This is a genomic window from Enhydrobacter aerosaccus, from assembly GCF_900167455.1.
GTDB lineage: Bacteria > Pseudomonadota > Alphaproteobacteria > Reyranellales > Reyranellaceae > Reyranella > Reyranella aerosaccus.
On record NZ_FUWJ01000010.1, the window covers coordinates 1 to 114,922 of the forward strand.

Annotated in this window: 104 protein-coding genes, 2 tRNA genes and 1 riboswitch (1 of these 107 cut by a window edge); of the genes, 61 read left to right on the forward strand and 45 right to left on the reverse strand. The window is 65.6% G+C overall.

Going from position 1 to position 114,922, the window contains the following annotated elements; genetic code table 11:
• Positions 1-448: tyrosine-type recombinase/integrase (locus tag B5D62_RS25290; RefSeq protein ID WP_139374088.1), on the reverse strand; the 448-nt coding region annotated here is incomplete at its 3' end.
• Positions 449-648: 200 nt separating this feature from the next.
• Positions 649-724: transfer RNA gene (locus B5D62_RS25295), tRNA-Thr, on the reverse strand.
• A 122-nt stretch (positions 725-846) separates the two neighbouring features.
• Between B5D62_RS25295 and B5D62_RS25300 the strand changes: the two genes are divergently transcribed.
• From B5D62_RS25300 to B5D62_RS25350, 11 genes are all read left to right on the forward strand, one after another.
• Positions 847-2,277 (forward strand): L-lactate permease, encoded by a 1,431-nt coding sequence (locus B5D62_RS25300; protein WP_085936843.1) that lies wholly within the window; start codon positions 847-849, stop codon positions 2,275-2,277.
• Positions 2,274-3,146, forward strand: a complete 873-nt coding sequence (locus B5D62_RS25305) for a trypsin-like serine protease (protein ID WP_085936844.1) — start codon at positions 2,274-2,276, stop codon at positions 3,144-3,146. The genes B5D62_RS25300 and B5D62_RS25305 overlap by 4 nt, the downstream gene beginning before the upstream one ends.
• Positions 3,147-3,459: 313 nt before the next feature.
• Positions 3,460-5,094 (forward strand): UbiD family decarboxylase, encoded by a 1,635-nt coding sequence (locus B5D62_RS25310; RefSeq protein WP_085936845.1) that lies wholly within the window; start codon positions 3,460-3,462, stop codon positions 5,092-5,094.
• A 91-nt stretch (positions 5,095-5,185) separates the two neighbouring features.
• Positions 5,186-6,949, forward strand: coding sequence for a UbiD family decarboxylase (locus B5D62_RS25315; protein ID WP_085936846.1), 1,764 nt, complete (start codon positions 5,186-5,188; stop codon positions 6,947-6,949).
• 113 nt (positions 6,950-7,062) lie between these two features.
• Positions 7,063-8,661, forward strand: a complete 1,599-nt coding sequence (locus tag B5D62_RS25320; RefSeq protein WP_218191305.1) for a UbiD family decarboxylase — start codon at positions 7,063-7,065, stop codon at positions 8,659-8,661.
• Positions 8,662-8,799: 138 nt separating this feature from the next.
• Complete coding sequence (locus tag B5D62_RS25325) at positions 8,800-10,407, forward strand: UbiD family decarboxylase (RefSeq protein WP_085936848.1); 1,608 nt, start codon at positions 8,800-8,802, stop codon at positions 10,405-10,407.
• A gap of 103 nt (positions 10,408-10,510) precedes the next feature.
• On the forward strand, positions 10,511-11,080 hold the full coding sequence (locus B5D62_RS25330; RefSeq protein ID WP_085936849.1) for a UbiX family flavin prenyltransferase: 570 nt from the start codon (positions 10,511-10,513) through the stop codon (positions 11,078-11,080).
• Positions 11,070-11,588: a pyridoxamine 5'-phosphate oxidase family protein gene (locus B5D62_RS25335; protein WP_085936850.1), complete on the forward strand. Its 519-nt coding sequence runs from the start codon at positions 11,070-11,072 to the stop codon at positions 11,586-11,588. The genes B5D62_RS25330 and B5D62_RS25335 overlap by 11 nt, the downstream gene beginning before the upstream one ends.
• 382 nt (positions 11,589-11,970) lie before the next feature.
• Entirely contained in the window at positions 11,971-12,840 is an 870-nt protein-coding gene (locus B5D62_RS25340; protein WP_085936851.1) for an NAD(P)-dependent oxidoreductase, read from the forward strand.
• Positions 12,841-12,848: 8 nt separating this feature from the next.
• Positions 12,849-13,481, forward strand: a complete 633-nt coding sequence (locus B5D62_RS25345) for a glutathione S-transferase family protein (protein WP_085936852.1) — start codon at positions 12,849-12,851, stop codon at positions 13,479-13,481.
• Complete coding sequence (locus B5D62_RS25350) at positions 13,478-14,155, forward strand: aspartate/glutamate racemase family protein (RefSeq protein ID WP_085936853.1); 678 nt, start codon at positions 13,478-13,480, stop codon at positions 14,153-14,155. The genes B5D62_RS25345 and B5D62_RS25350 overlap by 4 nt, the downstream gene beginning before the upstream one ends.
• Before the next feature lie 17 nt (positions 14,156-14,172).
• On the opposite strand, the gene B5D62_RS25355 is transcribed toward B5D62_RS25350, so the two are convergent.
• Complete coding sequence (locus B5D62_RS25355) at positions 14,173-14,427, reverse strand: hypothetical protein (RefSeq protein ID WP_085936854.1); 255 nt, start codon at positions 14,425-14,427, stop codon at positions 14,173-14,175.
• A 176-nt stretch (positions 14,428-14,603) separates the two neighbouring features.
• Here B5D62_RS25355 and B5D62_RS25360 point away from each other — a divergent pair, with 176 nt between their 5' ends.
• Complete coding sequence (locus tag B5D62_RS25360) at positions 14,604-15,419, forward strand: N-acyl homoserine lactonase family protein (protein ID WP_085936855.1); 816 nt, start codon at positions 14,604-14,606, stop codon at positions 15,417-15,419.
• Positions 15,420-15,487: 68 nt separating this feature from the next.
• On the opposite strand, the gene B5D62_RS25365 is transcribed toward B5D62_RS25360, so the two are convergent.
• Together B5D62_RS25365 and B5D62_RS25370 are read right to left on the reverse strand one after the other, a co-directional pair.
• The gene (locus B5D62_RS25365; protein ID WP_085936856.1) at positions 15,488-17,071 is read right to left on the reverse strand and encodes an ABC transporter substrate-binding protein; all 1,584 of its coding nucleotides are present in this window, start codon (positions 17,069-17,071) and stop codon (positions 15,488-15,490) included.
• 39 nt (positions 17,072-17,110) lie between these two features.
• Positions 17,111-18,295 carry an FAD-dependent oxidoreductase gene (locus B5D62_RS25370; RefSeq protein ID WP_085936857.1) on the reverse strand — a complete coding sequence of 395 codons (1,185 nt, stop codon included), beginning with the start codon at positions 18,293-18,295 and terminating at the stop codon, positions 17,111-17,113.
• A 46-nt stretch (positions 18,296-18,341) separates the two neighbouring features.
• Here B5D62_RS25370 and queF point away from each other — a divergent pair, with 46 nt between their 5' ends.
• Positions 18,342-18,797, forward strand: coding sequence for a preQ(1) synthase (gene queF, locus B5D62_RS25375; RefSeq protein ID WP_085936858.1), 456 nt, complete (start codon positions 18,342-18,344; stop codon positions 18,795-18,797).
• A 9-nt stretch (positions 18,798-18,806) separates the two neighbouring features.
• The gene (gene queG / locus B5D62_RS25380) at positions 18,807-19,985 is read left to right on the forward strand and encodes a tRNA epoxyqueuosine(34) reductase QueG (RefSeq protein ID WP_231714933.1); all 1,179 of its coding nucleotides are present in this window, start codon (positions 18,807-18,809) and stop codon (positions 19,983-19,985) included.
• Here the strand turns inward: queG and B5D62_RS25385 are convergent.
• A complete protein-coding gene (locus tag B5D62_RS25385) occupies positions 19,969-20,427 on the reverse strand; it encodes a nucleoside deaminase (protein WP_231714934.1) in 459 nt (152 codons plus the stop codon). The genes queG and B5D62_RS25385 overlap by 17 nt on opposite strands.
• A 58-nt stretch (positions 20,428-20,485) precedes the next feature.
• Between B5D62_RS25385 and B5D62_RS25390 the strand changes: the two genes are divergently transcribed.
• The 7 genes from B5D62_RS25390 (at position 20,486) to B5D62_RS25420 (ending at position 26,551) form a co-directional block, all read left to right on the forward strand.
• Positions 20,486-21,616 (forward strand): acyl-CoA dehydrogenase family protein, encoded by a 1,131-nt coding sequence (locus tag B5D62_RS25390; RefSeq protein ID WP_085936860.1) that lies wholly within the window; start codon positions 20,486-20,488, stop codon positions 21,614-21,616.
• Between the two features lie 12 nt (positions 21,617-21,628).
• Entirely contained in the window at positions 21,629-22,888 is a 1,260-nt protein-coding gene (locus B5D62_RS25395; protein WP_085936861.1) for an acyl-CoA dehydrogenase family protein, read from the forward strand.
• Positions 22,889-22,957: 69 nt separating this feature from the next.
• A complete protein-coding gene (locus B5D62_RS25400; protein ID WP_085936862.1) occupies positions 22,958-23,398 on the forward strand; it encodes a DUF3592 domain-containing protein in 441 nt (146 codons plus the stop codon).
• Between the two features lie 352 nt (positions 23,399-23,750).
• Positions 23,751-24,467: a gamma-glutamyl-gamma-aminobutyrate hydrolase family protein gene (locus tag B5D62_RS25405; RefSeq protein WP_085936863.1), complete on the forward strand. Its 717-nt coding sequence runs from the start codon at positions 23,751-23,753 to the stop codon at positions 24,465-24,467.
• A gap of 19 nt (positions 24,468-24,486) precedes the next feature.
• A complete protein-coding gene (locus B5D62_RS25410) occupies positions 24,487-25,344 on the forward strand; it encodes a pseudouridine synthase (RefSeq protein ID WP_085936864.1) in 858 nt (285 codons plus the stop codon).
• Complete coding sequence (rsmD, locus tag B5D62_RS25415) at positions 25,341-25,910, forward strand: 16S rRNA (guanine(966)-N(2))-methyltransferase RsmD (protein WP_231714935.1); 570 nt, start codon at positions 25,341-25,343, stop codon at positions 25,908-25,910. Before B5D62_RS25410 ends, rsmD begins: the two co-directional genes overlap by 4 nt.
• Complete coding sequence (locus tag B5D62_RS25420; RefSeq protein WP_085936865.1) at positions 25,907-26,551, forward strand: histidine phosphatase family protein; 645 nt, start codon at positions 25,907-25,909, stop codon at positions 26,549-26,551. Before rsmD ends, B5D62_RS25420 begins: the two co-directional genes overlap by 4 nt.
• On the opposite strand, the gene B5D62_RS25425 is transcribed toward B5D62_RS25420, so the two are convergent.
• The 8 genes from B5D62_RS25425 to ileS form a co-directional block, all read right to left on the reverse strand.
• The gene (locus tag B5D62_RS25425; protein ID WP_085936866.1) at positions 26,538-26,951 is read right to left on the reverse strand and encodes a hypothetical protein; all 414 of its coding nucleotides are present in this window, start codon (positions 26,949-26,951) and stop codon (positions 26,538-26,540) included. The genes B5D62_RS25420 and B5D62_RS25425 overlap by 14 nt on opposite strands.
• Positions 26,948-28,786, reverse strand: a complete 1,839-nt coding sequence (mutL, locus tag B5D62_RS25430) for a DNA mismatch repair endonuclease MutL (RefSeq protein WP_085936867.1) — start codon at positions 28,784-28,786, stop codon at positions 26,948-26,950. The genes B5D62_RS25425 and mutL overlap by 4 nt, the downstream gene beginning before the upstream one ends.
• 12 nt (positions 28,787-28,798) lie before the next feature.
• Positions 28,799-30,106: a glucose-6-phosphate isomerase gene (locus tag B5D62_RS25435; RefSeq protein ID WP_085936868.1), complete on the reverse strand. Its 1,308-nt coding sequence runs from the start codon at positions 30,104-30,106 to the stop codon at positions 28,799-28,801.
• Positions 30,107-30,140: 34 nt separating this feature from the next.
• Positions 30,141-31,457: a M16 family metallopeptidase gene (locus B5D62_RS25440; protein WP_085936869.1), complete on the reverse strand. Its 1,317-nt coding sequence runs from the start codon at positions 31,455-31,457 to the stop codon at positions 30,141-30,143.
• Complete coding sequence (locus B5D62_RS25445) at positions 31,454-32,677, reverse strand: M16 family metallopeptidase (RefSeq protein WP_139374090.1); 1,224 nt, start codon at positions 32,675-32,677, stop codon at positions 31,454-31,456. The genes B5D62_RS25440 and B5D62_RS25445 overlap by 4 nt, the downstream gene beginning before the upstream one ends.
• Positions 32,678-32,826: 149 nt before the next feature.
• On the reverse strand, positions 32,827-33,426 hold the full coding sequence (locus B5D62_RS25450; protein WP_231714936.1) for a DUF3035 domain-containing protein: 600 nt from the start codon (positions 33,424-33,426) through the stop codon (positions 32,827-32,829).
• Between the two features lie 45 nt (positions 33,427-33,471).
• Positions 33,472-33,954, reverse strand: coding sequence for a signal peptidase II (lspA, locus tag B5D62_RS25455; RefSeq protein WP_231714937.1), 483 nt, complete (start codon positions 33,952-33,954; stop codon positions 33,472-33,474).
• Between the two features lie 7 nt (positions 33,955-33,961).
• Positions 33,962-36,853, reverse strand: coding sequence for an isoleucine--tRNA ligase (gene ileS / locus B5D62_RS25460; protein ID WP_419188815.1), 2,892 nt, complete (start codon positions 36,851-36,853; stop codon positions 33,962-33,964).
• Between the two features lie 309 nt (positions 36,854-37,162).
• Between ileS and B5D62_RS25465 the strand changes: the two genes are divergently transcribed.
• Positions 37,163-37,630, forward strand: a complete 468-nt coding sequence (locus tag B5D62_RS25465) for a hypothetical protein (protein ID WP_085936872.1) — start codon at positions 37,163-37,165, stop codon at positions 37,628-37,630.
• 82 nt (positions 37,631-37,712) lie between these two features.
• Positions 37,713-40,823: an adenylate/guanylate cyclase domain-containing protein gene (locus B5D62_RS25470; RefSeq protein ID WP_085936873.1), complete on the forward strand. Its 3,111-nt coding sequence runs from the start codon at positions 37,713-37,715 to the stop codon at positions 40,821-40,823.
• Here the strand turns inward: B5D62_RS25470 and B5D62_RS25475 are convergent, their stop codons facing one another.
• Entirely contained in the window at positions 40,824-41,765 is a 942-nt protein-coding gene (locus B5D62_RS25475) for a bifunctional riboflavin kinase/FAD synthetase (RefSeq protein ID WP_085936874.1), read from the reverse strand. It abuts the gene before it with no gap.
• Positions 41,762-42,220, reverse strand: a complete 459-nt coding sequence (locus B5D62_RS25480) for a MaoC family dehydratase (protein WP_231714939.1) — start codon at positions 42,218-42,220, stop codon at positions 41,762-41,764. The genes B5D62_RS25475 and B5D62_RS25480 overlap by 4 nt, the downstream gene beginning before the upstream one ends.
• Positions 42,221-42,300: 80 nt before the next feature.
• On the opposite strand from B5D62_RS25480, the gene B5D62_RS25485 reads away from it, so the two are divergent.
• From B5D62_RS25485 to B5D62_RS25495, 3 genes are all read left to right on the forward strand, one after another.
• Positions 42,301-43,314 (forward strand): phosphotransferase family protein, encoded by a 1,014-nt coding sequence (locus B5D62_RS25485; protein WP_231714945.1) that lies wholly within the window; start codon positions 42,301-42,303, stop codon positions 43,312-43,314.
• Between the two features lie 3 nt (positions 43,315-43,317).
• Positions 43,318-43,677: a DUF6285 domain-containing protein gene (locus tag B5D62_RS25490; protein ID WP_085936876.1), complete on the forward strand. Its 360-nt coding sequence runs from the start codon at positions 43,318-43,320 to the stop codon at positions 43,675-43,677.
• Between the two features lie 76 nt (positions 43,678-43,753).
• Complete coding sequence (locus B5D62_RS25495) at positions 43,754-44,452, forward strand: ArsR/SmtB family transcription factor (RefSeq protein WP_085936877.1); 699 nt, start codon at positions 43,754-43,756, stop codon at positions 44,450-44,452.
• On the opposite strand, the gene B5D62_RS25500 is transcribed toward B5D62_RS25495, so the two are convergent.
• A complete protein-coding gene (locus tag B5D62_RS25500; RefSeq protein ID WP_085937029.1) occupies positions 44,408-45,127 on the reverse strand; it encodes a helix-turn-helix transcriptional regulator in 720 nt (239 codons plus the stop codon). The genes B5D62_RS25495 and B5D62_RS25500 overlap by 45 nt on opposite strands.
• A gap of 77 nt (positions 45,128-45,204) precedes the next feature.
• Here B5D62_RS25500 and B5D62_RS25505 point away from each other — a divergent pair, with 77 nt between their 5' ends.
• On the forward strand, positions 45,205-45,903 hold the full coding sequence (locus B5D62_RS25505; protein ID WP_085936878.1) for a glutathione S-transferase family protein: 699 nt from the start codon (positions 45,205-45,207) through the stop codon (positions 45,901-45,903).
• 13 nt (positions 45,904-45,916) lie between these two features.
• Here B5D62_RS25505 and B5D62_RS25510 read toward each other — a convergent pair whose 3' ends face one another.
• Genes B5D62_RS25510 through B5D62_RS25525 form a run of 4 tightly spaced genes read right to left on the reverse strand, consistent with a single transcriptional unit; the run spans position 45,917 to position 48,951 of the window.
• Complete coding sequence (locus tag B5D62_RS25510) at positions 45,917-47,284, reverse strand: metallophosphoesterase family protein (RefSeq protein ID WP_218191310.1); 1,368 nt, start codon at positions 47,282-47,284, stop codon at positions 45,917-45,919.
• Positions 47,281-47,766 (reverse strand): PaaI family thioesterase, encoded by a 486-nt coding sequence (locus B5D62_RS25515; protein WP_170921131.1) that lies wholly within the window; start codon positions 47,764-47,766, stop codon positions 47,281-47,283. The genes B5D62_RS25510 and B5D62_RS25515 overlap by 4 nt, the downstream gene beginning before the upstream one ends.
• Positions 47,767-47,770: 4 nt before the next feature.
• Entirely contained in the window at positions 47,771-48,196 is a 426-nt protein-coding gene (locus B5D62_RS25520) for a PaaI family thioesterase (RefSeq protein ID WP_085936880.1), read from the reverse strand.
• An 8-nt stretch (positions 48,197-48,204) separates the two neighbouring features.
• On the reverse strand, positions 48,205-48,951 hold the full coding sequence (locus B5D62_RS25525; RefSeq protein ID WP_085936881.1) for a sulfite exporter TauE/SafE family protein: 747 nt from the start codon (positions 48,949-48,951) through the stop codon (positions 48,205-48,207).
• Positions 48,952-49,058: 107 nt separating this feature from the next.
• On the opposite strand from B5D62_RS25525, the gene B5D62_RS25530 reads away from it, so the two are divergent.
• From B5D62_RS25530 to B5D62_RS25540, 3 genes are all read left to right on the forward strand, one after another.
• Positions 49,059-49,949 carry a LysR family transcriptional regulator gene (locus tag B5D62_RS25530; RefSeq protein ID WP_139374091.1) on the forward strand — a complete coding sequence of 297 codons (891 nt, stop codon included), beginning with the start codon at positions 49,059-49,061 and terminating at the stop codon, positions 49,947-49,949.
• The gene (locus tag B5D62_RS25535) at positions 49,946-50,491 is read left to right on the forward strand and encodes a DUF488 domain-containing protein (protein WP_085936882.1); all 546 of its coding nucleotides are present in this window, start codon (positions 49,946-49,948) and stop codon (positions 50,489-50,491) included. Before B5D62_RS25530 ends, B5D62_RS25535 begins: the two co-directional genes overlap by 4 nt.
• Positions 50,492-50,583: 92 nt before the next feature.
• Positions 50,584-51,780 carry an NnrS family protein gene (locus B5D62_RS25540; protein WP_085936883.1) on the forward strand — a complete coding sequence of 399 codons (1,197 nt, stop codon included), beginning with the start codon at positions 50,584-50,586 and terminating at the stop codon, positions 51,778-51,780.
• Between the two features lie 28 nt (positions 51,781-51,808).
• Here B5D62_RS25540 and B5D62_RS25545 read toward each other — a convergent pair whose 3' ends face one another.
• Positions 51,809-52,189 (reverse strand): c-type cytochrome, encoded by a 381-nt coding sequence (locus tag B5D62_RS25545; RefSeq protein ID WP_085936884.1) that lies wholly within the window; start codon positions 52,187-52,189, stop codon positions 51,809-51,811.
• The gene (locus B5D62_RS25550; protein WP_218191312.1) at positions 52,189-53,124 is read right to left on the reverse strand and encodes a ferritin-like domain-containing protein; all 936 of its coding nucleotides are present in this window, start codon (positions 53,122-53,124) and stop codon (positions 52,189-52,191) included. Before B5D62_RS25550 ends, B5D62_RS25545 begins: the two co-directional genes overlap by 1 nt.
• Positions 53,125-53,263: 139 nt before the next feature.
• On the opposite strand from B5D62_RS25550, the gene B5D62_RS25555 reads away from it, so the two are divergent.
• The 7 genes from B5D62_RS25555 to B5D62_RS25585 are packed head-to-tail and all read left to right on the forward strand — an operon-like array spanning position 53,264 to position 62,083.
• On the forward strand, positions 53,264-55,489 hold the full coding sequence (locus tag B5D62_RS25555; protein ID WP_085936886.1) for a NosR/NirI family protein: 2,226 nt from the start codon (positions 53,264-53,266) through the stop codon (positions 55,487-55,489).
• Between the two features lie 41 nt (positions 55,490-55,530).
• Positions 55,531-57,501 carry a TAT-dependent nitrous-oxide reductase gene (nosZ, locus tag B5D62_RS25560; protein ID WP_085936887.1) on the forward strand — a complete coding sequence of 657 codons (1,971 nt, stop codon included), beginning with the start codon at positions 55,531-55,533 and terminating at the stop codon, positions 57,499-57,501.
• 20 nt (positions 57,502-57,521) lie between these two features.
• Entirely contained in the window at positions 57,522-58,820 is a 1,299-nt protein-coding gene (locus B5D62_RS25565; RefSeq protein WP_085937031.1) for a nitrous oxide reductase family maturation protein NosD, read from the forward strand.
• Positions 58,817-59,737 carry an ABC transporter ATP-binding protein gene (locus tag B5D62_RS25570; RefSeq protein WP_085936888.1) on the forward strand — a complete coding sequence of 307 codons (921 nt, stop codon included), beginning with the start codon at positions 58,817-58,819 and terminating at the stop codon, positions 59,735-59,737. The genes B5D62_RS25565 and B5D62_RS25570 overlap by 4 nt, the downstream gene beginning before the upstream one ends.
• Positions 59,734-60,564, forward strand: coding sequence for an ABC transporter permease subunit (locus B5D62_RS25575; RefSeq protein ID WP_085936889.1), 831 nt, complete (start codon positions 59,734-59,736; stop codon positions 60,562-60,564). The genes B5D62_RS25570 and B5D62_RS25575 overlap by 4 nt, the downstream gene beginning before the upstream one ends.
• On the forward strand, positions 60,561-61,088 hold the full coding sequence (locus tag B5D62_RS25580; RefSeq protein ID WP_085936890.1) for a nitrous oxide reductase accessory protein NosL: 528 nt from the start codon (positions 60,561-60,563) through the stop codon (positions 61,086-61,088). The genes B5D62_RS25575 and B5D62_RS25580 overlap by 4 nt, the downstream gene beginning before the upstream one ends.
• Positions 61,085-62,083 carry an FAD:protein FMN transferase gene (locus tag B5D62_RS25585; RefSeq protein WP_085936891.1) on the forward strand — a complete coding sequence of 333 codons (999 nt, stop codon included), beginning with the start codon at positions 61,085-61,087 and terminating at the stop codon, positions 62,081-62,083. Before B5D62_RS25580 ends, B5D62_RS25585 begins: the two co-directional genes overlap by 4 nt.
• 13 nt (positions 62,084-62,096) lie before the next feature.
• On the opposite strand, the gene B5D62_RS25590 is transcribed toward B5D62_RS25585, so the two are convergent.
• Both B5D62_RS25590 and B5D62_RS25595 read right to left on the reverse strand, forming a co-directional pair.
• Positions 62,097-62,171, reverse strand: a tRNA-Gln gene (locus B5D62_RS25590).
• Between the two features lie 83 nt (positions 62,172-62,254).
• Positions 62,255-62,770 (reverse strand): flavin reductase family protein, encoded by a 516-nt coding sequence (locus B5D62_RS25595; protein WP_085936892.1) that lies wholly within the window; start codon positions 62,768-62,770, stop codon positions 62,255-62,257.
• A gap of 191 nt (positions 62,771-62,961) precedes the next feature.
• Here B5D62_RS25595 and B5D62_RS25600 point away from each other — a divergent pair, with 191 nt between their 5' ends.
• Complete coding sequence (locus tag B5D62_RS25600; RefSeq protein WP_085936893.1) at positions 62,962-63,852, forward strand: CHAD domain-containing protein; 891 nt, start codon at positions 62,962-62,964, stop codon at positions 63,850-63,852.
• A 19-nt stretch (positions 63,853-63,871) separates the two neighbouring features.
• Positions 63,872-65,035 (forward strand): CobW family GTP-binding protein, encoded by a 1,164-nt coding sequence (locus B5D62_RS25605; RefSeq protein WP_085936894.1) that lies wholly within the window; start codon positions 63,872-63,874, stop codon positions 65,033-65,035.
• 54 nt (positions 65,036-65,089) lie between these two features.
• Here the strand turns inward: B5D62_RS25605 and B5D62_RS25610 are convergent, their stop codons facing one another.
• Positions 65,090-68,239: a multidrug efflux RND transporter permease subunit gene (locus B5D62_RS25610; protein ID WP_085936895.1), complete on the reverse strand. Its 3,150-nt coding sequence runs from the start codon at positions 68,237-68,239 to the stop codon at positions 65,090-65,092.
• Between the two features lie 9 nt (positions 68,240-68,248).
• Positions 68,249-69,460: an efflux RND transporter periplasmic adaptor subunit gene (locus B5D62_RS25615; protein ID WP_085936896.1), complete on the reverse strand. Its 1,212-nt coding sequence runs from the start codon at positions 69,458-69,460 to the stop codon at positions 68,249-68,251.
• Between the two features lie 245 nt (positions 69,461-69,705).
• Between B5D62_RS25615 and B5D62_RS25620 the strand changes: the two genes are divergently transcribed.
• Positions 69,706-70,449 (forward strand): DUF4336 domain-containing protein, encoded by a 744-nt coding sequence (locus tag B5D62_RS25620; RefSeq protein ID WP_085936897.1) that lies wholly within the window; start codon positions 69,706-69,708, stop codon positions 70,447-70,449.
• A gap of 71 nt (positions 70,450-70,520) precedes the next feature.
• Positions 70,521-72,323 carry an adenylate/guanylate cyclase domain-containing protein gene (locus B5D62_RS25625; protein ID WP_085936898.1) on the forward strand — a complete coding sequence of 601 codons (1,803 nt, stop codon included), beginning with the start codon at positions 70,521-70,523 and terminating at the stop codon, positions 72,321-72,323.
• An 18-nt stretch (positions 72,324-72,341) separates the two neighbouring features.
• On the opposite strand, the gene B5D62_RS33085 is transcribed toward B5D62_RS25625, so the two are convergent.
• Complete coding sequence (locus B5D62_RS33085; RefSeq protein WP_139374093.1) at positions 72,342-75,284, reverse strand: catalase family protein; 2,943 nt, start codon at positions 75,282-75,284, stop codon at positions 72,342-72,344.
• 228 nt (positions 75,285-75,512) lie between these two features.
• Here B5D62_RS33085 and B5D62_RS25635 point away from each other — a divergent pair, with 228 nt between their 5' ends.
• The 3 genes from B5D62_RS25635 to B5D62_RS25645 all read left to right on the forward strand — a co-directional run bounded on the left by B5D62_RS25635 (position 75,513) and on the right by B5D62_RS25645 (position 78,421).
• Positions 75,513-76,610, forward strand: a complete 1,098-nt coding sequence (locus B5D62_RS25635) for a phosphotransferase family protein (RefSeq protein WP_170921132.1) — start codon at positions 75,513-75,515, stop codon at positions 76,608-76,610.
• 153 nt (positions 76,611-76,763) lie between these two features.
• Positions 76,764-77,726, forward strand: a complete 963-nt coding sequence (locus tag B5D62_RS25640; RefSeq protein ID WP_085936900.1) for a tripartite tricarboxylate transporter substrate binding protein — start codon at positions 76,764-76,766, stop codon at positions 77,724-77,726.
• The gene (locus B5D62_RS25645) at positions 77,723-78,421 is read left to right on the forward strand and encodes a molybdate ABC transporter substrate-binding protein (RefSeq protein WP_085936901.1); all 699 of its coding nucleotides are present in this window, start codon (positions 77,723-77,725) and stop codon (positions 78,419-78,421) included. Before B5D62_RS25640 ends, B5D62_RS25645 begins: the two co-directional genes overlap by 4 nt.
• Positions 78,422-78,539: 118 nt before the next feature.
• Here B5D62_RS25645 and B5D62_RS25650 read toward each other — a convergent pair whose 3' ends face one another.
• Positions 78,540-79,190 carry a TMEM165/GDT1 family protein gene (locus B5D62_RS25650; RefSeq protein WP_231714940.1) on the reverse strand — a complete coding sequence of 217 codons (651 nt, stop codon included), beginning with the start codon at positions 79,188-79,190 and terminating at the stop codon, positions 78,540-78,542.
• Positions 79,191-79,218: 28 nt separating this feature from the next.
• Positions 79,219-79,325, reverse strand: a riboswitch (yybP-ykoY riboswitch).
• 70 nt (positions 79,326-79,395) lie between these two features.
• Between B5D62_RS25650 and polA the strand changes: the two genes are divergently transcribed.
• Positions 79,396-82,368, forward strand: coding sequence for a DNA polymerase I (gene polA / locus B5D62_RS25655; protein WP_085936902.1), 2,973 nt, complete (start codon positions 79,396-79,398; stop codon positions 82,366-82,368).
• Positions 82,369-82,390: 22 nt separating this feature from the next.
• Positions 82,391-83,008: a glutathione S-transferase family protein gene (locus B5D62_RS25660; RefSeq protein ID WP_085936903.1), complete on the forward strand. Its 618-nt coding sequence runs from the start codon at positions 82,391-82,393 to the stop codon at positions 83,006-83,008.
• A gap of 54 nt (positions 83,009-83,062) precedes the next feature.
• Here B5D62_RS25660 and B5D62_RS25665 read toward each other — a convergent pair whose 3' ends face one another.
• From B5D62_RS25665 to B5D62_RS25680, 4 genes are read right to left on the reverse strand one after another with little or no spacing between them, the layout of a single operon-like run.
• Positions 83,063-84,073, reverse strand: coding sequence for an ABC transporter substrate-binding protein (locus tag B5D62_RS25665; protein ID WP_085936904.1), 1,011 nt, complete (start codon positions 84,071-84,073; stop codon positions 83,063-83,065).
• Between the two features lie 38 nt (positions 84,074-84,111).
• Positions 84,112-84,942 carry an ABC transporter permease gene (locus B5D62_RS25670; protein WP_085936905.1) on the reverse strand — a complete coding sequence of 277 codons (831 nt, stop codon included), beginning with the start codon at positions 84,940-84,942 and terminating at the stop codon, positions 84,112-84,114.
• Positions 84,939-85,709 (reverse strand): ABC transporter ATP-binding protein, encoded by a 771-nt coding sequence (locus B5D62_RS25675; protein ID WP_085936906.1) that lies wholly within the window; start codon positions 85,707-85,709, stop codon positions 84,939-84,941. Before B5D62_RS25675 ends, B5D62_RS25670 begins: the two co-directional genes overlap by 4 nt.
• The gene (locus tag B5D62_RS25680; RefSeq protein WP_231714946.1) at positions 85,706-86,455 is read right to left on the reverse strand and encodes an IclR family transcriptional regulator; all 750 of its coding nucleotides are present in this window, start codon (positions 86,453-86,455) and stop codon (positions 85,706-85,708) included. The genes B5D62_RS25675 and B5D62_RS25680 overlap by 4 nt, the downstream gene beginning before the upstream one ends.
• A gap of 129 nt (positions 86,456-86,584) precedes the next feature.
• Here B5D62_RS25680 and B5D62_RS25685 point away from each other — a divergent pair, with 129 nt between their 5' ends.
• A complete protein-coding gene (locus tag B5D62_RS25685; RefSeq protein ID WP_085936908.1) occupies positions 86,585-87,832 on the forward strand; it encodes a pyridoxal phosphate-dependent decarboxylase family protein in 1,248 nt (415 codons plus the stop codon).
• A 16-nt stretch (positions 87,833-87,848) separates the two neighbouring features.
• Here the strand turns inward: B5D62_RS25685 and B5D62_RS25690 are convergent, their stop codons facing one another.
• Both B5D62_RS25690 and B5D62_RS25695 read right to left on the reverse strand, forming a co-directional pair.
• Entirely contained in the window at positions 87,849-89,696 is a 1,848-nt protein-coding gene (locus B5D62_RS25690) for an adenylate/guanylate cyclase domain-containing protein (RefSeq protein WP_085936909.1), read from the reverse strand.
• Positions 89,697-89,760: 64 nt separating this feature from the next.
• A complete protein-coding gene (locus tag B5D62_RS25695; protein ID WP_085936910.1) occupies positions 89,761-90,492 on the reverse strand; it encodes a HugZ family pyridoxamine 5'-phosphate oxidase in 732 nt (243 codons plus the stop codon).
• A 117-nt stretch (positions 90,493-90,609) separates the two neighbouring features.
• Here B5D62_RS25695 and B5D62_RS25700 point away from each other — a divergent pair, with 117 nt between their 5' ends.
• The 13 genes from B5D62_RS25700 to trxA all read left to right on the forward strand — a co-directional run bounded on the left by B5D62_RS25700 (position 90,610) and on the right by trxA (position 105,698).
• Complete coding sequence (locus B5D62_RS25700; RefSeq protein ID WP_085936911.1) at positions 90,610-91,305, forward strand: response regulator transcription factor; 696 nt, start codon at positions 90,610-90,612, stop codon at positions 91,303-91,305.
• Entirely contained in the window at positions 91,274-93,034 is a 1,761-nt protein-coding gene (locus tag B5D62_RS25705) for a sensor histidine kinase (protein ID WP_085936912.1), read from the forward strand. Before B5D62_RS25700 ends, B5D62_RS25705 begins: the two co-directional genes overlap by 32 nt.
• A 13-nt stretch (positions 93,035-93,047) precedes the next feature.
• Complete coding sequence (locus B5D62_RS25710; RefSeq protein WP_085936913.1) at positions 93,048-93,488, forward strand: HPr kinase/phosphorylase; 441 nt, start codon at positions 93,048-93,050, stop codon at positions 93,486-93,488.
• A gap of 15 nt (positions 93,489-93,503) precedes the next feature.
• On the forward strand, positions 93,504-94,418 hold the full coding sequence (gene rapZ / locus B5D62_RS25715; protein WP_085936914.1) for an RNase adapter RapZ: 915 nt from the start codon (positions 93,504-93,506) through the stop codon (positions 94,416-94,418).
• Positions 94,415-94,819, forward strand: a complete 405-nt coding sequence (locus B5D62_RS25720; protein ID WP_085936915.1) for a PTS sugar transporter subunit IIA — start codon at positions 94,415-94,417, stop codon at positions 94,817-94,819. Before rapZ ends, B5D62_RS25720 begins: the two co-directional genes overlap by 4 nt.
• A complete protein-coding gene (locus B5D62_RS25725; protein ID WP_085936916.1) occupies positions 94,816-95,115 on the forward strand; it encodes an HPr family phosphocarrier protein in 300 nt (99 codons plus the stop codon). Before B5D62_RS25720 ends, B5D62_RS25725 begins: the two co-directional genes overlap by 4 nt.
• 184 nt (positions 95,116-95,299) lie before the next feature.
• Positions 95,300-96,694 (forward strand): adenosylhomocysteinase, encoded by a 1,395-nt coding sequence (gene ahcY / locus B5D62_RS25730; RefSeq protein WP_085936917.1) that lies wholly within the window; start codon positions 95,300-95,302, stop codon positions 96,692-96,694.
• A 55-nt stretch (positions 96,695-96,749) separates the two neighbouring features.
• Positions 96,750-97,193, forward strand: coding sequence for a tRNA (adenosine(37)-N6)-threonylcarbamoyltransferase complex ATPase subunit type 1 TsaE (gene tsaE / locus B5D62_RS25735; protein ID WP_085936918.1), 444 nt, complete (start codon positions 96,750-96,752; stop codon positions 97,191-97,193).
• Positions 97,186-98,181, forward strand: a complete 996-nt coding sequence (locus tag B5D62_RS25740) for an aminoglycoside phosphotransferase family protein (RefSeq protein WP_085936919.1) — start codon at positions 97,186-97,188, stop codon at positions 98,179-98,181. The genes tsaE and B5D62_RS25740 overlap by 8 nt, the downstream gene beginning before the upstream one ends.
• Complete coding sequence (locus B5D62_RS25745) at positions 98,178-98,870, forward strand: nucleotidyltransferase family protein (RefSeq protein WP_085936920.1); 693 nt, start codon at positions 98,178-98,180, stop codon at positions 98,868-98,870. The genes B5D62_RS25740 and B5D62_RS25745 overlap by 4 nt, the downstream gene beginning before the upstream one ends.
• Positions 98,867-101,815 carry a double-strand break repair protein AddB gene (addB, locus tag B5D62_RS25750; protein WP_085936921.1) on the forward strand — a complete coding sequence of 983 codons (2,949 nt, stop codon included), beginning with the start codon at positions 98,867-98,869 and terminating at the stop codon, positions 101,813-101,815. Before B5D62_RS25745 ends, addB begins: the two co-directional genes overlap by 4 nt.
• Complete coding sequence (gene addA / locus B5D62_RS25755; protein ID WP_085936922.1) at positions 101,812-105,294, forward strand: double-strand break repair helicase AddA; 3,483 nt, start codon at positions 101,812-101,814, stop codon at positions 105,292-105,294. Before addB ends, addA begins: the two co-directional genes overlap by 4 nt.
• An 83-nt stretch (positions 105,295-105,377) precedes the next feature.
• Entirely contained in the window at positions 105,378-105,698 is a 321-nt protein-coding gene (trxA, locus tag B5D62_RS25760) for a thioredoxin (RefSeq protein WP_085936923.1), read from the forward strand.
• Between the two features lie 18 nt (positions 105,699-105,716).
• Here trxA and B5D62_RS25765 read toward each other — a convergent pair whose 3' ends face one another.
• The 3 genes from B5D62_RS25765 to B5D62_RS25775 are packed head-to-tail and all read right to left on the reverse strand — an operon-like array spanning position 105,717 to position 109,189.
• Positions 105,717-107,009 carry a bifunctional folylpolyglutamate synthase/dihydrofolate synthase gene (locus B5D62_RS25765; protein WP_085936924.1) on the reverse strand — a complete coding sequence of 431 codons (1,293 nt, stop codon included), beginning with the start codon at positions 107,007-107,009 and terminating at the stop codon, positions 105,717-105,719.
• A gap of 19 nt (positions 107,010-107,028) precedes the next feature.
• On the reverse strand, positions 107,029-107,919 hold the full coding sequence (accD, locus tag B5D62_RS25770) for an acetyl-CoA carboxylase, carboxyltransferase subunit beta (RefSeq protein WP_085936925.1): 891 nt from the start codon (positions 107,917-107,919) through the stop codon (positions 107,029-107,031).
• A gap of 55 nt (positions 107,920-107,974) precedes the next feature.
• Positions 107,975-109,189 carry a D-alanyl-D-alanine carboxypeptidase family protein gene (locus B5D62_RS25775; RefSeq protein WP_085936926.1) on the reverse strand — a complete coding sequence of 405 codons (1,215 nt, stop codon included), beginning with the start codon at positions 109,187-109,189 and terminating at the stop codon, positions 107,975-107,977.
• A 72-nt stretch (positions 109,190-109,261) separates the two neighbouring features.
• Between B5D62_RS25775 and B5D62_RS25780 the strand changes: the two genes are divergently transcribed.
• Positions 109,262-109,933, forward strand: coding sequence for an MBL fold metallo-hydrolase (locus B5D62_RS25780; protein ID WP_269435128.1), 672 nt, complete (start codon positions 109,262-109,264; stop codon positions 109,931-109,933).
• An 82-nt stretch (positions 109,934-110,015) separates the two neighbouring features.
• On the opposite strand, the gene B5D62_RS25785 is transcribed toward B5D62_RS25780, so the two are convergent.
• From B5D62_RS25785 to B5D62_RS25815, 7 genes are all read right to left on the reverse strand, one after another.
• Positions 110,016-110,432, reverse strand: a complete 417-nt coding sequence (locus B5D62_RS25785; protein WP_139374094.1) for a hypothetical protein — start codon at positions 110,430-110,432, stop codon at positions 110,016-110,018.
• Positions 110,433-110,506: 74 nt separating this feature from the next.
• Positions 110,507-111,343, reverse strand: a complete 837-nt coding sequence (trpA, locus tag B5D62_RS25790; protein WP_085937035.1) for a tryptophan synthase subunit alpha — start codon at positions 111,341-111,343, stop codon at positions 110,507-110,509.
• On the reverse strand, positions 111,343-112,557 hold the full coding sequence (trpB, locus tag B5D62_RS25795) for a tryptophan synthase subunit beta (RefSeq protein WP_085936928.1): 1,215 nt from the start codon (positions 112,555-112,557) through the stop codon (positions 111,343-111,345). Before trpB ends, trpA begins: the two co-directional genes overlap by 1 nt.
• A 74-nt stretch (positions 112,558-112,631) precedes the next feature.
• Positions 112,632-113,204, reverse strand: coding sequence for a RidA family protein (locus B5D62_RS25800; protein WP_085936929.1), 573 nt, complete (start codon positions 113,202-113,204; stop codon positions 112,632-112,634).
• Positions 113,205-113,213: 9 nt separating this feature from the next.
• On the reverse strand, positions 113,214-113,849 hold the full coding sequence (locus B5D62_RS25805; RefSeq protein ID WP_085937036.1) for a phosphoribosylanthranilate isomerase: 636 nt from the start codon (positions 113,847-113,849) through the stop codon (positions 113,214-113,216).
• A gap of 5 nt (positions 113,850-113,854) precedes the next feature.
• Positions 113,855-114,601: an orotidine-5'-phosphate decarboxylase gene (pyrF, locus tag B5D62_RS25810; protein ID WP_085936930.1), complete on the reverse strand. Its 747-nt coding sequence runs from the start codon at positions 114,599-114,601 to the stop codon at positions 113,855-113,857.
• Between the two features lie 73 nt (positions 114,602-114,674).
• Positions 114,675-114,922: the 3' portion of a sugar ABC transporter ATP-binding protein gene (locus B5D62_RS25815; RefSeq protein ID WP_085936931.1), read on the reverse strand. It continues 1,249 nt past the right edge of the window; 248 of the gene's 1,497 nt are visible here — the last part of the coding sequence; its start codon lies off the right edge, out of view; its stop codon occupies positions 114,675-114,677.

The following is a 114,922-nucleotide window of genomic DNA, read 5'->3' on the forward strand; positions in this document are numbered from 1 at the left end:
GAATTTCCGCCGGGGTGATATCCGCGATTGGTCGGGTACCAAGATCGGGACCGGCAAGATCGACAAGCATCCATCGGTTCTTCTTAACGGTGGACTCGGCAGCCCCCTCGTCCTCGATGCGCTGTAGATACTCCTCGGCAATGCGCCCGAAGGTGTTGTTGACTGAGATGACGGCGGTCAGTTTCGCAGCCTTCTTGTTGGCCCCAGGGTCAACTCCTGAGGCCAACAGCTTCCTGGCCTCGTCGCGGAGCAGACGCGCCGTGGCAAGGGATACCGACGGATAGGCGCCGTGGGACAGCTTCTTCTGCTTCCCGCCGAACCGGTACGCCTGGTTCCAGAGTCGCGAGCCGCTTGGCTTCACCAGAAGATAAAGCCCGCCACCATCGGAGAGCTTGTAGTCAGCTTGCCTGCTTTTGGCGGTACGACACGCCGTGTCTGTCAAGGCCATTTAAGTGTCCCCGCTGTTGGCCTCGGGGCAGCAGATACCAAGGCGAGGCCAACATCAAGGCCAACAAATCGTGGAGCTGGGCCGATATTGGACGGCACGGATTGAGACGGCCGGAAGCCTCAAAATCCGAAATTACGCACTGATATCAATGCGATATGGGATCGCCTGAAATGTCCTGGGATGTGGAGAGATAAGGTGAATGGTGCCCCGAGACGGAATCGAACCGCCGACCCCATCATTACGAATGACGTGCTCTACCAGCTGAGCTATCGGGGCACGGCGGCGGGTTTAAGGGAAAGGCCGGTCCGGCGCAAGATGGCGTTTGGACCGGCTTTTTTCAGGCCGGCATTCGATTTCCTCCGGCTGGGGTCGGATCGGGCCCGGCTATAGAAGGCGCCATGTCGACGGCCCTGGCGCTGCTGCCGCTGCTTCTCGTCCTGGTTCTGCTCGCCTCCGGGCGGGCCAGCGCCCTCACGGCGGGTATCGTGGGCCTGGCCGCCACCATCGCCGTGGCCGGCGCCGCGCCGTCCTTGCTGGCGCGCGAGATCCCGGCCGGGCTATGGCTCTCCGGCCAGGTGATCGCCATCATCGCCACCGGCATCTTCTTCCACCATTGCCTCCAGGCCCGCGGCGAGGCGGCCGCCACCGCCGCGACCGAGGCGACGCCGCGGCGGCTGTGGGCGCTGTGCTTCCTGATCGCGCCCTTCACCGAATCGGTTACGGGCTTCGGGGTCGGCTACATGATCGCGCTGGCGGCGCTGCGGCGGTTCGGGCTGCCGGGATTGCCGACCCTGCTGCTCGGCCTCTACAGCCAGACGCTGGTTCCCTGGGGCGCGCTCGCCATCGGCACCACCGTCGGCGCTGCCCTCGCCGGCCTGGCGCCGCAGCAGCTCGGCCTCGCCTCGGCGCTGCTGCAGGTGCCGATCCACGCGCTCTATCTGGTGCTCTACTGGCGCTTCGCCCGCACCGCCGGCGTGGCCGTGTCGGCGGCGCAGAAGCTCGACGATATCGGCTGGACCGCGCTCCTGCTGCTGATGGTCTGCCTCGCCAACCGCTATGGCGATGTCGAGATCGCCGGCGCCGCGCCGACGGCGTTGCTGGCCGCGCTGCGCTTCTGGCGCGACGAGCGACCCGATGCCAAGCGCCTGCGCCACGTCCTGCGGGTCAACGGGCCCTATATCGCCCTCACCCTCGCCCTGTGCGCCACCCGGCTGGTGCCGCCGCTGCGCGATTTCCTGAAGCCACTGTGGGCGGTGAAGCCGTTCGACAACCAGCCGGCCTTCGCCCCGCTCTACGCGCCCGGCTTCTGGCTGATCTCGGTCGGCGTCATCGTCGTGCTGGCGTCGCGCGCTTCCCTGCCGCGTGTGATCGCCGCTGCTGCCAAGGGCGCCTGGCGGGCCTCGGCCGTCACCCTCGCCTTCGTGGTCATGGCCGAGCTCTATGTCGGCTCGGGCATGGCGCAGCAGATCGCGACCGCGCTGGAGGCGGCGGCCGGTCCGGGGGCTGCCTTCGGCGTGCCGCTGTTCGCCGCGATCGGCGGGTTCCTGACCGGGGGCGGCTCGGCGGCCAATGCCATGCTGATGCCGATGGTGACGGCGCTGGCCCGGGCCGTGGCGCTCGATCCCGCCTGGATCGCGGCGGTGCAGAACAGCCTGTGCACCAACCTCACCATGCTGTCGCCGATCCGCATCTCCATGGGCGCGGCGTTGCTGGGGCTGACCGTTTCCGATGCCGAGCTCTATCGTCGCGCCTGGCCTCTGGCGCTGCCGCCGCTCATCACGGGAATTGCCGCCATTGCCCTCCTTCTGGCAGCATCCGCGTCCCTATGAGTCTCTCCCGCCGTCGCGCCCTTCTCGGCGCCCTCGCTTCCGCGCCGTTGATGGCCCGTTCCGGCTCCGCCGGTGCCGTCGTCATCATGGACAGTGCCTGGCACGCCAACGGATTTCGATCGCACATCGCCCTTGCCCAACAGCCGCAATTCGCCCCGCTGGTCGCCTTCTCCGAGGACGAGGGCGAGGAATGGGACGATGCCTCCGGGACCTGGGTCGGCAATTTCGGCGGCATCGGCTACGTGCTGACCGCCGGGCACTGCTTCAAGAACGGCGAGCCGGCCGATCACTATCTCTACCGCACCAACAGCGGCGCGATCCATGAAGGCTCGAAGCTGTTCATGCACCCGCTCTACAACGGCGACGGCGATACGCGCAGCGGCTACGACGTGGCCATCGTCGGCCTCGATGGCGAAGTCAACGATGCCGGGCCGCCGCCGGTGCTCTATGCCGCCAATATCCAGAGAGGCGACCGCATCGTGTTCGTCGGCTTCGGCAGCCGCGGTACCGGCTCGCTCGGCGAGCAGGGTCGCTTCGACGACCCGACCGACAACAAGACCGCCGCCGAGGCCACGATCGACAAGGTCATGCTGCCGGTGCGGCCCGTGCCGGAGGAGGACGATGCCGGCAACTGGCTGCGCATCACGCTGCGGCCCGAGTCGGAGGGCGGCAATCGCATGGACGGCATCCTGGGCGGCGGCGACAGCGGCGGCTCGGCCTGGATCCAGCGCGGCGGGCGCTGGTTCATCGCCGGAGTCAATGTCACCGGCAGCGGCGACAAATACGGCGACCACTCCTATTTCACGCGCCTGATCGGCGTGCAGCCGTGGCTGCAGTCGATATTGCCGGGATTGCGGTTCGCCCAATAGACGGGCTCCTCTCATGGGCGGAGCTGCACCATGAGAGCGAGGGCGCCGGCCGGCTCGACGGGTCGCCCTGCCCGGTCACGGGCTGTCGGCTGCAGTCGAACCCGCCGCAACGACAGCTCACCGCCTGAAACGGATGGCTCTTGCTTCAGTTCTCCCGAGAGGGCGTCACGGAACCTTAAGCTGTTCTGCCGCCGCCGTTGACCTGAATCAATTTTGCACACGCCACATGTGACTACCGTTTCCCCATCGCATTTCAAAAGCGGCCCGGTCTGGAATGCCAGCCTGAAATGAACGTGCGCAGGGGGAAGCAACCATGGGCGGAGAGCCGCGCGGATATGACGATCTCGATGTCCATCTCGATACATTGAAGCGGCAGGGGCTGCTCTACTCGATCGATCGCGCCATCGACAAGGACACCGAGATGCATCCGCTGGTCCGCTGGCAATACCGCGGCGGCATTGCGGAGGCGGATCGCAAGGCCTTCCTTTTCACCAACATCACCGATGCCCGCGGGCGACATTATCCTGGCGCCCGCGTCGCCATCGGCGCCCTGGCCGGCAATCGCCAGATCTACGCCCTTGGGATGAAGAAGCCTGAGGCCGATATCGGCAAGGCGTGGCTCGAGGCGATCGCCCATCCCATCGCCCCTAGGCAAGTGGCGACGACATCCTGCCAGGAAGTCGTCGAAACGGGCGACATCCTGTCGAAACCCGGACACGGGCTGGACGCCCTGCCCATCCCGATCTCGACGCCAGGCTACGATACAGCGCCTTATCTCACGGCCGCGCTCTGGTTCACCCGCGATCCCGACAACGGCATCCAGAACATGGGCCTTTACCGCGGCAACCTGAAGGCACCGGACCGCCTGGCCGTGATGATGGAGCGTTCGACGCTGGCCGGCGGTGGCGTGCACTGGCTCAAGTACAAGAAGCGGGGCCAGCCGATGCCGGTGGCTGTGGCGCTCGGCGCACCGCCGATCGTCGCCTTCGTCGGCCCCCAGAAGATGCCGCTCGATTGCGACGAGCTTACCGTGGCCGGCGGGCTTGCCGGCTGCCCGATCAACGTCGTCAAGGCAAAGACGGTCGACCTCCTGGTTCCGGCGGAGTCGCAGGTCGTGATCGAGGGCTTCATCGATACCGAGCGGCTCGAACCCGAAGGCCCGTTCGGCGAGTCCCACGGCTACATGGCATTGGAGGAATACAATTTCTCGATGCGCGTGACGGCGATCACACGCCGTTCCTCCTACACGATCACCTCGATCATCTCCCAGGTCACGCCGAGCGAATCGAGCGTCATCAAGAAGGTGGCCTACGAGCCGCTGTACCTCTCGCATCTGCGCGACGCCCTCAACATCAAGGGCGTCGTCCGCGTGTCGATGCACGAACCGCTCACCAACCTGCGGCCGTTCGTCTTCCTCATCATGAAGAAGGGCATGCCAAAGACGGAGATCTGGCGCGCCTTGATGGGAACCGCCTCGCTCACGCCCGCAATCGGCAAGTTCTGCATCGCCCTGGACGAGGACATCGACCCCGAAGACACCGACCACGTCCTGTGGGCAATCGCCTACCGCTCCAATCCGCAGACGGACACCCACGTCGTGCCGAACCGCGGCAAGGGCCACGGCCCCGCGCTCAAGGGTTCGGACATCGACGCCACCATGCTGATCGATGCCACGGCCAAGGGCGACTATCCGCCCGTCGCGCTGCCGAAGAAGGAATACATGGAACGGGCACGCGCTATCTGGGGGGAGCTCAAGCTGCCGCCGCTGCGGCCCCAGTCGCCCTGGAGCGGGTACTCGCTCGGGGACTGGTCCGAGACATGGGACGCCTGCGCCGCGCGCGCCGCGCAAGGCGACTGGATCGCCAACGGACGCCGCTCCGCCGCGCATATGAGCAGCACGGCCCAGCCCCAGGATCCCGCCAGGGGCATTCCCGACGAGGACAAGTAGACGCTGACGGCACGCCGCCGACCCATCTGACCATGACCGGTCCAAAGACCGCCCCTTTCACCATTTCGTCCCACACATGAGGAGCCCGATCATGCAAAAGGGATTTCGACGCAAATACGACGACCTCAACGATCATCTGGAGAAGCTCAAGAAGGCAGATCTCCTGTGGACGATCGACCAGGAAATCAACAAGGACCGGCACCTGCATGCCTTCGTCCGCTGGGGCTATGTCGGCGACGTCGGCACGGTGCTCAACAGCAACCCGAAGCGGGCCTTCCTGTTCACCAACGTCACCGACGCCCAGGGCCGGAAGTACAAGGGAAATTGCGACGTCCAGGTCGGCGGCACGGCGGGATCGCCGGCGATCTACGCCCTGTCGATGGGCATCGAGCACAAGGACGAAGGACTGTCGGAGCTGTCGCAGAAGATCTTCGACAAGTGGTCCCATGCCTTCCAGCATCCCATCCCCGCCGTCGAGATTCCCTCCGAGGAAGCACCCGTCCATGAGGTGGTGCTGACAGGCGACGACCTGAAGGGCGGCGCCGGCAAGGGTCTCGACACGCTGCCGGTGCCGAACAATACGCCCGGCTGGGATACGGCACCGTATTTCTCGGCTGGCCTTTTCGTCACGCTCAATCCCGAGACGAACATCCAGAACATCAGCCAGAATCGCTGCAGCCTGAAAGCCTCCGACCGCATGACGGGCATGTGGCTGATCCAGACCAATGGCGGCGCCCATCAGAACTGGGCGAAGTACAAGGAGCGAGGCGAGAAGATGCCGGTGGCGCTGATCGTCGGCGCGCCGCCCAGCCTGCAGGTCGTCGGACCGCAGAAGGTGCCTGAGTATCTCGACGACATGGACGTCGCCGGTGCCCTGGCCGGCGCGCCCTACCGCAAGGTGAAGTGCAAGACGATCCCGCTGATGGTCCCGGCGGACGCCCAGATCATCATCGAGGGCTGGCTCGACCCGCAGAAGCTCGAGATGGAAGCGCCGTTCGGCGAGTCCTACGGCAACATGTCTGTCGAGGAGTACAATCACTCGATCACCGTCACCGCCATCACGCGGCGCAAGAAGGCGATCCTGACATCGATGATCTCGCAGATGGCACCGTCCGAATCGGGCGTCATCAAGCAGCTGAACTACAGCGCGATCATGCTCAACCATCTGAAGAACACGCTGTATATCCGCCAGGTCAAGGATGTCGCCCTGCACGGACCGATGATCGGCGTCTCGCGGTTCACGGTCATCGTCCTGCAGCGCAACACACCCAAGACCGAGATCTGGCGCGCGCTGGAAGGCGCCACCACCTTCATGCGCTCGGTCGGCAAGATCACCGTGGCGGTCGACGAGGACATCAATCCGAACAATGTCGAGGAGGTGCTGTGGGCCATCGCCTACCGCACCGACCTGATGAAGTCGGTGAAGATCGAGGATCACCAGGCCAACGGCCATGCCCCGAAGCTGCGTGACCGTGAATGGGAAGCCAAGATCATGATCGACGCGACCCTGCACTACGACATGCCGCCGGTGGCGCTGCCGAAGCGCGAGATCATGGAGGAAGCCAGGGTGCTGTGGGACAAGGCCGGCATGCCCGCCGTCACACCGCGCTGGAAGTGGTACGGCTACAGCCTCGGCGACTGGTGCGAGGAATGGACGAAATGCGCCGATCGCGCCGTAAACGGCGACTGGCTGATCAACGGCCTGCGGACGGCACGCCTGGTCGATACCGATGCCGTCGGTGGCCCGACGGCCGGCGTACCGCGCGAGGGCGTGGTGCGCTGGAACGAGAAGACCGGCGAAGTCGACTATCCGCCCGGCTTCCCGCTCAAGGACCGCTTCGACACCGACGAGTAGCCCATCGCAATGCTCCCGGCCGGATACCGCTCCGGCCGGGCGCCCACACGACCTCATCTTGCAAGACCAGTTCCGCTCCATTCCCCAGGACCAATGCCATGCCGCAACAGGACATGACCTCTTTCGTCGCAGAGCTTGAAGCGATTGGTCAGCTGACACGCATCAAGGAACCGAAGCGCGTCGACGAACTGCCAGCCCTGATGGAGGCCTCGCCCGACAAGGCGATCCTGGTCGAGAAGGTCATCGACAGCGAATTCATGTTCCTGGCCGGCGCCTACAGCACGCGCGAGCAATATGCCCATGCGCTCAAATGCGATCCCCGCGACCTCGGCAAGGCCATCTCGCGGGTCAACCTGAAGCGCGAGAAGCCGGTCGTGGTCGAAACCGCCCCCTGCAAGGAAGTCATCCTGAAGGGCGAGGATGTCGATCTCACGCGTCTGCCATTGTTCCTCTACCACAAGTATGACGGTCACGCGTTCATCCAGGACACCAACGTCGTCTCGCGGGACCTGGAGACCGGCCTCATCAACTGGGGCATCTACCGCTTCATGTATCGTTCCAGGAACGAAACGAACATCGACATGAGGAACGACAGCCACAACGCGCGCATCCATGCCAAGAAATACCAGAAGGCCGGCAAGGACATGCCGGTCGCCGTTGTGATCGGCGGCCCGACCCTCGACAAGGTCGCATCGATGTACTCCTTCGCGGGCGAGGATGACTGGGACATCCTGGGCGGCTTCTACGGCGAGCCGGCAAAAGTCGTGAAGTGCGAGACCAACGACCTGACCGTCCCCGCCAATGCCGAGATCATCCTCGAAGGCCGCATGATGACGTCCGAGGGCTGGATCTACGACGAAGGTCCCTACGGAGAATATACGGGCACCTACGGCTCCGGCCTGCCGAAGAATTGCCGCTTCGTCGTCGACTGCATCACCTACCGCCGCAACGCGATCTACCAGTACGCCACGATCGGGGGGCTGCATCCCGGCCGCACCGATCTCATGATTTTCAACCCGACGATCGAATCGGACATCTACAGCGCGCTGAAGCTCGCCGGCATCCATGTGCTCGACGTCCATGCGCCCTATGGGGGCAGCCACAACATCGTCTACGCACGGATCAAGGTCGTGGGCGGCGGCGACGCCAAGCAGGCGCTCGGCCTGATGCTGACCTGCTCACGGCAGTGGTTTCCCAAGCTCGCCTATGTCTTCGACGAGGACATCGATATCTTCGACGACGATCAGGTGAAGTGGGCCATGGCCTGGCGGTACAATCCGCAGATCGACACGGTCATCATCCCGGACCTGAACATCCTCCCCCTCGACCCACTGGCTCAGACCAACCATCCGCCCGTGCACACGCCAAAGGCGGGATTCGACTGCACCATTCCCATCGTCGGCAATATCGACCGGGTCAGCTTCATGAAGTGCAGCGTGACCGAGCCGTTCGGCGCACCGCCCGCGACCACGGTGATCCTGGCGGAGCCGGCGCTCGAACAGGCCATGGAGGCCTACATCAAGGAAGCCCCCCGCACCTGGGAGGACATCCTGCGGAAGTTCCACGGCCAGCCCTATCCGAACATCTATCGCGCCTTCGGCACCCTGCGCCCCAGGCTCGGTCGCGTGGCCGACCAGCGGCCAGAATATCCCTACACGATTGCCGATTCATGCTTCGTCTATCGGGATGACGCAACGCGGGCTGAGCGCTGAGACAGTACAGGCCACCCCCTGGTCGAGTGGACGCGGCCTGGATTTGCCGCGGACGATATCGCGGTCATTCGCACGGCGTATCGCCGGAACAAGAGCGCTTCGCGTGACGGGTCGTCGAAGGAAGTGAAGGAGAGCACAATGCCTCAGCAGAGCATGCCGGATTTCATTGCAGAGCTGGAAAGGATCGGGCAGCTCGTCCGTATCACCGGCGAGAAGCGCGCCGATGAACTGCCCTCGATCATGGATGCGGTCCATGACAAGGCCGTGCTCGTGGAGAAGATCAAGGACCACGACTTTCCCCTCCTGGCCGGAGCCTATTCGAACCGCCAGCAGTATGCTCACGCCACGGGCTGCGACCCTCGTGCCGTCAGCGCCCGGCTCGGAGAACTGGCCGGCCGGCGGATTCCTCCCGTCGTGGTCGACACCGCGCCCTGCAAGGATGTCGTCCTCAAGGGCTCCGACGTCGACCTCACGCGCTTTCCGCTGTTCCTCCACCATCCCCACGACGGCCACGCCTACATCCAGGACGTCAATGTCGTCTCGCGCCATCCCGATACCGGACTCATCAACTGGGGGATGTACCGGCTCATGTACCGGTCGCGGAACGAGACCAATGTCGACATGCGCAACGACAGCCACAACTCCCGGGTCAACGCCAGGCGGTATCAGGAACTCGGCCGCGACATGCCGGCCGCGATGGTGGTCGGCGGACCGACCCTCGACAAGATCGCCTGCATGTTCTCCTTTCCCGGCGTCGACGACTGGGACGTCCTGGGCGGCTTCTACGGCGCGCCGGCCAAGGTGGTGAAATGCGAGACCAGCGACCTGACCGTACCGGCCAATGCCGAGATCGTGCTGGAAGGCCGCATCATCACCACCGAAGGCTGGGTCTACGACGAGGGGCCTTACGGTGAGTTCACCGGAACATACGGTGGCGGCCTGCCGCGCAACTGCCGCTTCGTGGTGGACTGCATCACGCACCGCAAGGGAGCGGTGTTCCAGCATGCCACCATCGGCGGGCTCAAGCCCGGCCTGACGGACATGATGATCTTCAACCTCGCCGTCGAGGGTGACATCCATACGGCATTGAGGAACGCCGGCATCCAGGTCCTGGATGTCTTCATGCCGCCGGGCGGCTGCACCAACATCGCCTATGCCCGCATCAGGACACGGGGCGGCGGCGACGCCAAGCAGGCGCTCGCGATCATGCTCAGTTGCTCGCGGCAGTGGTTCCCCAAGCTCGCCTACGTCTTCGACGAGGATGTCGACATCTTCGACGACGACCGCGTGAAATGGGCCATGGCCTGGCGCTACGACCCGAGCAAGGACACGCTCATCATCCCGGAACTCAACGTCCTGCCCCTCGATCCCCTGGGGCGAACCGACAAGCCTCCCGTCTTCATGTCCAAGGTGGGGTTCGACTGCACCATCCCCGTGGTCGGCAACTACGATCTCGACTCCTTTATGGCCTGCACCATCACCGAGCCGCTTGGAGATGCCCCGGCTGTCGGGGCACCGTTATCCGAGGAGGAACTCACCAAGCGCATGGCCGCCTTCATTCAGGCCGCTCCGCGCACTTGGCTCGATATCCTCAAGGAATTCCGCGGACAGCCGAACCCGCTTCTCTACCGGGCTTTCGGCAACGTGCGGCCGAAACTCGGGCGCATCGCCGACCGGCGACCCGAATATCCCTATACGTTCGCTGATTCCTGTTTCGTCTACGAGAAGGGAAAAGGAGCGCAGTAGCTCCCCTTCATCGAGGCAAGGTTCTCAATATCGAAACGACCTGTCAGAGCTCGCAACAGCCTTTGGAATTCCATCTAAGAACCGTTCATCGGGAGACTACGTCATGAAACGTCTGATTGTCGGCCTGTCCGGGTCGAGCGGGGTCGTCTACGGCATCCGGCTGCTGGAGGTCCTGAAGGATATCCAAAGCGTGGAAACACACCTGATCCTGAGCAAGGGCGCCGAGGTCACCCTGCGCCTGGAGACCGACCGCAGCGTCGAATCGGTCAAGGCGCTGGCCGATGTCGTCCATGCCCACGACAATCTCGCCGCTTCGGTCTCCAGCGGATCGTTCCGTGTCGCAGGCATGGCGGTGGTGCCCTGCTCCATGAAGAGCCTGGCGCAGATCGCCCTGTCCCTGAACGAGAATCTGCTCGCCCGCGCCGCCGACGTGACCCTCAAGGAGCGCCGCAAGCTCGTCCTCGTTCCGCGCGAGACACCCCTCCATCTCGGCCACCTGCGCCACATGACGGCCGTCACGGAAATGGGCGGTGTCATCCTGCCGCCGGCACCGTCCTTCTATCACGGACCGAAAACGATCATGGACGTCGTCGACCAGACGGTCGGCAAGGTCCTTGATCAGTTCGAGATCGAACACAACCTGTTCAAGCGCTGGAGCGGCGGTGACGCGTGAGGAATTCCAGTCGGCAACGGGCGCTCTCCTCCGGGAGGTCGCACCCATGACGTTGGCGACCTGTGCCGACAACGTCCCGTGGGCGAGCGATGTCTACTTCGCGGCATCCGGCTTCGATCTCGTGTTCTTCTCGTCACTCGACTCGCGACACTGCCGCAACCTTGCCGTCAATCCGACCTGCGCCGTCACAGTGCACGCGCCCGTTGCCACCTGGCGGAACATCAGGGGACTGCAGATGGAAGGGGTGGCCGGACTCGCGGCCACGGCTGGCGAAAAGGCCTCAGCGCTCGCGACCTACCTGGACAAGTTTTCCTTCGCGCGCGATCTCATGGCCAATCCGGTCAGCACTGTCCGGACAGTCTTCCGCGCTCACGCGCATGTCTTTCGTCCAGCGCGAATACGTTATCTGGATAACCGCCTCGGTATCGGCGCCCGCTTCAGCATCGACCTGGCCGACGGCACACCGGTCTGGCCACCGCGGCAGGAAAAGCCCGGCCTCGCCCCATAGGCGAATATCGCATTCTTCTCGACTTATATTGCGATTTATGCAATATTGAACAGGACGCAACCGGACGAAACATGCGACCGTTTCGGGTCGGAGTGCGTCGCTGCGGGCGCCCTCGCGGCGGCGCGGAGGAGATGTCGTGCCCGAAGACCAACCGGCGGCCAACATTCGCGACTCTCGCGAGGCTCGCGAGCCTCGCGAGGAATTGCCTCCGAGGCCCACGGAATCGGCATTTCAGGGCAATCCTCGCGAGCCGATTTTTTTGGTGACGACAACGGTGCGACAGGCGACGCGGCGCTGTGTCCTTTTTCGGCGCGGCCTCTGGCATCGCGGGTATTTGGTTCTATGATCCCGCCCGCAAGGCGAGACAGCATGGGAGCAGACGATGGCCAAGGTGGCGTTTCTGGGTCTGGGCGTGATGGGTTTCCCGATGGCCGGGCATCTTGCCGCCAAGGGACACGAGGTCGTGGTCTACAACCGCACCTTCGCCAAGGCCGAGGCCTGGACCAAGAAGCATAAGGGCACGGCGGCGAAGACACCGAAGGAAGCCGCGGCTGGCCGCGAGATCGTCTTCTGCTGCGTCGGCAACGACGACGATCTGCGCTCCGTGGTGCTGGGGGACAACGGCGCCTTCGCCGGCATGAGCAAGGGCGCCATCTTCTTCGACAACACCACCGCCTCGGCCGATGTCGCGCGCGAGCTACATGCGACGGGCAAGAAGCTCGGCATCGACTTCATCGACGCGCCGGTTTCGGGCGGCCAGGCCGGCGCCGAGAACGGCCAGCTCACCGTGATGTGCGGCGGCGATGCGGCCGCCTTCGACAAGGCCAAGCCGGTGGCCGATTCCTATGCCAAGGCCATCACGCTGATCGGCCCGCCGGGGGCCGGCCAGATCACCAAGATGATGAACCAGATGTGCATCGCCGGCATCGTGCAGGGGCTGGCCGAGGCGCTCAATCTCGGCCAGCGCGCCGGCCTCGACATGGAGAAGGCGATGGGCGCCATCTCCAAGGGCGCAGCGCAGAGCTGGCAGATGGAGAATCGCTGGCAGAACATGCTGGCGGGCAAGTTCGAGTACGGCTTCGCCGTCGACTGGATGCGCAAGGATCTCGGCATCTGCCTGACCGAGGGCAAGCGCTGGAAGGCGCAGATGCCCCTGGTGGCGCTGGTCGACCAGTTCTACGCCCGCGTGCAGGAGCGCGGCGGCGGGCGCTGGGACACGTCGAGCCTGATCCAGCCGCTGCAGAAGCCGTAAGGGGCGTCATGACCGGGTACAAGCTCTACGGCCGTGCCGGCTGGGGCTCGGCGATCGTCGAGGCGCAGCTCGCCTGGTACGGGCTGCCCTTCACCTTCGAGCCGGTCGACGATCTGTTCAAGTCGCCGGATGCGCGCGCCCGGCTCGAGAAGGTCAATCCGCTGGCGCAGGTACCGACCCTGGTCCTGCCCGACGGCACGGTGATGAGCGAGAGCGCGGCCATCACGCTGCTGCTGGCCGACATCACCGGCACCGACTCGCTGGTGCCGGGGCCGGGCGCACCGGAACGCGCCAGGTTCCTGCGCTGGCTGGTATTCCTGGTCGCCAATATCTATCCGACCTTCACCTACGCCGACGATCCCGCACGCTTCGTCTCGGTGAATACCGCGCGCGATCCGTTCCGCGCCGCCACCGACGCCTATGCGCAACGGCTGTGGCGGCAGGTCAACGGCGAGGTCGGCGCGCCGTGGTTCCTGGGCAAGCGCTTCTCCGCGCTCGACATCTACCTCGCCGTGATGACTCGCTGGCGGCCCAAGCGCGGCTGGTTCGAGATCGAGGCGCCGCGCCTGTTCGCGATCGCCCGCCACGCCGATCAGCGGCCCGAGCTGGCCGCCGTGTGGCAACGGAACTGGCCGGCATGACGACCTGCGTCGGCATCGTCGGGGGGCTCGGTGTCGGCGCCACGGTCCACTACTACGAACGGATCGCCGCCGCCTGCAGGACGCGCGGCTTCACGCCCGACCTCGTGATTGTCCATGCCGATGTCGAGCACGGCCAGAGCCTGATCCGCGCCGGCAGGCTCGACGCGTTGGCGGACTACATCGTCGGCTTCATCGAGCGGCTGGGCCGCGCCGGCGCGCAGTGGGCGGTCCTGCCGGCGGTGACGCCGCACATCGCCATCGCCGAGATCGTGCGGCGCACGCGCCTGCCGCTGATCAACATCGTCGACCCGATCGCCGCCGAGCTGCGCCGCCGCAGGGTCCGGCGGGTCGCCCTGTTCGGCACCGTCTTCACGATGGAAGGCAGCCTGTGGGGCCAGCTCAAGGACGTGGAGATCGTCAAGCCACAGCCCGACGAGCTCGCGCTCATCGCGCGGGCCTACCAGGCCATCCTCGACACGCAGAAGGCTGATGCCGACGACGCGGCGGCGCTACGCCGGATCGCGGCAACGCTGCAGCAACGCGACGGGGTCGAGGCGATCCTGCTCGCCGGCACCGATCTCGCCGTCATGTTCGACGAGCAGACCGCCGGCTTTCCCGCCATCGACGTGGCCCGCTTGCACATCGATGCCATCGTCGAACGGCTGGCGTCGTGAACCTGCTGCGCGTCCTTCTAGAAGATGTGGCGCACGCCCACGATCTGCGACAGGGATCGGCCGACATGGTCGGCCGTGTCGGCCTCCAGCCCCTCGACCTCGATCTCAACCGAGAGCTGATCGGCATCGGCCTGGGCATAGACCCGGGCCGGCACCAGCCCGCGCTTGGCCAGCAGCTCGAGGGCGCGCGGCAGGACGCCCGGCTCGGCGTCGGCTTCGAAACAATAGCGGATGGTGGACGAATTACGCTTGAGCGCCAGAACGGCGGACATGGGACGACTCCTCGGAACGGAAACAGGCGAAAACAGCTGAAGCCCGGCTTGCAGTGCAAACCGGGTTGCTAATTCGCCGACCGAGGAGGTCACCTGCGACCATGCTGGCAGTATAGCCTCCAAGGCGGCGGCCGCGCTACGGTCGGCCGACAGAAATCGACGGGAAGGAAACAAAGATGCGTTCGACGCCCATCTACGAGGTTCATGCGGTCAAATACGCCCATCTGCCGCGCAAGGCCTGGGAAGTGCAGATCAACCCCGATCCGCACGACGCGGACTTCCCCATGGACTACTTCGTCTGGGTGGCGATCCCGCTCGACGCCGAGGGCCAGCGCGAGATCGGCGCCAAGCCGATCGTGATCGACACCGGCTTCAACGCCCAGGTCGGCAAGAAGCGCGGCCGCGAGGTCAGGAAGAACCCGGCCGACCTGCTGGGCGAGCTCGGCATCGACGCCAACGAAGTCGAGGACGTGATCGTCACCCACCTGCATTACGACCATATCGGCAACTGGGACCGCTTCCCCAAGGCGCGCTTCCACCTGCAGGACAAGGAGATGCAGTTCGCCACCGGACGGCACATGTGCAAGGGCACGTTCCGTCATGCCTACGAGTGCGACGACATCGTCGGCATGGTGCGGGCGCTCTACGGCAATCGGGTCGTGTTCCACGACGGCGACGAGGAGATCCAGCCCGGCCTGTCGGTGCATCTGATCGGCGGCCACACGATGGGCATCCAGTCGGTGCGGGTCATGACGCGCAATGGCTGGCTGGTGCTGGCGTCGGATGCCTCGCACTACTTCTGGGGCGTCAACAACGACAAGCTGTTCTCGATCGTCTACTCGGTTGCCGACATGCTGGCCGGTTACGACAAGCTGCGGAAACTGGCCGAGGGCCGCACCGAAATGATCATCCCCGGCCACGACGCCGAAGTGACCAAGCGCTTCCCGGCGTCGCGCAAGGGGCTGGAAGGCGTAAGCGTACGGCTCGACTGAGGAAGCAGACAGCCAACAAAAAGGGCCGCGGACAGCAAGCCCGCGGCCCTGATCGAAGCGACTTCAGGCTAGTTCTTCTGGACGTTCCACAGCGCCAGCGCCGGCGCGTGCAGCAGGCCGGTGATGTTGCTGCGCATCGCCGACGGCGCGGTGTACTGGCCGAGCGGCGCATGCGTCGGATAGTCGAGCATGCGCAGCTGCACCTGCTCGGCGATCGCCTTCTGCTTGGCCGGATCGGTCTCCTTGGCATAGGCATCGCGCAGCTTCTCGAGCTCCGCGTCGCACGGCCAGCCGAACGTCGCCTTGTCGCAGGAGGCGTTCAGGAACGCGGTCGACACCGGGTTCAGCACATCCGTCGATCCCCACGAGGTGAAGAAGACGTTCCAGCCGCCCTTGTCCGGCGGATCCTTCTTGGCGCGGCGCGACACCAGCGTCTGCCAATCCATCGGCTGCAGGTCGACCTTGAAGCCCGCCTTCTCAAGCTGCGGCTTGGCGACCGTGGCGAGGTTGTTGTGACCGGGCACATCGGTCTGATGCATCATCACGATCGGCGTGCCGTCATAGCCCGCCTCCTGCAGGAGCTGCTTGGCCTTGGCGGCATTGCCCGAAAGCTTGTCTTCCCAGCCCTTGGTCGATTCGAGCGGCGAGCCGCACGGGAACAGCGACTTGCAGACCGTGTAGTACTTCGGATCGCCGACATTGGCCTCGAGGATCTCCTTCTGGTCGAGCGCATAGAGCGCCGCCAGCCGGATCTTCGGATTGTCGAACGGCTTGTAGAGCGTGTTGAAACGCATCGCATATTGCCGCCCCGCCGTGTTGACGACGAAGGTCTTGATGTTCTTGTCCTTCTCGAGCAGCGGCAGCAGGTCGGGTGGCACCATCTCGAGGATGTCGATCTCGCCGGCCATCAGCGCGTTCGCCTGCGTCTGCGTGTCGGCGATCCAGATCCACTCGACGCGATCGACCTTGGCCACCTTGCCGCCGGCGAGGCCCGAGGGCGGCTCGTTGCGCGGCTTGTAGCGCGGGTTCTTGACGTAGACGATCTTCTCGCCCGGCTTCCACTCATCCTTCTTGAAGATGAACGGACCGGAGCCGGTGGGATCGGTGATCTGCGTGTTGGGATCGGTCTGCGCGATGCGCTTCGGCATCATGAAGGGGATGTTCGAGCTCGACTTGCCGAGCGTCTCCAGCACCAGGCCGTAGGGCTGGCTCAGCACCATCTTGATGGTCTTGGCATCCGGCGCGCTGAGCTCGGTCACGGCGCTCATGAGCTTCTGGCCCATCGTGTCCTTGGCGCCCCAGCGCTTGAGCGACGCGACGCAATCCTCCGCCGTCACCGGTGTGCCGTCATGCCACTCGAGGCCGTCGCGCAGCGTGAAGGTCCAGGTCAGCTTGTCGGGAGAGACCTCCCACTTGTCGACCATCTGCGGCTTCACTTCGAGCTTGTCGTCGACCGCGAACAGCGTGTCGTAGACCATCATGCCGTGGTCGGTCGTGATCAGCGCCGTCGTCCAGATCGGATCGAGGATCTTGAGATCCGAATGAGGCGCGAAGCGCAGCACCGTCTGCGCCTGCGCAGGGACGGCCAGCGGGGCGACGAGCGCCGTGGCAGCCGCCATCGATAGAAAGACGCGACGAAGCGTCGACAACATTAAACTTCTCCTTGTACGCCAGACGACAGAATAAAGGGCTCACTGCCCCTGGGCGACGCGCAAAAGCGCCTCCCAGTCCGTGAGCTTCACCCGGGGGCGCCCCTGCGCGGCACCTGCGGCCACTTCCGCCTCGTCGATGCGGCGCCAGCCGGCGGCATCGATCGACAGCGGCATCGGATCGGGACCGCTCTTGGGGTCGCGATCCTTGAGCCACTTAAGCACGTCCTGGGCCACGGCGTGGCTGTCGGCTCGATTGGTGGGAATGGTTCCGGTCGGGCCCCGCCGCGCCCAGCCGACCGCGAATACGCCCTCGCCCTGGGGAAAGTCGTCACCGCGATAGCCGATACAGGTAACCACGAGATCGGCCGGCACGACGCCCGTCGACAGCTCGATCTCGCCGCGGCGGACCGCGACCGGCCTGGCATTGAACCGGAAATGCACCGAGATCGGCTTGGCGCCGGCCTTGTTGACCGCAAAACCACGCAGGATCTCCAGGTTCTTCGCCTTGCGCAGCCGTTCCGGCGTCGGCCCTTCGGCCGGCGGCTCGACCGCCAGTGCATCGGCATCCGCCAGCGCCACGGCACGTCCCAGCCGCCCCATCTCGGCCAGCTCGTTGCTCGTGAAAGAGGCCTGTTCGGGGCCGCGGCGGCCGATCACATAGATGTCCGTCAACGGCGCAGCGGCGATCGCATTCGCGGACTCGGGAACGATGTCGCTCTTGGCCATCTCATCGGCGCTCTTGGCCAGGATGCGCGCCACGTCGAGCGCGACATTGCCGTTGCCGATCACGGCGACGCGGCGGACCTGGCTGAGATCGGGGCCATGGCGGAAGTCCGGATGCCCGTTCAGCCAGGCAACGAACCGCCACGATCCCCAGACGTGCGGCAGGTCTTCCCCCGGGATCTCGAGCTTGCGGTCGATGACCATTCCGGTGGCGACGATCACAGCGTCGTATCCTGCGCGCAGTTCGTCCCACGAGAGATCCCGGCCGATCTCGATATTGCCGGCGAAACGCACACCGGGCTGGGCCAGAAGGCGGTCGAATTGGCGCACGACCGCCTTGGTGCCCTGGTGATCCGGGGCCACGCCGCCGCGGACCAGTCCGAACGGCGTCGGCAGGCGGTCGATGATGTCGATGCGAAGATCGGGCTGGCCGCGCAACAGACCGTCCGCCGCATAAAATCCGGAAGGTCCGGCCCCCACGATGGCTACCCGGTAAGTCATGGCGGCCCGCTTACCATATGAGGGCGTCAGGTCTAAATACCTTCCCATGTCCAAATACCCCCACCTCCGCCAGCTCGGCCGACCGGCCGCCCTGCCCGCCTCGCCCGACCAGGCGATCCTCGAGGCCGTGCCCAATCCCGATCCCAAGACGTTGTATCTGGTGCGCTTCACTGCCCCCGAATTCACCAGCCTCTGCCCCATGACCGGCCAACCCGATTTCGCCCATCTGGTGATCGACTACGCGCCCCGGGCCAAGCTCGTGGAGAGCAAGTCGCTCAAGCTCTTCCTCGGCAGCTTTCGCAACCATCCGGATTTCCACGAGGCCTGCACGCTCGCCATCGGCCAGCGTCTCGTAAAGACGATCCGCCCGCGCTGGCTACGCATCGGAGCATACTGGTACCCCCGCGGCGGCATGCCGATCGACGTCTTCTGGCAGACCGGCGCCCCCCCTAAGGGCCTGTGGCTGCCAGACCAGGGCGTCCCGGCCTACCGCGGCCGCTAGGACACGGCGGTGGCGGCACGCCCACCGATCCCGAAGCGGGCGCCGCGTCCGGCCGGCCCGTCGGAACTGCGGCAGGCCATCCGCGACGAGGCTCTGCGGCTCGGCTTCGATGCCGTCGGCTTCGCGCCGGCAACGGCAGGCACCGAGGCCCGGCGCGAGCGATTGCAACACCTCGCCACCTACGTCGCACAGGGTTTTCACGGCGACATGGGATGGTTGTCAGAGCGAACCGAGCAACGCGCCGATCCGTCGACGCTCTGGCCGGAAGCGCGCACGGTGGTTTCCCTCGCGCTCAACTATGCTCCGCCGGACGATCCCCGCCTCGTGCAGGAGTCACCGGATCGCGCCGCGATCTCCGTCTATGCGCATGGTCGCGACTACCATGATGTCGTGAAGAGCAAGCTCAAGGCACTCGGTCGCTTCGTGTGGGACATCTACCGGCACGAGATCAAGGTCTTCGTCGACACTGCGCCGCTGATGGAGAAGCCTGCCGCGCAGGCCGCCGGACTGGGCTGGCAGGGCAAGCACACCAACCTCGTGTCGCGGGCGTTCGGCTCCTGGCTGTTTCTGGGCGAACTCCTGCTCTCGGTCGAGCTGCCGTGTGACACGCCTGAACAGGATCATTGCGGCCACTGCCGAGCCTGCCTCGATGCCTGCCCGACGGGCGCCTTCCCGGCGCCGCATCGCCTGGAGGCGCGCCGCTGCATCTCCTATCTCACCATCGAGCACAAAGGCCCGATCGCACCGGAGCTCCGCCCGCTGCTGGGCAACCGCATCTATGGCTGCGACGATTGCCTTGCCGTATGTCCCTGGAACAAGTTCGCCCAAGAGGCACGGGAGACAACCCTGCGTCCGCACCCCGCCCAGGCTGCCCCGCTCCTGACCGACCTGGCACAGCTCGATGATGCGGCTTTCCGGCGAAAATTCTCCGGCTCGGCGATAAAGCGCATCGGCCGCGACCGTTTCGTCCGCAATGTCGCCTATGCACTCGGCAATAGCGGAAAGGCCGACACCGCTTTGCCCGCCGTCGAACGGCTGCTGGATGATCCGTCGCCTCTGGTGCGCGGCGCCGCGGTCTGGGCCTTGTCGCAACTTGCGCCGCAGGAATTCGAACGACGTCGTACCGGCGCTCAAGACGCAAATGAAAGTGTCCGCCGCGAATGGGAGCGACCTAGCGCCGCGCCTTGAAGAACGACCGCAGGAGTTCGCCGGCTTCCTGCTCGGCGAGGCCGCCGTAGATTTCCGGTCGGTGATGGCACGTGGGTTGGCTGAAGATGCGCGGACCATGGTCGATCCCGCCCCCCTTCGGATCGGAGGCGCCGAAATAGACCCGACGAAGACGGGCGAAGGAAATCGCCTGGGCACACATCGGACAGGGCTCGAGCGTCACATACAGATCGCAATCGACCAGCCGCGGCGCCCCCAGGGCTGCCGCCGCGGCACGGATTGCCAGCATCTCGGCATGCGCCGTCGGATCGCGGTCGGCCTCGGTGCGATTGCCGGCCGCCGCCAGGACCGTCCCGGCCGGATCGACGATCACCGCGCCGATTGGCACCTCACCCCGCTCTGCGGCAGCACGCGCTTCGCGCAGCGCACGCTCCATCGGCGACGGTCTTGTCGTTGCGTCCATAACAGGGAAAATACCGTAAGAATTGTCGGTCGCGCGTAAAATCGGGAGGAATGCGAGCATGCGATTCAGCTTCACGCCGGAACAGGACGAGTTCCGCGCGACCCTGCGGCGCGCCCTCGAAGCCCGGTCGCCAACCAAGGAAGTGCGGCGCCTGATGGCGACCGAAGCCGGGTTCGACCCTGACGCGTGGAAAAAGCTGAACCAGGAGCTTGGGCTGACGGGCCTCCATATTCCGGAAGCCTATGGCGGTCAGGGCTTCGGCTTCGGCGAACTTGGCATCGTGCTCGAAGAAATGGGCCGCGCCCTGCTCTGCGCCCCCTTCTTCTCGACAGCCGCACTGGCGACGACGGCAATCCTCAATGCCGGCACGGAAGAGCAGAAGAAGGCATTGCTGCCGTCGATCGCCGCCGGCGAGACGACGGCAACATTTGCCTTCTCGGAATCGGACGGCGGCAACGACGCGAGTTCGGTGAGCACGACGGCAACACCGTCCGGCAGCACCTATCGCCTCGATGGCACCAAGAGCTTCGTGATCGATGGACACACGGCCGACCTTATCGTCGTCCTGGCGCGGCGGCCGGGCAGCAAGGGGGAGGAAGGTCTCTCCTTCTTCACCGTTGCCGGCAACGCGCCGGGCGTCGACCGGCGCCAGCTCAAGACCATGGACGAGACGCGCAAGCTTGCGCGCATCGCCTTCAAGTCCGCCGAGGCGCGACTGCTGGGCGAAGCCAACGCTGGCGCCGCTCCGTTTGCCAGGACGATTCAGCAGGCGCTCGTCTGCCTCGCCAACGAGATGGTAGGCGGCGCCGATCGGCTGCGCGAGGACGCGCTCGAGTATGTCAAGATGCGCATGCAATTCGGCCGTTCCATCGCCTCCTTCCAGACGACCAAGAACAAGGCGGCCGACATGCTGGTGGATGTCGAGCTCGCAAAGTCCGCCGCCTACTACGCCGCCGCCGCATTGGACGAGGGCGACGAGGACCTGCCAGCCGTGGCGTCGCTCGCCAAGGCCTGTGCCTCCGAAGCCTATCTGCAGACCGCCATCCACGCCGTGCAGATGCATGGCGGCATCGGCTTCACCTGGGACAACGACACCCATCTCTGGTTCAAGCGCGCCAAGAGCTCGGAGATCCTGTTTGGTGATGCCAACGAGCATCGCGAGAAGATGATGCAGCATTGGACGCACTGAGGAGCAATCGCCATGACCGAACCGACCGAAGAGAGCGTCCGCAGCGAAGTCCGAGCCTGGCTCGAGGCCAATTGGAGTCCCGATCTCGGCCTTGTCGAATGGCGCAACAAGCTGGTCGATTCCGGCTGGGGCGCACCGCACTGGCCGAAACAGTGGTACGGCCGCGACCTGCCTGTGAAGTTCAATACCATCGTCGACGACGAGTTTGCCCGCATCGGCGCTGTCGGCGTCGCCAAGGCCGGCATCCGAACCTTGGCCGCGGCGACAATTCTCGCGCACGGCACCGACTTCCATAAGGAGAAGTTCCTGCGCCGCATCCTCACCGGCGAGGATACCTGGTGCCAGCTGTTCAGCGAGCCCGGTAGCGGCTCTGACATGGCCGGCGCCGTCACCCGGGCCGATCGCCAGGGCAACAAGTGGGTGATCAACGGCCAGAAGGTCTGGACCACTTCGGCTCACAAGGCGCATTGGGGCCTGCTGCTGGCGCGCGCCAACTGGGATGTGCCCAAGCACAAAGGTCTTGCCTACTTCATCCTCGACATGAAGCAACCCGGCGTCCAGGTGCATCCGCTGAAGCAGATGAACTACCACGCCTCGTTCAACCAGGTGTTCTTCACCGACGCGATCGTCGAGCCGGAATTCCTGGTCTCCGACGTGGGCGATGGCTGGACGGTGGCGACGACGACGCTGATGCACGAGCGCCGCGGCGCCGATGCGCTGCGCTCCTGGGCAGTGGGGTCCGATCGAAAGGGCCGCATCTATGACGAGGAACGCGCCGAGATCGCGACCACGATGGAGCCCTACAAGTGGTACCCGCAGCGCGCCGGCCGGGTCGACCTCGTGATGGAGCGTGCCAAGGAAACCGGCAAGATCAACGATCCGGTCATCCGCCAGGAGATCGCCCGGCTTCTGATCCTGTCGAAATCGGCCGAATGGACCGCCCGGCGCGCCCGTGCTGCCCAGGAGCAGGGCAAGCCGCAGGGTCCTGAAGGATCGCTCGGCAAGCTGGTGTCGAGCCATATCGCCCGCCAGGCGGCGCGCGTGCACACCTATATCAGCGGCTCCGATGCGCTGCTGACCGGCGAGGACGGCGCCATGAACGGCGTCATTGCCGAAATCCTGGTTTCGGTGCCGGCCACCTCGATCGCCGGCGGCACCGACGAGATCCAGCGCAACATCATCTCCGAACGCGTCCTCAAGATGCCGAAGGAGCCGAGCGTCGACACGAACAAGCCGTTCAAGGACGTGCCGCGGAACGTCGTCGCGGGCTGAACGTTCCCCCGGAGTGAACAAGGCGGGGCCTCCTTCCGGAAGCCTCGGTCGTCGTTACCGGAGCAAGATATGTTCCGCTCGATGCCGCGCAAGCCCTTCAGACTGCCGCTTCTGGTCGTCGCATTGATCGGAGTCGCGATCCTGGGGCTCGGCGCCTATCAAACACTCGATACCATTGCTTTCGTCGTGCGTGCCGAGCACGCGGAGGCGCGCTTCACGGGCGCCGTTGCTCGCACAGGCGGAAATCACGGCGGCACCTTCTTCCATCCGACCTTCGAGTTCGTCACGTCAGACGGAAGGACAATCGATTTCACCCTTTCTTCCGGGTCGACCGAGCAGCCTTATTCGGCGGGCGATCATGTTCCGATACTCTACGATCCCACACGACCGCAAAATGCCCAGCTGATTTCATTCATCACCTTATGGTTGATCCCATTGGTTCTGGATGCGGCCGGAGCCCTGTTCGTGAGCATAGCGGTCTTCCTGTGGGCGAAGCTGCCGCGGCGATAAGCGGCAACGTCGCCTAAGTGGGCCGCCGCGCAGCAAATCGATCCTGACGTCCGGCACCGGCGGCATCTACGTCGAGATCCTGGAGGATGCCGTCTTTCGGACTCTGCCCATCGATCGAGCGGATGCCGAGCAGATGGTATTGCAATCCACGGCACTGCGCTGCTCAAGGACGCTCTCGACAGGTCGCCGGTCGATCGGGAGAAGCTTGTCTCGTTGTTGCTCGCGGTTCCCGGATCGCCCTCGCCTATCCGGAGCTCAAGGAGATCGATCTCAACCCGGCCATCCTGGACTGCCGCCGGCCGAAGGTGGCGTCCCAGTAGCGTCGGGAGACGAGCACGCGTATCTTCCCGCCATGCCTCGTCCCCTTATCGGAGTCACGCTGGATGCAGAGAAGCCCGGCGGATACTCCAAGTTTCCCTGGTATGCCCTGCGCCAGAACTATCTCGATGCCATCGATGCGGCCGGCGGCCTGCCGATAGCCTTGCCGCACGAGCCCGACCGCGTCGCCGACTACCTGCAGCATATCGATGCGCTGGTCGTGACCGGCGGCGCGTTCGACGTCGATCCGTCCTATTACGGCGGCGGCGACCGGCATGCGACCGTTGTCACCAAGGACAAGCGAACAGCCTTCGAGTTCGCCGTCACCAAGGGCGCGCTCGACCAGAACAAGCCGGTCCTCGGCATCTGCGGCGGCCAGCAGCTCCTGCATGTGGTGCTGGGCGGCAAGCTCATCCAGCATATCCCCGACTCGATTGCCGACGCCCTCGCCCACGAACAACCCAATCCGCGCAACGAGCCGGGCCATACCGTGGCGGTAGCCAAGGGCACGCAGCTTCACGGCATCGTCGGCACCGAAGAGCTGGCGGTGAACAGCGCGCATCACCAGGCCGCCGCCGACGCCCCGCAAGGCGTCGTCATCAACGCGGTCGCGTCGGATGGCGTGATCGAGGGCATCGAGGCCCCAGCCTACCGTTTCTGCATCGGCGTCCAATGGCATCCCGAGTTCCTGATTTCCGAGGGTGACGCGAAGCTCTTTCGCGCCTTCCTGGGAGCGGCGGCGGCCAAGTGAGCGGCCAGGTGAGCAGCACGTGAGCGAACCGGAGAGAATCGCCAAGCGGCTGGCCCGCGCGGGCTTGTGCTCGCGCCGCGACGCCGAGCGTTGGATCGCCGCCGGCCGGGTGAAGGTCGACGGCAAGGTGCTGGATACGCCAGCCTTCGTGGTCACCGACGCCAGCCGCATAGAGGTCGACGGCAAACCGCTGCCCACCGCGGACCGCCCCCGGCTCTGGCTCTACCACAAGCCACCGGGCGAACTGGTAACGGCGCGCGATCCACAGGGACGCCGCACGATCTTCGAGTCCTTGCCCAAGGGCATGCCTCGTGTGGTCACGGTAGGTCGTCTCGACTTCATGTCGGAAGGTCTGCTGCTGCTCACCAACGATGGCGGTCTGGCGCGCAAGCTCGAGCTGCCGGCCAACGCCTGGACGCGACGCTATCGCGCGCGCGTGCACGGTGCGGTCGACGAGGAGCGGCTGGCCGAACTCGCCAAGGGCATCACCATCGAGGGCGTGCGCTACGGCGCCATCCGGGCCAGCCTCGATCGGCAGCAGCGCTCCAATGCCTGGCTCGACATCGCCCTGACCGAAGGCAAGAACCGCGAGGTGCGCCGCGTGCTCGGCCATCTCGATCTGCCGGTCGTTCGCCTGATCCGCGTTGCCTTCGGGCCGTTCCATCTCGGACAGTTGGAACGAGGCGTGGTCGAGGAAGTCCCCCCGCATGCGCTCGATTCGCTATTGGGCGTCAAAACCCGCAAGGAAGGCTGGGCCAAGCCCCGCTCGCCGGCTCCCAAAGCCCATCCGGGAAAGAGTCGAGAGGGAGCTCACGCAGCGCGGCCAGCAAGGCCACGAACGGGTTCCGCAAACCCGAAGAGGCGGCCCCGCGGATGATCAAGATCATCGGTGGCAAGCACCGCGGCCGAACCATCGCGACGCCGGAAGGGCTCGATACGCGGCCAACGGCCAATCGGACACGCGAGGCGCTGTTCAACATTCTGGCCCATGCGAACTGGCGTCCCGACGGGCGCTCGCCCCTGGTCGAAGCGCGCGTGCTCGATGCCTTCGCGGGCTCCGGCGCTCTCGGCCTGGAAGCGCTGTCGCGCGGCGCCACCCATGCCACTTTCCTCGATACCGCGCCCGGCGCCGTGAAACTGATTGGCGAGAACCTGCGCAAGCTCGGGGAAACCAATGCCGCGAAGGTCGTACGCGGTGACGCGACGCGGCCGCCGCCGTCACGCGACGCCTGCGACCTCGTCTTCATGGACCCGCCCTATCGTTCGGGGCTGGCGACACCTGCACTGACCGCACTTGCCGACGCGGGATGGTTGAAGCCGGGCGCCATCGCCACGGTCGAGCTTGGCCAGACCGAGGATATGCTGCCGCCGGAGCGGTTCGAGGCGCTCGACGAGAGGCGCTATGGCGCCGCGAAGGTCGTGATCCTCCGCTACGCCCCATGAAGCTTATCGCGCCTCTTTACTTGCTCCGACACGGCGAGACCGCCTGGAACACCGAGCGCCGCATGCAGGGCACGCGCAATTCCGACCTCACCGAGCGTGGCCGTGCCCAGGCACAAGCAATGGGTCGCGCGCTCAGGATCGAGCTCGGCCGGGATCCGGGAGCGACCATCTTCCTGCGCAGTCCGCTCGGGCGAGCGCAAGAAACGTCACTCCTCGTCGGACGGGAGCTGGGCGTCGATCCTGATGTCTGGCGCGACGACCCGCGACTGGCGGAGCTCAGCTACGGTGCCTGGGAAGGTCTCTCCTGGAAGGAGATCGAGGTCGATCGCCCCAATGCGCTCGCCGACTGGCGCGCCGACCCGCACGGCTTCTGCCCGCCGGGCGGCGAGAGCCACGCCGATCTGCGCCGACGCAGCGAAGCCGTGCTCGCCGACATCATCGCATCGGGCACGCGCACCGTTGTGGTTGGCCACGGCGTCAGCGGTGCAGTGTTGCGGGGCGTCAATCTCGGTCTCGATGCCCGCGCCATGTTCGTGCTGGAGAAGCCGCAAGACGCCTTCTTCCGCCTGACGCATGGCACTGAAGAACGCATCCTGGCCGCGTTCGCGACGGAACTGACGGCAGGCGTCAATTCCGACTGAGACGGGCGGTGCGGCCGCAGCCGCCGCGTTCGGTGACCACAAGTGTATTGCCCTGCACGGTCACGGCGACCTTGTCGCGCCGCTGATTTTCGCCTCGCGTGGAGGCGACGGCGAGCAGCGAGAACGATCCCGCTTTGACGACACCATGGAGCTGCCACAGGCCGGGGCCCGGTGGCGGTGGCGGCGCCTTGGTGAGGTTGGGCACTGGCCCCTTGGCCGTGGTATCGAAGGCGGAGCCATCGACAAAGCCATCCTCGATGGTGATCACGTAATCCAGCGGTGCATTGCACGAACCGCCATCGCTGCGACCGCGCCAGGTGCCGTCGAGCGTGCTGGGCACTTGGGCATAGGCAGGCAGGCCGAAGAGGACGGCAAGCGACAGCGGCAGGATCTTGTTCATCGTCTTCCGAACAGCCGCTCGATATCGGCCAGCTTGAGCTCGACATAGGTCGGGCGACCGTGATTGCACTGACCCGAATGCGGCGTCGCCTCCATCTGGCGCAACAGCGCATTCATTTCGTCGACGTTGAGCCGGCGGCCGGCCCGAACCGAGGTATGGCAAGCCAGCGTGCCGCATACATCCTCGACCTTTTCCTTCAGCGAGAGATGATCTCCCATCTCGGCAAGCTCGTCGGCTAGATCCCGCACCAGGCCCTGGATATCGACCTCGCCAAGAAGCGCGGGTGTTTCGCGAACGACCACCGCGCCCAACCCGAACGGCTCCAGCACCAATCCCATCTCGGCGAGTTCCGTCGCCCGCTGCGTCAGGCGCCGCGCGCCATCCTCGCCGATCTCGACCACCTCTGGCAGCAGCAGCGCCTGCCGCTTCACACCTTCGGTCTCGAGTTGCGTCTTGAGCTTCTCGTGCAACAGCCGTTCATGGGCGGCATGCTGATCCACGATCACCACGCCCTGATCGGTTTGCGCGACAATATACGTCTCGTGGAGCTGGGCACGCGCGATACCGAGTGGATAAGAGGGACTCTCCGGCCCGACGGACTCCACCGCAGCCGCGTCGGTGCGCACTGAAGGCTGGGCAAGCGGCGCCATGAACTGCATGGCCGTTTCGGCCAGCCCGCGCGGAATCGTTGAACCATAACCTCCGCCGTTCCGCGCGAAGGGGAGCACCGTCGCCTGGCCGCTGTGGGGCTGGAAGGCACCAAGCGCCGCCGCTGCCACCGTCGTGCTGGCACGATGGCCGGCGGCGGAGAGAGCAGTGCGCAGCGCGCCAACGATGAGGCCGCGCACGATGCCGGCATCGCGGAAGCGCACCTCGGTCTTGGCCGGGTGGACGTTGACGTCCACCATCTCCGTCGGCGCCTCGAGGAACAGCGCCACCATGGGATGGCGATCCCGGGCCAGGAAATCCTGGTAGGCGCCGCGCACGGCACCGGCCAGCAGCTTGTCGCGGACCGGCCGGCCATTCACGAACAGATACTGATGCTGCGCGGTGGGCCGGTTCAGGGTCGGCAATCCGGCAAAACCGGTCAGCCGGAAGCCTTCGCGATTGGCATCGATCGCCAAAGCATTATCGGCGAACTCCCGCCCCATGATGGCGGCCAGGCGCTCGAGCCGCGCCGCATCCGCCTGATCCAGCAGTGATGGCTTGGTAGCCGGCAGATCGAACAAGGTGCGCTCGTCGCTTTCGAGGCGAAAGGCAATCGCTGGGTGCGCCATGGCCAGCCGGCGCAGGGCATCGGCCACATGTCCCGATTCACTGCGTGCTTCCTTCAGGAACTTGAGACGGGCCGGGGTCGCGAAAAACAGATCCCGCACCTCGACCCGCGTGCCCGGCGGATGGGCCGCAGGCTTCGGGTCGCGCTTCGCCCCGCCCTCGATATCGAGGCTCCACGCGGCGTCGGCCTCCTTCGGTCTCGAGGTGATGGCGAAACGACTGACAGAAGCGATCGAGGGCAGCGCCTCGCCGCGAAACCCGAGGGTGCGAATATCCGTCAGATCGTCGTCGGGCAGCTTGGAGGTGCAGTGTCGCTCGACAGCAAGCTCGAGCTCCTGCCGCGTCATGCCGATGCCGTCATCGACAACGGACAGGAACGTGCGCCCCCCTTCCTTCAGGGTCACCGTGATTCGATGGGCGCCGGCATCAATGGCATTCTCCACCAGTTCCTTCACGGCGCTGGCCGGCCGCTCCACCACCTCGCCAGCGGCAATCCGGTTGACGAGGTTGGACGGCAGACGGCGCAGGGTGCGGGACGGCCTGGTGGAAAGCACGCTCATAAGGCGCGTAGTCTACGACCGGCGCCTTTGGGAAAGATACTGGCGGGTTAGGATCTTGCCCTCTTCGACAGCGGGCTGGTCGAAGGCATCGACACCCCAGAGCTCGGCCGCGAACATGGTTTCCAGCATGTAATGCATCATGAGCGCGCCCATGACCTTCTCGTCGAGCGTCTTGAGCCGGATGACGCGGGTCGGCCGACCGTTCTTCACCAGGGTCGCCGCGGTGGCATCGGCTTCCGCCAGGATCAGGTCGCCCAGCCCCTGCCCTTCGAGATAGGCCAGCGACTTGTCTCCCCCCAGCTCCGCCGCCGGAATCGGTCGGCCCTGCCCCTTGGTGTCGAGGATCAGCACTGTGAAGAGCTTATCGGCCGGACCGCCCAGATAGAGCTGGAGCTGGCTGTGCTGATCGACGGTCCCCATGGCACGCACGGGCGTGGTGCCCTTGCCGTCCTTGCCGAGGCTTTCGGCCCAGAGCTGACGGAACCAGAAGCCGAAGTAACCGAGGCGATCACAGTAAGGCATTAGCACGGTGGTATGGACACCGCGCTCCTTGGCCAGCCCGACCGAAAGGGCGGCGCCAACGGCGGGCGCCAATCCCGTCGCTTCCTTGGCGGCAAGCACCGGATCGAGGACGCTGGCCGCGCCCTCGCGCACGGCGGCGACATCGACGCCAGCGATCAGGGCCGGCAATAGCCCCACCAACGACAGGACGGAATAGCGACCGCCGATATTCGGGTCATGGTCGAGCACGGGACAGCCGAGCCGCATGGCCGTGCGGCGCAGGACATTGTCCTTCGGCTCGGTGATCACGAGCAGATGCTTCGCGAGATTGGCCTTACCGACCTTCGCCTCCAGGAGAGGCAGGAGGCTGTAGAGCTGCGTCAGCGTTTCCGCCGTCGTTCCGGACTTGGAGATCGCGAACACGCCGGTGCGCTCGAGCGGCAGCCGCTCGCACATCTCGGCGAAGGTCGCAGGATCGACATTGTCCATGAACCAGATCTTGGGATGGCCTTTCGCCGGACCGAAGCCATGATCCTTCAGCGCCACGAGCGTCTGGCCGCCGAGGTTCGAGCCACCGATGCCGAACACGACGAGATGCTCGAATTTCCGGAAATGCTCGGCGTGGGGTCGGATCGCGGCGATGTCGTCCCGCGCCGCCGGCAATTTCAGGAGCGGCAGCGTGCCGTCATTCCGCCACTGCCGGATCTTGTCCAGCGCTGGCGTGGCGCGGGCGAGCTCCCTGTCGAACACAGCCTGCGGCAGGCCGTGCGGCCCCACCTTGGCTTCGAGCGCGTCGTCGATGTGATGGCTGTAGAACATGGAACACCCTCTGGACGGAGGAAGCTGAAGCGGATCAGCGCTCGACGGCGAGGCCGACGGGCTTGCCGACAACGACGGTGGTTACGGCATCGTCACGCAGCAGACGCTGCGCCATGCGATCGACATCGGCCTTGGTCACCGCTGCGATCAGGTCGGCGCGATGATCGAGGAAGTCGCGCGGCAGGCCGTCGATCTGCATGCCGTGCAACAGGCCGGCGATCGCCCCGGACGAATCGAGCGACAAGGCAAGCGATCCCGTGAGATAGGTCTTGGCATCCGCGACCTCCTGCTCGGTCACGCCCTCGGTGCGCAGACGCGCCAGCACGGTTTGAATGACATGGATGGCTTCCGCGACACGGTCGTTTGCACTGCCGGTCGAGACGACCAACATCGAGGCCTTGGCCGAACTCCTGAGACTCGCAGACACACTATAGGCGAGGCCGCGCTTCTCCCGAACCTCCTCGAACAGCCGCGACTGCTGTCCGCCGCCCAGGATATGCGACAGGATCAGGGCCGCGTACCAGTCGGGATCGCGGCGCAAGACGCCTGGCATCGCCATCAGCACGGCACTCTGCGGCACGGGACGCTCGATCGCGATGGTTCGCGAGCCGGCGGGTGGCGCCCAGTCGGGCAGTGCGGCCGGAAGCTCGCCCTCCGGCAGAGCCCCAAAGGCACGATCGAGCTGGCGGGCGAGGGTCTGCGCGTCGATATCGCCGACAGCGGCGACGATCAGGCCGCGCCGCTGGAGCACCGACCTGGCCCGCCCCTTCAGATCGGCAGGTGTCAGAGTCTTCAGCGTTTCCCTCAATCCCGACGCATCGCGTGAATACGGGTGCCCTGCAAACATCGACGCCATCAGCGTGCGTTCCGCGACCGACCGCGGACTCTGCTCCGCCTGGTTCAGGCCGGCGATGGCCTGGTCGCGGCGCTGATCCAGCATGTCGGAGTCGAAGCGGGGTTCGGTCACGGCCAACCGCAAAAGATCGAAGCCCTCATCACGACTGGCGGTCAGCACGCGCAAGGTCCCGCTCAGTCTGTCCGAAGACGCGCCGAAGCTGAGATGGGTGGCTGCATCTTCCTCGCGACGTCGAAAGATATCGGCGGTCAGCGCTCCGGCTCCGTCCGTCAACATCGTGGCCATGAGACTGGTAACGCCCTTCTGGCTCTCCGGCTCCGATGCCGTTCCGTCGGCAAAGGAAAAGGACAACGCGACCAGCGGCGCACTTCTGTCTTCGACCAGCCACGCCTTGATGCCAAGCGGTGTCGTCACTTCCTGGATCTCGACGGCCTCGGCGCGACCTGCGAACAGGCCAGCAACGAGCAACGCCAAAGCATAGGCGACAATTCTCATGGCGCTCGTTCCGCTGGCTTCAGAAGCGATGTCACCGCGCTATCGCCTCGCCAGACATGTCGTGCCGCGGCGACCACATCCGATGCCGTCACCGCCGCAATCCGGTGCGGCCATGCCTCGACATCGGCAACGCCGTTGCCCGTGGTCAATGCGGCGGCGTAGCGGCGTGGACCGCTGCCGAGCGAATCCTGAGCGTAGATGGCCGCGGCGAGCAGCTGGTTCTGGGCACGCTCGATCTCGTTGGACGTCACGTCGCCATCGAGCACGCGTTTCATCTGGTCGGTCACAACCCGCTCGATCTCCGGAAGCGCATCGATGTGCAGCGGCGAGATGTCGATGCCGAAGGTAGAAAGACCGAGGCTCAGCGCGTTGTAGTCTGCGGAGGCCGATAGGGCGAGTTTGGAGTCGGCCACCAGCGCCTGCCACAAGCGGCTGGTCTCGCTGCTGCCGAACAGGCGAGCCAGTACCTGCAGGGCATAGGCATGCCGGGTTTCTCCCATCCGGTAGGATGGTGCGAGATAGTCCCGTGCCCAGCCGGACTGGACCACGCGGGGATCGGCGCGCGTCACGACCTGAGGCAGGTCCGGTGCCCCTTCCGCAGGCCGGCGGCGCGGCAGGACGGCCTGGCCGGGAATGGGTCCGTAATAGGTTTCGGCCAGCTTGCGCACGGTCTCGGGCGTCGTGTCGCCGACGACGATCAGGACCGCATTGCTGGGGGTATAGAATCGCCGATAGAAGTCCAGCAGATCGTCGACGCTGAGCTTCTTCACATCCTCGACGAAACCCGCGATCGGCATGCCATAGGGCTTATGGTCGCCGAACAGCCGGGCGCGAACCGCTTCATCGAGCAGTGCCGAGGGCACGTTGTCGATGCGCATGCGGCGCTCCTCGAGCACGACCTGGCGTTCGGGAACGAGCTCCTTTTCGGCAATTCGCAAGCCGGCCATGCGATCGGCTTCCATGCGCATCACCAGTTCGAGACGATCCGGCGCGATGGTCTGGTGATAGCCAGTGGCATCGAAGCCCGTGTAGGCATTGTCGCGCCCGCCATTGCGCCCAACGATGCGCGAGAACTCGCCCGGCCCCACGGAGCCGGTGCCCTTGAACATCATATGTTCCAGGAAGTGGGCAATGCCTGTCCGGCCAGCGGTCTCATCGGCGCCGCCCACCTTGTAGACGAGAAGCTGCGTGACAATGGGCGCGCGCCGCGACGGCAGCACGATAACCTGCAATCCGTTGGCGAGAGTGAAGGTCTCGGCCGGCCGAGGCTCGACAGCCAGAAGATTTGCGAGGGCGGAAGCGGACGGCGCGAGAATCGCGCCGCCAAGCGCGCCGGCCAGCAGCCGGCGCCGCGTAGGTCCAGCCGCGATCAGAAAATACCCTCGAGCAGGCCACGCTGACGCCGCTTGATCGTCGGCGTCGGCTCGGAGGATGCCTGGCCACTCGCCTGTGCATCGCGCAAGCGCTGCTGTTCCTTGGCGGGATCGACCAGCGTGCCGACCGGCTGGTCCTTCTGCCAGAAAATGAGGCTGTCGATGAAGGTCTTGTCCTGATCGGCGATCGTGCGCGCGTCCTTGTTGACGGTCGAGCGGATGTTGGGATCGACGCCGCCGGCGCTTGCCTTGGCGACCAGGGCTTGCTCCGACGCATCGCCGGCGCGCTGCGGCTGGTTGGTGCCGGTGCCCGCTTGCGCCTGGCTGCGGCTGGCCAGCGTCGGCGACAGGGCTTCCTTGGCCTGCTCGGAGGGCGCTACTTCCTGCGGACGCGGCTCACCCGGACGCGGTGGGCGGAGATCGGCGTTCGGCGGCATCGTCAGCGGCGAGTGCGAAACGATCTTGAACTCATCCGGAGAAACCTTCTTGGCACCACCGAGATTCTCAAAGGCGCTGCAGCCACTCACGGCGCTGGCACCAAGCGCCAGGGCGCCGAAGGTCAGCAGGGTCGCGGGAGTGAGAGTCTTCCGTCGCATCGTCATTCCTTGGGAAACAGCTTCTGTCCGCCGATGATGGCCGTATCAGGGCGCCGGTCTTCTTTCGCCGATCAGGGAATCGATCAACATCAGCCCGACACCCACGACGATCGCCGAGTCGGCGACGTTGAAGGCCGGCCAATGCCATTCATGCACATGAAAATCGGCGAAATCGAAAACCGCTCCCCAACGTGCACGGTCGATAACATTGCCGATGGCACCGCCCATGACAAGGCCGATACCCCATCCTGTGAGCGGGCGGTCGGTTCGTCGCAGCCATATGAACAGGCCGATGCAGACGATCACGGCGACACCGGACAGGACCCAGGGCGGCAGGGCGGTATCGCCGCTCATCAGGCCGAAGCTGACGCCGCGATTCCAGACCACGACGAGCTGAAAGAATCCGTCGATCACCGGCAGCATGGCGCCTACCTTCAAGAGGTAGCGCAACAACAGTTCTTTGGAGATCTGGTCGGCGATCACGGTGAGCGCGACCAGGGTCATCGCCTGGCGATCCAGGGACCTCATGAGCGCCTCATCCTTCGACCGCCGCCTCGCAGCGTTGGCACAGCAGGGGGTGCTTGGCCGACTTGCCCACTTCCGGCAACACCTGCCAGCACCGGGCGCATTTTTCGCCATGCGCCAACGCTGGCACGACCGCGACGCCGGGTACGTCCGACAAGGTGAACGCGCCGGCTGGTGCCTCGCCCGCCACCAGATCGCCACCCGAGGTGATGCAGATCTCGGCAAGATCGAGTCCCTTGAGCGCCGCCTGATATTCAGGCGCCGCATGGACATGCGGGGCCGCCTGCAGGCTGGAGCCGATGCGCTTCTCGGCACGCTCGAGTTCCAACGCGCCGGTGACAACGCGGCGCAGTGCCCGCACCGTCTTCCACTTTTCGCCGAGCTCCCCATCGAGCCAGGTGTTGGGGATCTGGGGATAGAGCCGCAAGTGAACGCTGTCGGCACCCCCGTCCGGCACGTCGGCGGGCCGCGCCAGCCACGCTTCTTCGGCGGTGAAGCACGTGATCGGTGCAAGCCATGCCGTCAGGAAGGAAAAGAGCTCCGCCATCACTGTCCGAGCGGCACGGCGTCGCAACGTCGTCGGCGCATCGCAGTAGATGGCATCCTTGCGGATGTCGAAATAGAAGGCCGAAAGGTCGACCGCGCAGAAATTGTGCAGCTCGGTGGCGATCTTGTGGAAGTCGAAATCGTCGACCGCCGGCCGGAACATCGCATCGAGCTCTGCCAAGCGATGCAGTACCCAGCGCTCCAGCTCCGGCAGTTGCACGAAGTCGACTTTCTCGACCGCCGAGAAACCGTCGAGACTACCGAGGAGATAGCGCAGGGTATTGCGCAGGCGACGATAGGCCTCGGCCTGATGCTTCAGGATCTCCGGACCGATGCGCTGGTCTTCCGTGTAGTCGGTGCCCACGACCCAGAGCCGCAGGATATCGGCGCCGTACTGGTCGCACACGGCCTGCGGCGCAGTGATGTTGCCCAGCGACTTCGACATCTTCCGCCCTTGCTCGTCGAGCGTGAAGCCGTGGGTCAGGACGCCATCGTAGGGCGCACGTCCACGCGTGCCGCAGCTTTCCAGCAAGGATGAATGGAACCAGCCGCGATGCTGGTCGGAGCCTTCGAGATAGAGGTCCGCCGGCCACTTGAGGTCGGGATTGCCTTCGAGCGTGAAGGCATGGGTGCTGCCCGAATCGAACCAGACATCGAGGATGTCCCGCACCTGCTCGAAGTCGGCCGCCTTGTACTTGTTGCCCAGGAAACGCTCGGGCGGGCTGTCGAACCAGGCATCGGCGCCTTCGGCCCGGAACGACTCGACCACGCGCTCCATGACCTCGGGATCACGCAGCGGTTCGCCCGTCTTCTTGTCGACGAAGACCGCGATCGGCACGCCCCAGGCGCGCTGGCGCGAGACGCACCAATCCGGCCGCGTCTCGATCATGCTGCGCAGGCGGTTGTAGCCCGCGCGCGGCACGAAGCGCGTCGCGTCGATGGCCGCCAGGGCTTTCTCGCGCAAGGTGCCGCCGATCTCGGCGATCGGCTTGTCCATGGCGATGAACCATTGCGGCGCGTTGCGGAAGATCACCGGCGCCTTGGAACGCCAGGAGTGCGGATAGCTGTGCGAGATGCGGCCTGCCGCCAGCAGCTTGCCGGCCTTGTCCAGCACCTCGGTGACGGCCCTATTGGCCGGCCCCTTCTTTCCCGCCGAAGTATAGACCTGCAGCCCGGCGAACAGCGGCACATGCGGATAGTAGCTGCCATCCTCGGCCACTGTGTCGGGCACCTCGATGCCGTTGGCGACGCCGAGATCGTAGTCGTCGGCGCCATGGCCCGGCGCAATATGCACAAAGCCCGTGCCCGCATCGGCGGTCACGAAGTCGGCCGGCAGCAGGCGGACATCGAAATCGAAGCCTTGCCCGCGCAGGGGATGGGCCGCGATCAGGCCTTCCAGATCCGTGGCCGATACGTCGGTCAGGATTCTAGGGGTGAAATTGGCGGCCTGGCCGACGGCGCCCACGAGGTCCTTGGCCAGCAACATCTTCTCGCCAACCTTGGCGCGGCTGCCTTCACCAACTGCCTCGACCTCGACCAGCGCGTAGGCGATCTCCGGTCCGTAGGCGAGCGCCCGATTGCCCGGCATGGTCCAGGGAGTCGTGGTCCAGATCACGACCGACGCGTCGTCGAACCGGCCATCCTTGGATTTCACGACCGGGAAGCGGACATGGACCGTATCGGAAACGTGGTCGTGATACTCGATCTCCGCCTCGGCCAGTGCGGTCTTCTCGACCACACTCCACAGGACCGCCTTCGAGCCCTTGTACAGCCCGCCATTCATCAGGAACTTGCCGAGCTCCTTCACGATGACGGCTTCGGACTCGTACTTCATCGTCGAGTAGTAGTGGTCCCAGTCTCCTTCGACGCCGAGCCGCTTGAACTCCTCGCGCTGGACACCGATCCAGTGATCGGCAAAGGCCCGGCACTGGCGGCGGAACTCGACCACCGGAACCTGATCCTTGTCCTTCTTCTTGGCCCGGTATTCCTCCTCGATCTTCCATTCGATGGGCAGACCGTGGCAGTCCCAGCCCGGGACGTAATGACTGTCCTTGCCCAGCATTTGCTGGCTGCGGGTGATCAGGTCCTTCAGGATCTTGTTGAGCGCATGGCCGATATGGAGGTTGCCGTTGGCATAAGGCGGGCCGTCGTGCAGGACGAACTTCGTCCGGCCCTTGCTCTCGGCGCGCAGCCGGTCGAACAGCTTCATGTCTGCCCAACGCTTCAGGAGTTCGGGCTCCTTCTTGGGCAGCCCGCCGCGCATGGGGAAATCGGTCTTGGGCAGGAAGACGCTGGATTTATAGTCGGTTGTCACAACGAACTCATGGGGTTCGGGCAAGGAAACGTGCCAGGACATTCCGGCACGGAGGCATCAAAACCAACCCGGCCGCTACACGCGGACCGGGCCGATAATTCGCTCCCGAGGGACCCTGATGACCATGGGGCCGGCAATCTAGGGATGGGGGTGCGGAGGGTCAAGGCGGCGGAACCTCGGGCCCTGCCATATTGGAACCCGATCGGCCGAGAAGTCGGAGCGACTCCGACGAAGTCTCGTGGCGGAACTCATCGGCACGTTCCTGCCTGCTCCGGTTTTGTGATCGCACGATACATGCTAATTTGTTGTCGGGGTACGGATCACACCGCCGAATGGGGGGCGACAATGGGCATGTACTTCAACACAGCCGCAACGACGGAGATGAACGCCAAGGTCAATAACGCGTTCAACGCCGACAGCATCGACTACTGGAAGAAGCCGGGCATGCGCGCCCTGTTCGGTCCTTTGGCTCAAGGGGGCGCTACGCTCTCCTCCATTGCCGGCCAGAACGGAATTTATCCGGGCGCCGGCTATGGCAGCACCGTCGGCAAGAAGTGGTTCAAGTGGCTGGACGATCTCGATACCACCACGGCGGTGAGGGCCTGTTTCCACAAACACCTCGACCGTAGCAACAAGTGCGTCGAGATGTATTTCACCGTCGTGCCCAAGGCGAGCATGCCCATCAGCATCACGGAGTCGAAGATCTCCAATCCTGACGGCACCTACTCAGCAGTGATCACGATCGCAACGCCGACAGCCGCCGTCGTGCGTGCTGCCATCAAGAAGAGGATGAGCGCGCGCAAGAAGGGCAAGAGCTGAACGCCGCCTGCCAATTATCCCTGTCGGCAGCCGGATCTTACGAGAAGAGGATGCTGCGACAGCAACAGCGAGTTCGCCGGCCATGCGCTGCCCAAACTGCGATACCGCCAATGCATCGAATGCGCGCTTCTGCATCGAGTGTGGCGTGGCGCTCTGGCGAACCTGCCCTTCGTGCAGCGCCAACAATCTGCCGACTGCACATTATTGCGGACAATGCGGCATCGCTCTCGACGCGAGCCCGCCGCCTCCTCGCGCCATCGGTCCGAAGGAAGCGGCACTCCGGCAGACGACCGTCCTGTTCGCCGATGTCTCCGGCTCGACTGAACTGATTGCCTCGCTCGATCCCGAGGAAGCCGCAAAGCGCCTAGCCCCCGCGATCGAGGCGATGCAAGCCGCGGTGCGGCAGTACGAGGGCGCTGTCGTACGGGTTCAGGGCGACGGCGTCATGGCCCTGTTCGGCGCGCCCAGACCGCAAGAGGATCACGCCGTACGCGCGTGTTACGCCGCGTTCGCCCTGCAATCGATGGTGAAAGCGCTCGCGGCCGAGCCATTTCAGGTGCGAGTCGGCATCCATTCGGGCGAAGTCCTGGCCCGTACGGTCGCGACCGATTTCTCGACCGAGTTCGACGCCACCGGCATCACCGTCCACATTGCCAGCCGACTGGAGAGTCTCGCGCCGCCCGGCGGCATCGTCGTGTCCCTGGCGACGATGAAGAGCGCGCGGCAGTACATTTCCATCGAACCGATGGGCAAGCAGGCGATCCGTGGCCTGGCCAACCCGCTGGAGGTGTTCCTGCTCACCGGATTGCGAAAGGGACGCGCCGCCTCCCGCTTCGCCGTCGAGGCGAGACGGTCGACCTTCGTCGGCCGGGAACGCGAACTCGAGCTTCTCCAGCGCGGCCTCGATCGTGCGATCGAGGGCGAGGGCTGCGCGATCGGCATCGTTGGCGAAGCGGGAATCGGCAAGAGCCGCCTGTGCTTCGAGTTCACCGAGCGTTGCCGGGCGATGGGAGTACGCATTCTCGAGGGCCGCGCCGTCGCGCACAGTCGCGCGACGCCGTTCGAGCCCATGATCGATCTCGCCAAGGCCTTCTTCGAGATTTCCGCTGAGGACGATCCTGCTCGCGCCCGCCAGAAGATCGCCGCCACACTGCAGGGCCTCGGCCCGGAACTTGTGGTCGAATTGCCCCTGCTCCTCGATTTTCTCGGCCTGTCCGAAGGGGCAGCGACGGAGAAGCCCGATCCCGCGGCTCGCCGGGACCGGCTTAACGGCTTGTTGCGACAGCTGGCGCGGCTGGCGAGCCGCGATGCACCCGCCGTGATCCTGTTCGAAGACCTGCATTTCATGGATAGCGGCAGCGAATCGCTGATCGAAGTGCTGGCCGAGACTTTGACGGGAACCCGCCTCCTTCTGCTGGTCAATTTCCGCCCCGGCTACTCCGCATCCTGGATGCGGGGCGACCACTACGATCAGATTTCTCTTGCCCCGCTGCGTCACGCCGCTGCCGGCGCGCTCGCCGAGGACATGCTTGGAGGCGACGAGTCGGTCGAGCCTCTCCTTTCTCTCGTTGCCGATCGCGCCCGCGGCAATCCCTTCTTCATCGAAGAGCTGGTGCGCAAGTTCGAGGAAAGCGGCCATCTCGTGGGCGGCCCGGGCCATTATCGTCTGGTGCGGATTCCCGACATCAGGATCATCCCCGATAACGTGCAGGCGATCGTGAGCGCGAGAGTGGACGACCGCCCGGAACTGGAGCGCACGTTGCTGCAGACTGCCGCCGTCATCGGCCGCGAATTCGTGGCCGCCGTTCTGGCCCGGGTCACACACATCCAGGATGCACTGGTGAACGGCGCCTTGCGCCGGCTGTCGAGCGCCGGCCTGATCTACGAGAGCGGCGGCGCAGTGGCAGGCGGCTTCGCCTTCAAGCATCCGATGGTGCAGGAGGTCGTCTACCATTCCCTGGTGTCGGACCGTCGGCGGCATCTCCATGCCGCGGTCGCGGCCGAACTCGAGAAGTCGCTGCCCGATCCGAACGGCGCCCAGGCCGCCTTCCTCGCCTACCACTTCGAAGAGGCAGGCAATACCGCGATGGCGGCTTCCTACACCTTCAAAGCGGCCATCTGGCATGGCACGCGCGATCCCGGCCAGGCACTCGACGCCTGGAAACGGACGCGTCGTCTGCTCGCCAGCCTCAAGCTCGACGGCGCGGCCCGCTATCCGCTGCTGATGGCGAACGGCCAGATCGTCAATCTGGGTTGGCGGGAGGGCCTGACCGCCTCGGAGGTCGAGCCCTACTATCTGGAGGCGTTGGACATCGCGACCTCGCTGCGCGACATGCGGGCGATCACGCTACTCACCGCGGCCTACGGGCGCGCCTTGGCGAGCACCGGCTCGGCCAAAGACTACGTAACGAAGGTCAACGAAGCGCTTGGCCTGCTCGATCGGCAGAAGCATGCCGGACTCACCGTCGTACTGACGGCGATCCGTTGCCATGCGTTGAAGCAGGCGGGCGATCTGCGGGCCGCACTCGAGGACAATGATGTCGCGTTGGCCGGTGTCGACAGGGTCGAAGCCCAGGACCAGGAGACGCTCGGCTTCAAGGTGCCTGTCTGGGTCAAGGGCATGCGCGGCCAGATCCTGGCGATGATGGGCCGCTTCGACGAAGCGCGCGATCTCGCCATGGAATTGATCGGCAGCGGACAGTCGGTCGATAGCCTCCACCGCATGCTTGCGCACGGCATCATGATCGACATCGCCTGGGGACTGAACGACGAGTCTCTTGCCGCCGAACACAGCCTGCTGAACCAGAAGTTGGGAGAGGGCTCCGGCAACCCTTATCTCATGGCCTATGGCCGGGCCTATGTAGGCGTGGCGCAGTCCATGCGCGGGGACCTTGCTGGCGCGACGACGAGTCTGAGCGAAGCTCTGCACTTCGCCAGACGGCGGCATATCGCACTCGAGAACGAAGCCCGCATGCTGGCCGATCTTGCCCATGTGCAATTGAAGGCGGGATTCACTGCCCGCGCCATCGCCACAGCCGAGGAAGCCGGCGCGATCGCCCGGCGCCGCGGAGCCAAGGTTTGGCTGGCCTATGCCGAATGGGTATCGGCCGGTCCTGCATCACCCGTCTTCAAGGACCTGCTCGAGGAGACGGGCGCCGGCCTGCTTGCAGGATTGCCGCGTGATGCCGGCTGATCAGCCAGCCGGCTTTCCGTTGGCAAGAATCGATCGCGCCGCCTGGCCATCGGCGGCGATCTGCGCCTTGAGCTGTTCCAGCCCGGAAAACTTCATCTCCGGCCGGATGAACTCCACCAGGGCAACGCGCAACACCTTGCCATAGAGATCGCCGGAGAAATCGAACAAATTCACTTCGAAGTTCTCCTGGAGTTTCCCGATCGTCGGTCGCTTGCCGAGATTGGCGACACCATCGATCCACTTGCCGTCGATCAGCGCCCTCACCGCATAGACGCCGAAACGCGGTCGCAGATGCTCCCCGAGCGCCACGTTCGCCGTCGGAAAGCCGATGGCCCGGCCGCGCTGATCGCCATGTTCGACGATGCCCTCGATTTCCCACTGCCGGCCCAGAAGCTCCGCCGCCTCGCTGGCCCAGCCCGCACGCAACGCCTCGCGGATCCGCGTCGATGAGTAGATCTCGCCCTCGCGCATCACCGGCTCCAGGACCGTGACGGCAAAGCCGCGCTCGCGCCCGCGCTTGCGCAGCTTCTCGACATTGCCACCGCGGCGGGCGCCGAAAGTGAAGTCGTAGCCGCACACGACATGGCGCACGCCAAGACCTGCCAGCAGCACATCGTCGACAAAGGCATCCGCCGACAGGCTGGCAAAGGCTTCGTCGAAGCGTTGCTCCAGCACTGCCTGCACGCCGCACTGCTCCAGAAGCCGAACCTTGGCGGGAGACAGCGTAAGTCGAAAGGGGGCGGTGTCCGGCACGAAAAAGCGACGCGGATGCGGTTCGAAGGTGAGCGCCACCATCGGCACGCCCAAGACCTTTGCCTGTTCCACGGCGTGCTGCACCAGTGCCTGATGACCGCGATGCACGCCGTCGAAATTGCCGAGCGCGACCACGCCGTTCTGCGACGCCGCCGGAACGTGGCGCCAGTGATCGAAGACGGGGATCATGCCGGAGGTCGTACGGCGTCGCGACGCGGCACGAGAACGATGGCCTCGCCGTCGATCACCACCTTGTCGCCGTTGATGCACTGGGTCTTGAGCGTGACCCGCCGACGCTTGTCGTCGATCGCAGTGATGGTCGCGACCGCAGTGATGGTGTCGCCGATGATGACCGGCGCCATGAAGTTCATGGTCTGCGACAGGTAGACGGCGCCGGGACCGGGCAGCTTGGTGCCGATCACCGTCGAGATATAGCTGCCGCTCAGCATGCCATGGGCGATGCGCTGACCGAAGCGCGTGGTGCGCGCGAAGCCCTCGTGCACGTGGATCGGGTTGGTGTCGCCGGAGACGCCGGCGAACGCAGCAATGTCGGCCTCGGTCACGGTGCGGCCGTACATGGCCGACTGGCCGACCTTGAGATCCTCGAGATAGAGGCCGTTCATCGCCTCGAAGGGCTGCGTCACGTCTACTGTCTCCTGGTTGGTGGCGCGCCCTCTTACCACGTGGCGGGCTCTGTGCCACAGTCTGCTGAATGACCGTTCATATGCAAAGCGAAGCGGATCAGGTGCGGTCGGCCTTGGCCGAGGCCACAACCCGCCATTTTCGCGCAGCGGCAACGATAGAAGGGCTTTCGCGCCAATCCGGCGGCGCGTCGCGGCAGACTTGGAGCTTCGATGCGATCGTCGAGGGCCAACACCACTCCTTGATCCTGCGTCGCGACCCGCCTGCCCGGGGCAAAACCGACCGGGAGCAATCCGTGGCCATTGATCGTGCGACTGAATTTCGCGTTCTGCAGGCGGCCTATCGCGGCGGTGTGCGCGCGCCCGAGCCGCTGTTCGAGCTGACGGCCGACGACGGTCTGGGCGACGCCTACGTCATGCGCCGCGTTGCCGGCACCGCCATCGCACGCAAGCTGTTGCGCGACCCTCCTTATACGGCGGCACGCACCCGCATCACCGGTCAGCTGGGCGCGATCGCGGCCGCGATCCACGCGACCGATCTTGCCAGCCTGCCCCCCCTCAAGCGACGCGAGGCGGCCGACCACATCGCCGGTTTGCGTCACTCGCTCGATCTGCTGGGCCATCCGCAGCCGGTATTCGAACTGGCGCTTTCCTGGCTCGATCGTCGCAAGCCGCCGCCGCTCGAACAGCCGGTGCTCGTACATGGCGACTATCGGACCGGCAATTATCTCGTCGACGAATCCGGGGTGACCGCCATCCTGGACTGGGAACTCGCCCATCTCGGCGATCCCCTCGAGGATCTGGGATGGCTCTGCGTCAAGAGCTGGCGCTTTGGCGCCATCGACAAGCCGGCCGCGGGCTTCGGCACACGCCAAGACCTTTGGACGGCTTATGAGCGCGCCGGTGGCCGCAAGGTCGATGCGACCCGGGCTCATTGGTGGGAAGTCTTCGGCACCGTCCATTGGGGAATCATCTGCCTGAACCAGGCCTGGAAACATCTTTCCGGATCGATCCGGTCGATGGAGCATGCCGCCATTGGCCGGCGGGCCGTCGAGACCGAGGTCGATCTGCTCCAGTTGCTGAAATCGGGGAGCTGAACCATGGCTCAGGACAGGCCGACCGCTTCGGAGCTGCTGACCGCGATCGCCGATTTCCTGCGCGAGGAAGCGACGCCCGTGCTCGACCGGTTGGAACCGAGACTGGGTTTCCAGATGCGCGTGGCCGTGAACGCCCTCGCCATCCTCGAGCGCGAGGTTCGCCTCGGACCCTCTGCCGATGCGCGCGAGCGCGACCGGCTGACCCAACTGCTTGGGCAGGACGGAACGCTGGACACGCTCAACCGCGAGCTTGCCCGCCAACTGCGCACCGGCGAGCGCGACGAACGGGATGCAGCGGTGATGGCGCATCTCGAGGCAACCGTCGCCGACAAGATCGCGATCGCCAATCCCAAGTGGCGTTGATCCTCAGCGGAACCCTTCGGCCGAGACCGAATGATTGAACATGGCAGGACCACGCGCGAGGGCTTAAATTCTGTCGATGGTTACCGTGAACGCCCTGTCAGAGATCGCCGCCCTCATGGGCGATCCCGCACGCGCCGCCATGCTGTCGCTGCTGATGGATGGCCGCGCCCATACGGCCTCCGAGTTGGCCCTCGCTGCGGGGGTCACACCGCAGACCGCATCCGGTCACCTCGGCCGCCTGCTCGAGGCCAACCTGCTCGCGGCGCGGGCCCAGGGCCGCAACCGCTTCTACCGGCTGGCCTCCGGCGACGTGGCGCATGCCATGGAGTCCCTGATGGCGCTGGCCGGCACGCAAGCGCCTCCGGCGTCGAAGCATGCGGCGTGGCGGCGTGATCCGGATCTGCGCTTCTGCCGCTCCTGTTACGATCATCTTGCCGGCCAGGTCGGCCTCGCGGTGACCGATTCCCTGACGCAGCATGGCCATCTCGAACCCGAAGGCCAGCACGACTGGCAGCTGACGCAGTCAGGAGAGCTGTTCTGCCAACGCCTCGGAATCGACGTCGAGGGGGCCAAGGCCGCCCACTCCCGGCATTTCGCGCGCCAGTGCCTCGATTGGAGCGAGCGACGGCCGCATATCTCGGGCGCGCTTGGCGCGGCGATCGCCGATACCTTCTTCAAGCGCGGCTGGGCGCAGCGCATGCGGCGCGGCCGAACCGTCCGTCTCACGGATTCAGGACGTCGAGCCCTCAACAGTCATTTCGGCGCGTCGCTTTAATGCATGCTTGCGCCACTTGGCGCGCAGCACGGCGGGACGTTCGGGAAACTTTTCCTCGGGAAAATGTGCCTCCTCGATCCGGTCGGTGCGGAAGCTGCGGAAATCCCGTCGCAGTTCACACCAGGCAATCAGGAGCCGCACAGCCTGGAAATAGCCGACGGCGACGGGCCAAACCGTGCGCCGACTCGATCGTCCCTGCTCATCGCGATAGTGGAGCAGCATCTTACGGCCGGCATGGATCTGCGCCCGGGTTCGGGCAAGGTCGAGGCCGTCCGGCGGAATGCCCCAGGCTGGCGGAGCCCGCGAGGCGGGCTCCATGACATAGGGGCGTAGCCGCTCGGGCACCGTCGCGGCGATCTTGGCGATCAAATCCTCGGCCGCCCGAGCCAATACAGGATCCGCGCGTCCGGCCACCCACTGCGCACCCAGCACCGCCGCTTCGATTTCGTCCGCTGTCAGCATGAGGGGCGGCATGTCGTAGCCCTTGTCGAGCTGATAGCCCGTACCCGCCTCGCCACGGATCGGCACACGCTGGCCGATCAAATCGGCGATGTCGCGATAGACGGTCCGCTTCGACGTCTCCAGCTCGCGCGCAATTGCGTCGGCGGTGACCGGCCGGCGCGAGGCACGGCGCAGGATCTGGATGATCTGAAAGAGTCGGTCGGCTCGTCTCATGATGGTCTCGGCTGCTGCCACCACGTTGGCAGCAGGGGTGGATTAGGCAAGTGGTTCCTCGACACGGAGACACTCACATGCCCTCGACCATCACCCTCTACGGCTTCGGGCCGGGATTCGGCCTCCCTGAGGTCAGTCCCTTCGTCACGAAGACGGAAGTACAGCTCAAAATGGCCGGCCTCCCTTATATCAAGGAACGGTCGCGGCCGGACGCATCGCCCAAGGGTCAACTTCCCTTCATCGCGGACGATGGCGCGCGCATCGCCGATTCGACCTTTATCCGTACACACATCGAGACAAAATACGGAATCGATCTCGACGCCGGTCTCGATGCTCGCCAGCGCGCCGAGGCGTGGATGCTCGAGCGCATGATCGAGAACCATCTCCATACCGCCATGATCTATGCGCGATGGCTGGTGCCAGAGAATTTCGCCAAGGGCCCAGGTGCTCTGCTGATTCCTCCGGCGGCGCACGAGGAAGTGCTGGCGCGCGTGACGGCTGCCCTGAAGGCCCAGGGCATGGCGCGCCATGCACCGGATGAGACCGCGGAGCTGGGCGATCGTTCGCTCCAGGCGCTGTCATTCTGGCTCGACGACAAGCCCTATCTGATGGGCGACCGGCCGAGCGGTGTCGATGCCACGGCCTTTGCCGAGGTGGCAGGGATCCTGACGCCCTTCTTCGACTCGTCGTTGCGACGCAAGGCGCAGCGGTACGACAATCTCGTCGGATACACGGCGCGCCTGATGAAGCGCTATTACCCCGAGCACCCATGGTGAGCGGGCACCATCGTTAGGAACAGAAGGAAACAGCCAGGCCTGTGCCACGGAAGGGCTGGTCTTTCGGCCCTTTCGCACCAGAGCCAACACCCCAGCATGTCGGCCAAGCCAACCGCTCGGCGCCCCAAGCCGAGGCAGCGGCGAGCGACGACCATTTCTCGTCATTGCCGGCCCTGAGCAAGAGGCCACCGGGGCCCATCCCTGTGTGGACAAGGAGGGTGAGATCGAAGGAGCTGTCCGGCGCGATCGCAGGCCCATGCCAGTAGTGCGGGCTACGGCGGGCTTCCGGGCCGATGATCACAGTCAGTCGCTGGTCGACGCCGCGCAGCCCGATCCAGATCGGCGTATTGCCCTCGAGGTCATGGCCGCAGAATAAAGTCTGCGCCGTCCCCTCGCCGGTGGCGGCAGCGTGGCCCTTGAAGCGAAAGCCAACGATCCGATCGGCATCCAATCTGCCCGTGAAGGAGGCCGTGCTCGTTCCCGGAGACAGCGCGGCCCATGTTGAGAGACCCGGACTTTGAAGAGGCCACGAAAGCCGCTCCCGTACCGTGCCATCGACATCGAGGACCTGATAGCGCAATCCCCTGTCGTCGAGCGCGGCCTGCACACAGTGAAGATACTCGACGCCTTCGGGCATGCGATGCGCCGTGCCGGCACCCGCGGTGCAGATCTGCAGCACGCCGCGATGCACCTGGACGTCGAAGGCGAGGATATGGCTGCACAGATAAGCGAGCACGCCACCGTCGACGAGCGTGTCCCAGAACGCACCGGCATGCTCCGGCCCGATCTCGCGCTGATAGGCGCCGGAGAAGCCGTTGATGGCATGAACCGGGTGATGGCCGACGACCAGCTTGTGGCGGGCGTCACGGTGACGGTGCAGCACGTCCCGCAGCCACACCGTCTCGACATGCCCCTCGCCGCCCAGGCCCGACCACGCGGTATGGACGAAGACGAGCAGCAAGTCGCCACGCCGCACCCAGTAGGAGAGGCCTTCCTGTCCAGGCGGGCCGTTGCGCGGCAGATGTCCCAGCATCTCGGCGAACACCGCCTCGCTCATCGAGTCGTAGGTCGTATGGTTGCTCGTGCAGTTCCACAGCGGAATCGCCTGGCGATCCAGCCAGCCCATTTCCTGGTCGAGCCAATGGTGCCACTGCGCTCGCAGCGCATTCGGATTCGCGCTCAGCCCCGCAATTTCGTCACCCAGAAACAAGACGAACTCGGGACGGGGATCGAGACGGCGGATGATGGCGTTGACCGATGCAAACGTCTTCTCGTGAGGCGCGCCGGCAATGCCCGAGCAGGAATCGCCGTAGAAGACGAACTGATGTCCTGGACCGCGCGGCAACAAGGCCCCGATAGACGCGGCCGGCTTGGTGGTCACGCCGGAGTCCGTTCCAGCCTGGCTTTGCCGAAGGCAGGCCCTTCGCCGGAGGGAATCTTGGCGATGGCCGACGCGCGCAGGATCTTCTCCTCACCGACCGTCAGGTAGATGGTGCTGAAAATCAGGGAACGTGTGACACGCACCAGCTCGGCACGACCCTCGACCCAATCGCCCACTTTGGCCGGAGCCACGAAATCGAACGTCATGTTCACTGTCGGCAGGAACTTGCGGATACCGGCGAGCGTGCCGGCGCCCATCGTGCCCACAAGGTCGGCGACGGTCATCATCATGCCGCCATGCAGGCCGCCGGCGGGATTGCACATATGCGGTCGCACGCGGAAGCCCAGGACGAACTCGTCCGCCGTGCCCTTCTCGCCGCGCTTTGCATAGAGGGGCCCCACATGGCTGTTGAAAGTGGGATCAGGGAGACCGCGATCGAAATCGATACGCAGGAAACCTTGAGGAGGATTGTCGACGAGCAAGACGCTAACTCCGGACATTCACCGTGCGATGGCGGCTCAGGAGGGCGAACGACCCCACGCTGGCCAGCACGTCGTGGCGCGGACCATAAAGCCGGCCGCGCACCTGTGCCATATGCTCGTCGTGTCCAACCACCTCGCCCTCGGCCTGGAGCCACTCGCCGAGGCGTCCCGGCCCAAGGTAATCGATCGACAGGCGAATGGTGACGGCGCGGCGTTTCAGGACATGCCAGACGGCAGTGCCCATCGCCGAATCGAGAAAGGCGGCCAGCATGCCGCCATGCACGATGCCGAGGGCATTGGCATGCTGGGGGCCCGGTCGGAAACCGCGAATGGCGCGACCGTTCTCGATCTTCTCGAACCACGGTCCGTTGGCCGCGGCAAAACCGGTGGCTTCCGTCAGCTCACGGAAGTCTGGAGGAACATTGGACACGCACCATCTTAGGCGATGCCCACCAGCAGAACCAAGCCGTAGCCGACATAGTAGCTGGCCAGCGCCGTGATCAGCCGGTTCGACCAGACACGGAACTGCGTGTCGGTCAGCCGCTCGAGCAGGAATCGGCCCAGCGAGGTGCCGATGATCGACGAGGTCACGGCGACGCCCAGAAACCAGGGCGGGATCTCGCCCGCCTGCTCGATGAGGGCGCCGAAGTAGAACAGCTTGAAGCCATGGCCGAACACCTGGCACGCCGCCTTGGTGGCGATGATGCGCTTGCGGTCGAGCGGCGAGCGCAGGAACATCGTGTCCAGCAGCGGACCGGTGACGCCGGTCACGAGCATCAGCGCCATCGACAGCAGCCCTGTGATCGCCACCTGCAGCGGGCCGAACCGGCGCGGCAGGATACGCTCCGGCATGGCCCGGATCACAAACGGCGACAGCCCGAGCAGGAGCAGCGCCATCGGCTTGTCAGGAACATAAAGGGTGATCGACCACAGACCGACGGAGATCAAACAGCCGGCCACGTAGAAGACCAGGCTCGACCAGCCGACATGCCGCCACCACAGAACTGTTCGCCAGCCATTGGAGGCCATCTGCGTCACCGCGTGAAGGACCATGGCGGTCGGCACCGGGAACAAAGTCAGAAGCACGCCGATCAGGATCAGCCCTCCGGCCATGCCGAAGATGCCCGACAGAAAGGCGGTGCCGATCATCAGGAGGGAAAGAGCGAGGGCGAGGAAGGGCGTCATCCGCAGGACGCTAAGCGTCACTCTTTCAGTCTTCAAATATATGTCATATGCACTTACCATATGAATTGGATATGCTCGTCCATCGCTGACGCCATCGGACATTTGCCATGGAACTGCGCCATCTCCGCTACTTCGTCGCCGTTGCCCGCGAAGGCCACATCACCCGGGCGGCGGAGAAGCTCCACATCCAGCAGCCGCCGCTGTCGCAGCAGATCCGCGCTCTTGAGCGCGAAATTGATGCCCCCTTGTTCCTGCGCCACCCGCGCGGCGTGACGTTGACCGATGCCGGCCGCTGCTTCCTGGCCGACGCGGAAGCGATCCTGGCGCAAGCCGAAAGCGCCAAGATCCGGGCCCGGAGAACCGCCCGCGGCGAGGCCGGCCGCATTGCCGTGGGCTTCACGACCTCGGCGCCCTTCCACCCGCTGGTCGCCCGCGCGATCCGCGAATTCCGCCAGAATCGCCCCGACATCTCCTTCGTTCTGGAGGAGAGTAGCTCGGCCGAACTCGTGAGCGCGTTGCGCGACGAACGACTCGACATCGCCTTCATCCGATCGGGTCTCGTCGACCCTCAGGGCATCGACGTGCATGCCCTGCTCCATGAGGAGACTGCCGTCGCCTTCCCGGCGCGGCACCCCTTGGCCAAACGTTCGCGCGTCACATTGAAGGACCTGGCCGACGAGACCTTCATTCTCTATCGACGGCCCGACGGTCGCGGCCTGTACGACGTCATCATTGCCGCCTGCAGCGCCGCCGGCTTCAGCCCTCACGTGGACCAGGAGGCGCCCCGCATCGTCTCGACACTGAATCTCGTGGCCGCAGGACTGGGCATCACCATCGTGCCCGCCTCGCTCAGCCGGCTGCCGCTTGAGGGCGTCACCTATCGGCCGCTGCAGGGCAAACCGCCGCTCAGGATTCCCCTCAACCTGGCCTGTCGGCGCGACGAGCGCTCCGCGGCGACGCTTGCCTTCATCGACCTCGTGCGCCGACTGCGGCCATGATCAAGACCATCGGCCATTCCAACCATCCGATCGAGCGCTTCCTTGGCCTGCTGAAGACAGGCGAGGTCGAGCTGTTGGTCGATGTACGCTCGACGCCCTACTCGCGCCGCTTCCCGCAATTCGGCCGCGAAAAGCTGGCCAGTTCTCTGGCCGATGCCGGCATCGACTATCTCTGGCAAGGCGAGGCCCTGGGCGGCAAGCCGAGCGGAGGTGGCAGCTACGACACTTTGGCGGCGCGGCCGGAGTTCATCGTCGCGCTCGACCGCCTCATCGCCCGCAGCGCGACGACGACCCTGTGCCTGATGTGCGCGGAAAAGGAGCCGCTCGATTGCCATCGAACGCTCCTCGTGTCGCGGCGATTGGCAGAACGGGGCGCGATGGTCGAGCATCTGATGGCCGATGGCAGCGCGCGCCCGCACCACGAACTCGAACAGTCTCTGCTCGCTGAAGCCGGCGGGCCCGATCTGTTCGAGGACCGCAATGGCCGCCTTGCCAGTGCCTACCGCGCGCGCGAACGAGGCCGGAAGACAATAATGAGATAAGGGACAATGTTCCGCTCTTGATGCGCTCTTGACGTCGAGACGCATTACGCCAGATCAAAACAATGATCGGCGATTGTCGCTAGTAGCTCTCAATGGCTCAGATCCCGCGTCTTCGACCATACACCGGGCCGGCCCTGCTCTCTTACGGGTTCCGCCCCTTCTTTCTGCTCGGCTCCGTATGGGCCGGCCTCGAAGTGCTCGCCTGGTTACCGATGTTCTATGGCGAACTGTCGATGACCACGGCTTTCTCGCCGCGCGACTGGCATGTGCACGAGATGCTGTTCGGCTACGTCGCGGCAATCATCGCCGGTTTCCTGCTGACAGCGATCCCCAATTGGACAGGCAGGCTGCCCCTTCAGGGAAGACCGCTGCTCGTGCTGATGCTCGTCTGGATCGCCGGCCGTATGGCAGTGGCGCTTTCGGCGGAGATCGGCTGGCTCGCGGCGATGCTGACCGATGTCGCTTTCCTCACCCTGATGGCCGCGGCCTTCATGCGCGAGATCGCCGCAGGCAAGAACTGGCGCAATCTCAAGGTAGTGGCGCTTCTCGTATTGCTCGCCCTCGCCAACCTCGCCTTCCATCTCGAGGCTCATTACGCCGGATTGGCGCAGTACGCGACACGCGCCGGACTGGCATTCGTCCTCACCCTCATCATGGTCATTGGCGGTCGCATCGTTCCGAGCTTCACGCGAAACTGGCTGACGCGGCGCGAGCCAGGCCGCTTGCCCGCCTCGTTCGACCGCTTCGATATCGCCTGCATGATCTTGAGCGTCGCGGCGCTGCTGCTGTGGATCGCCTTACCGGACGGCACCGTCACGGGCATCACCCTCGTGGGCGCTGGCGTGATCAACGCCGTCCGCCTTGGGCGCTGGGCCGGCGACCGCACGGTCGCCGATCGGCTCGTCCTGGTTCTGCATGTGGGATTTGCCTTCGTGCCGCTGGGCTTCGTGCTCAACGCACTGTCGGCGTTCGGGATCGTCCCGCCCAGTGCCGGCATTCACGCCTGGACCGTCGGAGCGATCGGCATCATGACCCTGGCCGTCATGAGCCGGGCAAGCCTTGGCCATACCGGACGACCGCTGCAGGCTTCCCCGGCGCTGGAAGCGGTCTATGGGATCGTGTTGCTGGCTGCGATCGCGCGCATCGCAGCCGCGATTTCAGCGACCGGCACGGTGACACTGCTGCATATCGCTGCGTTCGCCTGGGCGACGGCATTCCTCGGCTTCGCCGGACTCTATGCGCCCCTGCTCTGCCTGCCGAAATGGCCTTCAGCCCGCGCCCGCTCCTGAGCAGGCACGGGCGGCATCAGATCAAGGGTCAATGCAGCGTGCTGAGATAGGAGATGATCTCCTTGCGCTCCTCGGCCTTCTTCACGCCGGCATAGGCCATCTTGTTGCCGGGAACGAATTTCTTCGGATCGGTCAGGTACTGATCGATCGAATCCGCGTTCCACGTGATGTTCGACTCTTTCATCGCCGAAGAATAATTGAAGCCGGCCTCGGTACCGGCCTTGCGGCCGACAACGCCGAACAGGGACGGGCCGATCTTGTTCTTCCCGGCCTCGCTCGTGTGACAGGTGAAGCAAACGCGCTTGAACAGCTTCTCGCCTTCCTCGGCCTCGTGCTTGTCCTGGGCGAAGGCTGCGGGAGTCGATGCAAGGACGAGCAACGCCAGCATCATACCTGTTCTCAGTCGCATTATCTTTCTCCTCGGTCCGCCTTCGTTTCACTTACGCCACCCAAGGCCCCTTGCGCATAAGACAGACGCTGCAACGCCTGGCGCTGGAAGTCCTGCGCCGCCGCCAGCACCCGTTCGTCCTGGGTCCGTTCGGCGGTCTCCGCATACTGATCGAAGGCATATTCCAGCAAACGGAGACCATCGCGGATAGTTTCCGCGGACGGTGTATCGAAGATGGCAATTGGACGCAGAGCGCCTCTGTCGACGGCCTCGCGCGCGCAGTGCTCTTCGCTGCGCGCCGCTTCTTCGAAGATAGTCGCCTCGAACTGCCGACCTTGTTGCGCCAGCTGCTTCGATAGGTCGCGATGGGCTCTGGCGGCCGCGCTCTCGATTGCCGACACATACGCCAGAAAGACACCCAGATCGCGGGCTTCGACGGCTTCAGCCCGCGGATGAGTTCGCCACGCCTTGCGTCGTTCGCGACGCAGCAAGGCGGCATGGTCCAGTTCGTCCTTCGCCAGCTCCTCCGCTGCTTCGCGAATGCCCCGGTCCTGCGCATGGGCAGCCAGATATGCATAAAAGGCGAAGGCGCGGTCCTCGTTGCGAACGGCAATGGCGAGCGCCGAGTACGGTGTAAGCAGATAAGAGCGTCCCTCCTCTTCCTGGAAGCCCTCGGGGAGATCCCAGCCAACGGCCACACCCTCGGGCAAGCGGCCGCCAATGCTTTGCGAACGCTCGCGGATCTGCGCCGCATGCTTGTCCTCGATGCCGGCAAGAAAGGTGAACAGCTCGAATAGCGACCGTTCGCCTTGCAGGCGCATCCGCTCCCCAATCTGACAGTAGCGGCGTCCCGCCTCCTCCTCCATTGCAACTGCGATCGCCATCAGAGCGTTAACAGACTCGACCTTGATATTGGGTTCAGCTCTTAATATCGTTGCACGATATGTTCGGTCCACGTCCGAACTCCCTGATCTTCGTGAGGTTATCGCGACTCGTCGTCTCTATGCTTGGTTTGACATGATGGAATCACAGAGCAACGCTACGCATCGAGACTAAGAACACGACACGAGCCTTCGTCAACTATCGCAGGTGCCGATGCGTGCGCTCAAGATCGACACGGCTGTCGCCGCTCTTCTTGCCTTGTTGGCATGCTGCGTTTGTCTTTGTCCGCCAGCAAAGGCGCAGTCATCGCATCTGGCCCAGTATCTCCAGTCGGCGCCTCTCGCGGATATCTTTCCGGGTGCCGACCATCTTGGCCCGATAGAGGGCAAACTTCCCGCCACGGCGGCCTATAACGGATCGACGCTGCTGGGTTATGTCTTTCTCAACGCCGATATCGTCAATGCGACGGGCTATTCGGGACGACCGATCAATATCGTCATCGGCATCGACCTGTCGGGAAAGATCGTCGGCGCCAAGCTGGTCGAACACCATGAGCCCATCGTTCTCATCGGCATCCCGGTGCAGAAGGTCGAGAACTTCATCCATGGCTATGTCGGGCTGAATTTCCTCCAGATGCCTTCCGTCACCAGCGGCGGGCCGCCGGTCGATATCGTGAGCGGCGCCACTGTGACGATGATGGTGATCGGCGACACCATCACCAAGTCCTCCATCCAGATCGCGCGATCGCGCGGACTGGGCAATGCCGCGACGGCAAGAGAACCGGCTACTCCCAGCGTCATCAAGAAGGTCGACCCGAACAAGGGCGGCGCGGAGGATTGGAATGTGCTGCTGGGCGATGGATCGGTCCGGCGACTGGCTGTCAGTGTCGGCGAAATCAACGAGGCCTTCGCCCACTCCGGGAATGCCAAGGCAGCGGATTATCCGCAGGAGGGCGCGGCGGACGACAGCTTCGTCGACCTTTATGTCGCGGAAGCAAGCGTTCCCGCGATCGGGCGAAGCTTGCTCGGCGACAGCGAATACGAGCAGCTGCGGCAGCGCCTGTCACCCGGCCAGCAGGCCATCCTCGTGGCCGGCAACGGCATCTACTCGTTCAAGGGCTCGGGCTATGTGCGCGGCGGCATCTTCGACCGCATCGAACTGGTCCAGGGCGAAAACATCATTCGCTTTCGCGATCGAAATCACAGACGCATCGGCGATATCGCCGCAGCCGGCGCACCGGACTTCCGCGAGATCGGGATCTTCGCGATCCCGCATCGGGAGACCTTCGATCCAGCGCAGCCCTGGCGCCTCAAGCTCCTGGTCCAGCGCACCATGGGGGCGCGCGACAAGGCGTTCCTGACCTACGACGTCGCCTATACGCTGCCCGATAAGTATCTCAGCATCGAAACGCCCGCCGCAGCCATCCCGGCCGCCGCGCCAATGCCCTCCACCAATGCGACCGGCACGACGCCTGCCAAGGCGGAGCAGACCGATCGCCTCGACGAGGCGCTGTGGCTCCGCATGTGGCGCGGTCGCATTCCCGAGATCGCGACGCTCCTGGTCGCGCTGGCGGCGCTCACCGGCATCTTCTTCTTTCAGGACGCACTGGTGCGGCGGCCGGTCCTTTACGATCGGGTGCGGCTGGGCTTCCTCGTCTTCACCCTGGTGTGGATCGGCTGGTACGCGCAGGCACAGCTTTCCGTCGTCAACGTGCTGACCTTCGCCAACGCCCTGCGAACCGACTTCCGTTGGGATTATTTCCTGATGGACCCACTGATCTTCATCCTGTGGGCAGCCGTTGCGGCCTCGCTGCTGTTCTGGGGCCGCGGGGCCTTCTGCGGCTGGCTCTGTCCGTTCGGCGCGCTCCAGGAGTTGCTCAACCGGCTGGCGCGCTTGCTGCGTATCCCGCAATACACGGTGCCGTTCGGCATCCATCAACGGCTGTGGCCGATCAAGTACATCGTGTTCCTGGTTCTGTTCGGCCTGTCGCTCTACTCGCTATCGCTCAGCGAGCAGGCTTCCGAGGTCGAACCCTTCAAGACGGCGATCGTGCTGCGCTTCGCACGCGACTGGCCGTTCGTGCTGTTCGCGGTCGTGCTGCTCACGGCCGGTCTCTTCATCGAGCGCTTCTTCTGCCGCTATCTCTGCCCTCTCGGCGCCGCGCTCGCCATCCCCGCCAGGCTGCGCATGTTCGACTGGCTGCGGCGCTATCGTGAATGCGGCAATCCGTGCCAGCGCTGCGCCCACGAGTGCCCGGTGCAGTCGATCCATCCGGAAGGGAACATCAATCCCAACGAATGCATCCAGTGCCTGCACTGCCAGATGCTTTACCACCACGCCTACAAGTGCCCGGTCGTGATCCAGAGACGCCTGCGACGCGAAAAGCGGCTGGCGATCACCAGTCCGAGCATGCGCGGCTCCTCTCCTTCCGTGAGGTGACGCGGATTCCCACGCCCGACTAGACACTGGAGGAGAACGCGATGACCAAGGGTAAGGACGATACCGGGCATCCGGAGACCGGCAGCGACACGTCATCTTCCGGCGTGAAGCGCAGGACGCTCATAGGCCATACCGCGAAAGCGGCCGCCCTGGCCGGCGCGACAGGTGCCGCCGGCGGAGCGGGACTGGCGGCCTTCACGCGACAGGCGCTGGGCCAGCAGCGACAGCAGCAGGGAGGTCGCCCACAGACCAACGAGGTGCGGCCGGGCGATCTCGACGAATATGTCGGCTTCTCCTCCAGCGGCCAGACCGGCGAAGTGCGCATCATCGCCATCCCGTCGATGCGCGAGCTGATGCGCATCCCGGTCTTCAACCGCTGCAGCGCCACGGGCTGGGGCCTGACCAATGAGAGCCGAAAGATCCTGACAGAAGGGCTGCTGCCCGAGACCCGGGACTTCCTGAAGACACGGGGCGGCATCTACCTCAACGGCGACGCGCATCATCCGCACATGTCCTTCACCGACGGGACCTACGACGGCCGCTACGTGTTCATCAACGACAAGGCGAACTGCCGGGTCGCGCGCATCCGCTGCGACATCATGAAGTGCGACAAGATCATCGAGGTGCCGAACGCCTCGGACATCCACGGCATGCGCCCGCAGAAATTCCCGCGCACCGGCTACATCTTCGCCAACAGCGAACACATCATCCCGATCCCCAACGACGGCAAGGTTCTCGACGACCCCAAGAACTACTGGTCGGTGTTCACGGCCATCGACGGCGACACGATGAAGGTGGCGTGGCAGGTGCTGGTGGACGGCAATCTCGACAACTGTGATGCCGACTACCAGGGCAAATACGCCTTCTCCACCTGCTACAATTCCGAGAAGGCCGTCACCACGGCCGAGATGACATCGGCCGAGCAGGACTGGGTGGTGATCTTCAACATTGCCCGCATCGAGCAGGCGGTGAAGGACAAGGATTACAAGGAGATGCAGGGCGTGCCGGTCGTGGACGGTCGCCACGGCTCAAAATACACCCGCTACGTCCCGATCTCTAACAATCCGCACGGCTGCAACACGGCGCCCGACGGCATCCATGTCGCGATCGCCGGCAAGCTGTCGCCGACCGTCAGCCTGCTCGACGTGCGCAAGTTCGACGATCTCTTCAACGACAAGATCAAGCCGCGGGATGTCGTCGTGGCCGAACCCGAAGTCGGCCTCGGGCCGCTCCACACTGCTTTCGACGGCAAGGGCAACGCCTACACCACGACCTTCATCGACAGCCAGATGGTGAAGTGGGACATGGAAAAGGCCAAACGGGCCTTCAAGGGCGAGAAGATCGACCCCATCCTCCAGAAGCTGGATGTCCACTACCAGCCCGGCCACGACCACACCAGCATGGGCGAGACCAAGGAGGCGGATGGCCGCTGGCTGATCTCGCTGAACAAGTTCTCCAAGGACCGGTTCCTCAATGTCGGGCCGCTGAAGCCGGAGAACGACCAGCTGATCGACATCTCCGGCAAGGAGATGAAGCTCGTGCACGATGGACCGAGCTTCGCCGAGCCGCATGACATCTGCATCATGCATCGCTCCAAGATCAATCCGATCAGCATCTACAAGCGCAACGACCCCATGTGGGCGGACGCCACCGCACAGGCGGCGAAGGACGGCGTCAAGCTCGAGGAGGCCGCGAACGTCATCCGCGACGGCAACAAGGTGCGCGTCTACATGCACTCGATCGCGCCCAACTACAGCCTCGAGAAGTTCACCGTGAAGCAGGGCGACGAGGTCACGGTCTACGTGACCAACATGGACGACGTCGAGGATCTCACCCACGGCTTCACCATCGTGGGTTACGGCATCGCCATGGAGATCGGCCCGCAGGCCACGGCTTCGGTGACCTTCACCGCCGACCGGCCCGGCGTGCATTGGTGGTACTGCCAGTGGTTCTGCCATGCGCTGCACATGGAGATGTCGGGACGCATGCTGGTCGAGCCCAAAGCCGCCTGATGGACGATGGACAGGGACGCATGCCTTCGCGATGCCTGTTCAGCGCTGCTGCCGGCCTCACGGCGCTTCTCCTGACCGTTGCCGCGCATGCGGCAACGGTGGAGGTGCCGGTAGGCAGCGACCTGCAACAGGCTATCGACGGCGCCAATGCCGGCGACACTCTCGTTCTGGCGCCCGGCGTGCATGATGGCCCTGTCACCATCGACAAGCCGCTGACTCTCGAAGGGCGCGGCGGCGCGGTCATCGATGCCCATGGCCGGGGCCGCACGGTCGACGTGAAGGCCGCCGACGTCACCTTGCGCGGCCTCTCCCTGCGCGGCTCGGGCCATGATCTTTCCAAGATGGAGGGCGCGGTATTCCTCAGCCGCACGGCCACCCGGGGCCGAGTGGAGGACAACGATATCGAGGGCAACCTGACCGGGGTCTACGTCCATGGCGCCCACGACGCGATCGTGCGCGGCAACCGCATCGTCGGCCGCACGGACCTGCGCCTCAACGAAGCGGGCAACGGAGTCTATGTCTGGAACGCGCCCGGGGCCCAAGTGCTCGACAACGACATTTCCGGCGGACGTGACGGCATCTTCACGGTCACGAGCCGCCAGAACCTGTTCAAGGGCAACCGCCTGCACAGCGTGCGCTTCGCGGTCCATTACATGTACACCAACGACAGCGAGGTCAGCGACAACGTCTCGATCGGCAATCATGCCGGCTATGTCCTGATGTATTCCGACCACATCCGCGTCTTCGACAACGTCTCGGTCGGCGATCGCGACCACGGCATCCTGCTCAACTACGAGAACGATTCGGATATCGAAGGCAACGCCGTCCTCGACGGCGCCGCCAAATGTGTCTTCATCTACAACGCCAACAAGAACATCTTCCGCCGCAACCGCTTCGAGGGCTGCAGGATCGGCATCCACTTCACCGCCGGCTCCGAGCGCAACCGGATCTCGCAGAATGCCTTCGTCAACAATCAGACGCAGGTCTTCTATGTCGGGACGCGCTTCCTCGACTGGGCGGAGAACGGGCGAGGGAACTACTGGAGCGACAATCCGGCCTTCGATCTCAATGGCGACGGCATCGCCGACGCGCCCTACCGCCCGAACGATCTCGTCGACCAGATCGTCTGGCGCTATCCCGCCGCGAAGCTCCTGATCAACAGCCCGGCAACGCAGGTGGTGCGCTGGGCGCAGTCGCAGTTCCCAGCCCTGCATCCCGGTGGCGTGATCGACAGCGCGCCCCTGATGCAGCCTCCCGCCATTCCCGCGGCCGCTGCGGCAAAGGCCGATCTTGCCGAACCAAGGGGACCGTGGCGATGAGCACGGCGACTGTCAGCCTGCGCGGCATCACGAAGCGCTATGGCAACCGGCCCGCCGTCACGGATGTCGATCTCGTGCTTCTCCCGGGCGAGCGTATCGCCTTGGTCGGTCACAACGGCGCCGGCAAGAGCACGCTGATCAAGCTGATGCTCGGCCTGATCCGGACCAGCACTGGCCAGATCGACGTGCTCGGCGCCGACATCACCCGGCACAAGGCTTCCGCCATCCGCGCTGACATCGGCTACCTGCCGGAGAATGTCGTCTTTCCGCCGGCCATGACCGGCCGCGAGCTGCTGTCCTTCTATGCCCGCCTGAAGCGGCGCGACGTTGCCCAGAACCAGTCGCTGCTGGAGCGGGTCGGCCTGGTCGACGCGGCCGACCAGCGCACCTCCACCTACTCCAAGGGCATGCGTCAGCGGCTGGGCTTGGCGCAGGCCCTGATCGGCAGGCCGCGGCTGCTGCTTCTCGACGAGCCAACCACCGGGCTGGATCCAGCGCTGCGCCGGACCTTCTACGACATCATCGATGCCTGCGCGCAGGATGGCGCCACCGTACTGCTGTCCTCGCACGCCCTCGCCGAGCTCGAATCCCGCTCCGATCGGATCGTGGTGATGAATCGCGGGCTCAAGGTCGCGGACGGCACCCTTGCCGATCTGCGGGCACTCGCCCGCTGCCCGACCCGGATTCGCGCCGACTTCGGAACGGACAGCACGCTGCCCGCTGAGTCCCTCGGTAACCGTGCCGGCTGGCGCGCCGTAGGCGTCAACATCTACGAAATTGCCTGCGCCGAACCCGACAAGATGGCGCTCGTCCGCCGGCTGATGACCCTGCCGGCACAACCACGGGACATCGAGATCGTCCCACCGACTCTGGACGACATCTACGCCCATTTCCTCGATCGAAAGGCTGCCGAATGAGCGCGGCGATCGTCATAGCCGGCCGCGAGATCCGCGACAGCCTGCGCAACCGTCGAGTCCTGGCAGCGACCGGTCTCATGGCCGCTCTGGCGCTGACCCTCACGCTGCTCGGCAGCGCGCCAACCGGCACGGTTGGCGTGAGCAAGCTCTCGGTCACGATCGTGAGCCTTGCGAGCCTGACGATCTTCCTCGTTCCGCTGATTGCCCTGCTGATCGCCCACGATGCTATCTCCGGCGAGATGGAGCGGGGCACGATGGCGCTGCTGCTGGCCCATCCGGTCCGCCGGATCGACGTCATCGGTGGGAAATTCGCCGGCCACGCGCTGGTCCTGGCGATCGCGGCCATCGTCGGCTACGGCACCGCGGCGCTCGCCCTGGCCGTGCTCGGCGACGAGGTCGAAATCGGGGCCTGGGCGGCATTCGCGACCATGGTCGGCACCAGCATCCTGCTGGGGCTCGTCTTCATCGCGCTGGGCTATCTCGTCAGCGCATCGGTACGTGATTCCCGCACGGCGGCCGCCGCCGCGATCGGCCTGTGGCTGTTCTTCGTGCTCATCTACGACATGGCCTTGCTCGGTGTTCTGGTGGCCGATCAGGGACGGACCCTGACGCCTGCCGCCCTGAATGCCCTTCTTCTCGCCAATCCTTCGGACGTGTTCCGACTGATCAACCTGACCAGCGGGCCGGATGTCAGCCTCTATGCCGGTATGGCTGGAGTGGCCCATCGCTCCGGTGCAAGCGCGTCGATACTCATCAGCGTCCTGGTGGGATGGATTGCGATCCCGCTGCTGCTCGCATCCCTGGTCTTCATGCGGAGAGAGTTATGATCAGGATTGCCGCTCTTCTGGCCCTGGCTGTGGCGGGATTGCTGCCGAGCTGCGAGGACAAGTCCACGGCCGCCGCCCCTCCTCCTCACGAAGTCGATGGCGACGCGGTCGCGCAGTTCTGCAACATGAGCCTGACCGAGCATTCGGGTCCCAAAGGACAGATCTTCGTCAAGGACGATCCGACGCCGTTCTGGTTCGCTTCGGTCCATGACCTGTTCGCCTTCGTCATGCTGGGCGATACGCCGAAGGCGATCACCGCGCTCTATGTCAACGACATGGCCAAGGCGAAGAACTGGGATCAGCCCGAGCCCGGCACCTGGATCGACGCCCGCCGCGCCTTCTATGTGATCGGGAGCAGCAAGCGCGGCGGCATGGGCGAACCCGAAGCCGTTCCCTTCTCGAACGAGGACGCCGCACAGCGATTTATCGCGCAGCATGGCGGGCGGTTGGTGCGCTTCGACCAGATGCCTCGCGACTATGTCCTCGCCAGCGACACCTCCAGCCCATCGGAGCCACCGCAATGACCTTCCGCCTCCCGCGACCGGGCCGCCGGCGCTTCCTGCAGATCTCGGCCAGCTTGGCGACTATGGGATTGCCCGCCGCGCAGGCCGCCCCACAAGACCAGGAGGATCTGCATCACTGGCAGGGTATCGCCTTGGGGGCCGACGCGTCGCTGACGCTCTATCATCCCGACCGCGCCGCCGCCGACAACCTGATCGCCACCTGCCTGGCCGAGGTGGCCCGGCTGGAAAAGGTGTTCAGCCTCTATCGTCCGGACTCGGCAATCAGCCGCCTCAACCGCGACGGCCATCTCGACGCTCCGCCATTGGAGCTTGTCGAGCTGCTGTCCCTGAGCCGCCAGATCGGCGACGCAACGGTCGGCGCTTTCGATCCGACGGTGCAGCCGCTCTGGGACCTCTATGCCCGACATTTCGCAGCACCGGACGCGAATCCGGCTGGCCCTTCCCGTGAATCCATCCGAGCCGTGCGCGAACGAGTGGGACTATCCGCCATCGACGTCGGCGCCAGCGAGATCCGCTTCGGGAAGCCGGAGATGGCGATCACGCTGAACGGCATCGCGCAGGGCTACATCACCGATCGCATCGTCGAGCTCCTGAAGGCGAACGGCATGACGCACGCGCTGGCCGACATGGGCGAGGTCCGAGCCTTGGGGACACGACCGGACGGCACGCCATGGTCGGTCGGCCTGGAAGATGCGGCCCTGCCCGGCCATATCGCCAGCACCATTCCGTTGGCCGATCGCGCCGTCTCGACCTCCGGCGGCTACGGCCTTCACTTCGATGGCGCCGAGCGGTTCAACCACATCTTCGATCCGCACACGGGCGAGACGAGCGACAGCTTCCTGGCGGTCTCCGTGGTGGCCCGTTCCGCTGCACTCGCGGACGGACTTTCCACAGCCTTCTCGGTGATGTCCCTGCCCGACATGCGGACGACGGCCAGGCGCTTCGACCTGCAGGTCCACGTGACGGCGCTGGATGGCTCGCGCTTCATGCTTTAGGGCAGGTGACCGTTGGCTGGGGCGCCAGGATTCGAACCTGGGAATGGAGGAATCAAAATCCTCTGCCTTACCGCTTGGCTACGCCCCAACGACCATAGGCAACAGGCGGCGGAACATAGTGGCTAACGGGCTGAAGTCAAAGCCGGCGTAACGGTCCGCGCAGCCAGCCATTCAGCTGCCGGACACGGCCTTCTTCAGGAGTTCGCCATGCACGAAAGTGCCGTCGGCATAGAGCAGCGCCGAGGCGTTCGCGTCGAGCGCCAGATCGACGATCTCGCCGATATAGATGGTATGCGTGCCGGCCGGCACCTTCGTCACCAACCGGCAGTCGAAGGAGACCGGACAGCCTTTCAGCACCGGCGCGCCGGTCGTCAGGGTGGACCAGTCGCCCAGATCCTTGAAGCGGTCGTCGCCCTCGATCCCGTGCATGCCGGCAAACCGCTCGGCGATCTTGCGATGGTCGGGACTGAGGATGTTGATGCAGAAAAAGCCTGCGTCGGCGATGGGATCGTGCGCGGAGGCCGATTTGTTCACGCAGGCCAGGATCTGCGGCGGCTCGGCCGATACGGAGCATACCGCCGTCGCCGTCAGCCCGCCGCGCAGATCGCGATGACGGGTCGTGATCAGGGTTACGCTCGCCGCCAGGTGGCGCATGCCCTTTTTGAAGGCAACCGCATCGATACTCATGGAGTGATCCTAGCAATCAACTTGCCACCTGCCACGGGAAATGGCGCTAACTCCCGATAATGGCAGCGAAATCGCCTGTCGGCATGGACCGTGACAGGCCACGCGGCTTTCGCAACGACATAAAACCTTCATCAAACTGACGCTTTTTGCGGTTGCTCACAGCCTTACCGTGGCTACGGTCAGCACCGCCCATGGTCGCCCCGCTCGCCCCCGATATGCCGCCCGATGCGGCCCTGCGCCAGATCGTGGCCGAATGCCGGACGGATCTCCTCAAATATCGCACCCTCGTGCTCCAGAGCCGACGGGCGATCGGCATCCACCAGACCCGCGTGGCCCTGCGCCGGCTCCGGGCGGCCTTGACGCTGTTCCGGGACGCGGTACCGGGCCCGGTCCAGCAGCGACTGGTGCGCTCGATGGCGGCGGAAGCCCGATGGTTGGCCGGCGAATGCGGCCCGTCGCGCGATCTCTATGTGTTCATGACCGAGAGCCTCCAGGAACCGCCACTGCTGGTGAAGCGGATCGCCAACCGCCTGGCGCGGTCTCATCTCGACCGGGCACGCGAGGCCCTTGCCGGCGCTCGCTTCGCCGCGTTCGAGGAGCAGCTCGCGGCCTTCATCGAGGCGCCGTCCTCCACCACCGGTCGGCTGGACGAATTCGCACGCGAGATGCTGGAGAAGCGCCACGGCAAGGTCGAGCGGCGCGGGCGCAAGCTAGCCTCGCTGGATACGGAGCAGCTTCACCGCCTGCGCATCGCCATCAAGAAGCTGCGCTATGCGTCGGGCTTCCTGCGCGCCGCCTTTCCCACTCCCGATTTTGATTCCCGGGCGATGAACGCCTATATCGACGCCACGGCGCGTCTCCAGAACGCGCTCGGTGCCCTGAACGACCGCGAGGTGGCGGCCCATATGCTGGCCGACATTGCTGCCGCAGCCCGACCGACCGAGCCGGTCGAACCCGAGCTGCGCCGGCTCCGCAAGCAGGTCGCTGCCGGCAGCAAGCGGCGGCGGCGGCGGATCGAGGAGGCCTGGAAGGCGTTCAGGAAGATCGAGCCGTTCTGGAGAGCGCCGTCGACAACGGAGTGACGTCGACAACGGAGTGACGATGAGCAACACGCAGACCGCCGCCGAAGAACGCATCCCCGTCACCGTGCTGACAGGCTTCCTGGGCAGCGGCAAGACAACCCTTCTGAACAAGCTCCTGCGCCGGCCGGAACTGTCCGACACGGCGGTGATCATCAACGAGTTCGGCGAAGTCGGACTCGACCATCTGCTGGTCGAGAAGTCGAACGACGAAGGCATGGTGACGCTGAATTCCGGCTGTCTCTGCTGCACCGTGCGCGGCGACCTCGTGCGGACGATGAGCGAACTGTTCCTCAAGCGCTCCAAGGGCGAGGTGACGCCGTTCAAGCGCATGGTCGTGGAGACCACCGGTCTCGCCGATCCGGCTCCCATCCTGCACACGCTGATGACCGACCCGCTGCTCGCCTCGCGCTATCGTCTCGATGGTGTCGTGACGACCGTCGACGGCATCAACGGCGCGTCGACGCTGGACAACCATGAAGAGGCGGTGAAGCAGGCGGCGGTTGCCGACCGGCTGCTGCTGACCAAGGTCGATATCGCCGAAGCGCCCAAGCTCGCCGAGCTCAAGGAGCGGCTGCACCAGCTCAATCCCGGCGCGCCGTTCCACAGCATCTCGGGCGGCGAGATCGACCCCAACCAGATCCTGAATGCCGGTCTCTACAATCCCGAGACCAAGAGCGCCGACGTCAAGCGCTGGCTGCACGAAGAGGCTTATGCCGAGGGTCATGAGCATGGCCACGGGCATCACCATCATCATGGTCACGATGACCACGATGGGCACGAGCATGGTCATGAGCATGGTCATGGCGAGCAGGACCCGCACAATCCCAACCGCCACGACGACCGCATCCGCTCCTTCTGCATGACCTTCGACGAGCCGATGAGCTGGTCGACCGTGGCGGCGGCGTTCGATGCGCTGGTGACCTATCGCGGCCCGGATCTGCTGCGCATGAAGGGCATCCTGAACGTCAAGGACACCGACAAGCCGGTCGTGATCCATGGCGTGCAGCACGTCTTCCATCCGCCTGCCACGCTCGATGCCTGGCCCGAAGGCGACGACCGCAAGAGCCGTGTCGTCTTCATCACCCGCGACATCGCCGAAAGCACCATCCGCAAGGTCTTCGCCTCCTTCTTCGAAGCCGAGAAGAAGGGCTGGAGCCAGCCGGAGCAGCAACAGCAGCAGTAGCCGCAGGTCCTATCCCTGGCAGCAGCCGCCAGGGAAGGGATTGGATCGACGATCCTACTCGGCCGCCGACGGAGCCGGCGGCCGGTAAGTGGCGGCCTTGGCCGCCTCCTTCTGGCGGTCGCGGCCCAGGACGCGCTGGACCACGACGAAGAAGACCGGAACCATCAGCAGCGCCAGGACGACGACGGCGATCATCCCGCCCATGACGCTGGTGCCGAGCGCCTGCTGGCTCTTGCCGCCGGCCCCAGTGGCGATGGCCATCGGCAGCACGCCGCAGACGAAGGCGAACCCCGTCATCAGGATCGGCCGGAAGCGCAGCCGACAGGCCTGCAGCGTCGCCTCGAGCAGCGGCATGCCATGGCCGCGCAGATCCTTGGCGAATTCGATGATCAGGATCGCGTCCTTGGCGGCGAGACCGATGATCGTGATCAGCCCGACCGTGAAGTAGACGTCGTTGGCCAGGCCACGCAGGCTAGCCGCGGCGACGGCGCCGCAGATGCCGAGCGGCACCGTCAGCAGCACGGCGAGCGGAATGGTCCAGCTCTCGTAGAGCGCCGCCAGGCACAGGAACACCACCAGCGCCGACAGCGCGAGCAGGAACGGCGCCTGCGAGCCGGACAGCTTCTCCTGCAGCGACTGGCCGGTCCACTCGTAGCCGAAGCCGCGCGGCAGGCTGTTCGCCAGCCGTTCCATCTCGGCGATGGCGTCGCCGCTGGTGTAGCCGGGCCGCGCCTCGCCGCTGATGCGGATCGACGGGTAGTAGTTGAAGCCGACGATCTGCGCCGGCCCCTTCGACCATTCGACGGTGGCGAACGACGAGAAGGGCACGAGCTGGCCGCGATCGTTCTTGACGTTGTAGGTGAGGATGTCGTCGGCGTTCATGCGGTTCTCGGCATCGCTCTGCACGATGACTCGCTGCATCCGGCCACGATTGGGGAAGTCGTTCACGTAGGTCGATCCGAGATTGGTCGAGATCGTGTTGTTGATGCTCTCGAACGACACGCCGAAGGCGCTGGCCTTCTCGCGATCGATCACGAGATTCACCAGCGGCGCCGGCGGCAGGCCCTCGATATAGACGTTCTGCAGCACGGGGCTGGCATTCGCCGCCGCGATCAGCCGGTCGGCGGCGCTCTTCAGGGCGGCATAGCCCTTCTGTCCGCGATCCTGCAGGCGGAAGCTGAAGCCGCTGGAATTGCCGAGATTGTCGATCGGCGGCGGCTGCAGGGCCGAGATCTCCGCGTCGCGGACCGGGCCGAGATCGCGATTGATATCCGCCACGATCGCGGCCGCGCTGTCGTCGGGTCCGCGCTCTGACCAGTCCTTCAGGGTGACGAAGGCCTGCGCCGTGTTCACGCCCTGGCCGAAGAAGCTGAACCCGGTGAGGAAGGTCACGTTCTTGATGCCCGGCCGGTCGGCCAGGTACTTCTCCACGCGCTCGACGGCCGCCAGTGTGCGGCTGTAACCGGCGTCGGAAGGTGTCTGCACGTCGGTGGTGATGAAGCCCTGATCGTCGATCGGCAGGAAGCCGCCCGGCAGGCGCGCGAAGCCGAAGGCCAGGACTCCGACCAGCACGGCATAGAGTCCCATCAAGCGGCCGGCGCGCTTCAGCGACCAGCCGACCGTTCCGGTATAGCGGTCTCGCACGGTGTCGAGGGTACGGTTGAACAGGCCGAACAAGCCGCGCCGCGCCTGGACGTGGCCCGGCTCGACCGGCTTCAGCAACGTCGCGCACAGCGCCGGCGTCAGCGACAGCGCCATCAGCGCCGAGAAGCCGATCGCCGCCACCATCGTCACCGAGAACTGCCGGTAGATGATGCCGACCGAGCCGGGGAAGAAGGCCATCGGCACGAACACCGCCATCAGCACCAGGGTGATGCCGACGATGGCGCCGGTGATCTGCGACATCGCCTTGCGCGTGGCTTCCTTGGGCGGCAGCCCTTCCTCGGCCATGATGCGCTCGACGTTCTCGACCACGACGATGGCATCGTCGACCAGGATGCCGATCGCCAGCACCATGCCGAACATGGTGAGCATGTTGATGGAATAGCCGGCGATCAGCAGCGTGGCGCAGGTGCCGAGCAGCGCCACCGGCACGACGACGGTCGGAATGACGGTGTAGCGGATGTTCTGCAGGAACAGGAACATCACGATGAAGACCAGCACCACCGCCTCGATCAGCGTGCTGACGACCTTCTCGATCGACGCCTCGACGACCGGAGTGATGTTGTAGGGAATCTCGTAGGCGATGTTGGCCGGGAAGAAGCGCGACAGCTCCTTCATCTTCGTCTCGACTGCGCTCGCGGTCGCCAGCGCGTTGCCGGTCGGCGACAGCAGCACCGAGAGTCCGGCCGTCGGCTTGCCGTTCAGGCGGGTCGTGAACTGGTAACCCATGCCGCCGACCTCGATGCGCGCGACGTCGCGCAGGCGCACGGTGGAACCGTCGGGATTGGCGCGCAGCACGATGGCGCCGAACTCGTCCGGCGAACTCAGCTGGCCCTTCACCAGGACGAGGGCGGAGATCCTCTGGCCGTTGCTGGGTTCGGCGCCGATGCTACCGGACGCCACCTGGGCGTTCTGCGCGTTGATGGCGTTGGTGACGTCGTCGGCGGTCAGGTTGTAGCCGACGAGGCGGTCGGGATCGACCCAGATGCGCAGCGACCGTTCGGTCGAATAGAGCGTGGCGCGGCCGACGCCGGGAATGCGCCGGATCTCGCCCAGGATGTTGCGGACCATGAAGTCGCCCAGCCCGACCTCGTCGAGACTGCCATCGGTCGAGGTGAGGGTGATGATCTGAAGCACCGCACTCGACGCTTCCTCCACCAGGATGCCCTGCTGCATCACGGCGCGCGGCAGGCGCGCCTCGATGCGCTTGATGCGGTTCTGCACCTCGACCGACGCCATGCTGGGGTCGGTGCCCGGCACGAAATTGGCGATGATCTCGACCTGGCCCAGCGAATCGCTGGTCGATTCGAAATTGAGGATGCCGGATGCGCCGTTCAGCTCCTCCTCGATCAGGCGCGTGACGCTGTTGTAGAGATTCTCCGGTGAGGCGCCGGGATAGCTGGTGCTGACCGAGATCGAGGGCGGCGCGATGATCGGATACTGCGCCACCGGCAGCAGCGGGATCGCGATCAGGCCGACCAGGCAAATGAACAGCGCGACAACCCAGGCGAAGATAGGCCGATCGATGAAGAAGCTTGGCATTCCGGGGGCTCAGCGGCTCGTTTCGGGAAGGCCGAGACGCTTCGACGGTTCGAGACGGGCCTCTTCGTTCCAGGGCAAAGGCCGCACGCTGTCGCCAGCGGCGAATTTCTGAAAGCCCTCGACCACCACGCGGTCGCCGGGCTTTAGCCCTTCGAGCACCAGCCACTGCCCGTCCTGCAGCGATCCGGTCCGCACCGGCTGCACGGCGACGCGCCCGTCGTCCTTGACCACGAACACCTCGGCCCCGCCACCGCCATTCCATTGCACCGCCTGCTGCGGGATCGCGATCGCGTCGGTGTCGATGCCCTGCTCGATCAGCACGCGGACATACGTGCCCGGCAGCAGCACGTTCTTGGGATTGGCGAACTCGCCGCGTAGCGTCACCTGTCCGGTCGAGGCATCGACCTTGGCCTCGGAGAAGAGCAGCTTGCCCGGGAACGGGTAGCGCGAGCCGTCGTCCATCACGAGCTGCACCTTCGCCGCATCGGGCGCAATCCGCTCGAGATCGCCCGACTCGAAGGCCTGACGCAGCTTGTTCATCTCGCTCACCGATTGCGTGAAGTCGGCATAGATCGGGTCGAGCTGCTGGATGGTGGCGAGATTGGCCGCATCGTTCTGCACGACAAGAGCGCCTTCGCTGGCGAGCGCGGCGCCGATGCGCCCGCTGATCGGCGCGCGGATGGTCGCGTAATCGAGATTGAGGCGTGCCCGCGCCACATCCGCCTCGCGCGCCGCGACCTCCGCCCTCGCCTGTTGCACGGTCGCAATCGCGGTTTCGGTCTGGGCCTGGGAGATCGCCTGGGCCTTGGTCATCGCCAGCGCCCGCTTCTCCTGGAGGATGGCAAGATCGAGCGCGGCCTTGGCCTTGGCCAAGGCCGCGTCCTGCGCCTGCAGGTCGACCTCGAACGGCTTGGGATCGATCTGGTAGAGCGGGTCACCCGCCTTGACGTCGCTGCCCTGGTTGAACATGCGCGTGACGATGATGCCGGAGACCCGCGGCCGCACGTCGGCGACACGCATCGGCGCGATGCGGCCCGGCAATTCGCGCGTGATGGCGCGATCCTCGGCCTTGATCGTGACGATGCTCACGTCCGGCAATGTCGGCTCGGAAGCGGCGGAGGCCGGTGTTTCCCGCCCCCATAGAAAGGGAATCGCGCCGGCGATCCCGCCCACGACCGCGAGCATCACGGCCCCCACCCTCATACGCTTGCTGATACGCATTGCCTCTCCCACTCGTGATTTACGCACGACTCGCCTGCGCACTTACCCGCGCGGGCTGCACTCACAGGCGGTATTCCTCCCAATCGCCGTCGTTCTGCCTGCGCCTGCAGACGGCCCCCGACTGGCGTTGCACATTGTGTGCGATTGGCGGCGAATGTCGCTGCTGACTGTGGCGAAAACAGGACGGAATTGACGTGGCCGAGCGGGCGGCAACACGCGTTCGGCGCTCGCGTTCCCTTTGCGTCATGCAGACATCGACGCCGTTCGTCTATCCGCCCCTCGATACGCTGAAACGGGTTGCAAACGATGTATGGATCGTTGACGGCCCGCTGATCCGATTCGGTCCGCCGGGGCTGAAAATGCCGTTTCCGACCCGCATGACCGTCATCCGCCAGTCCGGCGCGCTTTTCATTCACTCGCCCACGCCGCTGATGCCTGATTTACGGACGGAACTGGAAGCCCTCGGCCAGCCGCGTTGGATCGTCGGTCCCAATCGGCTCCATTACTGGTGGATTCCGGACTGGCATCGGGCCTTCCCGGGCGCCGATGTCTACCTGGCCCCGCGTATCGTCGAACAGGCACGCGGAAGGATCGACTTCGCCTACCGTCCGCTCGACCGCGACCAGGGCTACTCCTGGGACACTTTCATTACGACGCTGCGCGTCGCCGGCTCCTTCATGACGGAAGTCATATTCTTCCATCAGCCCAGTCGAACCCTGCTAGCGGCCGATCTCATCGAGAATTTCGAAACGGAGAAGGTCCCCTTCCTGTGGGTTCGCGGCCTGATGTGGCTCGGGGGTGTCCTTGCCCCCGACGGGCAGATGCCACGGGACATGCGCCTCTCCTACAGGGGGCAAAGGGCGGCGCTTCGACAGGCGGTGAAGCGCATGATTGCGCTGGCGCCCGACCGCATCATCATCGCACACGGCCGGTGGTTCGAAAGCGACGGCACCGCCCAACTGCAGCGCGCGTTCCGCTGGCTTCTCTGAGATGGCGAAGACATCTTGACGTTGCCTCTACAACATCGGCCTATAAGTGCGAGAGGTTGGAGGGAGACGTCTTGGCGCGGGAACAACAGCGCAGGCTGGCGGCTATCCTGTTTGCCGACGCGGTCGGGTCTTCTCAGCTGATGGGCCGGGACGAAAGCGGCACGGTTGCCCGCCTTCTCGACCACCTGAACCGCCGGCTGGCGCCGACCGTTGCCCGGCGCGGCGGTCGGGTCATCCGACTCAAGGGCGATGGCGGCCTGATCGAATTCGTCAGCGCAGTCGACGCAGTTGCCGCCGCCATCGATTTCCAGCGGACGATGGCCGAGGTCAATCGCGACGAGCCGCAGGACAAGGCGATCGTGTTCAGGGTCGCCCTGCATCTTGGCGACGTCATCGTCGATGGCGACGACATCTACGGTGATGACGTGAATGTCGCGGCCCGGCTGGAATCCCAGGCGCCGCCGGGCGGCATCATCATTTCCCATACTTTGGGTGAGGCCATCGACGGGCGCATCAAGGCCACGCTGCACCCGATGGGCGAGCTCTCCCTCAAGAACATCGTGCGGCCGATCCGGGCTTTCCGTGTGGAATGGAAACCCGAGGACTGGCCGGTGTCCGCAGCCACGGCAACGCCGACGCCCGACGCCACCCCGGCTCCGCGGCCGTCGGCGTCGTCGCGCCTTTCCATCGTCGTCCTGCCCTTCGCCAATATCGGCGGCGATCCCGAGCACGAATACTTCGTCGATGGCGTGACCGAGAGCCTGACGACCGACCTGTCGCGCATGAGCGGGACCCTGGTGATCGCTCGCAACACCGCCTTCACCTACAAGGGCAAGTCGGTGGATGTGACCCACATTGGCCGGGAGCTGCAGGTGCGCTACGCCCTGCAAGGCTCGGTGCAGCGTGGCGGCAACCGCCTGCGCGTGAACGTGCAACTGGTCGATACCGCAAACGGCAGCCATCTCTGGGCCGAACGCTTCGACAAGCCCATCGGCGATCTCCTCGACATGCAGGACGAGGTCGTGGCGCGCCTCGCGCGGCAGTTGGGAACGCAATTGATTGGCGCCGAGGCGCGCCGCGCCGAGCGGGCGCCCAATCCCGATTCGGTGGACCTCTACTTCCAGGGCATGGCGTGGCTCAACAAGGGCAACACGCCGGACTATCTCACGGAGGCTCGTCGCTATTTCGAGCGGGCGTTGACGCTCGACCCCGGCAATATCGAGGCGCTGGTATGGAGCGCCTATGTCGATGTCTTCATGGCATCGCTTTATGCCGCCGAGGACCGGGAGGCGAGGCTGGCAGCGGGAGAAGCCGCGCTGGTCGAGGCCCTGACCCAGGCGCCCGAGCATGCCTGGGCGCACCTGTCGCTGGGACTTGCCCAGATCCAGACCCGCCGTGCGGCGCAGGGCATCGCCGAGTGCGAACGGGCGTTGGCGATCGACCGCAATCTGGCGCCCGCGCATGCCATGATCGGCCTGGCGAAGTTCCGCATCGGTCGCGGCGAGGAAACCGAAGCCCATGTCGAGGAAGCGCTGAGGCTCAGTCCGCGCGATCCCTTCGTACCCGCGTGGCTGTCGATCGCGGGCGACGCCAAGCTCCTCCTCGGCAAGGATGAGGAGGCGGTTTCCCTGTTCGGCCGTGCCATCGCCCTCAACCGCAACAATCCCTATACGCACTTCCTGCTGGCCGCCGCGCTCGCCAATCTCGACCGGATCGCCGAGGCCAAGGCCGCGCTCCAGGCGGGACTGGCGCTCAATCCGAAATTTACGATGCGGCGGTATCTGGCAGGAGCCGCGAGCGATCATCCGACATTCCTCGCGCAGCGCGACCGCGTCGCCGACGGCTTGCGCAAGGCCGGCGCCCCCGAGGGCTGAGCCGCTACCAGTTCGGACTCAAAGCATCTTAAGGTATTCGATCAGCGCCGCACGGTCGTCGGGGGTAAGCTTGGGGCCGATACGGCCGGGACGTTCCGGACCGTCGTCGAACTCGTGGCCGGTATTGTGGTTGCCGGGTTTCGATGTATCGAATTCGAAGCCGCCCGCCAGCTCCCCGTACTGGTAGCCGAGGCGCTTGGGGTCATAATCGCGGTGGCCGAGCCAGAACGTCTTCGGCCGTTCGCGAGCCGGCGACAGCAAGGACTCGATGGTCGGAACCGAACCGTTGTGCAGATAGGGCGGCGAGGCCCACACCCCGTCGAGCGGCCGCGCTTTGTAGACAAGCTTCTCCTGAAGACCGTTGTCGCGGTAGCCATTCATCTCGTGACGCCGCTCGGTCGGAACGGGCGGCTTCTGCGTCTCGTACCAGCGGTTGACGGTTTTCTCGACGAGCTGGCCGAGCACGGCGCCGAAATTATCGCCCGACAGTCCCAGTTCGGGCGGAACGACAACCTTGCGGTCGATCATCCCCTGCGCCTGGGCCGGATCGGTACCGATCTCGGAAATCGGGATCAGGTTGACCCTGAGATAGCGTTCGCCGAACGCGTTCGGTGCCTGCCAGTTGTCCGACTTCCAGAATGCCTCGGTGCGGGTCGCGGGAAGATGACAATGCGCACAGAGGTCGTGGTAGAGGCGTGCGCCGCGCTCGGCGAGGCCGGTATCGATCGGACCGAAAACATCGGTCGGCCATTGGGGCGCAACCAGACCGGTGAAACCGGTCGCCGCTGTCGGCTGATTGCCCGCCAGCATCTTTTCCATTTCGTACAGGACACCGACCTGCACGCCGGACGTGAACAGCGGTGCCGTCAGCGCGGTCGTACTCGAAGGCGCCCCCGCCAGCACGATCGGCGCGCCCGTCCCCAGCGCCTCGCCGGCATTGCGCACCATCGGCTGTCCGATCGATCCGTTGTACTGGGCCCATTCGAACCAGTGGACATCCCAGATGCGGGGATAGTGTACGGGTGCGGCGCTGCTTGCGTAGTTCTCGAACTTGCCGAGATCGATCGCGAACAGCTGGTTGCCGATCCGGTTCAAGGCATCGAGCCGTCCGAATCCCTCGACGACACTCTTGCCCGATACCCGATCGTCGAGTTCGTGCAGCAGCTTGACGCGCTCGACCACATCGTCGAGCTGCTCGGACAGCGCGGCGCGCGACTGTTCGTTGGAGTCTGGCCCGAGCAGCCGCAGCGCGAAGCGGTTGAAGCGCAAGCGATCGTACTTGGTGAAGACGAGGGACAGGGCAATTGCCGTGTTCAGCTTGACGACATCCGTCATCGCCGAACCGCCGTCGATCAGCACTTCCGTGGTGCCATAGGTCAGACGCCCCGTGTGGCACGCTGCGCAGGTAAGCCCGATACCGCTCATGGTCCGGCCGGTCGCCGGATTCCGCCATGGCCTGCCATCCGCCAGAACCATCGGATCGGTCGTCCGGTCGGTGCACGCGAAGCCCACCGGCAATCGATGCCGTCGTGACGGCGAGGCGGGGCCGCTGTCGTAGGTCTTTGCCTCCTCGGGCTCGCGGCAACTCCGCCAGTCGTAGGCGCCGCTTTCGGTGGTCGAGGGAATGAAGCCGAATCGGTCGAGATAGTGCGGGTCAGCGAGCAGCCCGGCCGCTCCCAACGACAGTGTCGGTTGCTCGAGGGCGATGAACCATTCGTAAGGCACGTTGATCAGGGGTGGGAATTGGCCGCCCTGGCTGGCGTGGTGGTACCACTCCCGCGCGCCTGCGCCCCAATTCTGCTCCAGCCACACCTGCCGCTCGACCGCCGGGTAGTCCGGCAGCGGGATGCGGGTCTTCCACCACACCATGCCCACGAGACCGATCAGGACAAACGCCGCCGCGGCGGCCCCCAAGCCCAGAACGCGGCGGGTGCGGCCGGTCGATTTTGGCGGAAAGGGACTCGTGGGCTCCCGCGGCGGCGTCAGCCGGAAGAGATGGCGCACGCGCGAACTCAGGGCATAGACGGTCCGCCGGATCTCGTTGATCTGTCCGACCGGTCGGTGGTCCGGCAGCGCGTGCCACGGCGTGTAGGAGAGCAATTCGCCGAAGCGATCCTGCTCGGGGCGATTGAAGTCCTGCGGCGGGATGGTGATGGTGGCGACGCGCTGGACCGGTGTCGTCCACTCCTCTGTCGGATTGTCGATGATCTCGGGCGTCGCGTGTTCGAGACGCTGGACGCAGAAATCGAACGTCGCCGGCCGGCCGGCCAGGACGAGCTGGTTGATCATCGCCTGACGCAGGTAGTGCGAGCCGCGCGCCTCCGGCGCGATCGGCGCGGCCATGTTGTCGGGATGGGGAACGACGCTGTAACGGCAGATCGTGTCGCTGTCCTGCCCGAAGCGGTACGGGACCTGGCTCCAGTAGCGCAGGGCGAGTGGACTGTCGGCGAGTCGATCGTGGTAGGCATCGACGACCGCAATGTCCTGCGGATGGTGCCGCTTCAGCCAGGCGAGCCAGTGTTGCGGATGCTGTCCAGGAGGCAGGCGCGCCAGCTCGCCAACCAGCCGGGCATAGGAATCCGTATCGCGCACGAAGAAGACCGGGAAATCGATCATGATGAAGTCGTGTGTCTCGGCGTCCGGCGGATCGTCGAGAAGTTTGCGGCCCGGCACCCCCAGCAGCTTGATCGCCATGCCCTGTGCACCGCGATCGCGATCGGTACGCTGCGGCCCGTTCGAAAAGCGGATGAGCGCATCGTACGTGCCGGAGCGGGCGAACAATCCCACCTTGTAGGCTTCAGGTATGTCGTCGAGGATTTCGAACTTTGCCCGTACACATCCATGCGGCTTGGGATGCTGGCCGCGCCGATGCAGTCCGGTGCGCAAAGCCATCGCCAGGACGGTGACAAGTTCGATTTTCCGAACGCGGCTGCGACGGCTTGACGAATATATCTCAGGCATCTGCACTCCAGTTGCCCGGCAAGCCCTGTTTAGGTTTCCGCCCTGGCTCGATCAAACATAAGCATGCAGGCAGCGTGCATGTCTCGCGTAATTTCAAGATGACGTGACAAGGCCTTTCTTGGGGCGACCCCGGCTTGTGACCGCGACTCCGTCACGACCATAATGGTCACGACGGGTTCTGTTCCGCCCAGGTGCGGCAGCAGCAATGATGAAAGTCGGGGATGGGAAATGGGGGACTGGCCGCGCAGTTCAGCAGCGGTAACCGTGGAATGGCTCGACGCGGTGATGCACCGCAACGAGGTGCTGTCCGAGGCAAGGGTCACGAGCGTCACCGCCTCTACCCTCGGCATGGGTGTCGGTGTCATGGCCGAGGTGTCGCGGCTTACGATCGCCTATGACAAGCCCGAGGACGGCGCACCGGGCACCATCATCAGCAAGTTTCCGACCACCGATCCGGCCAACCTCGGCATCGCCCGCTCGCTCTATTTCTATCCGCGCGAGGTCGCGTTCTACACCAAGCTTGCCCAGTACTCGCCTGTCCGCACACCGCGGCTGTTCCACGCAGAGCTCGACATGGCCGACCATAGCTTCGTGCTGCTGCTGGAGGACATACGCAACGCCGTCCTGGGCGATCAGGTGGCCGGCCTGACGCCAGCCCAGGCCGACGCAGCGGTCACCGCGATCGGTCGCCTGCATGGCGCCTGGTGGGGCAAGGTCGATTCCGGCGACATGGATACGCTGTTCGATTTTTCCAATCCGCATTACGGCGCCGCCGTGCAGTCGGCCTATCAGGACTTTCTCGCTCCGGCATTCGATAATTTTCCCGACTGCTACAGTTCCTATACCCGGCAGACGGCAGAGCAGCTCGGGGCCGTGGCGGCCCGCGTGATCCTGGAGCAATCCTCGGGCGCGCGCAGCTTCCTGCATGGCGATTACCGTGCCGACAATCTGCTGTTCGGCCCGGCCTTCGGGGCCGATGGGATTGCCGCCATCGACTGGCAGGTCTCTGGTCGCGGCGGCCCGCTCTATGACGTTGCCTACCTGCTCTGCAACAGCCTGCCGACCTCGGACCGCCACCAGTCCGAAAAGGCTCTGCTGCGCCGCTACCACAGCACGCTGACGCAGATGGGTGTGACCGGCTTCTCCTTCGACGACTGCTGGGACGCCTATCGTCTCGCCGTCCTGTGCGGGCTGTTCGTCGCCATCTTCGGCACCGGCGGCATGGACCTCGGCAACCAGCGCGGGCGCGAGATGGCCCACGTCATGGCACGCCGGATCGACGCGGCAGTGAGCGAACTGAAAGTCGGCGACCTGCTGCCGGGCTGACTCTCGGCCGCCGCGCCATCAAAGATCTTCGGCGAAGCAGTGGCCGAGCCCTCCCGGCCGTGTCATGACTCGCGCTCGCCACCGGGAGAAGTGGCGGCAACCACGCAACGACGTGGATCAGGGAGGAAGACGGTGGGCTGCAAGCTCCGATCCATGGTGCTGGCCTGGGCTGTCGCGGCGCTCGCGCAAACGCCCGCTGCCGCGCCGGCGCAGGCACAATCCTGGCCGAGCAATCCGGTGAAGATCGTCGTGCCTTTCGGCCCCGGCGGTCCGGCCGATGTCTATGCGCGTATCCTGGCTCAAGGCCTGACCGAATCGCTGGGCCAGCAATTCATCGTCGACGACAAGCCCGGCGCGGGCGGGATCATCGGCACGGACATGGTCGCGAAGGCGGCGCCCGACGGATACACGCTGCTGATGATGTCCAACACGCAGACCACCAACGAAACCTTGTTCGCGCGCAAGCCGTACGTGCTGATGCGCGACCTTGCGGCGGTGGCGCCGGTGAATTCGTCGGACCTGGTGATGGTGGTGCACCCGTCGGTGAAGGCAAGGACGCTTCAGGAATTCATCGCGCTCGCCAAAGCCAACCCGGGCATGCTCACCTATGCCTCGTCCGGGCCGGGCACGCCCTATCACATGGCCGGCGAGCTGTTCAAAGCCATGAGCGGCACCGACATCCTGCATGTGCCGCACAAGAATAGCGGCGAGGCGCGCACCGACGTCATGGGCGGCCACGTGCAGATGATGTTCGACGCGGTGACGGCCATGAAGGGCACGATCGAGGCGGGCGAAGTCCGAGCGCTGGCGACGACCGGGCTGACGCGCTCGACGGTGTTGCCCGATGTGCCGACGCTGAATGAAGCCGGCGTCCCGGGCTACGAAGCCACCATCTGGCTGGGCGTCATGGCACCGATCGGCACGCCGAAGGATATCGTCGAACGGCTGAACGCCGAGATCGGCAAGATCGTTGCCAACCCGCAAACCCGCAAGGCCTGGGCCGAGCAGGGCGCCGTGCCGATGATCATGACCCCCGCCGCGTTCGACGCCTTCCTGCGGCGCGATATCGAGAAATGGGCCAAGGTGGTCGAACTGTCGGGAGCCAGGATCCAATGACGAAAAGAGTGCGTCTCCTGAGCGGCGGCGCCGCGCAGGGACTGGTCGAGGCGCTGCGGCCCGCCTTCGAGGTCGAAAGCCGTTGCGGGATCGACGGTACTTTCAGCGCCGTCGGCGCCATGCGCGACAAGCTTGTCGGTGGCGAGCCGGCCGATCTCGTGATCCTGAGCCGCGCGCTGATCGAGACGCTGGCACGCGACGGTTATGTCGATGGCGCCTCGGCCCGCGACCTTGGATCGGTCGCCACCGCCATCGCCATCCGGCGCGGCGACCCCAGACCGGCGCTCGGCAACCGCGAGGCCCTGCGGGAAGCCCTGCTCGCCGCCGATGAGATCCACTTTCCCGATCCCGGCCGGGCCACCGCCGGCATTCATTTCGCGAATGTGCTGAAGGAGCTCGGCATTGCCGACCAGGTAGCGGCCATCTCGCGCCCGGCACCCAATGGCGCCACGGCCATGCTGGCCCTGGCCGAGTCGACGGCACTCCATCCGGTGGGTTGCACCCAGGCAACCGAGATCCTGGCAACGCCTGGCATCGTCCTCGCCGCCGCCCTGCCGCCGGGCTGCGAGCTTGTGACCACCTACACGGCCGCCGTCACGACCAGCGCCGGCGCTCCAGGCGAAGCGATGGCGCTGATTGCCCGGCTGGCCTCCCCTGCTGCCGCCGACACCCGTCATCGGCTCGGCTTCACCTGAAGGGCTGGGACAGGCGGGACAGCTGGGGACAGCTGGGGACAGACGGGACGGCGGGACAGAACCCTGAAAGTCCTTGTGGCACCGCTATCGGTCCTGTCCCAGCGTGCGGGGACACCCGCTAGAACAATCCCATGTCGACGCCGATCAGGCTCAGAACGCCGAGAAGGGCGAAGGCGGCCGCCGCGATGGTGCGGACGAGCTGGAGCGGGATCTTGCGCGACAGCACATCGCCGAACAGCACCGCCGGCACGTTGGCCAGCAGCATGCCCGTCGTCGTGCCGGCAGTGACGACGGCGACGTCATGAAAGCGCGCGGCGAGACCGACTGTGGCGATCTGCGTCTTGTCGCCCATCTCGACCAGGAAGAAGGCAACCGTGGTGGCAAGAAAGGCACCGGCGCGGCTGGCGGCCTTGGGCCCCTCGTCGGCCTTGTCCGGGATCAGGCACCACACGGCCATGGCCAGGAACAGCACGGCCAGGATCCACCGCATGCTCTGCGGCCCGATCCACGCCGCCACCTCGGCGCCGATGCTGGCCGCCAGCGCATGATTGGCCAGCGTGGCGACGAGAATGCCGAGGATGATGGGGACGGGCTGGCGATAGCGGCTGGCGAGGATCATGGCGAGCAGCTGGGTCTTGTCGCCGATCTCGGCCACGGCCACGAGGCCCGCCGAAATGAAGAAGGTTTCCATCGGATCATCGAGCGGGATCGAGCGCGTAACCTGTTGGCTGCCGGCGCCGCCCGATCCCGCGGGTGAAACGCCGACCAACCAAAGGTCTCGCCAAGCTCGGACCCGCAAGCGGGCCGCAATCGCCGGAAGCGCCATGGTCTCCCTGCGGAGAGACCAAGTCTGTTGACGCCACCGCCCCTGAAGCAGGGCCGGCTACTCCCCAATGACGGCGGGGACATAGCCCGGTGGGCAAATGAGTGCAAGCGTCTCCCTGCCGCCACTTTCGGCGTGCTAGACCTTGGGCATGGCGAAATCCAAGGCTTCCGCACCGGCCGCCGGCACGGCTCCCGCTCCCGCCCAGCCCGCGAGCAAACCCAAGACGGGCGACGGCTCGCCGATCCGGCACCTCTATCTCGTCGATGGCTCGGGCTATCTGTTCCGCGCCTATCACGCGTTGCCGCCGATGACGCGGCCCGACGGCACGCCGATCAATGCCGTCTACGGCTTCTGCCGCATGCTGGCGATCCATCTCGATGACCCTGAGGTCGATCATATCGCGATGATCCTCGATGCGGGGCGCACCACCTTCCGCAACCAGATCTACGACAAGTACAAGGCCAACCGGCCCGAACCGCCGGAAGACCTGATCCCGCAATTCCCGCTGATCCGCGAGGCGGCCAAAGCGTTCAATGTCACGGTGTGCGAACTCGAGGGCTACGAGGCGGACGACCTGATCGCGACCTATGCCCGCCTGGCCGTCGAGGAAGGCGGCAGCTGCACCATCGTCTCCTCGGACAAGGATCTGATGCAGTTGATCCGGCCCGGCGTCGACATGATGGATCCGATCAAGCAGAAGAAGCTCGGGCCCGAAGCGGTGATGGAAAAATTCGGCGTCACCCCCGACAAGGTGGTGGACGTGCAGGCGCTGGCGGGCGACTCGACCGACAATGTGCCCGGCGTGCCCGGCATCGGAGTCAAGACAGCGGCGCAGCTCATCAACGAGTACGGCGACCTCGAAACCCTCCTGCAGCGCGCCGGCGAGATCAAGCAGCCCAAGCGCCGCGAGGCGCTGCAGACGAATGCGGAGCTAGCCCGCATCTCGAAGCAGCTGGTGCACCTCAGGGACGACGTGCCCGCCCCTGCCGATCCCGACACCTTCGACAAGAAGAGGCCCGATCCCAACGTGCTGCTGCCATGGCTGGAGCAGCAGGGCTTCAAGAGCCTGATCGCCAAGTACACCAAGGAGCTGGGCGAGGCGACGGCCCCGGTCGCGCCGGCCGCGACGGCGCCTCTGCCGCCGAAGAAGACGGAGCCGATGAAGCCTGCTCCAGCGGCCCATGCCAAACCCAATCGACCGTTCACGACCGCCGACTACGAGTTGATCCGCGACGAGGCGGCGCTCGACGAGTGGATCAGCGAGGCGACCAAGGCCGGAGTGGTCGCGTTCGATTGCGAGACCGACGCGCTCGATTCCAACAACGCCGGACTGGTCGGCGTCTCGCTCGCCCTGCTCGACGGGCCGTGGGGCAACGTCAACTCGACACGGCGACGGGCCGCGTACTTGCCAATCAGCCATCGCGCGCCGGGCGGGACGAAGAAAGCCGAGGCGCAGGGCGCGCTCGATCTCGGCGGTGCCGATGAACGCGCTGACGGCGACGGCAAGCTGCTGCCGGACCAGCTCGCGCTCGAGACGGCCATCGCCAAGCTGAAGCCCCTGCTCGAGGATCCCGGCGTCCTCAAGGTCGGCCAGAACATCAAGTACGACATGTGCGTGTTCGAACGCCACGGCGTGCGCATCGGTCCGGTCGATGACACGATGCTGCTGTCGTTCGTGCTCGACGGCGGCAAGCATGGCCATGGCATGGACGAGCTGGCCGAGCGCTATCTCGACCACAAGACCATCAAGTTCTCCGACGTCGCCGGCAGCGGCGCCAAGCAGGTGAGCTTCGACCGGGTGCCGATCGAGCGGGCGATGGAATATGCCGCCGAGGACGCCGACGTCACGCTGCAGCTCTGGGCGCAGTTCAAACCCCGCCTCGCGCACGAGCGCATGGTGACCATGTACGAGACGATCGAGCGGCCGCTGATCCCGGTGCTGCTCAGCATGGAGCAGGCCGGCATCAAGGTCGACGCCCCTGCCCTCAAGCGGCTGTCGGCCGACTTCGAGAAGCGGCTGGGCGAGCTCGAGCGCGAGATCCACAAGATCGCCGGCCGCGAGTTCAACGTCAGTTCGCCCAAGCAGTTGGGCGAGATCCTGTTCGACGAGCAGAAGCTGCCTGGCGGCAAGCGCAGCAAGACCGGCGCCTGGTCGACCGATGCGTCGGTGCTGGAGGAACTGGCCAATGCCGGCCATCCGCTGCCGGTGAAGATCCTGGAGCATCGCCAGCTCGCCAAGCTCAAGGGCACCTACACCGATGCGCTGGTGCGCGAGCTCGACGCCAAGACCGGGCGCGTGCACACCTCCTATCACATGACCGGCGCGGCCACCGGTCGTTTGGCTTCGACCGATCCCAACCTGCAGAACATCCCGGTGCGCACCGAGGAAGGGCGCAAGATCCGCGAGGCCTTCATCGCCGAGAAGGGTCACAAGCTCCTGTCCGCCGACTATTCGCAGATCGAGCTGCGCCTGCTCGCCCATGTCGCCGACATCGGCTCTCTCAAGGAAGCGTTCGCGCGCGGCGACGACATCCACGCCATCACCGCGAGCGAGATGTTTGGCGTGCCGGTGAAGGGCATGGATCCTCTGGTGCGCCGTCGCGCCAAGGCGATCAACTTCGGCATCATCTACGGCATCTCGGCCTTCGGCCTCGCCGCCCAGCTCGGCATCGGCCAGCCCGAGGCGCGCGACTACATCGCCAAGTATTTCCAGCGCTATCCCGGCATCCGCGACTACATGGAGCGCACTAAGGATTTCGCACGCAAGCATGGCTTCGTGCAGACGCCGTTCGGCCGCAAGATCCATCTCAAATTCATCAACGACAAGAGCCAGGGCATGCGCGCCTTCGCCGAGCGGGCCGCGATCAACGCCCCCTTGCAAGGCGGCGCCGCCGACATCATCAAGCGCGCCATGATCCGTCTGCCGCAGGCCCTCAAGGACGCCCATCTCGAGGCGCGCATGCTGCTGCAGGTGCACGACGAACTGCTGTTCGAGGTCGCCGACCAGGAGATCGACAAGACCAAGGAGGTCGCCCGCACGGTGATGGAAGGCGCCGCCAAACTCTCCGTCCCGCTGGTGGTCGAGACCGGCGTCGGCCTGAACTGGGCGGCGGCGCATTGACGAGCAAACCGTTGGAGGAAGCATGAAGATCTGGGGACGCGCCAATTCGATCAACGTGCAGAAGGTGCTATGGGCGGCCGATGAATGCGGCGTGGCCTACACGCGCGAGGATGTCGGCGGAGCATTCGGCGGCAACGATCAGCCCTGGTATCTCAAGATGAACCCCAACGGCGTCGTGCCGACCATCGAGGATGGCGGACGCATCATCTGGGAAAGCAATTCCTGCGTGCGCTATCTCGCGGCGCGCTATGCCGCCGGCTCGCTGTGGCCGACCGATGCGGGCGAGCGCAGCGAAGCCGATCGCTGGATGGACTGGCAGCTCGCCACCATTTTGGACGGCATGCGCATCGTCTTCTGGGGCCTGATCCGCACGCCACCCGAGAAGCGCGACATGGTGGCGATCGCCAAGGCAATCAAGGAACTCGGCGGACTGTGGGCTCGGCTCGACGGTTGGCTCGAGGGCCGCAAGTATGTCGCCGGCCAGTACTTCACCATGGGCGACATTCCGGCCGGCTGCATGGTCTATCGCTGGTACGCGCTCGACATCGAACGGCCCGAGCTCAAGAACCTTCGAGCGTGGTACGAGCGCCTGACGACCCGCCCCGCCTATGCCAAGCACATCATGGTCAAGTTGACCTGAGTCGGCGGCCGGCGCTCGACGAACGCCGGCTTCCGTCGTGCCCCTGCACGGACCTCAGTTGCAGCCGCCGGCCAGCGCCTTCTGGGCGTAGGTTGGGTCGATGTGGGAGACGATCGCCTCCATGCTGGGCGGATTCTCCAGCCGGCCCGCCTTCTTCAACCAGGCGCCGGTCCGGAAATAGGCCTTGGCCACTTCTCCCTCCGCGATCTTGCCGGGCGCGCCGAGGCCGCGTTCGGTCAGTTCGTCTTCCGGCTTCCAGATCGGCCACGACGTGCCGACTTTGACGGCCTGCTCGGGGTCGGCGCCGACGAAGGCCGCGGCCTTGCGGAAGACTTCATCCTTGGTGGAGCCCGTCATCAGCTTGTAGGCGGCGTACTGGGCGCAGACATAGGCCTGCACGACATCCGGGCGCTTCTTCGCGAAGTCGCCATCGACGACCACGACATCGAGGGCCGGATAACCGAGCGCTCCCATTTCGCGCGTCGTGGCGACGAGCTTGCCGCCATCGGCGATCATCTGGCCCACGCCGGGTTCGGAATTCACGCCGCCGGAGATCGCCTTGGTCTTGAACGCGGCGACCATCGCCTGCCGCTCCAGTCCGACCAGCCTGACCTTGCCGGCGAGGCCCTTGGCCTCGAGCCACCCGTTGAAGGCAAAATCTTCCGACGATCCCTGAAGGGTGCCGAAGGTCTTGCCGGCCATTTGCTCAGGCGAGAGCGAGGCGTCGAGAACAAGGCCGGCATTGTCATAGAACTGCGCCCACACGACCTTGATGTCCAAACCGTTGGCGATCGCTGTCGTGACCGGCGGATTGCCGACGCCGTTGACGATGTTGTAGGCGCCGCCCTTCATGCCGGCGAGCGCGGCGGGGCCGCTGCTGATCGGCAGCCACTTCACCTCACCCGGAATCTTCTTCAATAGGTCCGGCTGGGTGGCGATCACCGCCTCCTGCAACGGCGCGCCATGGGCCCAGGTCGAGATGTTGATCGGTTCGGCCTGCACGGCGGTTGCGGCGAATGCGGCCCCGGCGAAAGCCGTCGCCAGGAGAACAGTTATGGATCGCACGCTCGTTGCCCCCTCTTTGTTGCTGAACGAATGCCCGCCTAGGGCCTCATGCTCGGATCGAGATGCCACTGCAGGCGCCGCAGCGCCGCATCGATGGCCAACCCCAAGGCGGCAATGATCAAGATGCCGGAGAAGATCAGGCTGGTATTGAGGAACTGGCCGGCCTGCAGGATGACGAAGCCAAGACCTGCCGTCGCCGCGATCATCTCGACCGCCACGATGCTCGTCCATGACAGGCCGACGGAAAGGCGCATGCCAGTGATGATCTGCGGCATGGCGGCCCGGATGCGGACATGCAGCATGGTGTACCACTCGGACGCACCCAGGCAGCGGGCGCAATTCAGCATGTCGTTGGACACGCCATCGAGGCCTGCCGCGGTCGAGATCGCCATGACCGGCACGACACCGGCGGCGATGAGGATGATCTTCGGTGCCTCGCCGATGCCGAACCAGACGATCAGCACGGGCACGAAGGCGAGCGGCGGCAGCGGACGGGTGATCTCGATGAAGGGATCGACCATGGCACGAAAGCCGCGGATTCCGGCCATCAAGGCCCCCACGGCAATGCCGATGATCGAGCCGACGGCAAAGCCGGCGAGAACGCGCGCCATGCTCACCAGCGCATGGCCGATCAGCGTCTCGCCGTCGGCCGGATAGGGTGTGCTCAGATAGCGGATCAGCACCTGGGCGGTGGCGAGCGGTCCGGGCAACAGCACCGGATCGCGAACGACGACGACCGCGGCCAGATGCCAGACGACCAGGCCGAGCGCGACGCTGCCGATCGAGATCAACCAGTGACGGGCTCGCGGCAAGACGCCATCGAACAGGCGCGACGATCCTGAGGGGCGAGAAGCGGGAATGCTGCTCATGCGTCGGCTAGCCTTTCGCGGAGCTTGCGGCGCAGCGACACGAACTCGGCGGTATCGCGCAACACCTCGTCGCGCGGGCGACCGAGCGCGATCTCCTCGGTGGCAATGATGCGCCCCGGCCGCCCCGACATCACGCAGACCCGATCGGAAAGAAGCGCCGCCTCCTCCACGTCATGGGTGACGAAGATGATCGTCGTCCGCTCCCGCCCCCATAGTCCGAGCAGGAAGTTCTGCATCGCCTCGCGCGTGATGGCGTCGAGAGCAGCGAAGGGCTCGTCCATCAGCAGCACCCGCGGACGGTTGATCAGGGCGCGCGCGAGCGCCGCGCGATGGCGCATGCCGCCGGAGAGCTGGTGCGGATAGTGGCCACCGAAGGAGCCGAGGCCGACCAGCTCCAGCAGCTCACCGGCCTGACGACGGCTTTCGCTGGTGATCGCACCACGGGCGCGGAGGCCGAACAGGACGTTGTCGATGGTGGTAAGCCAGGGGAACAGGGTCGGCGCCTGGAACAGCATGCAGCGGTCCGCACCGGGTCCGGTCTTGGCGATGCCGTCCACTCGCACCTCTCCGGCGTCGGGCGCGATGAAGCCGGCAACGATGTGCAACAAGGTCGACTTGCCGCAGCCGGACGGTCCGAGCAGGCAGATGAACTCGCCCGGTTCGACACAGAGGTCGACTGACGCCAGGGCCTGGGTGACCTGCCTGGAGCGCCGGAAGATCTTCGAGATCGACCTGACCTCGACCCTCGCCCCCACCTCGCCATTCATCGCGTAGCCCCCTGCCGGCCGATCGCGCCATCGAGGGACGGTGCGCCGAAATCCGTCTCGATCTTCCGCGCGGCACTCTTGAGAAGAGGCGCCGCGCCCCTGATCCAATCATCCGTCACGTCGTCACGAGGAGCGGCAATCGCCAGCCCCGCCGCCACCCGGCCATCGGGGCCGCGAACGGGCACCGCGATGCCGGCCACATCAATGCGCCAGGCACCGCGACTGATCGAGTAGCCGCGGCGGCGCACGCGCCCCAGCTCGGCCAGCAGATCCTCGCGCGTCGTGAGCGTTTCGGAGGTGATGCGCGGCAGCCTGCCTGGCAGGAGCCTCGCCACCTCCTCGTCGTCCATGGTCGACAACATCGCCAATCCCGCCGACACGGCGTGCGCCGGACTGCGATCGCCGATGTTGTTGTGGACGCGGACGGCGCGGGCCGCCTCGATCAGCTGAATGCAAACCGTTTCCGCGCCATCGAGCACCGCGAGCGACACGCCATGCGTCACGGCACGGACCAGTTGCGTCATGTGCGGCGCCGCCGTCCGTGCCATTCCGATCGGCGCCGACAGGCAGCCAACCTCCCAGGCCTTCATCCCGACGCCATAGCCGCTGTCGCCCAGCTTCTTCACGTAGCCGCGCTCGGACAGCGTGCCGAGCAAATCGTGCACGCTCGATTTCGACATGCCGAGTCGAGCCGCGATCTCCGTCAAGGTGAGCGAACCGCGCTCTGCAGCAATGGCCTCGAGCACATCCAAGCCGCTGTTGAGTCCTGATCTCGGTCTGGGCTTGTTCGGCTTTGCCGAACGATCGTTTTGCATTGACGAACTGTAGACGGCTCCTCATAACGCCGTCAACTGACGACGGAGGAGCGGAACGTCATGCGGACGCTGATGCCCGACAATGGAATGGCCGCGGAAGAGGTGCTCGCGGCACTCTCCGCGCTCAAGCACAAGGATTGCGACTGGAAGAACGGCCGGTCGCCGGCCTACGCGTTCAATCCCGTCGACGAGATCTACGAGCTGGGCCGCGCCGCCTTCCTCGAATACTTCAGCGAGAACGCGCTCGGCATGCACCGCGCCTTCCCGAGCGTGAAGCAGCTCGAGACCGAGGTGATCGACATGGCGCTCGGGCTGTTCAACGCACCGCCAAAGGCCGTGGGCTTCACGACGACGGGCGGCACCGAAAGCATCATCCAGGCCGTGCAGGCCTGCCGCGATCTCGCCCGCGCGACGCGAAAGACCTCGGCAAGGCGCAGCAACATCGTGGCCGCGGAGTCGGTGCACCCTGCCTTCGACAAGGCGGGACGGCTGATGGATATCGATGTTCGCCGGCTTGCCGTCGGCGCCGATTTCCGGGCGGATCCGGCCGCCCTCCGGGCGGCCATCGACGACGACACCATCATGGTGGTCGGCTCGGCGCCCTGCTTCCCCTACGGCGTGGTCGACCCGATCGCCGAGATCGCCGCCATTGCCCGCGAGCGGGATGTGTGGATGCATGTCGATGCCTGCGTCGGCGGCTATATCGCGCCCTTCGCCCGCATGCTGGGCCGACCGGTTCCGGCCTTCGATTTCGCCATCGACGGCGTGTGCTCCCTGTCGGCCGATCTGCACAAGTTCGGACTATGCCCGAAGCCCGCCTCGACGGTGTTCTATCGTTCCGCCGAACAGGCGCGCTTTCACCCGTTCGAATTCTCGGGCTGGCCGAATGGGCGCTTCTACACCACGACGATCGTCGGAACCCGCCCGGCCGGCGGCGTTGCCGCTGCATGGGCTGTGTTCAGGCACCTGGGAGTCACAGGCTACAAGCGGATCGCCGAGGACCTGCTCACGCATGTCGATGCCTATCGCGCGGGCATCGCCGCGATCCCGGGATTGAAGGTCGTGGGCGATCCTCATCTTTCCATCGTCGCCTTCGGCTCCCACGAGATCGACATCTTCCGGGTGGCTGAAGTGATGGCCGAGAAGGGCTGGCTGCCAGGCCTGCTGCAAAAGCCGAAGGCCATTCACCGCATGGTGTCGCGCCTCCATGTGCCGGTCATGGATGAATACCTGTCGGATCTCCGCGCCGCGGTACAGCGCGTCCGCCAGTCGACACCGGCAGCGTCGACGCTCAAGGCGATCTACTGATCGCACACCGGCGACATCAGACCAGTCGATAGACGTCGACTGGCTGTTCGTGGCCGCGCAGGCCCCAGCGCTGCGGCGGCGGCAGGTCGATGCCGAGGGAGTCGCGGTCCTTGACGGCGGCCAGGGTCTCCCCGCTCGTCAGCACCACCACCTCCTCGCCCGGAACCAAGAATTCCTTGCCGAGCTGCTCGAAGCGCTGAGCGATGTTGACCGTGTCGCCCACCACCGTGAAATTCACCCGCCCGGGCGCGCCGATATTGCCGACCACGACCGGTCCCGAATGGAGGCCGATGCGCACGCGGATCGGCGGCTTGCCTTCGGCACGACGCTGAACATTGTCTTCCTTGATGACGCGCGCGATGGCGAGCGCGGCACGGATGGCGTGGTCGGCGTGATCCTCGGCGGCGGAGACACCGCCCCACACCGCCATCACCGAATCGCCGATATACTTGTCGATCACGCCATGCTCGTGCTCGATGCAGGCGCCCAGCAGGGCGAAATGATGATTGAGCAGATCCGCCGTCTCGTGCTCGGGCAGGCTCTCGGCATGCGGCGTGAATTCCACGATGTCGGTGAACATGATCGTGGCCTTGACGCGACGCGACGCGACGCCAGCCTCGCCACGCTCCATCAGGCGCTGCACCAGACGGTGCGGCACGTAGACGCCGAACCACTTCAGCGCGCTACGCGCCTTCTCGAGGCTGCGCCCGGCGTCGTCAATCTCGCGCAGCCGTGACGGGCGATGCATGGGCTGCTCGAATTCGAGCCGTTCGATCGCCTCGGCGGCGGTCGTGATGGTGCGGATCGAGCGCGCCATGCGCAGCCCCATGAGCAGGGCCAGCAAGGCGGCAAACAGCAGCGTGATGCCGCCGACGATGGCGCCGTTGGTCAGACGATCGAGCTCGCTCGTCGCCTCCTCGAGCGGAAAGTACTGGCCGACGATCCACGGATCGGGCCCGTAGCCCCGCAGCTCCCGCTGCACGAACACCCAGCGCCGTCCGTCGACCGAGACGATGTTGGCGAAGCCACCCAGGGCGCGTTCGATGCTCGAGCTGGTGGCTGGCTTGTCCCAGATGTGGGCAAGCACCGGATCACCGACCTCGGTAATGGTCGGCAGCGGCTTGGCCTCCGACAGGCCGAGGCCCTGAGGATGGATCAGGCGGCGGTGGGCAAGGACCTGGTCGTGGCCCACCAGGATGAAATAGCCTCCGCCGCCGGTCTGGACCGGATCATCGATCAGCTGCGACAGGTCGCCGACGCCCACCGTCGCCACCAGGGCGCCGATGAAGGCGTTGTCGCTGCGCCGCACCGGTGTCCGCACGTTCAGCACAGGTTGCTGCAGCGTCGAGCTCCAGAACAGATCGCCCCAGAAGGTCTTGTGCTGCGTCTCCAGTTCGCGAAATCGCCTCAACGTTCCCGGCAGCTTGGTGATCGGGATTGTGTCGCGCATGATCGCGCCGTCCGGCAGGCGTATGGCGCGATCCACTTCCAGGTCGAGGCCGGCGAAGGCGGCGATGGAAACCGGGGACGTCTTGGCCACCATGACGGCAAGCGTCTCGCGCACGGCCACACGCGAGGAGATGTCGATCCGGCCGTCGGCTGCCAGCGCGGCCACCAGTTCCAGCTGCTCGGTCACGGGGTCGAGATGGCTTCGCACCATCGAGACCTGCGCCTCGATGACCCGTCCGGCACGGTCCACGAGCAGACGTTCGGTGGTGCCGGTGGCGCCCGCCAGGACGGCGAAATAGGCAATGCCCGAGATCAGCGCGAGCGAACCGAAGGCGAGTGCCAGCGCACCGATCAGGGACACGCGCCAGCCCTGCCGTTCGGAGGCGGCGGAAGGATCGTTGGTCGTCGTACTCAAGTGAGCCCCATATGGGGTCTGCCCGCTCAGCCCGGAAGAGCCGGCGCAGTCGCGGCCGGCGGCATCATGCCGCTCCCGCTTTCGACGCGAGGTCGACAAGGACGGCCCGTACCTCGTCCGGGCCGCGGAGCGGTGTCTCGAACGCCAGTCGCGCGACCTCGCCCTGGCGCCGCAGGTCGAAGCCCTCGGCGTCGAGTCCGGTCATGATCCAGCCTTCGCCGTCGAGGCCCAGCAAGCGCTGGGCGTAGCGCTGGATCGCATCGGCATGATCGGTGTTCATATGCGCCAAGATGGACTCCTCGGCGCTGCCGAAGGCCGCGGCGGAGTCGGCCAGCGACGGAGACAGCAGATCCGACGCGGACAACCAGTGGATCCGGCCAAAGCCGCCGACCAGGTGTGCCCGTTCGACCGCCACGCGGTAGAACTTGAAATCCTTGAAGCCGGCATACATTCCGGCATCGGGATGATGCGCCAGGTAGCGCCTTTTCAGCCGCGCATCGTCGGTCGACGCCGCCCGCCCGAGCAGCGATACTCGCGGACCCGTCAGCGGCTGCTCGAATCCCGCCGTGCCGTCGAACAACAGCGATACGCGATCATCGGCCGCAATCGCCCGGCTATGGTCGGCGAGATCGCTCAGCAGCAGGATCGGCGACAGATCGTGATCGACGGCGACCAAGGTCAGGGAGGCGTAAGGCCAGCTTCCCGTCCCCTCAGGCAGCGCCGTGGCGAGCGCGGCGCGGTCCCTGCCGTGTACAAGATCGCGCACCAACTGCGCCGGCGATGGTTGATTGGCCATGGAGAAGGTCGAAAAAAGCCTTATTTGGTGAGTTATCGATGGCAGATCGGGCAGGCGACGGCAACAGCCCGGTCTGTGCTAGAGTGACCGCAGAAGCCTGTCAGGAGAAAAGAACCCGTGCGCAAGAACATCGCCCTGGTCGACGACGACCGCAACATCCTCACGTCGGTGTCGATGCTGCTCGAAGCCGAAGGCTTCCAGGTCAAGACCTATTCCGACGGCGCATCGGCCCTCGAGGGGCTGAACCAGTCGCCGCCGGACCTCGCCATCTTCGATATCAAGATGCCGCGCATGGACGGCATGGAGCTGCTGAATCGCGTTCGCAAGACGCAGCAGTTCCCCGTCATCTTCCTGACTTCGAAGGACGAGGAGATCGACGAGGTGCTCGGCCTGCGCATGGGCGCCGACGATTTCATCCGCAAGCCCTTCTCGCAGCGCCTGCTGCTCGAGCGCATCCGGGCGGTGCTGCGGCGCGCCGACGGCGGCGGCGCCAAGGGCGAAGGCCAGGCCGAGCGCATCGTGCGCGGCGATCTGGTGCTCGATCCGAGCCGTCATCAGTGCACCTGGAAGGGCAAGGAGGTGCATCTGACGGTTACCGAATTCCTGTTGCTGAAGTCCCTCGCCGAGCGGCCGGGCCACGTGAAGAATCGCGACCAGCTGATGGATGCCGCGTACGGCGAGACGATCTACGTCGACGACCGTACGATCGACAGCCACATCAAGCGCGTGCGTCGCAAGTTCCGCGAGGTCGACGGCGAGTTCGAGCAGATCGAAACGCTTTATGGCATCGGATACAGATATCGCGACTCCTGACAGCCGCTGGCGCCGGCCCCTCGCGGCCGCGCTGAAGCGCCTGCTTTGGCCGTTCCGGCGCGCACCCGTCGCGGCGCCCACCGAGACCCCGTCGCTCCTGCGCCGGCGGCGGCATCATGGCCGCCGCTATTCGCCGCTCACGCGCCGGATCCTGCTGCTGAACATCGTGCCGGTCGCCCTGCTGGCGCTCGGCGCGGTGTATCTCAGCGACTACGAGGACGAGCTGATCGATGCCGAGCTGGCGTCGCTGCTGGTGCAGGGCGAGATGGTGGCGGCGGGCATCGGCGAAGTGGCCGTGGTGGGCGGTGAAACGACCGTGAACCGCCTCGACGCCGACGCCGCCCGTCAGCTCCTGACCCGGCTCGTGCATCCCACCGGCGTTCGCGCCCGACTGTTCAGCGAGACGGGCGAGCTGCTGGGCGATTCCGCTCTGATGAGCGATGCCGGTCGCATTCATTCGGTGCCGCTGCCGCCGCCCCAGGACCAGGCCAACGACCAGAGCGAGGAGCGGTTCGGCGAGAGCATCGCCGACTGGATCGCGCGCCAACTGTCGCGTGCCGATCGCTATCCGCAATATGTCGAGCGTTCCAATCCGTCCGTGCGCGATTTCCCCGAGGCAGCCAGCGCATTGCGCGGCTTCAACGCCTCGGCCGTGCGCGTCACGTCGGACGGCCGGCTGCTGCTGAGCGCCGCCGTGCCGGTCCAGCGCTTCAAGCAGGTGATGGGCGCGCTGCTGCTCACCCGCGACAACCGCGCCATCGCCGCGTCGTTGCGCGAGGTCCGCTACGACATGCTGACCATCGCCGTGGCCGCGCTCGGCATCACCGTGCTGCTCTCGCTCTATCTCGCCGGCACCATTACCCAGCCGATCGTCCGCTTGGCCCGCGCCGCCGACGTCGTCCGGCTGGCGCGCGACACCCGTCCCGAGATCCCCGACCTCGGCCGCCGCGGCGACGAGATCGGCGACCTCAACGATGCGCTGCGCTCGATGACCGATGCCCTGTGGCAGCGGCTCAACGCCATCGAGAGCTTCGCCGCCGACGTCGCGCATGAGCTCAAGAACCCGCTGACATCGCTGCGATCCGCCATCGAGGTCGCCGCGCGGCCCGATCTCGAACCCGACCGGCGCGCGAAGCTGATGTCGATCGTCGTCGACGACGTGAACCGGCTCAATCGCCTGATATCCGACATCTCCGATGCCTCGCGGCTCGACGCGGAACTGATGCGCGGCGAGGTGAAGCCCGTCGACCTGCAGGCGCTGCTGTCCGACATGGCGCGCCATTACACCAATACGACAGCCAACAAGTCGGGCGTCACGGTCGAATTCCGCGTCGCCGCCAATCCGCCCTTCGCGGCGCATGGCCATGACGGGCGGTACGGGCAGGTGTTCCGCAATGTCGTCGACAACGCCCTGTCGTTCAGCCCACCAGGCTCGCGGATCGTGATCGAGCTCAGCCGCGAGACCCGCAACGGACCGTTCGTGGTGACCATCGACGACGAGGGCCCCGGCATTCCCGAGGACAATCTCGAATCCATCTTCCAGCGCTTCTACTCGGAACGTCCCACCGAGCATTTCGGCCAGCACTCGGGCCTCGGCCTCTCCATCTGTCGGCAGATCATGGAGACCTACGGCGGCTCGATCTCGGCCAGCAATCGCAAGGCTCCGGACGGACGCATCGTCGGCGCGCGTTTCACGATGCGCATTCCGGCCGCCGGCCGCGGCGCCTGACGCCGATCCGCTGATGTTCGTCCACGCCACCTGCGTCGCGCTGAGGACAACGGACCGGCCGTGGCGGGCGGTGCTGTTGCGCGGCCCTTCGGGCGCCGGCAAGTCGGATCTCGCCCTGCGCCTGCTCGACAGTGGTGGCCGTCTGATCGCCGACGACCAGACCCATCTGGCACGCCGCGGCCGCAAGCTGATCGCCACTCCGCCTCCGGCGCTGGCTGGACGAATCGAGGTGCGCGGCCTCGGCATCGTCGATCTGCCGCGGAATCAACGGATGGCGCAGGCCGCCGTCGGCCTGATCGTCGATCTCGTGCCGCCGTCGCAAATCGAGCGCATGCCCGATCCCACCGAAGAGGCCCTGCTTGGCCTCACCCTGCCGCTTTTCGCCCTGACGCCGTTCGAAGCTTCAGCTGTTACAAAGTTGTACCTTGCCTTGGCGCGAACGCCCGCCGCATGATCGCGGCCGCGTTCCATGGCTCATAAGCGTCGTCCTTTCGTCCTGGTCACCGGTCTTTCCGGCGCCGGTCGCGCAACCGCTCTCCATGCCCTGGAGGATTTCGGTTACGTCGCCGTCGACAACGTGCCGCTGCAGCTGCTGGGTGATCTCATCCGCTCGACCGCCGGTGATGCCGGCGGGAAAGCGCCGCCGCTGGCGTTCGGCGTCGATACCCGCACCTACGGCTTCGAAGCGCCGGAACTCGTGCACTGTGTGCAGGAGTTGCGGACACGCGACGATCTGGCCGCGTGCCTGTTGTTTCTCACCGCCGATACCGAAACGCTGCAACGCCGCTATACCGAATCGCGCCGCCCGCATCCGATGGCGCCGGATCGCCCGGTCATGGACGGAATCATCGATGAGCGGCGGCAGATCGCCTTTGTGCGCGATGCCGCCGATGTCGTCATCGACACGTCGATGCTGTCACCGCACCAGTTCAAGCAGATCCTGGCAGGCCACTTCGCCCTGGAACGCACGCCCGGCATGCGGCTCGCGGTGATGTCGTTCTCGTTTCGGCGCGGTCTGCCGCGCGAGGCCGACCTGGTGTTCGACGTGCGGTTCCTGAAGAACCCGCACTATGTCCCCGACCTCAAGCCGTTGACCGGTCGCGACGCTCCGGTCGTGTCCTACATAGAGACCGACCCGGATTATCAACCATTTATCAACAATTTGCAGGGCATGATCGGCCCGCTGCTGCCCCGTTTCGATGCCGAGGGCAAGAGCTATTTGACGATTGCGATCGGTTGCACGGGGGGTCGTCACCGTTCTGTGGCTATCGCGGAGACCCTTGCGGACTGGTTGCGAAAGGCGGGCCGCTCCGTCAGTCTTACCCACCGAGATGTCGACTTCGGGAGTGGTCGACAGGGGGATAGTTCGGGCATGCGTGTATGATTGGCATCGTACTCGTGACCCACGGCAATCTAGCGCGCGAGTTCCTCGCCGCGCTCGAGCATGTCGTCGGTCCACAGCAGTGTGTTTCGGCCGTCTGTATTGGCGCCGATGACGATATGGAAAAACGGCGCGCGGAAATCCTCGAGCGGGCGCGCGCCTGCGATACCGGCGAGGGAGTGATCGTGTTGACCGACATGTTCGGCGGCACGCCATCGAACCTCGCCATCTCGATCATGGAGCAGGCGCATATCGAGGTACTGGCCGGCGTCAATCTGCCGATGCTGGTGAAGCTGGCCAGCGTTCGCAATCGGCCGATCGCCGAGGCCGTGCGGATGGCGCAGGAAGCCGGCCGCAAGTACATCACCGTCGCCTCGCGCATTCTCGCGAAGGAAGCCTCGTGAACGATGGCGCGTCGGACATCGCCGTCGGGACGCTGAAGCGCACCCTCGGCATCGCCAACAAGCGCGGACTTCACGCCCGCGCCGCCGCCAAGTTCGTGCGCACCGCCGGCCAATTCGATGCCGTGGTCCGCGTCAGTTTCAAGGGCCAGGAAGTATCCGGCCTGTCGATCATGGGGCTGATGATGCTGGCTGCCGGCATCGGCAGCGAGATCGAATTGTCCTGTGCCGGTCGCCAGGCGGCGGAAGCCATGGCCGCCCTCTCCGCCCTGGTCGAGGGCAAGTTCGGCGAGGACTGATCGCGACCTGAACGGCGTCGGCGCTCTCCATCAGGCGCAGTGCACGTTTCCTGATCCACCCGCATAAAGCCGGCGGCATATGGGCATAAATTCTTGCTTATATGTTGATGCCGCGCGTTGAGGCGCGTTCGGGGCGCTGATAAGAGACGGCGACTTTCCACCATCAGATCGCCGGGAGCGCCGCATGGCCCAGGATTACATCGTCAAGGATATCGGGCTCGCCGATTGGGGCCGCAAGGAACTCGACATGGCCGAGACCGAGATGCCCGGCCTCATGTCGATCCGCAAGGAATACGGGCCGAAGCAGCCGCTGAAGGGCGCGCGCATCGCCGGCTCGCTGCACATGACGATCCAGACCGGCGTGCTGATCGAGACCTTGAAGGCGCTGGGCGCCGACGTGCGCTGGGCCTCGTGCAACATCTACTCGACGCAGGACCATGCCGCCGCCGCGATCGCCAAGTCGGGCACGCCGGTCTTCGCCGTCAAAGGCGAAAGCCTCGAGGAGTATTGGGACTATACCCACAAGATCTTCGAGTGGGGCGATGGCGGCGCGCCGAACATGATCCTCGACGACGGCGGCGACGCCACGCTGCTGGTGCATCTCGGCATCCGCGCGGAGAAGGATCCGTCGCTGGTCTCGAAGCCCACCAATGAAGAAGAGGAAGTGCTCTACAAGGCGATCCTCAAGACCAACAAGGAGAAGCCCGGCTGGTACGCCAAGCTCGGCGCCTCGATCCGGGGCGTCACCGAGGAGACGACCACGGGCGTGCACCGCCTCTACCAGATGGAGAAGGAAGGCAAGCTCCTGTGGCCAGCCATCAACGTCAATGACTCGGTCACCAAGTCGAAGTTCGACAACCTCTACGGCTGCCGTGAATCGCTGGTCGACGGCATCCGCCGTGGCACTGACGTGATGATGTCGGGCAAGGTGGCGATGGTCGCGGGCTTCGGCGACGTCGGCAAGGGCTCGGCCGCCTCGCTGCGCCAGGCCGGCTGCCGCGTGATGGTGTCCGAGATCGATCCGATCTGCGCCCTGCAGGCGGCGATGGAAGGCTACGAGGTCGTCACCATGGAAGAGGCAGCGCCCAAGGCCGACATCTTCGTCACCGCGACCGGCAACGTCGACGTGCTCACGCTCGACCACATGAAGGCGATGAAGCACCGCGCCATCGTCTGCAACATCGGCCACTTCGACAGCGAGATCCAGATCGCCAACCTGCGTAACTTCAAGTGGCACAACGTGAAGCCGCAGGTCGATGAGGTCGAGTTCCCCGACGGCAAGCGCATCATCGTGCTGTCCGAAGGCCGTCTGGTGAACCTGGGCAACGCCACCGGCCATCCGAGCTTCGTGATGTCGGCCTCGTTCTCGAACCAGACGCTGGCCCAGATCGAGATCTTCACCAATCCGGGCAAGTACGAGAAGAAGGTCTACACGCTGCCGAAGTTCCTCGACGAGAAGGTCGCGGCCTTCCATCTCGAGAAGGTCGGCGCCAAGCTCACCAAGCTGCGCCCCGACCAGGCCAAGTATATCGGCGTGCCCGAGGCCGGCCCGTTCAAGGGCGATCTCTATCGCTACTAAACGTCCCGCATAACCGCCCACAGGCGGACGCGTGCTACAAAGTCGGTATCGAAAGATGCCGACTTTTTCTTTGCCCTTGCCGGACGAAGCCGCGACCGAGCGGTTGGGAGCCTCGCTTGCCCGAAGGCTGCGCCCGGGCGACGTTGTGGCGCTGGAGGGCGATCTCGGTGCCGGCAAGACGACGCTGGCCCGCGCTATCCTGCGTGCCGCGGCAGGCGACCCGAAACTTATCGTCCCCAGTCCGACCTTCACGCTGGTCGAAGTGTACGACACGCCCAAGGGCAATTTCTGGCATTTCGACCTCTACCGGCTGGAAGCGCCCGAGCAGGTCTTCGAGCTGGGCTGGGAAGAGGCGCGCGCCGACGGCGTGGTGCTGGTGGAATGGCCAGAACGGCTGGGGTCGCTCCTGCCCAAAAGCAGGCTGAGGGTGGCACTGTCGGTCGGAGAAAAGGAACGTCAGGCGACATTGGTGGGCGAGGAACGGCTGGTAAATGGATGATCGGACAAGGCTGCGCGCGGATTTCATCGCGCGCGCGGGATGGAGCGATGCCAAGGAGAGCCTGCTGGCCGGCGATGCGTCGTTCCGCAAATATTTCCGCCTCGGGCGGCGCGGCGACAGCGCCGTGGTCATGGATGCGCCACCGCCGCAGGAGGATGTGCGGCCCTTCGTTCGCATCGGCCGACATCTGATCGGCCTTGGCCTCAGCGCTCCGGAAATCCTGGCCGTCGATGCCGAGCACGGTTTCCTGCTGCTGGAGGATCTGGGCGACGACACCTTCGCACGCGTGCTCGAGCGGGGCGGCGACGAAGCGACGCTCTATGCGCGCGCCACAGATGTGCTGGTGGCGCTGCAGGCAGCGCCCAACCACGGCCTGCTGCCGGATGTCGAGGCCTATACCGGCGAGGCCTTGATCGAGGCCGCGATCCTCCTGCCCGAATGGTATCTGGCCGCCGCGACCGGACACGAGACGCCGGCCGAGGAACTCGACGCCTATCGGGCCGCCTGGCGTCGCTGCCTCGCAGCGTTGCCGGCCGGCGAAGAGACGCTGCTGCTGCGCGACTATCACAAGGACAATCTTCTCTGGCTTCCCGAGCGGCCCGGCGTGCGCACCTGCGGCCTGCTCGACTTTCAGGACGCGCAGCGCGGCCATCCGTCCTACGATCTGGTCTCGCTGATCGAGGATGCCCGTCGCGATGTTTCCCCTGCCGTCTACGATGCGTGTCTTGCCCGCTACATCGCTCACACCGGACTCGATGCCGCGGATTTCCGGACCGGCTTCGCGCTGATGGCGGCGCAGCGCCATGCCCGTGTGATCGGCCTGTTCGTCCGCCTGTGGAAGCGCGACGGCAAGCCGACATACCTGCATCACCTGCCGCGCGTGTGGCGCCTGTTCGAGCGCGCGCTGCAGCACGAGGCGCTGACGCCGCTGCGCTGCTGGGTCGACCGTCTGCTGCCGGCGCCATTGCGCCGCGTCGGTGCCTCATGATCGACACGGCCATGATCCTGGCGGCCGGCCGCGGCGAACGCATGCGCCCGCTGACCGACACGACACCGAAGCCGCTCATCCCGGTCGCCGGTCGTTCGATGCTAGACCGGTCGCTGGATCGTCTGGTCGCGGCCGGCGTGCAGCGGGTTGTCGTCAATGTCCATCATCTCGGCGAGCAGATCGCCGCTCATCTCGGCGATCGCGCCATGATCGTGCGCGAGGAGCGGCTGCTGGAGACGGGTGGCAGCGTCAAGAATGCGTTGCCCCTGCTCGGTGACGGGCCCTTCTTCGTACTGAACGGCGACGGCTTGTGGCGCGATGGCCCCACGCCCATGTTGACGCGCATGGCCAAAGCTTGGGAGCCTTCTCGCATGGACGCGCTGCTGCTGCTGCATCCGCTCGAAGCGGCCGTCGGCCGCGAGGCGAAGGATCGCGGCGACTACTTCCTCCATGCCGACAACCGTGCGCGGCATCGCGGCGATGCGCCCGTGGCGCCGCATCTCTTCGCCAGCGTGTCGATCTGCGATGGCCGGCTTTTCCGCGACTCGCCCGACGGACCGTTCTCGCTGCTCAGGCTCTGGACCCGCGCCGAGGCCGAAGGCCGGCTCTACGGCCTGGTCCATGACGGCGACTGGTTTCATGTCGGCACCCCCCAAGCCCTGGCCGAGGCCGAGAAGGTACTGGGGTGAAGGGGATCTTCACCATCGGCATGGATCGCCGCTTTGCCGACGAGCTGGCACGCGGACTCCTGGCGGAGTATGGCGGCGATCCGCTGGCGCTTGCCGATATCCTGATCCTGCTGCCGACGCGGCGATCGGTGCGGGCGCTCAGCGAAGCCTTCCTGCGCGCCGCCGACGGCAAGGCCACGATCCTGCCGCGCCTGGCACCGCTGGGCGACATCGATGACAGCGAGTGGGCGGAAGCGGCCAACGAGGGCGCGGCTCTCGACCTGCCGCCAGCGATCGATCCCGCCGAGCGGGAGGCGTTGCTGGCCGAGCTGGTACTGGCCTTCAAGGACGATCAGGGCCAGCCAGTCGCGCAGTCGGCGGCGCAGGCGCTCCTGCTGGCACGTGAACTCGGCAGCCTGCTTGACGAGCTCGCCATCGAGGGCGTGGCGTTCGAGACGCTCGAAACGCTGGTCGAAGGCAACTTCGCCAGCCATTGGCAACGCACGCTGTCGTTCCTGTCGATTGTCGGCAAGGCCTGGCCGCAGATCCTGTCCGAACGCGGCCAGATCGATGCCATTGCGCGGCGCACCCAGTCGATCCGCCAACAGGCCGCGCGATGGCGGCAGCACCCGCCCGGTACACCCGTCATCGCCGCCGGATCGACCGGCTCTCAGCCGGCCACGCGCGAACTCCTCGAAGTCATCGCCGGCCTGCCCCAGGGCGCGATCGTGCTGCCCGGCCTCGATCGCGAAATGGACGACGAAAGCTGGGGAGCGCTGGAACCCACGCATCCGCAGTTCGGCCTGAAGCAGCTGCTCGCCGCGTTCGCGGTCGATCGGCGCGCAGTCGCCGACTGGCCCGGCCATCCGGGCGATTCAGCGCGCCGGCAATTGATCGCCGAGCTGATGCGCCCGGCGGAGACGAGCGAGCACTGGTCGCGGCCGCCGGCTGCGGCGCTCGACCACGTGACGCGGGCCGACTGCGCCACGCCGCATCAGGAGGCGATGGTGATCGCGCTGGCGCTGCGCGAGACGCTGGAGACGCCGACGCGCACCGCCGCGCTGGTCACCCCCGATCGCGATCTGGCGCGTCGCGTCGCGGCAGAACTGCGGCGCTGGAACGTCGAGATCGACGACTCCGCCGGCCAGCCTCTGGTTCATTCGCCCCCCGCGACCCTTCTGCGCGCCGTGATCGCCGCGATCGATTCGGACTTTGCGCCCATCGATCTGCTGGCGCTGCTGAAACATCCGCTGGCATCCTTTGGGTTGCCACGAGCCGACCTGCTCGATGCGACGCGTCGTCTCGATCGCAAGTGCCTGCGCGGACTGAAGCCTGCCCCCGGTCTCACCGCCTTGCGCGTCCGGATCGAGGAAACTGCCTTCGGCGCCGAGTCCGATCGCCGGCGCGTGAACGACCTGATCGACCGCATCGACTCCAGTACGACGGATCTCGTCGCCCTGATGGCGGCCACCGCTTCGCCGGCCGACTTGCTCGAAGCGACGATCGCCAGCGTCGAGAAGATCGCGATCGCCGACGCCCTGTGGTCGGGCGATGCCGGCGAAGCTCTGGCCGATGCCCTCGCGCGGTACCGCACAGCCTGGCAGGGCCGGCGCATGATTTCAGGCCGCGAATGGCCGGCTCTGCTGACGGCCATGCTGGCGCCCGAGATGCTGCGGCCACGCTACGGGCGGCATCCACGCCTCTCAATCTGGGGACCCTTGGAAGCCCGTCTGCAGCGCGCCGACCTTTTGATTCTGGGCGGCCTCAACGAGGGATCGTGGCCGCCGTCGGTCGAGACCGGCCCGTGGATCAACCGGCCGATGCGCACGGCGCTCGGCCTGCCGCAACCCGAACGTCGCGTCGGCCTCTCCGCGCACGACTTTGCCTCGGCGCTGGCGGCCGAGCGTGTCCTGTTGACCCGCGCCGAGCGCGAAGGCGGCGCCCCGACAGTGCCATCGCGCTGGCTGGCGCGGCTCGACGCGCTGTTCGGCTACGAGGCCGACAGCAACGCGCCGCCGCCGGAATATATCCAGCGCGGTCGCTACAGCTATGTCGCTTGGGCACAGGGGATGGACGATCCCCAAGACTACCGGCCCTGGCCGCGGCCCGAGCCGCGCCCGCCGCTGGAGGCGCGGCCGACGCGGCTTTCGGTCTCGGCGGTCGAGACCTGGCGCCGCGATCCTTATGGGCTTTACGCGCGGCGCATCCTTGGCCTCAAGGCACTCGATCCGCTTGAAGCCGATCTGGGTGCCGCCGATCGCGGCTCGGCCCTGCACGATGCGCTCGACGAATTCCTGAAGGAGCATCCTTCCGGTCTCCTGCCGCCCGATGCCCTGGCACGCTTCGAGGCGTTGGGCGAACGGCATCTGGGAGAGCTGATGGCGGCGCCAGCCGAACGCGCCTTCTGGTGGCCGCGCTTCCAGCGTCTGGCGCGTTGGTTCATCACTGAAGAAAACAAACGTCGAGCCTCAGGCAGCAGGCTGCTCGGCAGCGAAACCGACGGCGCCCTTACCATCGGCCCGCCCTCGCGGCCGCTGCGTATCGAGGCGCGGGCCGATCGCATCGACCAGACCGGGCTGGGTGAGTGGGAGATCATCGACTACAAAACCGGCCGCGTGCCGTCGCCGAAGGAACTCGACGCGCTGTTCGCCCCGCAGCTCCTGCTCGAGGCGGCAATGGCCGAACAAGGTGGCTTCGGCGCCATAAGAAGCAAGCCGAAGAAGGTCGATCTCGCCTACTGGCAGGCCAACGGTCTCGGTGATGGCGGCGCGATCAAGGAGATCAAGGACAGCGCCGAGCTGATACCGGCGATGCTGGCGTTGATCGAAAAGATGGCCGAGCATTTCGCCAAGCCGACCACGCCCTATGCGGCGCTGCCGTGGCCCGAGTTCGGGCCGTACTTCAACGATTATGCCCATCTCGAGCGTGTCGCCGAATGGTCCACCGCGGGCGGCAGCGACGAATGAGCGACACGCTCCTCCTCGCCACGACGGCGCAGCGGACCGCGACGACGCCCGATCGCTCCGCCTGGGTCGAGGCCAATGCCGGCACGGGCAAGACGAAAGTGCTGACCGAGCGCGTGATGCGGCTGCTGCTGGCCGGCGTCCGGCCCGAGCGCATCCTCTGCCTCACCTTCACCAAGGCCGCCGCGGCCGAGATGCGCAATCGCCTCGCCGGTCAGCTCGGTGGCTGGGCGATGGCCGATCCGGTCGTGCTCGACGAACAGATCGAGAAGCTGATCGATCAGGAACCCGAGCCGGGCCAGCGCATCACCGCGCGCCGCCTGTTCGCGCGCGTGCTGGATGCGCCGGGCGGCATCAACATTCTCACCATCCATGCCTTCTGCCAGGCGCTGCTGAAACGCTTTCCCCTCGAAGCGGGTGTCGCGCCCGGATTCGAGGTCATGGACGAGGCCCAGGCCTCGGCCCTGCTGCGCCAGGCGCAGGATGCCCAGATCGAGGCGCTGGCACATGCCGATGCGCCGGCCGAGCTGCGCGAGGCGCTGGCCACGGTCGCCGGTCGCATCTCCATCGCCGAATACGCCGAGCTGATGACCAAGCTCCTGTCCGAGCGGGCGTGGCTGCTGGCACGCATCGGCGACGAGAAGGGGCTGGGGCGCGTGCGACGGCGACTGGCCCGCCGGCTGGGTTGCGACAAGCCGCATGAAACACGGGCTGACGAAACCGCCCTTCGGCTGGCCGCGAAGGCGCTGTCGGGAGGTGGCACGACAGACAAGGAAAAGGCGCGAGCCATCGCTGCCTGGCTCGATGCCGCCGAGCGCGGCTCCTGCCTCGATGCCTATCGCAAGGCCTTCTTCACTGACAAAGGCGATGTGCGAAAGACGCTGGCCTCGAAGGCCGCCATCGCGCTGATGACCGACATCGACCACGTGCTGCGCACGGAGGCCGAGCGACTGGGCGCGGAGATCGACCATGCGCGGGGCCAAGCCCTGGTCGAACTTACCTGCGCCCTGCTGCGGCTCGGGCTCGACATCACCGAACGCTATGGCGCCGCCAAGCGCCGGCGCGCCGTGCTCGACTACGACGATCTGATCGTCGCCACGCGCCGCCTGCTCGAAGGGGCAGAGAGCGCGGCCTGGGTCCTCTACAAGCTGGACGGCGGTATCGACCATGTCCTGGTCGACGAGGCGCAGGACACCAACCCCGACCAATGGGAAGTGATCCGCCGCCTGACCGAGGAATTCTTCGTGGGCGAGAGCGGTGCCGGCGACCGCGAGCGCACGATCTTCGCCGTCGGCGACACCAAGCAATCGATCTTCGGCTTCCAGCGTGCCGATCCGCGCAAGCTGGCCGAGATGCGGCTGTGGTTCGAGGAGCGGAGCCGCCTCGCCCGCAAGGGCTTCGAGTCGGTCGACCTCAACGTCTCGTTCCGTTCCACACCTGCCGTGCTCGATGCCGTCGACTGGGTATTCGATCGGCCGGAGGCGGCGCGGGGCGTGGCGGCGCCGGGCGACGTCATCCATTTGCCGAGCCGGAAGAACGATCCCGGCCGCGTCGAGCTATGGCCGCTCGTCGCCGCGACAAAGGCAGAGATCGATCCGACCGAGATCGAGCCGGCGGGCGGGGCCGCGAAGCCTCCCGCTCAACGCCTGGCCGATCTGATCGCGGCCCACGCCAAGAGCCTGATCGGCACCGAACGGCGCGCCCGCTCCGACAAGAAGGGCGGCGAGCTCTTGCATGCCGGCCACTTCATGGTGCTGGTCCGCCGGCGCAACCAGTTCGTCAACGCGCTGGTGCGGGCGCTCAAGCGCGAGCAGATCGAGGTCGCCGGTGTCGACCGCCTCGATCTTGCCGAGGAGCTCGCCATCCAGGACCTGCTGGCGATGGCGCGCTTCGTGCTGCTGCCCCAGGACGATCTCAACCTCGCCTGCCTGCTGAAATCGCCGCTGATCGGCCTCGACGAGGACCAGCTCTTCACGCTGGCCTGGAAGCGCAGCGGCACGCTGTGGCGGGCGCTGCGCGATCGCCTGCACGAACCGGCCTTCGCCGCCGCCCATGCCAGCCTGTCGGCCTGGCTGGCGCGCGCCGATTTCACGACGCCGTTCGATTTCTTCGCGCAGGTCCTCGGGCCGGAGGGCGGACGCAAGCGCCTGCTGGAGCGGCTGGGACGCGAGGCATCGGATCCGATCGACGAGCTGCTGGCGCGGGCACTGCAGTACCAGCAGACCGAGGTCGCATCGTTGCAAGGCTTCCTGCGCTGGTTCGAATCCGGCGGCGGCGAGATCAAGCGCGACCTCGATGCCAATCGCCGCCAGGAAGTGCGTATCCTCACCGTGCATGCTTCGAAGGGCCTGCAGGCTCCCATCGTCTATCTGCCCGACACGACGCGCGTTCCCCGCGACGGCGAGCGATTGCTGGCCGCCGCCGACGGCGAGACCCGCCTGTGGCTGCCGCGCACCGACGATGCCAACGAAGCCGCGCGAGCCTGGCGCAACGAAGTACGGGAACGGGCGCTCGAAGAGCAGAACCGCCTGCTCTATGTCGCCATGACGCGTGCCGAGGACAGACTCTATGTCGGCGGCTGGATCGGCACCAAAAAGCAGGACCAGGGCTGCTGGTACGACCGCATCGCCCAGGGCCTCGGCGCCAGCGCGGAAAGCGAAACCGCCGGGGACCGCAGGCAGGCGACTGCAAAGGAGTTCGATTTCTCCTCCCTTCTCGGCGCCGAAGGCTGGACGGGACCGGGCTTCGAATTGGTCAATGAAGGCCGGATCGCCATTCCCGAGCAGCAGGAACTCGCCCTGCCGCCAACCGCGGCGCCGGCAGGCTGGCTCGAAAGGCCCGCGCCGGCCGAGCCAGATCCGCCGACGCCGCTCGCGCCGTCGCAGCCGCTGCCCGACGAGCATCTGTCGCAGCCGCGCGCCTTCAGCCCGCTCGGCGTCGACGATTCCAATCGCTGGAAGCGCGGACGCCTGCTGCATGAACTGCTGCGACACCTGCCCGCACTGCCGGCCGGCGAGCGCGCCGGCGCGGCACGACGCTTCCTGGCGCAGGCAGCCCATGGACTGCGGCCCGAGGAGATCGAACAGTGGGCTGCCGAGGCACTGGCAGTGACGGAGACACCCGAACACGCGGCCTTGTTCGCCCCGGCCTCTCGCGCCGAGGTGCCGCTGGTCGGCACCGTGCGCACGCCGCGCGGCACCTTCACGGTCAGCGGCCAGATTGACCGCCTCGCCGTCTCGGAGAGCGAGGTGCTGATCGTGGACTACAAGACCAACCGGCCGCCACCGGCCGAGGCAGCCGGCATCCCGCTCGCCTACCGTCGCCAGCTCGCGCTCTATCGGGCGCTGCTGCGCGAGATCTATCCCGAGCGATCGGTAAGGGCTTTCCTGCTCTGGACCTCGGCTCCGCGGCTGATGGAGGTCGACGCGGGAACCCTCGACAAATCAATGCCTTACGCGCCGGTAACTTTGCCGGCATCTTGACTTGCCCGGGGCCTGTTCCTAGCTTTGTCACAGGGCGGCGCCGGTCGATCGACCGGCTTTATTTGTCTGCGGGAGACCCCACCATGACCGTTAAAGCAACCGATGCTTCCTTCGAAGAGGAAGTCCTGAAATCCGACAAGCCCGTCCTGGTCGACTTCTGGGCCGAATGGTGCGGCCCCTGCCGCATGATCGGTCCGTCGCTCGAAGAGATCGCCAAGGACATGGACGGCAAGCTCAAGATCGTGAAGGTCAATATCGACGAGAACCCGATGGCGCCGACACGCTATGGCGTGCGTTCCATCCCGACCCTGCTGCTGTTCAAGAACGGCCAGGTCGCCGCGACCAAGATCGGCGCCGAGCCGAAGCAGAAGCTGGTGAGCTGGATCAATACCGTCGTCAGCTGACGCGGCAAGAGCGCGGGCTCAGCCGTTGCGTTCCAGCACGGCGCCAGCGAGATAGAGCGACCCACAAATCAGGATGCGCATCGGCGCGGGCTGGGTGACCAGAAGGTCTTCCAGCGCCGAGCCGATGTCGGGTGCCGGCGCGCAATCGAGGCCCACTTCGGCCGCCTTGGCACAGGCCTCCTCCGGCGTGTAGGCGCTATGCCCTGCCGGAAACGGCACGGCCCGGGCGCCTTGGGCATGGCGCGCCAGCGGCCGCAGGAAGCCAGCGGCGTCCTTGGTCGTGAGCATCCCGAAGACCAGATAGAGCGGCAGCGGTGCCGGCTCCTTGGCCCAGTCGATGGCCATGCGTGCAAGGACCAGACCGCAATCCTCGTTGTGGCCGCCGTCGAGCCAGAGCTCGCTGCCGGCCGGCAACGCCTCCACCAGCGGTCCACGCGTAAGCCTCTGCAGCCGCGCCGGCCAATCGACCGTGGCCAGCCCCTTGGCGATGGCCGCGTCGTCGATGCCGAAGCCGGCAACGCGCAGCCGTTCGATGCAGGCGACAGCGGTGGCAGCATTGTCGAGCTGGTGCGCGCCAAGCAGCGCCGGCGCCGGCAGGTCGAGCTGCAACTGATCGCTTTGATAGCGAAACCCCGAGCCCGTCGGCATCATCTGCCACTCGGTGCCGAGGCGGAACAGCGGCGCCGCGAGCTTGGCGGCTTCGGCCGCGATGACCTTGGCGCTGGTCTCGCGCTGGCGGCCGATCACCGCCGGCACCGCGTGCTTCAGGATCCCGGCCTTCTCGCCGGCAATGCCTTCGAGCTTGTCGCCGAGGAAGCCCGTGTGGTCGTAGCCGATCGGCGTGATGGCCGACAGCGCCGGCTCGATCACGTTGGTCGCATCGTAGCGGCCGCCCATGCCGACCTCGATCACCGCCAGGTCCGCCGGCACGCGCGAGAAGGCGAGATAGGCGGCCGCGGTGGTGATCTCGAAGAAGGTGATCGGCTTTTCCTCGTTGGCGCGCTCGCAGTCGCCCAACGTCTCGTCGAGTTCCTCGTCGCTGATCAGGCGTCCGGCCACGCGGATGCGCTCGTTGAAGCGCACGAGATGAGGCGAGGTGTAGACATGCACGCGATAACCGGCGGCTTCGACCATGGCACGCAGATAGGCCACCAGCGACCCCTTGCCGTTGGTGCCCGCGACATGGACGATCGGTGGCAGCTTGCGTTCCGGCGATCCCAGCGCCGCCAGCAGCCGTTCGATGCGTTCCAGGCCAAGATCGATCGAGCGCGGATGCAGGCGCATCACGCGTTCCAGAATCGGATCGATCATTGTCTGCTCCGGTGCCGGCTCAGCCGCCCGCGACGGTGAGGCTTCGGCTCTCGACCACCAGCGGATCCATCAGCAGCGAAACCAGCCGGATCAAGGTCTCACGCATCTTGTGGCGGTGCACGACGGCATCGACCATACCGTGTTCGAGCAGATATTCCGAGCGCTGGAAGCCCGGCGGCAATTCCTGGCGGATCGTGTCCTGGATCACGCGCGGGCCCGCGAAGCCGATAATCGCGTCGGGCTCGGCCAGATGCACATCGCCCAGCATCGCGAACGAGGCCGAGACGCCGCCGGTCGTGGGATCGGTCAGAACCACGATGTAGGGCAGGCCCGCTTCCTTGACGCGACGCACGGCAATGGTGGTGCGCGTGAGCTGCATCAGCGACAGGATGCCCTCCTGCATGCGCGCGCCGCCCGATGCCGAGAAGACGATCAGCGGCGCCTTGCGCGCAACCGCGAGGTCGGCCGCCATCACCAGGCCTTCGCCGACTGCCGTGCCCATCGACCCGCCCATGAAACCGAAATCGAGCGCGGCGACGACGGTCAGGCGGCTGCCCAACAGGCCGGTAGCCACGACCAGGGCATCGGTAGTGCCCTCGGCCTTGCTCTGCGCCTCCTTGAGGCGGGCGTCATAGCGCTTGGTATCGCGGAACTTCAGCGGATCCGCCGTCACCTTCGGCAGCGGATGGAGCTCGAACTTGCCCTCGTCGAACAGATGCGGCAGCCGCTTCATCGGCCGCAGGCGCATGTGATGACCGCAATGGGTGCAAACCTGCTGGTTCGCCTCCCAATCGCGCGCGAACAGCATCTGCTCGCACTTGGGACATTTCAGCCAAAGATTCTCCGGCGCACTCTTGCGCGACACCAAGGCGCGCAGCTTGGGCCGGACGAAATTGGTCAGCCAGTTCATGGCCTGCGGTATAGCAGTCCCGCCCCTCCCCGTCTCGGGGAAGGAACGCCTTCGTTCAGTGCCAGAATCCGCTGAAGGGTGCCGCAAAATCCTGGGGTTTCCTGACTTCGCAGAACAGCTTCTTGGCCCGATACCAGTCGCAGAGCTTCTGCGCGGCTCCCGGCTCGAGATCGGCGATAATGGCGGCCTGCCGCGTCACCTTGTTGATCGTGACAGGCAAAATGTACTCCTTGCCCGGATGAGCGACGCCCAGCATCGCGAGATCGGCCTGCCCACGATCATACACGCGCCGTGCGGATCCCCAGTCGCCATAGGTGCCGAGCCAGGCCGCATCGCCCGGCATGTCGTAGCGGATGGTGCCGCAATCGCCGCGATCGAAGACATGAGGCGGCGTCCCGCCTTCGTTGCGCAACTGCCAGACCTTGGGCCGGCCCCCGGCCGTCTTGAGCTTGTAGGCGTCGTCGAACAGCCGGACCAGGAACTCGTCGCGCAGATCGGCACGGCGGAAGCCCAGCGCCACGCCGACCAGCCGGCGTCCGTCGCGAATTGCACTGCCGACCAGATTGAATCCCGAGGCGCAGATGAAGCCGGTCTTCAGGCCATCGGCATAGGGCGCATACATCTCGACGAACTTCACGCCGTGGCCGATATGCCTGTTTCCGTACACGAAGTCGCGTGTCTGGAAGTAACCGTAATATTCGGGAAAATCCTTGGCGAGCGCGATGCCGAGGATAGCCAGGTCGCGAGCGGTAGTCTGGTTCTGCGGATTGGGCAGGCCATTGGCATTGCCGAACGTGGTCGCCGTCATGCCGAGCTGTGCGGCCACCTGCGTCATGCGCTGCGCGAAGGCGGGTTCCGAACCGCTGACGCGTTCGGCCAGGGCGGCTGCGACATCGTTGGCGGAAAAGGCGACCAGCACCTCGAGCGCCTGCTCCACGGTGATCGACTGTCCCGGCGGCACGCCGAGCTTGGACGGTTCCATGCTGGCCGCATGCTGGGAGAACGGCACCGGCGTCTGCAGCGTCAATCGGCCGGCCTTGAGGTCCTGGAAGACAACATAGATCGTCATCAGCTTGGTGAGGGACGCCGGATACCAGGCCGCGCCGGCATTGCTTTGCAGCAGGGTTTCGCCGGTCTGGGCATCGGCGATCAGATAAGGACCCGCCGTAACAGGGCCGCTGGGCGAGACGACCTGCGTGAATTGCGCAGCCGCCGGGAAGGAAGCGAGGGCCAAGAGGCCGATCAGTCCGACCAGAAGTCGTGAATTCATTGCATTTGCATCGTAACAGGGGCCGGCAGCATACGCCCTTCCGTCGGCCCGCAGGAGGCATTAGATGGGGACATGATCAAAGTCATGATCGCCCCCGTCACGCCGTTCCAGCAGAACTGCTCCCTCGTCTGGTGTTCCGAGACCATGGAGGGGACCGCCGTCGATCCGGGCGGGGACTTCGACATGTTGAAGCAGGCCATCGCCGAGCAGGGCATCAAGATCACCAAGGTCCTGCTGACCCACGGCCATGTCGATCACGCCTCGGCCGCCGGCACGATGGCCGAGCATTACGGCGTCGAGATCGAGGGTCCGCACAAGGACGATCTGTTTCTGATCGAGGCGCTGCCCGAGTCAGGCCGGAAGTACAACTTCCCGGCCTACAAGCCGTTCGTACCGGACCGCTGGCTCGAGCAGGGCGACACGGTCGCGTTGGGCAATCTCACCCTCGATGTGGTGCATTGCCCCGGCCACACGCCGGGTCATGTCGTCTTCGTCAACAAGCCGGCCAAGATCGCCTTCGTCGGCGATGTCCTGTTCCGGGGCTCGATCGGCCGCACCGATTTCCCGCGCGGCAATCACGACCAGCTGCTGCAATCGATTCGTCAGCGCCTCTGGCCGCTGGGCGACGATGTCAGTTTCGTCCCCGGCCACGGCCAGACCTCGACGTTCGGCTGGGAGCGCAAGACCAACCCGTTCGTCGCCGACCTTCTGTTCGAAGACGAGCAGACGCCAGTAGGGTCTTAAGCCGTTCGATCCAATCCGGCGATCGACGGCGGCACCTTGTCGTGCCGCCGTGCGGCGAGAATCCGATCCAATTCCTTGAAGGTCAGAGCGATGCGCCGAGGAAGGTGCGTACAGCCAGATGGCCGGCGACCGGCATCGGCATCGCTTCATTGTGCGTCTGCGTCTCGCGGTTGCGTTGCATCACATAATCGAGTCCGTGACGCAGCATTTCCTTGGTGAAGCGACTCGGCTTCTTCTCCAGGAGCGATACCTCGTCATGCGGCCGCTCCGCGACAGGACGGGAGAATGCGGCAAGCTCCACTTCCGCCGCCGGATAAAGACCGCATGCCATCGCACCGAGCGCATAGGAGAGACATTCCTCCTCCCAGCGATCGGGTTCGCGGTTTTGTCTATCGAGAAGATCCAACGCAGCAGAATAAAGTTGGTGAAGCCTGGCTTGGTGTTCCTGCGCGGATCGCTGCATTGCGTCTCTCCTTGCTTGCTTCTTCCAGGCGCGCATATGGGAGCGCGAATCCGGCCATACAATGGCCGGTCCGCGCTCTCATAAAAGGATCACAAAAGCAGACGAAAGCGCTAAGTCTTGCGCACACCGCGCACGCCATCGGCGAGCGCTTTGACGTAGGCGAACACACCGGGAAGCAGGTCGGGCTTCGGCGTTCCCTTGTCATCCAGACCGGCTTTCACGCGGTCGACAATGGCGGAGCCGACGACAGCCGCGTCGGCATGACGCGCCACCGCAGCGGCCTGATCCGGTGTCTTGATGCCGAAGCCGACGCCGACGGGCAGCGGCGTATGACGCTTGATGCGCTCGACATGCGTTCGCACCGCTTCTTCAGGCGCCGACTTGGTGCCGGTGATGCCGAGCACCGAAACGAAATAGACAAAGCCGGAAGCGTATTTGAGAACCGCAGGCAAGCGCTTGTCGTCGGTAGTCGGTGCCGTCAGCAGTACCGTGTCGATGCCCGCTGCCTGCGCATAAGGCTTGAGCTGGTCGGCCTCTTCGGGTGGCAGGTCGACCAGGATGAACCCGTCGATCCCGGCCTGGGCCGCTTCCTTGCAGAAGCGCTCGGCGCCGCGCTGATACACGAGGTTGTAATAACCCATCAGCAGGATCGGCGTTTCGTTGTCGCCGGTTTCCTTGCGGAAGCGGCGGACCATGTCGAACGTCGCATCGACCGTGATACCCGCCTTCAGTGCGCGCTGACCCGCGAGCTGAATCGATGGGCCGTCGGCCATGGGATCGGTGAACGGCATGCCGAGTTCGATGAGATCGGCGCCCGCAGCAGGCAGACCCTTGAGAATCTGGTAGCTCAATCCCGGATCGGGATCGCCCGCGGTGACATAGGTCACGAGCCCGGCGCGCTTGTCGGCCTTGAGGGCGGCGAAGCGTTTGGCAATACGGCTCATGATCAGACCTTCATCCCGAGGCGCTGGGCCACCTGCGGCACGTCCTTGTCGCCGCGGCCAGACAGATTCATCACCAGCAGATTGTCCTTGGCCAAGGTCGGTGCGAGCTTGAAGACATGCGCCAGCGCATGCGCCGATTCGAGCGCGGGAATGATGCCTTCGAGCTTGCACAGACGCTGGAAGGCTTCGAGCGCCTCCTCGTCGGTGGCGGAGACGTATTCGACGCGCCCCTGCTCCTTCAGCCAGGAATGTTCGGGGCCGATGCCGGGATAATCGAGGCCGGCCGAGATCGAATGCGCCTCGGTGATCTGACCTTCCTTGTCCTGCAGCAGATAAGTGAGGTTGCCGTGCAGCACGCCGGGACGACCACCCAGCAGGGACGCTGCGTGCTCACCGCTCTCGAGCCCCTTGCCGCCCGCTTCGACGCCGACGATGCGCACTGTCGGATCGTCGAGGAAGGGATGGAACAGGCCCATCGCGTTCGAGCCACCGCCGATGCAGGCCACTAGCGTATCGGGCAGCCGGCCTTCGGCTTCCATCATCTGCTTGCGGACCTCGTCGCCGATCACGCATTGGAAATCGCGCACCATCGTCGGGTACGGGTGCGGACCGGCAACGGTGCCGATGCAGTAGAAAGTCGTCTCGCAGGTGGCGACCCAGTCGCGCATCGCCTCGTTCATCGCATCCTTGAGCGTCGCCGAACCGGCTTTGACGGCACGCACCTCGGCGCCGAGCATGTTCATGCGCGCGACGTTCGGCGCCTGACGGTCGACGTCGACGGCGCCCATGAACACCACGCAGGGAATGTCGAACAGCGCACAGGCCGTCGCCGTGGCAACGCCATGCTGGCCCGCGCCGGTTTCGGCGATCACGCGCGTCTTGCCCATGCGCTTGGCAAGCAGGACCTGGCCCAGCACGTTGTTGATCTTGTGGCTGCCGGTATGGTTCAGCTCTTCGCGCTTAAGATAGACCTTGGCACCGCCGAGATGGCGCGTCAGGCGTTCTGCGAAATAGAGCGGGCTCGGCCGTCCGCCATACTGGGTCAGGAGATACTTGAGCTCGCCCTGGAACTGGGGATCCGCCTTGGCCGCGTTGTAGGCCTCCTCCAATTCAAGGATCAGCGGCATCAGGGTCTCGGCGACATAGCGGCCGCCGAAAATGCCGAAATGGCCGCGATCGTCGGGGCCGGTACGGAAACTGTTGCGTGTCGATGCCATGGCGGTTCCTGTCGGGACGGGCGGACTTAGCAGTCCCAACCGTGGTCGGTCAAAATGCGGAGGAGTGGCGAGGCCTAGCTCTTCTTTTTCCGGGCCGACTTCTTCTGGGCCTTGTTCTTGGCTTTGGGGGCCGATTTGCGCTTGGGTGCAGGCTTGGCCGCTGCCCGCGCGGGGGCCGGGGCCGGCCTATCCTCGACCTCGACGATCACCTCGATCTCGACCGGAATGCCGCGCGGCAGGGATCCCAGCCCGACCGCCGACCGGGCATGCTTGCCGCGCTCACCAAAAACCTCGACCAGGAGGTCCGAGCAGCCGTTGATCACTTCGGGATGCTGGCCGAAGTCCGGGGTCGCATTCACCATGCCCAGCACTTTGACGATCCGCTTCACGCGGTCGAGGTCGCCCAGTTCGGCCTTCATCACGGCGATCAGATTGAGCCCGGTCTCGCGCGCATGGCCATAGGCCTGCTCGACGGTCATGTCGCGCCCGACCTTGCCGACGGGCAGCGGCTTGCCGGGCAGCCCCGGGCCCTTGCCGGCCAGATAGAGGAGATTGCCGGTCCGTACGGCGTTGACATAGTTGGCCATCGGCGAGGTCGCGGGCGCCAGAGCGATCCCCAATTCCTTCAGCCGCTGTTCGGTTTTCATGCGTTCTCCTCAAAGCGCCTTTACGCGGTCGAGAAAGGCGCGGATCAGTTCGATCGATTTGACACCGCGACTGGATTCGACGCCAGAGGAAACGTCGACGGCCGGTGCTCCGGTGACGCGCACCGCTTCGGCGACATTGTCGGGCGTGAGACCGCCTGCCAGGAACCACGGCACCGGCACCGTCCGGCCGGACAGGATCGTCCAGTCGAACGACGTGGCGTTGCCTCCCGGCAGCGTCCCTTCGGCCGCGTCGAACATCAGCCGGTCGACGATGCCGGCATAGGCGGCAATGCCACGCTCGACGTCAGCCGCCTGCGCGACCTTGATCGCCTTCATGACCGGCTTGCCCGTGCGTTGGCGGATTGCCGCCACTCGCTCCGGTGTCTCGCTGCCATGGAGTTGAAGCAGGTCGAGGGCGCCGGTGGCGAGCTTCTCGTCGAGCAACGCATCGTCCGGATCGACGAACAGGCCGACGCGGCCCACGCTGCCGGGCACTCTGGCGCCCAGCGCACGCATCGTCTCGGTCGAGAGATGGCGCGGCGAGCGCGGATAGGTCACGAAGCCGACCCAGCGGGCACCGAAGGCCACCGCCGCATCGACGGCCTCCGGAGTCGACAATCCGCAGATCTTGGCTTCGATCCCCATCGCGATCACAGGGCGCCGAGATCCCGCGCGATCGCCTGGGCCGCCACGGCCGGATCGGCCGCCTCCGTGATCGGCCGACCGATCACGAGATGGGTGGCGCCGAGCGCAACGGCCTCCGCAGGCGTCAGGACGCGCTTCTGGTCGCCAGTGGCCGCGCCGGCCGGCCGGATACCCGGCACCATCAGCACGAAGTCCCCACCACACTCCCGACGCAGTGCCGCGATCTCGAGCGGCGAGCAGATCACGCCGTCGAGCCCGCTGGCCCGGGCCAGGGCCGCCAGACGCAGCACCTGCTGGCCGGGATCGGACGGGACTCCAACAGCCTCGAGATCCGACTTGTCGAGCGACGTCAGGACGGTGACGCCCAGCAGCTTCGGCCGGGAGATGCCGAGCCGTGCCGCCTCCGCCGCCGCCGTCTCGGCGGCCGCCTTCATCATGGCAGCGCCCCCAGCGGTGTGGATCGTGATGTAGGTCGGCTCGAGCTCCATCACCGCGCGGATGCCGCCAGCCACCGTATTGGGGATGTCGTGCAGCTTGAGATCGAGGAAGAAGCCGGTGCCGGTGGCCCGCACCGGCGCGGGGAAGGCGTAGCGCACGCCCGGCGCGCCATGCGCCAGGAAGAATTCCAGCCCCAGCTTGATGCCGCCGACCGTCGGGGTCGCGCTGCCCGCCACCGACCGGATCAGCCTGGCGGCCAGGGGAAGATCGACGGTGTCGATGGCGCAATAGACGGGATTGGGGCGTTTCTGCATGGCGGGGCGCAACCTAATGTCGGCCCCTCGAAGCGGCAAGTCGTCCGTCGCCCCGCTCGATCCGGCGCAATCCTCAATGGATCGCGGCGTACATGATCTTCTCCTCGGTCGCCTCATGGGCCGAGAACTCCTCGACCACCTTGCCCTGGCGGCAGACCAGGATGCGATCAGATCGGGCCAGGATCTCGGGCAGGTAGGAGGAGATCATCACGACCGCATTGCCCTCCTCGGCCAGCCGGTCGATGAGCTGATGGATTTCGGCAATCGCGCCGACATCGACGCCGCGGGTGGGCTCGTCGAAGATGATCAGCCCGGGCTTCT

Coding starts and splice junctions, on each gene's coding strand:
- B5D62_RS25805 (WP_085937036.1), bottom strand. CDS start 113,849: ATGGGGATCGAAGCCAAGATCTGCGGATTGTCGACTCCGGAGGCCGTC.
- B5D62_RS25670 (WP_085936905.1), bottom strand. CDS start 84,942: ATGAGCAGCATTCCCGCTTCTCGCCCCTCAGGATCGTCGCGCCTGTTC.
- B5D62_RS25585 (WP_085936891.1), top strand. CDS start 61,085: ATGACCTTCCGCCTCCCGCGACCGGGCCGCCGGCGCTTCCTGCAGATC.
- B5D62_RS25450 (WP_231714936.1), bottom strand. CDS start 33,426: ATGCGACGGAAGACTCTCACTCCCGCGACCCTGCTGACCTTCGGCGCC.
- B5D62_RS25525 (WP_085936881.1), bottom strand. CDS start 48,951: ATGACGCCCTTCCTCGCCCTCGCTCTTTCCCTCCTGATGATCGGCACC.
- B5D62_RS25325 (WP_085936848.1), top strand. CDS start 8,800: ATGCCTCAGCAGAGCATGCCGGATTTCATTGCAGAGCTGGAAAGGATC.
- B5D62_RS25545 (WP_085936884.1), bottom strand. CDS start 52,189: ATGCGACTGAGAACAGGTATGATGCTGGCGTTGCTCGTCCTTGCATCG.
- queF (WP_085936858.1), top strand. CDS start 18,342: ATGTCCAAATACCCCCACCTCCGCCAGCTCGGCCGACCGGCCGCCCTG.
- B5D62_RS25405 (WP_085936863.1), top strand. CDS start 23,751: ATGCCTCGTCCCCTTATCGGAGTCACGCTGGATGCAGAGAAGCCCGGC.
- B5D62_RS25365 (WP_085936856.1), bottom strand. CDS start 17,071: ATGTTGTCGACGCTTCGTCGCGTCTTTCTATCGATGGCGGCTGCCACG.
- B5D62_RS25575 (WP_085936889.1), top strand. CDS start 59,734: ATGAGCGCGGCGATCGTCATAGCCGGCCGCGAGATCCGCGACAGCCTG.
- B5D62_RS25660 (WP_085936903.1), top strand. CDS start 82,391: ATGAAGATCTGGGGACGCGCCAATTCGATCAACGTGCAGAAGGTGCTA.
- trpB (WP_085936928.1), bottom strand. CDS start 112,557: ATGGCATCGACACGCAACAGTTTCCGTACCGGCCCCGACGATCGCGGC.
- B5D62_RS25635 (WP_170921132.1), top strand. CDS start 75,513: ATGGGGGACTGGCCGCGCAGTTCAGCAGCGGTAACCGTGGAATGGCTC.
- B5D62_RS25495 (WP_085936877.1), top strand. CDS start 43,754: ATGGTTACCGTGAACGCCCTGTCAGAGATCGCCGCCCTCATGGGCGAT.
- B5D62_RS25330 (WP_085936849.1), top strand. CDS start 10,511: ATGAAACGTCTGATTGTCGGCCTGTCCGGGTCGAGCGGGGTCGTCTAC.
- B5D62_RS25385 (WP_231714934.1), bottom strand. CDS start 20,427: ATGGACGCAACGACAAGACCGTCGCCGATGGAGCGTGCGCTGCGCGAA.
- B5D62_RS25740 (WP_085936919.1), top strand. CDS start 97,186: ATGGATGATCGGACAAGGCTGCGCGCGGATTTCATCGCGCGCGCGGGA.
- B5D62_RS25315 (WP_085936846.1), top strand. CDS start 5,186: ATGCAAAAGGGATTTCGACGCAAATACGACGACCTCAACGATCATCTG.
- B5D62_RS25395 (WP_085936861.1), top strand. CDS start 21,629: ATGACCGAACCGACCGAAGAGAGCGTCCGCAGCGAAGTCCGAGCCTGG.
- ahcY (WP_085936917.1), top strand. CDS start 95,300: ATGGCCCAGGATTACATCGTCAAGGATATCGGGCTCGCCGATTGGGGC.
- mutL (WP_085936867.1), bottom strand. CDS start 28,786: ATGAGCGTGCTTTCCACCAGGCCGTCCCGCACCCTGCGCCGTCTGCCG.
- lspA (WP_231714937.1), bottom strand. CDS start 33,954: ATGAGGTCCCTGGATCGCCAGGCGATGACCCTGGTCGCGCTCACCGTG.
- B5D62_RS25720 (WP_085936915.1), top strand. CDS start 94,415: ATGATTGGCATCGTACTCGTGACCCACGGCAATCTAGCGCGCGAGTTC.
- addA (WP_085936922.1), top strand. CDS start 101,812: ATGAGCGACACGCTCCTCCTCGCCACGACGGCGCAGCGGACCGCGACG.
- B5D62_RS25610 (WP_085936895.1), bottom strand. CDS start 68,239: ATGCCAAGCTTCTTCATCGATCGGCCTATCTTCGCCTGGGTTGTCGCG.
- B5D62_RS25765 (WP_085936924.1), bottom strand. CDS start 107,009: ATGATCGATCCGATTCTGGAACGCGTGATGCGCCTGCATCCGCGCTCG.
- trxA (WP_085936923.1), top strand. CDS start 105,378: ATGACCGTTAAAGCAACCGATGCTTCCTTCGAAGAGGAAGTCCTGAAA.
- B5D62_RS25440 (WP_085936869.1), bottom strand. CDS start 31,457: ATGAGAATTGTCGCCTATGCTTTGGCGTTGCTCGTTGCTGGCCTGTTC.
- pyrF (WP_085936930.1), bottom strand. CDS start 114,601: ATGCAGAAACGCCCCAATCCCGTCTATTGCGCCATCGACACCGTCGAT.
- B5D62_RS25425 (WP_085936866.1), bottom strand. CDS start 26,951: ATGAACAAGATCCTGCCGCTGTCGCTTGCCGTCCTCTTCGGCCTGCCT.
- B5D62_RS25640 (WP_085936900.1), top strand. CDS start 76,764: ATGGTGCTGGCCTGGGCTGTCGCGGCGCTCGCGCAAACGCCCGCTGCC.
- B5D62_RS25485 (WP_231714945.1), top strand. CDS start 42,301: ATGCAAAGCGAAGCGGATCAGGTGCGGTCGGCCTTGGCCGAGGCCACA.
- B5D62_RS25360 (WP_085936855.1), top strand. CDS start 14,604: ATGCGTTCGACGCCCATCTACGAGGTTCATGCGGTCAAATACGCCCAT.
- B5D62_RS25595 (WP_085936892.1), bottom strand. CDS start 62,770: ATGAGTATCGATGCGGTTGCCTTCAAAAAGGGCATGCGCCACCTGGCG.
- B5D62_RS25490 (WP_085936876.1), top strand. CDS start 43,318: ATGGCTCAGGACAGGCCGACCGCTTCGGAGCTGCTGACCGCGATCGCC.
- B5D62_RS25540 (WP_085936883.1), top strand. CDS start 50,584: ATGGCTCAGATCCCGCGTCTTCGACCATACACCGGGCCGGCCCTGCTC.
- B5D62_RS25580 (WP_085936890.1), top strand. CDS start 60,561: ATGATCAGGATTGCCGCTCTTCTGGCCCTGGCTGTGGCGGGATTGCTG.
- ileS (WP_419188815.1), bottom strand. CDS start 36,853: ATGTCCTGGCACGTTTCCTTGCCCGAACCCCATGAGTTCGTTGTGACA.
- B5D62_RS25400 (WP_085936862.1), top strand. CDS start 22,958: ATGTTCCGCTCGATGCCGCGCAAGCCCTTCAGACTGCCGCTTCTGGTC.
- B5D62_RS25530 (WP_139374091.1), top strand. CDS start 49,059: ATGGAACTGCGCCATCTCCGCTACTTCGTCGCCGTTGCCCGCGAAGGC.
- B5D62_RS25370 (WP_085936857.1), bottom strand. CDS start 18,295: ATGACTTACCGGGTAGCCATCGTGGGGGCCGGACCTTCCGGATTTTAT.
- nosZ (WP_085936887.1), top strand. CDS start 55,531: ATGACCAAGGGTAAGGACGATACCGGGCATCCGGAGACCGGCAGCGAC.
- B5D62_RS25685 (WP_085936908.1), top strand. CDS start 86,585: ATGCGGACGCTGATGCCCGACAATGGAATGGCCGCGGAAGAGGTGCTC.
- B5D62_RS25600 (WP_085936893.1), top strand. CDS start 62,962: ATGGTCGCCCCGCTCGCCCCCGATATGCCGCCCGATGCGGCCCTGCGC.
- B5D62_RS25470 (WP_085936873.1), top strand. CDS start 37,713: ATGCGCTGCCCAAACTGCGATACCGCCAATGCATCGAATGCGCGCTTC.
- B5D62_RS25300 (WP_085936843.1), top strand. CDS start 847: ATGTCGACGGCCCTGGCGCTGCTGCCGCTGCTTCTCGTCCTGGTTCTG.
- B5D62_RS25705 (WP_085936912.1), top strand. CDS start 91,274: ATGGCATCGGATACAGATATCGCGACTCCTGACAGCCGCTGGCGCCGG.
- tsaE (WP_085936918.1), top strand. CDS start 96,750: ATGCCGACTTTTTCTTTGCCCTTGCCGGACGAAGCCGCGACCGAGCGG.
- B5D62_RS25320 (WP_218191305.1), top strand. CDS start 7,063: ATGACCTCTTTCGTCGCAGAGCTTGAAGCGATTGGTCAGCTGACACGC.
- B5D62_RS25500 (WP_085937029.1), bottom strand. CDS start 45,127: ATGAGACGAGCCGACCGACTCTTTCAGATCATCCAGATCCTGCGCCGT.
- B5D62_RS25800 (WP_085936929.1), bottom strand. CDS start 113,204: ATGAAAACCGAACAGCGGCTGAAGGAATTGGGGATCGCTCTGGCGCCC.
- B5D62_RS25785 (WP_139374094.1), bottom strand. CDS start 110,432: ATGCGCGCCTGGAAGAAGCAAGCAAGGAGAGACGCAATGCAGCGATCC.
- B5D62_RS25775 (WP_085936926.1), bottom strand. CDS start 109,189: ATGAATTCACGACTTCTGGTCGGACTGATCGGCCTCTTGGCCCTCGCT.
- B5D62_RS25620 (WP_085936897.1), top strand. CDS start 69,706: ATGCAGACATCGACGCCGTTCGTCTATCCGCCCCTCGATACGCTGAAA.
- B5D62_RS25710 (WP_085936913.1), top strand. CDS start 93,048: ATGTTCGTCCACGCCACCTGCGTCGCGCTGAGGACAACGGACCGGCCG.
- B5D62_RS25345 (WP_085936852.1), top strand. CDS start 12,849: ATGACCGGGTACAAGCTCTACGGCCGTGCCGGCTGGGGCTCGGCGATC.
- polA (WP_085936902.1), top strand. CDS start 79,396: ATGGCGAAATCCAAGGCTTCCGCACCGGCCGCCGGCACGGCTCCCGCT.
- B5D62_RS25535 (WP_085936882.1), top strand. CDS start 49,946: ATGATCAAGACCATCGGCCATTCCAACCATCCGATCGAGCGCTTCCTT.
- B5D62_RS25505 (WP_085936878.1), top strand. CDS start 45,205: ATGCCCTCGACCATCACCCTCTACGGCTTCGGGCCGGGATTCGGCCTC.
- B5D62_RS25745 (WP_085936920.1), top strand. CDS start 98,178: ATGATCGACACGGCCATGATCCTGGCGGCCGGCCGCGGCGAACGCATG.
- B5D62_RS25465 (WP_085936872.1), top strand. CDS start 37,163: ATGTACTTCAACACAGCCGCAACGACGGAGATGAACGCCAAGGTCAAT.
- B5D62_RS33085 (WP_139374093.1), bottom strand. CDS start 75,284: ATGCCTGAGATATATTCGTCAAGCCGTCGCAGCCGCGTTCGGAAAATC.
- B5D62_RS25355 (WP_085936854.1), bottom strand. CDS start 14,427: ATGTCCGCCGTTCTGGCGCTCAAGCGTAATTCGTCCACCATCCGCTAT.
- B5D62_RS25570 (WP_085936888.1), top strand. CDS start 58,817: ATGAGCACGGCGACTGTCAGCCTGCGCGGCATCACGAAGCGCTATGGC.
- B5D62_RS25615 (WP_085936896.1), bottom strand. CDS start 69,460: ATGCGTATCAGCAAGCGTATGAGGGTGGGGGCCGTGATGCTCGCGGTC.
- B5D62_RS25605 (WP_085936894.1), top strand. CDS start 63,872: ATGAGCAACACGCAGACCGCCGCCGAAGAACGCATCCCCGTCACCGTG.
- B5D62_RS25675 (WP_085936906.1), bottom strand. CDS start 85,709: ATGAATGGCGAGGTGGGGGCGAGGGTCGAGGTCAGGTCGATCTCGAAG.
- B5D62_RS25390 (WP_085936860.1), top strand. CDS start 20,486: ATGCGATTCAGCTTCACGCCGGAACAGGACGAGTTCCGCGCGACCCTG.
- B5D62_RS25310 (WP_085936845.1), top strand. CDS start 3,460: ATGGGCGGAGAGCCGCGCGGATATGACGATCTCGATGTCCATCTCGAT.
- accD (WP_085936925.1), bottom strand. CDS start 107,919: ATGAACTGGCTGACCAATTTCGTCCGGCCCAAGCTGCGCGCCTTGGTG.
- B5D62_RS25645 (WP_085936901.1), top strand. CDS start 77,723: ATGACGAAAAGAGTGCGTCTCCTGAGCGGCGGCGCCGCGCAGGGACTG.
- B5D62_RS25305 (WP_085936844.1), top strand. CDS start 2,274: ATGAGTCTCTCCCGCCGTCGCGCCCTTCTCGGCGCCCTCGCTTCCGCG.
- B5D62_RS25695 (WP_085936910.1), bottom strand. CDS start 90,492: ATGGCCAATCAACCATCGCCGGCGCAGTTGGTGCGCGATCTTGTACAC.
- B5D62_RS25435 (WP_085936868.1), bottom strand. CDS start 30,106: ATGTTCTACAGCCATCACATCGACGACGCGCTCGAAGCCAAGGTGGGG.
- B5D62_RS25350 (WP_085936853.1), top strand. CDS start 13,478: ATGACGACCTGCGTCGGCATCGTCGGGGGGCTCGGTGTCGGCGCCACG.
- B5D62_RS25555 (WP_085936886.1), top strand. CDS start 53,264: ATGCGTGCGCTCAAGATCGACACGGCTGTCGCCGCTCTTCTTGCCTTG.
- B5D62_RS25780 (WP_269435128.1), top strand. CDS start 109,262: ATGATCAAAGTCATGATCGCCCCCGTCACGCCGTTCCAGCAGAACTGC.
- B5D62_RS25565 (WP_085937031.1), top strand. CDS start 57,522: ATGCCTTCGCGATGCCTGTTCAGCGCTGCTGCCGGCCTCACGGCGCTT.
- B5D62_RS25340 (WP_085936851.1), top strand. CDS start 11,971: ATGGCCAAGGTGGCGTTTCTGGGTCTGGGCGTGATGGGTTTCCCGATG.
- B5D62_RS25475 (WP_085936874.1), bottom strand. CDS start 41,765: ATGATCCCCGTCTTCGATCACTGGCGCCACGTTCCGGCGGCGTCGCAG.
- B5D62_RS25420 (WP_085936865.1), top strand. CDS start 25,907: ATGAAGCTTATCGCGCCTCTTTACTTGCTCCGACACGGCGAGACCGCC.
- rsmD (WP_231714935.1), top strand. CDS start 25,341: ATGATCAAGATCATCGGTGGCAAGCACCGCGGCCGAACCATCGCGACG.
- rapZ (WP_085936914.1), top strand. CDS start 93,504: ATGGCTCATAAGCGTCGTCCTTTCGTCCTGGTCACCGGTCTTTCCGGC.